Here is a 115,343-nt window from a genome sequence, read left to right as displayed (position 1 = left end):
AGAAGGTACATGGTTGCTAGATAAAGGTGAACGTGTTGTTGATAGTCGAACGAATGCTGATTTGAAAGGCATGATTGCCAATCAGAAGAATGGTAGTGGGGATGTAAATATCACTGTCAATGTCACCGACTCAGGCGTAACAACACAATCTAATCAGTCAGATCAGAAGCAACTCGGTCAAATGATTGGCAATGCGGTTCGTACGGTGATTCGTCAAGAGCAACGTCAGGGCGGGTTATTGGCGAAGTAAAATACCTTAACTTTCCCAAAATCATGCATTACTATAAATTGGCTGAATTTTCAGCTAATAATGCATGAGGAAACAAAAATGAAAGATGGAATTTATTTCGTCCAATTCAAAAGTAATATTCAGGATTTCGGTACAGGCACTGTCGTTGTTCAGAATAAAATCATCAATGGTGGTGACTTTGGGTTTTCTTATAAGGGAAAAATCGAAGGCGATAAAGTAAACCTTGATATTCAACAGCACGATAGTTCTGTTTCATCGGTTATGGGGCAAGCTTCACAGCATGATCTGAAGTTAAATATTCAAGAAACTAGCAATGGTTATAATTTGGTTGGTGGTAGTGATTTTGCTCCAGGGGTAAAAATCACTGTAGAGGCTAAATTTATTGGTGATTTATTGGTTTAATTTTTAAGTAAAAGAAAGGGCGCATTAGCGTCCTTTTTTATTATCTAAAGGATAAGTAAAATGAAACAATTTCTAAGCAATGCATTTATTAAATTTTGCGTAAAATATACAGGAAAGAGCCAACAGCATTTAGCTAAAAAATGGGGCTTTTATTATTTTCTAACTCGCTCAAAAACTAAAGCCTACTGGCATACTGTTTTCTCTTAATGTCGCAACCTCATGCAAGAAAAAGCGACATGCACATAAGGCGGAGTTGTGCCCGTCAACTAATTCATAAGCCCGTTCTTTTTAGGACGGGTTTTTTATTGAGCAAATTATGAAAACGATAATGGCTATATCGCTAGCCCTAGCTATTTCCCTAATCCTATACGCAGCCTCTTTCTTAATTAACCCAAGTCACTACAAAATTTTCGTAGTGGCTTTTGTTTTTGGGCTGAGCTGCTCATTCTTATTGAGGTACAAAAAATGAAAGCAATTCAATTTAAAAAAACAGGCACATTTACTGGCAATGATGAGGAAATTCAGGCTCTTTTTGGTGGTCATTTTTGTTATATGGGAAAGGGTCGCTTAAAGGATATTGAAATGTACTTCGAGCGAGGAAGTCAAAGTTTACCAATTAAATTCAATGACTGGATTGTTGAGCTTACTGGAGTCATTTTGGTTCTAGATGACATGCAATATCAGGCGCTTTTACTGGAAACAGTAATCGTTAAACCACAGTCAGAACCAGCTAAAGACCTTGGTCAAATGATCAGTGATTCAATTAAGGCTGCGATCAAGAAAGACCAGCAACGAGGTGGATTACTTGCTGGCAACAAGTTTTCAGAAGGTGGCTACATCAAACCTCCATACATCACTGAAATGGAAAATCAGATTAAGGCGCTTTCAACTATGGTTTCAGCATTGGATTGCCGCCTTAATGTCCTGAGTGGTGGGAAATGAGCAACCAAAAATTCACCTGGTGTAATGACCTAGACAGCAACTCCCAAACCTCAAGCTTTAAAGTTCTTCAGTCCAGTTTTGGCGATGGATACACACAGCGAACGAGTGTTGGGATTAACAATCGGTCAGGCACTTGGGCATACAAAAAGACTGGCAAGAAGGCTTTGATCTTAGAGATTAAAGCCTTTTTTGATGCACATAAGGGATCTGACTCATTTCTATGGGATTCGCCTTTAGATGGCGAGGTTCGCGTAGTAGCAGGTGACTATATGCCAGTCAGTTTAGGTGGTGATGTCTGGTCAATCTCCACTACATTCACCCAAGACTTTAAACCTTAACTTCAATCAACTTTATGCCCTCAATCGAGGGCTTTTTTGTGGGCGTAAATTATGGCTAAGCAAACTATTAATCAAGGTACAGCACCAACAGGCGCAGGCGGTGATACTTTCCGAACAGGCTCGGCAAAACTGCAAGCGAATGACAATGAGCTTTACAACTATCTCGGCGATGGTACGAATTTAAATAAATTAGGTACTGCTGCTTTTAAAAACACAGGCACTCAAGCTGGAAATGTGATGGAGGTAGGTGCGTTTGGTTTGGGGTGTAAGAGCACTGATGGCTTGGTTGTTAAAAGTAAAACATTTTTAGATAACATGGATAATTGGCGATCAGGTCTAGATTGTTATGATGATCCATCCTTACCGAGTGGATATGGCAACGTGCTACGATTGGGCTTTGGTACTGAGGAGGCAAATCGCTGGTTACATGATTTGTTTTTCACAACAGGAGGTGAATTATATTTACGACATTCAACCAATAGCGCCATATTTGGTGATGCGGTCGCTTTCTTGAGCCGAAGAAATACAACCGTTGATTCTAATGGTTTTGTCAAAGCAGCATCACCGATTGTGAAGCTTTATTCTGAAAAAATAGATTTAAATAAAGAAGCTATCCTGCAAGATATTATTTTTGAAAAAATTGGTGTTGGTGATTATTTAATTAAGCGTTCAACAGGTTTTGCGCAAGAAGGTTGGTATGTTGAAACGCCAAAAGACGCTAATGGAAATTCATTGGTCGCTGTAGTCTATGAGCAGCTCGAAAACCAAGATATTTCCGTTAAAACCTATAAGAAAAAGTTTGATATAGAGACAGCCTCAATTGTTGCCGATCTAGAGCAAGCCATTGATATTCCTGTTGGCCGTTGGATTGATATTCGACTGCAAGAATTACCTCAGCCTGAATTTGTGCCACCTGTATCCAATACGCCAGCAAGTTTCCAACCTACAGGTATTTCACAAGCGGTTTCGGAGATGATGAATGGCACTGAACAGTGATTTCCAAAAACTCTATGTCGATGGACTGATTACGCTATTTGAACTCGATGCTCGCGCTTTAGGTGCGGGCATTTTACGTTTTCACGGCCATATTTCATATGAAGATTGGGAGCGTATTTATAGCCTGATTGGTTCAGATGGCTTGCTCGGGGACACAACTCAATTAATTGGTGAAGTGTTCGAGAGCGGTGAAAACAAAGTCTGGATGCGAAACATCATCTGGCAAGGTCAAGCCTTTGAGCCGATGGCTTTGGAAGTTTCAGGTTTGGAGATGCGCTCAGATGGTAAAGCATCAGCACCCACTTTAAGCATGGCGAACAATATTGGTGGCATTCATGGCGCAATTTCAGCTTACTGTTTACAGTTTGGTGATTTTGCAGGTGCAAAGCTCAAGGTCATTACCACACTAGCCAAGTATCTTGACGCTGAAAACTTTAGTGCGGGCAATGCATCCGCTTCAAATGAAGCAAAAGAACAACTTTGGTACATTGAACAAAAGACTTCCGAAAATGCCAATGCTGTGACGTTTGAGCTTTCAAATCCAATCGACTTTGAAGGCTTAAAAATTCCAGTTCGGCAGATTTCTAATTACTGCCACTGGTGCGCGATGGGTAATTACAGGGGGGAAGAATGTCAATTTACAGGTGCAGCCATGTTTACAGATAAAGACGAGCCAACGGACAACCCTGCGCTAGATCGCTGCTCTGGCCGACTGTCTTCATGCCGTATTCGCAATAATGAAATCCGCTTTGGTGGCTTTCCAGCGTCGAGTTTAATGTGATGAAACTAACCGCAAAACTTAAAAAAGCAATCCAAGCACATGCTGTTGAAGTTTATCCAAGTGAATGCTGCGGTGTGATTGTGAATAAAGAATACATCCCATGCCGAAACATTTCAGACAATAAAGATCAGTTTGAAATTCATCCTGAAGATTTAGCGAAAGCCGAAGATATGGGTGAGATTCAGGCTTATGTGCATTCACATCCAAACGCTTCAGCACGCGCATCCGATATTGATTTAATTCAAATTGAGTTGCATCAAAAGCCGTGGGTGATTTGCGCTTATCCCGACATTGAATTTCAAGTGTATGAGCCATGCGGATATAAAGCGCCTTTGGTTGGTCGCAACTATATTCACGGCATACAAGACTGCTTTGCCATTGTTCGTGATTTTTATCAGCGCGAGTTGGGTATTTATATCCCAGACTATGAGCGTCAAGACTTGTGGTGGGAGTCTAAGGAGAATCCCTCGCTTTATCTTGATAACTTTGAGAAAGAAGGCTTTGTTGAAGTGGATCAGCCGCAATATGGTGATGTCTTGTTATGTCGAGTCGGACGCACCGAGCATGTTAATCATGCGGTCATTTGGTTGGGTGATAACGGTATGCTGAAATCTGAAAAGACCGAGCCTTGCATTGGGTCAGCACTTATTTTGCATCACCCGTATGGCCGTAAATCCGTGCGTGAAATCTATGGTCCACAGTGGCAAGAGCGAGTTGCAAAGGTGGTTCGATATGCTCAAAACAATTAAGTTATACGGCATTTTAGCCAAAAAGTTCGGCAAAGAGTTTCGGCTCGATGTAGAAAATACCCGTGAAGCCATGCGTGCTTTATCGGTTCAAGTACAAGGCTTTGAACACTTTATGCTACATGCGCATGAACAAGGTTTAGAGTTCGCAGTATTTCAAGATGAGCAAAATATTTCTGAAGCCGAAATTGACATGAACACAAGCGCCAAAGTGATTAAAGTAGTGCCAAAAGTAAAAGGTGCGGGTGGTGATGGGGGTATCATACAAACTGTCTTGGGTGCTGTCTTGGTTGTAGTCGGGGTTCTGGTCACCATTGGTACCTTAGGTGGTGGTGCGCCATTAGGTGCTGCTTTGATTGGTGCAGGTATTGGTATGATGATTGGTGGTATTGCTATGATGCTCATGCCCAAGATTGATAATCAAGACCAAAACCAAGACGGCAACAAGGCCAATAAAGGCTTTGGTAGTGCAGTCACAACAGTTGCACAAGGCAATCCAGTGCCAGTTTTGTATGGTCAGCGTGAAGTCGGCGGCTTTATCGCAAGCGCTGGACAATACCCAGAAGATTTAATGTAAATATTTAAAAAACACAGGCGCAATAAGCGCCTTTTTTATTGTCTAGGGAAATGTATGAACGCAGTAATTAAAGGCGCAAAAGCAGGCAGTGGTGAAGCAAGAAAGGCGGTAATCGCACCCGATTCAGCACAATCTAAAACCTATATTAAAATTTTGTATGGCTTATCGGAAGGTGAAGTCGAAGGCTTGGCGAATGGTTTACAGTCTGTTTATTTAGAAGAAACGCCACTTCACAACCCGAATGGTGGATCAAATTTTCAGGATATTCAGTTTGATTTTCGACATGGTACGAACGATCAAACACACATTGAGGGTTTTCCTGATATTTCGTCTGAAACAGCGATTAATGTCGAATTGGTTTCTGGCACGCCTTGGGTTCGCGCTATCTCAAATACCGATTTAGATGCGGTGCGTGTTCGCTTTAAGTGGGGACCATTACGCCAACAAAATGCCGATAATGGCGATGTAAGCGGCATCACGATTCGTTATGCAATTGATTTGCAGACAGGTGGTGGCACATGGGCAGAAGTTTTAAACACTAAGATTTCAGATAAAACCTCAGCAAACTATGAACGCTCACACCGTATTGATTTGCCAAAGTCCGATACTGGTTGGACTATCCGTGTCCGTCGCATAACACCGAGCTCAACTTCAGAATATATCAGTGACAAAATGTATGTGGATGCACTAACAGAAGTCATCGACCTAAAGTTAAGCTATCCGAATACCGCCATGCTTGGCTTGCAATATGATGCTGAAACATTTTCTAATGTTGCAAAAGTTGCAGTCGATTTAAAAGGGGTTAAGCTTCAGGTTCCATCAAATTACGATCCAGTGACGCGTACCTATGCAGGCATGTGGGACGGCACATTCAAGCGTGCTTATACCAATAACCCTGCATGGATTTATTACGACATTTGCACATCAAAACGCTATGCTTTGGGTGATCGATTAATGGCTGCAATGCTGGACAAGTGGTCTTTATATCGCCTTGCCCAATACTGCGACCAAATGGTGAATGATGGCAAAGGTGGTCAAGAGCCACGCTTTACTTGTAACGTATATCTGCAATCTACCGAAGATGCTTATGTAATTCTCAGTAAACTGGCAGGCGTATTCCGTGCAATTTCTTATTGGGACGGCAATTCAATTGTCTGTGATGCTGATATTCCACAAGACACTTACTTCACCTACACTCGCGCTAATGTCATTGATGGCATGTTTGAATATTCGGGCACTCGTGCACGCGATCGACACACTGTTGCAAAAGTGGCTTGGGATAACCCTGCGAATCACTATAAAACTGAGTATGTCTATGTTCGTGATGAAGCGGCTATTGCAAAGCTCGGTGTGCGTATTGCTGAAATTGACGCATGGGGTTGTACTTCTGAGGGTCAAGCGCAACGTGCAGGGCTTTGGGCATTAAAGTCTGAGCAACTGGAAACTCGCACTGTATCTTTTAAAGTTGGTTTGGATGGTTATATTCCACAACCAGGTAAAGTAATTGAAATTGCAGATGAGCTTTTTGCAGGCCGCGCCAACGGTGGGCGTATTTCTGCTGTGAGTGCTGACCGCAAAATTATCACCTTAGATCGTGATGGCGTGGTGTGTCGTGCAGGTGATCGACTGGTTGTAAACGGTGAAAATGGTAAAGCGCAAACTCGAATCGTGTCATCAAAAATTGGCCGCAAAGTCACAGTCACAGTGGCGTTTGATAGCGTTGCTGCTGAAAATGTTTGGGTCGTTGATGCGCAAGACTTAAAAACAATGAAGTTTCGCGTCATGAGTATTACTCAAGACGACAAACATCAGTTTTCAATCACTGCACTACAGTATGAATCAGCAAAATATGATGCTATTGATTTCGGTGCTTTCATTGATGAACGCCCAATTTCAATCATTAATCCGACGACTCAAGCACCTGTCACCAATGTTTTAATTTCATCTGAAAACATGGTACAGCAAGGCTTGTCTGTTGAAACCATGCTGATTACTTGGGATCAAGCGCAAGGTGCTACAAAGTATCAAGTGGAATGGCGCAAGGATGATGGCAACTGGATTAAATTGCCAATTACAGGCAGTAATTCGGTTGAAGTACAGGGCATTTATGCGGGCAACTACGAAGCGCGTGTTACTGCGATTTCAGCATTTGATATTGCTTCTTTACCGACTTATTCTGTTTTAACAACTCTATCTGGCAAACAAGGATTACCGCCAGCGTTAGCAAATATTGCTGCGACTGGCATCTTATTTGGCTACCGTTTAAATTGGAATTTCCCTGCGACTGGTGCGCTCGATACCGCTTATACGGAAATTGAGATTGCAAGCACTGCAAATGGTGCCAATGCTGCGCAACTTGGGCTTTTCGCATACCCAACAAACAGCCACGTCATTCAAGGAATGCAGCCAAATCTAACACGTTATTTCCGTGGACGATTGATTGACCGCATCGGGAATATTGGCCCGTGGTCGCAATATACGAATGCAACCACATCGGCCGATGCGTCTGCTGTACTTGATATTTTGTCAGGCAAAATCACCGAGTCACAATTACACCAAAACTTGCAAACCAAGATTGATAAGATCGACACAATTGCAGGTTTGGATGGCGACATTGGTAATTTGATTGAAAATATTAGTGCTGTTCAAATTCAGACAGATCAAATCAGTGATGAACTTGCTTTGGAACATCAACAGCGAGTTACAGCAATTCAAGACTTAGACGATGGTTTAACGCAAGAAGTTTTAGATCGTAAGAATGGTGAAACTGCAATTTACGGCTACGTGAACACTTACAAGCTCAGCAATGACAATGCGCTCGCTAGTTTTCAGGATAGTCTTGATATTGCATTATCTGATTCATCTTTAGCGATTGAACAAACTCAAGCGTTAGATGGTCGGGTGAAAGTTGCAGAAGATGATGCTGGTAATGCCTTGTTCAACTCAGCAGGTGCTTTGCAGAAAGCCAATATTGCTATTGATGACACAAGAGCACTATCAAGTCTTGTGACCGAAGTTAAAGCAGTTGCAGAGCAATCAGCAGATACAGCAGACATAGCGGCAGCAGGAGCAGCCATCGCATTAGAAAAAGCAACCGCATCAGCAGGCAAGTCAGACGCGAATGCACTCAAGATTGAGGAAATTACTGTCGAACTTGGAACTAAAGCCAGTACAGGCGCATTGACTCAAACCAACGCTAGTATTGCTGAAGTTGACGACAAGGTTAAGGCAAACACCACTCGTCTTGACGGTGTGTATGCACAGGTGTACCCCGACCTAATCGGATCAACCGAAGGGTTTATTGGCTCAACAGGTCTTGCGGGGACATGGACTTTACAATCAGCAGTGATTGAAAATGACATGGCTTTGAGTCAGCGCATCGACACCACTGTTGCTGAGATTAGCGATACAAAAGCACTGGTTCAAAACGAAGCTTATGCAAGAGCGCAGGAGAATGAGGCACTATCATCTCGCATTAACACGCTAAAAGTTGATGTTAAGGGGAATAGGGCGGCAATCAAAACACTGGAAACAGCGCGATCGAATGACAATGAAGCCTTTGCTGGTCGGTTCGATACACTTCAGGCAAGCACAAAGACTGCGCAAGATACGGCAGATGATGCTCTTGATAAAGCCGACACTGCAACACAAAACATTGCAACTATTGAGCTTGAGCAGGGTGTCTTTACTGACAGGCTTGATGCAATCGGTGGTGAGATTAAGACAATTCAAGGTTATGTGGACGGTCAGCAGACAGGTATTGAAGTTGTTAGCGCTGTTGGCGACCTAAACAAGCTCAAGAATGAGATTGCAAAAGCTCGACTTGATGAGGACATCGCCAAGCTGCAAGGGCAAGCCGCAGCACTCACTTCAGCAGTAAATAGCTATGATGCAAGAATTGCTGAGATAACAAGTAAGCGCACAGCAGAGCAAGCAAAGGCGGATAAAAATCAGGAGTTAATTGATCTTTATACAAGCCAAATCGCAGAGCTAAACGCTGCTAAAGTTGATGCAAATGCACAGAAAGACGCTATTTCTTCGCAAGTTGCACAAATCACAGCAGATAAAGCAAGGCTAAACTCACTTGTTCTGACTGAAAGTAAGATTAAAGCACAACACACAATCAAGCTTGATAGCGGTGGAGTGATTTCGTCTTACGGCTTGGCGGTTGAGGAAAGCGGAGGTACGAATTACAGCAACTTTGTTATTCGTGCTAACTCGTTTGCTTTAGCGGGTCCAGCTAGCGAGGGAAGTACACCTTACTACCCATTCATTTTCCGCACTACACCCTACACTGATCCTTTAACAGGCACGGTGTTTCCAGTTGGTGCTTACTTGAAAACTGCTTTTATGGATTATGCATCAATTAAATTGGCGCATATTGATACAGCGAGTATTGGGAGTTTGAGTGCTGTTAGTGCCAACTTAGGTACGTTTGTCTCAGCGAGTGAAAATGGTAGCACTACTATTTCAGGTGAGGAAATTACTGTTAAAGATGCTGCAGGAAATATCAGGGTGCGTATTGGAGTGTTCATATGATTAACACAGGTATCGAGATTGGCGTCAAAAGTGGGACGCTTAGTGTATTTCAGGGTGTGCTACCAATGTCCTACATTGATGAGGAGCGCACACTGCCTAATATTAACTCTAACGGAACTTCAGCGTCATATGATTTCAGCATACCGAGTCATATTACAGTGCCGATGTTCTACGTTGTAATGGATGTTACAGGGGGTTATCTATACGATTTTCAGCACTTGGGTGGTACATCTTGGCGAATAAACTTCTATGGAATAAAAACATTCAATTTGGCTACGGGCGAAGTCGCACAGTGGGCTGAACCACTTGTTAAGGCGGGAACAAAGTTCATTATTGGAGGGCAGCGTGGTTAAGTACTTTGAGATACGCAACGATAACGTGAATGTTGTTATTGATGATCAGTTCGTTACACCCAAGTTTCTGATAAAAAAGCAAGTATTTACAGGTAGTACGTTGAAACCAGCGTCTAACTATCGGACACCTACAAACGAGTGGGCGTACAGCTACCAGCAGCATATACTTGCTTTCGGGTCGTCACTTCGCGCACTTGGTTTTGACTACCCAGACACCGAGGCTGGATTGACTGAAGTGCGCAGGCGTTTAATGGTGTTTGCACGCAATGATAACAATGAGGCTTTCCGTGCGCTAACATTTATACGGTACGATAATACTCTAGCTCGATACGAACTAGGTGTTTCTGTCGTAGCAGATACCCCAAACTCACCAATACAGTTATGCTTATATACCACCGCGAAAATGACACCAAGTAAGCTGGGAATGTTGGTATATAACGCACAGCAAGAATTGGTTTTCGACGCGCTTAAAGGGTATTTACAGCACGTCGGCACATTACATGGAGGGGTGCGTGTAGGCGCTGGCGTTGGAGTAGCTGCAACGTACACCCTAGCCCTGCCTGCGACTGTGAATCAGCAGCACTTATATATTTCCCAGCGTTCATCCCTTCCATTTTACGCAGCGTACCGCATTAGCAGCAGCGGGGTGTCCTATGCAAGCACGCACTACCGCCCTGTACTTTCTTTTCCTAACGCAACAACTTTACAAGTTCAACTGGTTGCTCAGCGAAATGTAAGTGGCAACAACCAATCACAATCTTACTCAGGTTTTTTTGAAAACATAATTTATTGTCCTTATGAGCATGATGTTTACACAGGCTTTGGAAACTAACAAAGACAAGCTTAATCGCACCCTCGGGTGCTTTTTTATTGACAAAAAATAGGGGGCACAATGCCAAATGACTACTCATCCGACCCACCAGTAGCGACAGCAGGTCAGTTGCTCGCTATTTCAGACAAGATCACCGACATATCCAAAAACATGGACAAGTTAGCTGAGATGCCTCAGAAGCTCGACCGTATGAACATGCAGTTAGAGCAGCTCAACAAAGAGCATCAACAGACACGAAATGACTTAACTCAAACGCGTGACAATCTGCAAGAAGATTTAGACCGAGCAAAGTCAAACTTCAAAAGTGAGATTAAGCAACTCAGAAACGAAGTTGATCCGAAGTTTAAGGAAGTGGATTCACAGATTAGAGTGCTGCATGAAAGTAAAACCAAGATCGACAGTATCACCAACCTTGTGCGCTTTGGTGGCATTTTCTTAGCAGGACTATTCGTCGTCGCTTGGAATACTCAAACGAGCAAAACAGACACGGTAAACACTCAAGCCACGACCAACGCCCAAAGCATCCAAGTTCTTGAAAAACAGTCTGATCAACTTTTAAGAACAGTTGAAGAAATCCGAAACAAACTTTATGAACGAAATGTGAGAGAGGAAAAATGAAATTCATCCCCGAAAACGTCTGGAAATATTTATCTGTAAAGCTCCCAATTATCGGAGCTTTTTTATTGGGTGTTCTTCCTGTTTTAATTCAAGAGGGCATCAACACACAACTCATTCCGACTGAATACCATGCTATTTTGCTTTCAGTTGTATTGCCTGCATTGGCGTACATTGGCCGTAAGATTGCACAGCCTAAAGTTAAGGGTAGCCCATAATGAAACACATATTTGATTTCCTGCGAAAGATCAGTGGTGGCAAACTCACCCAAAAGCAGGTTGATGCTGCAGATAAGTTAATTGCAACCGCCTATGATGACCTGAATGATATGCTGGGTATCGCCACAGATGAAATGCACATCAGCCCAAGTGGAATAGACCTGATCTGTAATTTTGAAGGTAAGAGACTTACTGCCTATGACGATGGAGTGGGAGTGTGGACGATTGGTTTCGGTACCACAGTTTATCCGAACGGCATTAAAGTTATGAAAGGTGATACCTGCACGGAAGCACAAGCTAAGACATACATGGCACATGATTTAAAGAAGTTTGAAGCTACTGTAAATAAGGCAGTCACAGTGCAACTTAATCAAAATCAGTTTGATGCACTGGTATCACTTGCCTACAACATTGGGACTAATGCATTTAGCAAATCGACGTTGGTTAAAAAGTTGAATGCCAATGATATTCGTGGTGCTGCAGATCAGTTTGATGTATGGGTGAATGCGGGCGGTAAACGTATGCAAGGGCTTGTGAATCGACGTGCTAAAGAAAAGGCTTTGTTTCTATCATGATCAAAGCATTATTGCTGTGCATCCTGCTTTCAGGCTGCACAGCACATTCGATTTCGACAAAGGTGCATGTCACTGTATGTGTGCAGTGTGTGAATTAATGAAAATGAGGTAAGACTGATTTATTGAATGACTACTTTTTTACAAAGACATCTGAACCATTTACAGAATGCCTAGTTGAAATGAATAAGGTCTTGACAGGTTTTTTGACAGACTGACGTGTAAAACAGTCATATTCTATTAGAAATTAAAAGTGCAAACCCTTGTATTCAAAAGGTCTGAGTTTGATTGAGTTTTATTGTGTTTGATGTTTGCGGGTTCAACTCCCGCCACCTCTTCAAACTATTTAAAAACTATGTATTAATAAATAAGTGAAATTTTTGCTATGAAAATGGGGGGACAAGTTTTCACATCTTTGTGCAAAAAATCCATTTACTGCCAAGAAAAAAGCGTTCAAGAAAGAGAAAAATGACATCTGACATACAAGAGCGTCGAAATGAGTAAGATCAAACAAAAATAGAAAAACAACCCGAAATTTTACATTTGTAATAGTCTCCTTATCTGTCCGTTAATATCAGCATGTTCTGTAATATTTACAGTTTCTAAAATGCACAAAATAAAATCACTGAATGTTATTAAAGCACAGTATTTTACCCATTTACTCTGCATGAAAAGTAAAAATATGTGCAAATTGCCCACATTTAACAATTTAACCTAAATAAATTTAAACGTTAAAAAATTGGCATAGCTCTTGCAATACAGCGCTCAAGAATTTTAATTGAATAGTAGGAGTGTTGAATATGAGCGCGCATGCAGAGTCGCCTTTAACAGAAACACCACTTTCACAACGTAAAGGCTTTTTCCCAATAGCCTTAGTGTTATTTAGTTTTACTTTTTTCACAGGAACTATGTTCGCTGGTGGAAAAATTGGGGTGGCTTTTGAGTTCACTGATATTTTGTGGATTGTAGCCATAGGCAACTTGCTATTAGGAGCTTATGCCGCGACCTTGGGATTTATTTCTGCACGTAGTGGCTTAAATACAGTTCTAATGGGACGTTTCTGCTTTGGCAACTGGGGCAGTAAATTATCAGACTTTATTTTAGGTTTTGCTGAATTAGGCTGGTTTGCTTGGGGAACAGCAACTCTGGCGATTTCACTTGGAAAAATATTAGGATTTTCTGACAGTTTACTCATTCCTTTGATGGTGCTATTTGGACTCGGTTTTTCCATTACAGCAATTGTTGGCTTTAAAGGACTTGAATATCTATCCCGTGTATCGATTCCTTTAATGTTTATTTTGCTCGTTACTTCTATTGTCTTGGCGACCAAAGAAATTGGTGGATGGACTGGTTTAACTAGTGTTCAACCGACAGAAACACTCACATTGGCAACAGCCATTACCATGGTATTTGGTACCTTTGCTAGTGGTGCAACACAAATTACCAATTGGACGCGCATGTCTAAGAGCGGAAAAATCGCGATTTGGGCATGTCTAGTGAGCTTTGTAATTGGTAATGGTCTAATGGTCCTAGCAGGCGCTTGGATGGCAATCGTTTATCAACAACCCGATATTGTAGAGGTCTTAGTCTTACAAGGGTTATCTATTGCTGCAGTAGTGATGCTTTGCCTGAACTTATGGACGATCCAAGGCCCAGCAATCTATAGTGTTTCAACTGCTGCTTGCCATATGGTAAGAAGTGAACGCCGTAAAACCATGGTGCTTGTAGCTGCTGTTGCGGGGATCATTTTAGCTGCTGCTGGTATGTATGAGCTATTGATTCCGTTCTTATTACTCCTTGGCGCAATTATTCCTCCACTTGGTGGTGTGATCATGGCGGATTACTGGATTCGTCATAAAGGAAAATATCCATTATTAGCTGAAGCAAATATTCCTAATTTTAACTGGATTGGTTTGATTGCTTATTTCACAGGCGCAATTGTTGCCTATGTATCACCATGGATTGCACCTATTGTGGGTATTGTGGTGGCATGTACCACTTATAGTGTGTTGAATTATTTATTCCCATTACGTCAGGAATCATCTGTCTTAAATATAGTAGATGCAGTGGAGTAATGCGATGAATATGACCGTTCAAGATATCCTGAATCTACCTTCACTTTACCCACTAAAATTATGTGGTGGAACAGAAAATATTCATCGGCCTGTCCGCTGGTTCTATGTAGCAGAAAATGAAGGAATCGCTGAATGGATTGAGGGTGGAGAGATTGTATTTGTTACGGGAATCAACTATACCCGTGATGAAAATAATCTCTTAGGGTTACTTGAACAGGCATATGAACGAAATGTAGCTGCGCTTGTCATTATGACAGGTCAGGAATATATCCATGAAATTCCACCTAAACTTATTTCACGCGCAAATGAGCTTGGTTTACCGTTAATTGAGCAACCTTACAGTTTGAAGATGGTTGAAGTTACGCATGCGATTGGTACACAGCTAGTTCAGTTTTCTCAAGTCAAAAAATCGAGTGAAGATGTAATCTCTCAATTACTGACAGGGGATTTTCCATCGGTAGAGACAATTCAACTTCGTGCCAAACAGTTAAAAATTAACTTACTTGGACGTCATGTGATTACAGTACTGCGCTTACACAATATTCATGCCTTGTTTCATACCGATACTGATGCTGTGCATGAAAATCATTTTTTCAGAATTAAACAACAGTGTTATGAAGCCTTGGAAAAATGGTCCAAACAGTGGAAGCAAAAAATTCCAGTCATCCGTCAGGGGGATCAGTTTAGTTTGGTACTCAACCTTGATGATCATGATATCGATGCGTGGAAAAAATCACTCATAGAAGTGATCGATCAAATGAGTCAACTTGATAATAACCTTAAGGTCTTTGCAGGGTTATCAAATGAAGTGAATTCTGCAGTGGCATTTCAACGAGGATTTTGGGAAGCATCCCAAGCTCAGGAAATTGCTTTTGAAATGCAGATGAAAAATAGTATTTGCCAATATCGTGATTTGGGGGTGCTAAAACTTTTAAAAGCGATTCCGAACAAAAGCGTATTGCAGCAATTCATGCATGAAACCGTGGGTATTCTCATTAGCGATAAAAAGCATCCATTTGTACTACTCGAAACGTTAGATGCCTGGCTTAAAGAAAATGGCAACTTAAATGATACAGCCAAACGACTTGGTATCCATAGAAACACCTTAAACCAACGGATTCAAAAAATTGAATCATTGACAAATCAGGTCTTAACTGAGGCAAATTTCCGTCTAAATGCTTCAATGGCATTACTGATCTGGCACATGAGTCATTAATTATTTTAAAAGGAACCAACATGAAAATTATCAATGCAGTTTTACGTCAACAAGAAGGGCTATTTAGTATTACTTACAACAATGGCATCTTTGAAGCCATTGAAAAACAGGCTAGTCTCATTCAAACAGTTGATGTAGATACTATCGATGCACAACAACAATTAGTCATGGCTCCTTTAGTTGATCCACACATTCATTTAGATGCTGTACTCACTGCGGGTGAGCCTGAGTGGAATATGTCAGGTACACTCTTTGAAGGGATTGAACGTTGGGGGCAACGTAAAGCCACGATCACTTTTGAAGATACTAAACTACGTGCTTTAAAAACGCTAGATATGCTCATTGAGCATGGTATTCAACATGTGCGTACACATGTCGATGTCACTGATCCAAGCTTAACTGCAATGCGAGCTATGCTTGAAGTTAAAGAAGAAATCAAAGATAAAGTGAATTTGCAGATTGTAGCATTTCCACAAGAAGGTATTGAGTCATTTAAAAATGGTCGTGCTTTAATGGAGGAAGCCGTAAAGCTTGGTGCTGATGTAGTTGGTGGCATTCCACATTTTGAATATACCCGTGAAAAAGGTGTAAGTTCAGTTCATTTCTTGATGGATTTAGCTGAAAAATATAACTGTCTGGTGGATGTACACTGTGATGAGATTGATGATCCAGCATCTCGCTTTTTGGAAGTTTTGGCAGATGAAGCACATGTACGAGGTATGGGGGAACGTGTAACAGCTAGCCACACTACAGCCATGGGATCTTATGACAATGCCTATTGTTACAAGTTATTCCGCTTACTAAAACGTTCTAAAATTAACTTTATTTCGTGCCCTACAGAAAGTATTCATTTGCAAGGAAGATTTGATAGCTATCCAAAGCGCCGAGGTTTGACCCGTGTACCAGAAATTGACCGTGCAGGCATGAATATTTGTTTTGCTCAGGATTCAATTCGTGATCCTTGGTATCCAGTAGGAAACGGTAATATTATTCGTATTCTGGATGCTGGCTTACATATCTGTCATATGCTGGGTTACGAAGACTTACAACGTTGCTTGGATTTTGTTTCATATAATTCGGCCAAGACTTTATGTCTAGGTGATCAATACGGGATTGAGGTCGGACGTCCAGCAAGCTTCATTATTATGCCGGCTAAAAATGATTATGAGGTTGTTGCGAATCAAACAAAAGCTATTTTAAGTGTGCGTAATGGTAAAATTATTATGCAAAGATATCAGGAGCAAGTGAACTTAACCAAAGTTGAGAATCTAACTACACCAGCATAATTAAATAAAAAACCGATGTTTATACATCGGTTTTTTCAATGTTATAGAGCTAATTTACTAAAGTTTTAAAAGCTAAGGGCTTTGTTGCACAAAGCTTTGAAAGACAGAGTTCGCCTAAATTCCTAAAACAACCTGATACGGTTTAAATCCTTCGACCACTGCTTTGGAAATCAACTGAATAAAAGCTTCAGTTTTTCCATAAGCCATCCATTGATCCAATGCTTCATAGTAAGCTAAACGATTCTCTACAGTAATCACACAAGGTGGATAACCAGCTTTAAGCAATTCGAGGTTCATCAATAGGCGTGATGTACGGCCATTGCCATCAACTATTTATAGTGAATACTGTGTATATGCGATATAAGTAATTGATAAATACCATCTTCTAAAAATGCATAGTATGTATTATTTATATGTATCTTAATTAAAGTGTTCAAAAGTGATTATTAATCAAACTAAAAAATATTTTCTAAAAAAGAAATAATTGGAACATTTAAGCACTTGAGCCAATCATAAAGCTCTAAAACATCAAGCCTCCTATCGAAATTTTCCACTTTTGCTATGTAGGATTGTGGCTTATTTAGAGATATGAACCGTACCAGGTTTGTCGGAGACTTTTTTATTTAAGTTAGGCCACCTGACCTAACGGGTTAATCTTATCATAGTACATTGCTTCAAACTCAAAAGGCGATACATAACCCAGTGCACTGTGTACACGCTTTTTATTGAACCAATCTACCCAGTTTAGTGTCGCAAGTTGTACATCTGCTAAACCTTGCCAATCTGCTTTTAAATATTCAATCACCTCTGTTTTGTATAAGCCATTCACCGTTTCAGCCAGAGCATTATCGTATGAATCACCAGTTGTACCGACTGATGCTCGTAAATTTGCAGCTTCTAAACGATTGGTATAGCGAATAGAAAGATATTGAACACCTCTATCGGAATGATGAATCACATTCTTAGGCATACCTCGATCGTGCAATGCTTGCTCCAATGCATCGAGCACCATATCTGTATTCATCCGTGTAGATACTTTCCATCCAACAATTGCTCGTGAGAACACATCAATAACAAATGCGGTATATACCCAGCCTGAATGAGTTTGAATATACGTAAAGTCACCCACCCATAGTTGGTTTGGATGATCAGCATTAAAATTACGTTTCACTAAATCATCTGCCCGTTTTTGGTCATCTCGGCTACGGGTGGTTTGTTTATTCTTACCTCGCCAAACACCTTGTATACCTAGCTTTTTCATTAATCGAGCAACTGTACAACGTGCAATAACATAACCCTCACGTTTTAATTTTTGCCAGACTTTACGTACACCATATCGACCTGAACTTTCCTTCCAAATTCGTTTAATTTGTTCAGCATGATGCTCATCATGTAGATCTCGTTTCGCTCGATGTTCTGGATTGTCAACGAGATCTAAAGCCCGATAATAGGTCGAAGCTGCAATCGGTAAAATTCTACAAATCGCTTCAACACCATATCGATCTTTATTGTTATGGATAAAATCCACCATTATTTGTGTGGGCGGTCGAGCTCCGCCTGGGCGAAAAAAGCGGCTGCTTTACGTAGAATCTCATTGGCGCGTTGCAGTTCTTTATTTTCGCGTTCGAGTTGTTTGATACGTTCTTGGTCTGAAAGCTGCTGTACTTTAACTGGATTTTGTTTATCTAAATATTTTTGATACCAAACACGTAGTGTTTCAGGAGTACAACCGATTTTAGGAGCAATAGCTGTGATTGCTGCCCAAGTAGAAGGATAATCTTTTTCAGATTCAATTAGTAATTGAACCGCTCTTTCTCTGATTTCAGGGGTATATTTTAATTTTGTCATCGGGATAGTCTCTCAGAATATTGACTCTCCGACAAACCCGGTACGGTTCATAGCTTTTCTTTTGTTTTTTTAGGTCTTTGTATTGGAATTTCTGTGGCGTCTACGATCACCACATTCCAGTCTATACCTTCGCCTTCAGGTAAATCCTTCGGCAAGTTAAAGAGATTAGACTTGATGAGGCAGTCCTCTACATGGCGGACAATTCTTGAAGCAGTGGGCTCTGACACACCATAGTTCGTTGCAATATGGAACAATGTTCGGTATTCACGCCAATAACTTAAGCACAGAAGGATTTGATCTTCTATGCTCAATTTGGATGGTCTACCTTTAGCAGGGACAGACAATTTCAGTTGTTCAATCATTAAATCAAAGGTTGACCATGAGATGCCTGTATATCGCTTAAACTGGGGTTCAGAAAGATTTTTTGAATCGACGTATTTCATCTGCAAATTATGCATGAATATTTAAGATTCTTCGGTACAAATAATCAGCAAAAGGTAGATCATTTTTTGATTTATGAAAGAGATCTAGTATTAATATCATCGGAAGTAGGTGGTTTTGATTCTATAAAAAAATTCATGTTTATTGTGTGAAAAAGAAATTAAAGCACGAGATTATATTAAATCATGAATTCGAGTTTGTTCATAATTTATAAGCCCATAAAATTATGGATCGGCATAAGTAGAATTTTGATACTATTGTATAAACTAAGTATAAACCAAGTCTTCATTTTAAAGACCTAAAACAACTTGATACGGTTTAAATCCTTCGAGTACCGCATCGGAAACCAAGTGGATAAATGCTTCAGTTTTTCCATAAGCCATCCATTGATCTAGGGCCTCATAGTAGGCCAATCGGTTTTCAACTGTTATTACACAAGGAGGATAACCAGCTTTAATCAATTCGAGGTTCATCAATAGACGTGATGTACGGCCATTGCCATCAATGAATGGATGGATACCTACAAAATCAGCATGTACTTTGGCTGCACGTTCAATTGGATGCAGCTTATGTGCTTCACTATTATACCAGTCTACGAATTGAACCATCTTGTCATTTAATAACGTGTAATCAAGCGGGGTAGACGTCGCACCTGATATCAGGACATTTTGCTGACGATAACGTCCAGCATTATCATCATCAATATTTTTTAAGATAAGCTGATGGATATTACGAATTTGCCATTCAGAAAAAGGCTCCTCTTTCCGAATGATATCTTCAACATAGTAAATTGCATTTCTATGGTTGATCGCTTCGAAGTGTTCTCTTAATGCCTTTCCACCAACAGTAATACCTTCGAGTACTACTTTTGTTTCTAGCAGGGTGAGTGTATTGCCTTCAATTGCATTCGAATGATAGGTCCAGCGGACAATAAGATCTTCTTGTAAATTTTTAACAATTGATGGAGAAAGAGGGCGATGTTGATCTAATTTTTTCTTTAAATCATCAATAGTTTCAAACATAACCTTATCCCTGAATTTATCTTAGTCGATCATACATGAAAAAAGAAATATCAGAAATGTAGTGATATATCATTACATTTTGTATTGATTATAAAAGTAGTAATTGGATGGCTTTCAATATTCTAGACACGAGACAGCCTCATTTTGAAAACCCATTATTGTTCATTTCCCCATACGCCCATTGCATGCTGTAGATGACCAGTTTTGACATAAAGCGTTGCGCCTGATAGACCTGCCTGAAATTTAGCCGCACTATTGATGGGAAGACGGACCCATGAACCTGCGGGATATATTTCAGTGCCGCAAAATAATTGACCTTTGATAATTAGCACTTCAATCCCTTGTTTTGATTTCTCTTCGAAAATCTGAGCAGGTTTTAGCTTTTCTAAATAGGTCTGTTCATGTTCCGATTGAAATAACGGGCATCTCATCCGATGTTTAGTAAGCTTCCAATTCGCTGGATCATTGGTATTAATTCGGGTGGGCTCTATCTCATGTTCGGTCATTTGCATCAGTTTCACAAAGATTAAACAACCAGCTTTACTGGAAACCTGATGAGTTGAATGATGGGGATTACGTAAATACCAGCCTGCCGGATAATCATCTTCAGCATTCTCTGTAAAAATGCCTGACAAGATAAGGACTTCTTCACCCAAAGGATGCTGATGTTCAGGAAAGGCAGATTCTGGCGCGTATTTCACAAGACTAGTTGCACGTGCTTTCTCATTGCCAATACGATCAAGCATCATTCTATCGACTTCACCTCCTGGAGATTTCACCCAATGGTAATCCTCTGGCTTGATGATGACGGGCTGTGAGAAGTCGGCATGAATAAACATAATGCTGTCCTGTAATGAAAAAACCTACGTATTTTAACGAGAATGCATAGGTTTATTTTAAAAGAAATAGCGATGAGTTATCTCACTGTTTCAGAAAAGATAAGCAGGTTAATAGCAGATATTACTCATTAAGCTATGCAATATTAATATTTTAGAGTTTAATCAACTGTGCTTTGTTTTTACATCAATGAGGAATGGCATGAGATATCAACCGCCTTATACGATCACCTCTAGAATTATTCACTTGATTGCACAAATTAGTGAATCAATAGGGCGTTTGACTGCATTAACCCAAATTCAAGATAGCCTTAAATTGCGAAAAGCAAATCGTATCCGAACGATTCAAGGGTCTTTAGCGATCGAAGGGAATACCTTGAGTACAGAGCAAATCACAGCGATCCTGAATGGCAAGACCATTATCGCGCCACCTAAAGAAGTTCAAGAAGTCCGTAATGCCCTAAAAGCATATGAAGAAATTCAAAATTGGAACCCTGATCAAGAAACACATTTGCTGAAAGCACATCAAATATTGATGACAGGACTGATTGATGAGGTTGGACAGTATCGCCATGGCGGTGTTGGTGTGATGTCAGGGGATCGAGTCGTGCATATGGCTCCGCCTGCAAATCAAGTGCATCGCTTAATGGGAGAATTATTGCAGTGGTTGGCTGAAGGCAATGAGCACCCATTGATTCAGAGTTCAGTATTTCATTATGAGTTTGAGTTTATACATCCATTTGCTGATGGCAATGGGCGTATGGGACGTTTATGGCAAACTTTAATCTTAAGCCAGTGGAATCCAATTTTTCTCAATATCCCTGTAGAAAGCTTGATTTATCAAAACCAAAAAGCTTATTACGATGCATTGCAAGCGAGCACAGATCGCTCAGATTCAGCACCTTTTATTGAGTTTATTTTGCAGATGATTTTAGATGCAATACTCAGTTCTGATGCCAGCGATCAAGATACCGCTCAAGCTAGGGTACAAGTTAGCGATCAAGTTAAACGTCTCGTCCAGAAGATGGAGCAGAAGGAATATAGCTTAGCTGAGCTTATGGCTCTATTAGACTTGTCCCATCGAGCAACATTCCAAAAAAATTATTTAACTCCAGCATTAGAAGCCGGTGTGATTGAACGCACCTTTCCTGATAAGCCTAAGAGTCCTAAGCAAAAGTACAAATTAAAAAATTGAACTATACTGAGGTGGATGTGATTATTAATATCATAATGAGCTAATTGTAATGTTATAATATTTCATTTATTTTTAGGTGTAATTTTCTGCTATAATGTCAGTACGCCACTTCAAATCCTGAATTCGGATTTGAACAAGATTTTAAAGTGATTCAATGCACTAAATCTAATTTAGGTCAAAATTGGGTCAATGAATTTTTTTATTCAATTAAAAAGCTTTAAAATAAATGAGTTAGGTTTTGAGTTCAATTGACGCTATCCGATCAGCAAAGATGAGAATTTGTATTATTTAATGAAATAAAATGAACTTTAAACAACATTTAAAATTTTTAATAAATAAGAGTAAAAGATTGATAACGATGACACAATCTGTCCATGTACCCACATAAATTTGCTTATTGATTGATGAAACAAAATAGTTCTACTCATGAGCGATTAGCTGATCGTTTAGCTAATATTTTGACCATGTTAAATATGGGGTCTCATTTGAGCTCGGCTTTGTTACACAAACCTATATCTAAGGCTTATTCCACAATATAATTTTCAAATGAATAAGCCTACACCTAAAATTTATCATACAACCACTTGGTCTTCATATAACCGAGCTCTCATTAATCATGTAAATATTGCCATTTGGTTTGATCCAGCTATGTAATGGTATGCTCAATCAAAAGGCAAACAAGGACGAAATCAAACCTACTCCGACGCTGCCATCCAATGCTGCTTAATGATTAAATCCTTATTCCGTCTGTATTTACGTATGGTCACTGGCTTTGTGCAAAGTCTGATTAAACTTTGCGGATGAGCAGCCCCGAATATCAGTGATATTCGTACACCACGCTTTGTAGAAGACAAAAGCATATTGATATTGCAATTAGCTACCAAAAAAGTAGCGATGGGCTGCATCTACTCATGGACTCTTCAAGCATGAAGTTTCTAGATGAGGGTGAATGGAAACGCAAGAAACATGGACCTCAATATCGCCGCCAATGGCGTAAGCTTCATATTGGTATCGATGCTAAAACCCTTCAAATACGTGCTGTACAACTCACCGCAAATAATGTCTGTGATTCACAGGTACTGGAAGATTTACTTGCTCAAATCCCTTTAGATGAACAAATCGATTCTGTCTATACAGATGGTGCTTATGACACAAAACGATGCCGTCAGGACATTGCAGATCGGCAAGCGCATGCGCTGATTCCACCTAGAAAAAATGCGAAACCATAGAAAGATACAAAGAACAAGCAGCTCGCTAGAGCGAAATGAATTACTTCGAACAGTTAATCTTGCGAAGCAGTGCTTCTCAGGCAGGGCACTATGGAAAAATGGTCAGGCTATCATCGGCGAAGTTTGGTTGAAACTAAGATGCACTGCATTAAATTATTAGGAGATAAACTCAGTGCAAGGAGTTTTGGTAGCCAAGTCAATGAGATCCATGCACGTGTAGCAGTCCTTAACAGATTTACGGAATTAGGTCGACCACTTACCCAAGTTACGCCTTAAATTTGGCTCAATTAGGGGCACTTTGCCTTTCAAATCTTTGTGCAACAACACCCTAAAAATGAAAAAAACCAGAAAAAATAGGAGCTTAGAGCTCCCATTTTTATATTAACTTTCTAAGTTCCTATGTTACTTTGAAGAATACTTCATCATAATGTCCGAATACAGCTATATTTTTTTGATTTCTACAATATCACTGGATTCAATGAGCGATTGGATATTACCAAATAAACTTTGAATATAATCAGACGCTATATGGATATCTAAATCCTCCCTGCTACGCCATTCTTCTAAGAAGAAATATCTACTCGAGTCATTTTCGCTAATATAAAGCTCATATTTCAAGCATCCTTCTTCGTGAAGCGTAGGCTCTATTACACTTTTTAAAAGCGCTTCTAACGTCTCTTTTTGATCTGACTTTGCCTTAAAGTTCGCAATTACTGAAATAGTCATTATTTCACCTTTAATTTGTTTTAGAAGTTTTCTAGTACAATTTTGCCTTTTGACTTACCTGATTCAAGTAACTTATGCGCCTTCTCCAAGTTTGCAGCGTTAATTTTGCCTAGATTTTGGTTGAGGGTACTTCTAATTTTTTGCTGGTCAACTAATTGAGCAACCTGTTGCAATAGATCACCTTGCTTTTCAATATCATCGGTTTCATACATTGAACGAGTGAACATCAACTCCCAATGGATAGAAATAGATTTAGTCTTAAACGGCATAATATCAAATGTTTGTGGATCATCGATCAATCCAAGCTTGCCTTGTGGTGCAATCAGAGAAACTATTTGCTTGATATATGTTTCTGTATGATTTGTAGAGAATACGTATTTTGGTTTTTCAATGCCTAATGTCTCGATTTGTGCATTTAAATCTTTGCTATGATCAATGACATGGTCGGCACCCAATGATTTCACCCAAGATTTCGTTTCTTCTCGTGACGCTGTGGTTATCACGGTCAGATTGGTTTTTGCTTTTAGGAGTTGGATAGCGATTGAGCCTACACCGCCTGCACCACCAATAATCAAAATACTGCCAACATCGGTTTCTGAAATTTGAAACCGATCAAACAACATTTCCCATGCCGTTATTGCAGTCAATGGCAATGCTGCGGCTTCTGCATTAGATACTGTAATGGGTTTAAGACTGACAATTCGTTCATCGACTGCTTGAAACTCAGCATTACTACCATCTCGGGTTAAATCGCCAGCATACCAAACAGAATCTCCTACTTTAAACGCGGTAACTTTTGAGCCAATTTCAACAATTTCACCAACAGCATCCCAACCTAAAATACGATTATTTGCTTCAGACGAATTTTTTCTCACTTTGGTATCAACTGGATTCACAGAGATTGCCTGAACTTTTACCAGTACATCATGCTCCTTAAGCGTAGGCTTCGCTTTTTCAATATCTACCAATGAATTTTTAAAATCATCATGGTTATTGATAACATACGATACGGCTTTCATAGATTTGTCCTCAACTTTAAAAAAATATAGTAAAAATGGAAGCGAAGTGCTCCCATTTTTTATTATTCAATCATTAAAACTCTTGGCTCGTTGGGCGCAAAACAATTTCATTAATGTCTACATCCGCAGGCTGTTCAATTGCATAAGCAATTGCTCGAGCGACTGAGTCAGCTGGTATGGCTTGTTTGTAGAAATCAGTAACAAACTCTGAACTTTCTTTATGAGAAGAACCGAATTTTAGTTCTGACTCAACTGCACCAGGCTCAATAGTCGTCGTTCTAATTGTTCCCCCAACTTCATGACGAAGTCCTTCAGAGATGGCTCTTACAGCAAACTTAGTATCGCTATAAACAGTACCGCCTGGACTAAATACTTTTAACCCTGCAACAGATGCGAGATTAATAAAGTGTCCAAAGTTTTGTTTTTGGAAAACAGGTAGGGTAGCTGCTATACCATAAAGAACACCTTTAATATTAATGTCGATCATACGATCCCATTCATCAACTTTTAGCTCACTTAATGGTGCAATAGACATTAATCCAGCATTGTTTACCAATACATCGATTTGACCAAATGCGCTTAATGCCTTTTCAATAAGTGCTTGTACTTCATGTGGTTTGGTTATATCCATACCAATAAATTCAGCTTGACCACCTTCAGCACGAATGTCGTGAACAATAGCCTCTAATTTTTCAGTACGTCTAGCACCAAGTACAACCTTTGCACCTTTTTTAGCAAGTAAGCGAGCAGTAGCTTCACCTAAACCACTACTTGCACCTGTGATAACAATAACTTTATTTTCTATATTATTCATACAAGTAACCTTCAACCTATCTGTCAATCATATTTGATGGATTAAGTATTACAGCCTTATTAGGTATAATAAATGAATAATATTATCTTTCAGAATTCCTATTTACGGAATAATTACCATAACACAGGATTGGACATGCAGAACAAATTGGAAATGATGCGTATCTTTTGTGTCGCAGCAGAGTCTCGAAATTTTAAAGAGGCAGCAACTCAGCTCGGTATTTCCCCGCAGGTAGTGACACGGGCAATAAAAGAGCTAGAAGAGCAGCGCGGAGAGATTCTGTTTTACAGGAGTACTCGACAAATTAAAATTACTGCTGATGGTGAGCGTTTGGCAAAGCAAGCACGTTTTGCGGTGGGATCGATTGATGCTCTGCTTGTAAAAGACACCAAGGAAAAACGAGATGAAATGCGTGGGACTGTCCGTCTTACTGTTTCGTCAGTGTTAGGGCGTAAATTGGTAGTACCTGCACTAGCAGAATTTGCCACACGTTACCCAGATATTGTCGTGGATTGTGTGCTAACAGATTCACACTCGGATGTGATCGATGAGCGGATAGATATCGGGATCAGATTTGGATTTTTGCCGGACAATCGATATGTGGCAAGGGAATTGGCTAAAGTGAACTTTTATTCTGTGGGTACGCCAGAGTTAATTGATAAGGTCGGAATGCCCAAAAAAATTATTGACCTTGATAAATACCCTCTAACAGCACTATTCGATCATAAAACAGGGCGTTACTGGCCATGGACATTCACCGAAAGTCGAAGCTTCACGCCATCAAAGCCTCGTTTTATTACAGATGATCTAGAAGCTGAATTTCAAGCTATTCTCGCTGGAGTTGGATTCGGACACATGCCTGGATTTCTAGTTTTGCCGTGGCTTAGGAGTGGTAAGCTCATTCAGATACTTCATGAGGAAACCTCTCCCGTTTGGCGCCTGTATTTATATCGTCCACAGCGGGGCCCGACACCTTTGCGAATCCGAGCATTGTTTGATTACTTAGCGGAAGTGTTGGGCCATATAGAAACCTGAATCAGATGGAACTAACCTTTTTTCTAGAAAGTAGAAATCAGATAAGACCATCATGTATTTAGAGTAACTACAATTTTTCCTATTTGCTGATTTGATTCAAGATAGCGCTGAGCGTCATGCATGTCCTCAAAGTTAAAGCAACAGTCGATCACTGGACGAAGATATCCTGCACCTATACTGCTAAGAATAAATCGTCTGGCTTGCTCCCTTAGAACAGGGTCATGGAGAACCTCAAGGAACAAAAAACCTCGCATGGTTAAGCTCTTGCGTAATGCAACTTTAAGGGGAAATGGTGTGATCTCCGGGCTAAGTGCACCATGCATAACCATAGTTCCTCCCAAAGACATCGCTTTTGCAATCTGTTCAATATGTGGCCCTCCTACAGCATCGAAGGCGACATCAAGATATTCTCCCCCCAAACGTGAAACAAGCGCCTCATACAAATCTGGTTCATCTTCACTGGCTATAACATTTTTAACACCGAGATCCAGTAAACGTTGCTTTTTCTCTATCGTTTGTGTACTTGCAATGACCTTAGCACCCGCTGCTTCAGCTATTTGTATCGCAGCTAGTCCTACGCTACTTGAAGCTGCTGTGATCAAGATCGTTTTTCCTTTCGAAACTCCACCAGCATGGATTACACCACCCCAAGCCGTCAAATACTGCATCCAGATTGAAGAAGCTTCTTCCCAGCTTAAACTATCGGGTTTGTGAACTAAAAAAGTTTCTGGAATCAGAAGTTTGTCCGCATATGTCCCATATTTGGCTAGATTGTCAGTCGGAAGAATCGATACTGCATCTCCTGGAGAAAATTGGCGTACACCTTCACCTATCGCCAGAACTATGCCTGCTCCCTCATATCCCAGACGAGAAGGGAATACTGCCTTTTGAATATAAGTACCACGCCGAAACATTACATCAGCCCGGTTAAGTCCGATCGTTTTCATCTGGATTAGAACTTCTCCTGCTGCTGGTAAAGCAACAGGAAGTGTTTCTAATGTCAGAACATCTGTATCTCCAATACTATTGAAGCGCCAAGTCTTGGCCTGAAGTGCGTTAAATGACATCAATCGCGACCTTAATATTGGCAGAGCGATCTTGAACAGCATCATGAGCCTCAATCGCTTGTTTTAGAGTAAAATGACGAGGATCAACAATAGGACGCAGTTTACCTTCCTCAACAAGACGAGTCGCGATCTTAAGGATATCACCATGATGAGCACGGCGATTGCCTGTTAACATCGGCATTAGGACGAATACGCCAGACACTGTGGCACACCGTAGAGATGAACTCGCTAAATTATGATTACCAAATGCAGCACAGCTGGTAATGTGGCCATAGTGAGTTGTCATGGAAAGTGAAGCTTCGAGTACTGGACCACCCACAGTGTCGTAAACAATGTTAAAACCTTGACCCTCAGGGCTTGCAGCAATAATGTCATCGGAAGATGCTGTTGTGTAATCGAGAGGTGTTGCACCGAGTTCTGAAATCAGTGATTGATCAGCTGTACGACCAGTCGCCCAAACATTTGCATCAAGTGCTTTTGCAAGCTGAACCACCATATAACCAACGCCACCAGCACCACCCTGAACCAGTACAGTTTGCCCTGGTTGGACCTTCGCATTATCCACTAAACCTTCCCAAGCGGTGAGGAACGTCAATGGTAGTACTGCTGCCTCGCGCATAGAGATATTCCGTGGCTTTAATGCGATCAGATCAGCATCTGCTACAACATATTCTGCTAAAGATCCTTGAAGACCACGAACGCCACCTATCAGACCGTAAACTTCATCTCCGACGTTGAAGTGGGTGACACCTTCACCAACAGCAGTTACAACCCCAGCCATATCCGTTCCCAACACGGCAGGAAGCTCTGGCATAGCATATGGTGCTTCACCAAGACGAATTTTATAATCAATAGGGTTTACACCACTAGCATGAATACGTACTAGAACTTGCCCAGCCTCTGGTTGAGGTATAGGGAGTTCTACACGTTTAAATTCATGATCACCAAAATTTTCTAGGATAAGAGCATTCATCATCTTATTCATAGTTGTTCCTTATTCTTAACTGGGGGATGATATGCACAGTACCAAAGTAAATTAATCCAATAAATGATATTTATAGGATTTAATAATTCCTAAATAATGAATAATAAATATCATCCGCTCACTAAAAATATTCTAGTACAGTCTGTAAAGGCAGTTTGATCTAAACTGTCGGTAGTATTTTCAAGGCTTGATATGTTCAAAATATCTACAAAGTGGCTAAAATTTGAAACATAATTCTAAAAGGTCACAGCATCACAAAGAACATGAGCCAAAATAAAAAAATGGGAGCTGAAAGTCCCATTCTTTGTGACTTTAGCATCAGCTCTACGATGTTAATTTAAAAAAAAACTAAAAACAGGGATAGAAAATTTTCGCTAAAGGTCTTTTTGATTTTCGATTTATAAAAAATATTGCTTTTTTTATACTATGGGGTACTATAGTATTAATGCTAGCAAGTAAGGAGGTCTGATGCCTAATCAGGTTGAAGACAAAAAAAAGATTCTTCTACGCGTCAGAAAGATCAAAGGTCAGACGCAAGCGATTGAAAAAGCGTTAGAAGACAATGTGGAATGTGGTGCAATTCTGCAACAAATATGCTCTGTGCGTGGTGCTATTAATGGTTTAATGAATGAAATGTTGGAGGTTCATTTAAAGGACACTTTAGTATCAGGTGAAACTACAGAACAACAACGAAAAGAAGAATTGGCTGAAATCGCCAAGATTCTAAAATCATATTTAAAATAGATCTGTATAAGGAATTATTCCATGAAGTCACGTGCTGCTGTTGCGTTTGGTCCTGGTCAACCTCTTCAAATTGTTGAAGTTGATGTTGCACCACCGAAGAAAGGTGAAGTATTAATCAAGATCTCCCATACCGGTGTGTGTCATACAGACGCATTTACTTTATCTGGCGATGATCCTGAAGGTGTTTTTCCGGCTATTCTCGGGCATGAAGGTGCTGGTGTCGTAGTTGAGGTTGGTGAAGGCGTGACTAGCGTCAAACCAGGTGATCATGTAATTCCACTTTACACCGCTGAATGTGGCGAGTGCGTATTCTGTAAATCTGGAAAATCGAACTTGTGTATTTCCGTTCGCGAAACTCAAGGTAGAGGCGTAATGCCAGATGGTACCACTCGTTTTTCCTACAATGGTCAACCGATTTACCACTATATGGGCTGCTCAACGTTCAGTGAATACACGGTAGTGGCAGAAGTATCATTGGCTAAAATCAATCCTGAAGCCAATCACGAACATGTCTGCTTACTGGGTTGTGGTGTCACAACGGGTATCGGTGCAGTACACAACACGGCTAAAGTACAAGAGGGTGATACTGTTGCGGTCTTTGGTTTAGGTGGTATTGGTCTAGCAGTCGTACAAGCCGCACGTCAAGCTAAAGCAGGACGTATTATTGTGGTTGACATGAATCCAGATAAATTTGCGCTGGCAAAAGAGTTTGGTGCAACGGACTTCTTGAACCCTAAAGACTACGACAAACCAATCCAGCAAGTCATTGTCGAAATGACTGGCTGGGGTGTAGATCATTCATTTGAGTGTATTGGTAACGTGAATGTGATGCGTGCAGCCCTTGAAAGTGCACACCGTGGCTGGGGACAATCCGTAATTATTGGTGTAGCTGGCGCAGGTCAAGAAATCTCTACCCGTCCATTCCAACTGGTTACTGGTCGTAAATGGTTAGGTTCTGCCTTTGGTGGCGTAAAAGGTCGTACGCAACTTCCAGGAATGGTTGAAGATGCCATGAACGGTAAAATTCAATTAGAACCATTTGTGACACATACGATGGGCTTGGATCAGATCAATGAAGCCTTTGATCTAATGCATGAAGGTAAGTCAATTCGTACTGTAATTCATTACGAATAATTCCGTCAGACCTTATAGTTTTCCATGCATGTGCATCATGAATGACATGCATGGAATCCTCTAAAACGGCACATTATCTGTAAAACCGATCTATCTGTGTAGGCATCGTGTATAGGTTCAACATACCTGCCTACATTTTAAATCTTTATCACTATTCTCTGTGGAGAATGTCGGACTCTTTGTTTACTGGATTTCTCATGAAGTCTTGCTCAACATAGGTAATTGATTATGGAAATAATTGAGAAACATGCTTCTTTTGGTGGATCGCAAGAAGTGTATCGCCATCAGTCAATAGCACTAAACTGTTCAATGAAATTCTCAATATATCTGCCACCTCATGACAAAGATGAGCGGTTGCCAGTTTTATATTGGTTATCAGGACTGACTTGCAACGAACAGAACTTTATTACTAAAGCCGGAGCACAAAAGTATGCGGCTGAACATAAAGTCATTATTGTTGCACCAGATACCAGCCCACGTGGAGAAGATGTACCAGATCATGCAGATTATGATTTAGGCCAAGGCGCAGGATTCTATGTAAATGCAACACGAGCACCCTGGTCACAGCATTTCAAAATGTATGATTATATTGTGGAAGAACTCAGAAACCTGATTGATCTGAATTTTCCGACCAACCAAGTCCAAAGCATTATGGGTCATAGCATGGGTGGTCATGGTGCATTAGTAATTGGGTTAAAAAATCCTGAGCTGTATAAAAGTATTTCTGCTTTTGCACCGATTGTTGCACCTAGCCAAGTACCTTGGGGGAAAAAGGCTTTCACACACTACCTAGGTGAAACCGAAACTTTATGGAAAAGCTATGATGCGATTGAATTAATCAAAAATACTGAAGTTCATTTACCTATTTTAGTCGATCAGGGAACAGCTGATGATTTTCTTGAAGAACAGTTAAGGCCTAAGCTTCTTAGTGATATTTGTTTGGAACAAGAATATCCTCTTGCACTTAACCTAAGAGAAGGGTATGACCATAGCTATTACTTCATTGCGAGCTTTATAGAGAAACATATAGAGTTTCACAGCAAATTCCTAGCTAAATAACTTTCATAGATATGAGGATGTACAATGTTGTTCTTGAATGCTTCTTGAGCAATATAATTTCCAGATGAAGAGGTCAGCTTATAAATCTAAGGACGAATCAATTGATCCTTATATAACTAAGATTGAATTTAATCATCTCATATCTTGATTTTTTGATTCAAATGTTAATGATCTTAACTTGAATAAATTCATAGCATTATGTCGAAATAAACATCCAAATTTTGGCTCTGCTATGGAAAATTGTTTTTAATCTTTGTACAACAAAACTTTCTGACATACATAAATTATCAATGTCAGTATGAGTTTTAATTTTAATCAATTGTGGAGTTTTAGTCATGCTTAAAACAGCTTTATATGTCCGTCTTGAAGCTAAACCGGGTAAAGAAGACGAAGTGGAAGCTTTCCTTAAAGCCGGTTTACCTATTGTAATGGAAGAACCTGCGACAGTTGCGTGGTTTGGCCTACGTCTTGGACCTACAACATTTGGTATTTTTGATGCATTTCCTGATGAGGCGGGTCGCCAAGCACATTTATCTGGCAAGGTTGCAGCTGCGTTGATGGCTCAGGCCGAAGAGCTATTTTCAGAGCCACCGTCTATTGAAAAAGTAGATGTTTTGGCGAGTAAACTACCAGCTTAAACCGACGCTTAAATGTATGAGGGTGCTGCCTGAAATTTCGAATGAAAGGCAGCACTTCAACCCTGTGAGGTTTGTCAGAGGCTTTTTATTCAAGTTGGGCTACTTTATTTAATGGCTTAATCTCATCATTTACATGGGTCAATATCAAAACAGGGTAAATAAACGAATGAATCCATGTACATGCCTTATATTGAACCAATCTATCTAATTTAGCGTTGCATTTGTACATCTGCTAAACCGTGCCAATCTACTTTTAAAATATTTAATCATTGCTATTTTGTATGAGCCATTCACTGTTTCAGCCAATGCGTTCACGACCATGTCAATAGTCATACATGTTGATACCTTTCATCCAACAATCGCTCGTGAAAATACATCAATAATAAAAGCGGTATAGAACAAATCTGAATTAGTTTAACCATCACTAAAGTCGCAAGCTGAAATAATTTTTATAAAAATAGACGACTGGTCTATTTTTATGTATAGTTAGCACATGGTGTAGGCAAAAGCCGTAGTGTTGTCCGATTTTTTAAAAGTTTATTTGATGAATAACGGTGGTTTTTCAAATCAATTAACTGATCATTCTAGGATAAAAATATGCTGAATTTTAACTTTTATAATCCGACCCGCATTATTTTTGGTGGCGATACAATAGCTAAAATCAATGACTATGTGCCTACAGAAGCAAAAGTATTAATGTTGTTTGGTGGTGAAAGTGCACGTAAGAATGGTACTTTAGCTGAAGTGCGTGAAGCATTAGGTGCAAGAGAAATTCATGAATTTGGCGGAATTGAGCCGAATCCGAGTTATGAAACCCTCATGAAAGCTGTAGAGCTGATTCGAGAACAAAAGATAGATTTCTTGATGGCTGTCGGTGGTGGATCGGTAATTGATGGTACTAAATTTATTGCAGCAGCAGTCAATTATACAGGGGATACATGGGAGATTTTAGAAACCCATGGTAATAAAATTACCCAAGCTTTGCCTTTTGCGAGTGTACTCACCCTTCCGGCAACTGGTTCAGAAATGAATAGCGGTGGGGTAGTCACCAGAAAATCGACCCAAGCCAAATTGTCATTTAGCAGTCCCTATGTTTTTCCGCAATTTTCCGTACTTGATCCGAATAAAACTTTTAGCTTGCCGACGCGCCAGTTGGCTAATGGCGTGGTCGATGCATTTATTCATGTCATGGAACAGTACTTAACTTACCCTGTGAATGCACAAGTACAAGATCGTTTTGCCGAAGGTCTATTGCAAACTTTGATTGAGATTGGACCGAAAATCTTGGAAGATTCAGCAGATTATGACACGCGTGCGAATTTGATGTGGGCTGCTAGCATGGCACTGAATGGGCTAATTGGAGCTGGTGTACCACAAGATTGGTCAACCCATTTGATTGGGCATGAGCTCACGGCTTTACATGGTATTGATCATGCTCGTACCTTGGCCATTGTGTTGCCGGCCAATCTACAAGTACGTCGTCAAGAGAAGCGAGAAAAATTACTACAATATGCGGCTCGTGTCTGGCAGATTGTCGAAGGTGATGAAGAACAACGTATTGATGCAGCTATTACCCGTACTCGAACCTTCTTTGAGCAACTCGGATTGCCGACTCGTCTTAGCAATTATCAATTGGGGGCGACAGATATTGAGATCATCATTACGCAACTCGAATCACATAATCTGACCCAGCTAGGCGAACATAAAAATGTTTCATTAGAGATCAGTCGCCAAATTCTCGAGACGAGCCTCTAAATAAGCGTATCTGTCGTGGTCACGCCACACGGCAAGTGATCATGCAACAATGCTCCTCAATTCTGAAAATTATCGAAGAAATAACATGAAAATTTTACTCGTTTTAACCTCACATGATCAACTTGGCAATACTGGTAAGAAAACAGGTTTCTGGCTAGAAGAACTTGCTGCACCGTATTACACCTTTATTGACTCTGGTGCTGAAGTTACGCTGGCGTCGCCTCAAGGTGGGCAGCCACCACTAGATCCGAAAAGTAATTTAGCAGATGCACAAACTGAAACCACTCATCGTTTTGAAGCTGATCCAACTGCAATGCAAGCATTGGCACAGACGCATAAACTTAGCGAAATTTCTGTAGCTGATTATGATGCAGTGTTTTATCCAGGCGGGCATGGCCCATTGTGGGATTTAGCAAAAGATCCAATTTCAATTTCTCTGATTGAACAGGCGATTCAGTCTGGCAAACCTGTTGCAGCAGTGTGTCATGCCCCGGGTGTTCTACGTCATGTGAAAGCGAGTAATGGAGCGCCTTTAGTTAGCGGTAAATTAGTGACTGGTTTCACCAATACTGAGGAGGCTGCTGTAGGTTTGACTGAAATTGTACCATTTTTAGTCGAAGACATGCTTAAAGAAAACGGTGGTCATTATTCTAAAGTGGATGATTGGCAAGTATATGTTCAAGTAGATGGCTTGCTGGTTACTGGACAAAATCCAGCCTCTTCTGCTGCAACAGCTACAGCATTACTTCAATTGTTGAAATAAAGAGTAGCGAGTGCCTGTTGTGGTGCTTAGCAGTGAATAAAACTTCTGACTCTGAGCAACTGGCGCAATAAGCAAAATAACCCTCATTTAATGGTGAAGGGCCTGAGTGAATAGCTTTACTTCCTTTATTTTTCTATATACAGGAAGGAAGGGTATTTTTTTAATTTAGATCAATTTAGTCATGATGACTTGGATACAATGAAATGAAAGCCAGCAAATTTTTTCAAAACTTAAGCTTAGGCCCGTATGTTTTGCAAAACCGTATTGTATTGCCACCATTAACGCGGTCGCGCAGTACTCAGCCAGGGAATATTCCAAATGAACTGATGGCAACCTATTATCAACAGCGTACCGGGGCAGGATTTATGGTCACCGAAGGTACGCAAATCGAGCCACGTGGTCAAGGCTATGCTTGGACTCCTGGTATTTACAGCCCTGAACAGATTGCTGGATGGCGTAAAGTGACGGAAGCAGTGCATGCTAAAGGAGGCATTATTTTTGCACAACTTTGGCATGTTGGGCGTGTTTCACATACATCTTTGCAACCCAATCATGCATCACCGGTCGCGCCCTCGGCTATTAGGGCTGACAGTAATGTTAAAGTCTTTATTGAAACCGGGCCCAATGCAGGGGCCTTGGCTGATCCTTCAATGCCACGTGCTTTAAGCAATGCAGAAGTTAAAGAATTAGTGCAACTCTATGCTCAAGCCGCGCGTAATGCATTGGCTGCTGGTTTTGATGGGGTTGAAATTCATTGTGCAAATGGTTATTTGGTAAATCAATTTATCTCTGCACATAGTAACCACCGTGAAGATGAATATGGTGGATCACTAAACAATCGTTTGCGTTTTTTACGTGAAGTAGTACAGGCAGTTGCTGAGGTGGTTGGTGCAGATCGTTTAGGAGTGCGTTTTGCCCCGCTATTTGAAAGTACAGAGGAAGATCGTGTTTACATGGGGTTAGTTGAAGATGATCCACATGTGACTTATATTGAGGCTATAAAGATACTTGAAGAAGTTGGGATTGCCTATTTATCGATTGCAGAAGCTGATTGGGATAATGCACCAGAACTTCCTCATGATTTTCGTAGAGATGTCAGAGACACTTTCAGTGGTCGGATTATTTACGCAGGTCGATATACGGCAGAAAGAGGGACTCGAATTTTAGAGGCAGGGCTGGCCGATTTAATTGCATTTGGACGCCCATTTATTGCGAATCCAGATTTACCCGATCGCATCGCTAATGGCTGGCCATTGAATGCAGTAGATGCAAGCACTATGTATGGTGGGACGGAAAAAGGCTATATTGATTATCCAGCTTACGCAGATTAATATCGACTAAGTGAGTTATTTTGCCAACCTTTATGGTTGGCAAAGTAAGAACTTAGGATTGCTGTTGCCAGCATAACTTCTTCTTAAAACAAATTCTTAAAATTTTTTATCTGGGTAATGAGCCAACCTGCCAGTGGGAAAGAAATCAGTTGCGTTACTGGCACTAATACTATGACTTCAATCAACACCATCATCGGGAAACTTTGATGCTGAGTAATTGGCTTTAATAAAGTGAGAACCAGTAATAGTGTGGGATATAAGCCTAAATAACCAACTAAAATACGAGTCATGAGGGCTTTAGAAGGAGAATTCATTGTGCGCTATACTCATTGATTGTAAATTGATCTAATAGCAACACATTAATAAGTAATCATTGGGCTGCTATCATTAATTATGTAATTGATATTTAATTTAATTTTTATGAATCTTCACTTTTTAATAGAAATTTAGTTGCTCTCAGCGCTTGATGTAATGGTGTTTTATCTTTTTGCAACTTACTCAGTAATGCTGCACCTAACCACATTTGGTAAAGTACTTGTGCCAACGTCGAGGCCTCAGTATCTGCTTGGATAGACTGATCCTGTTTACCCAAATCAATTAAAGCAGCAATACGTTCGATTACATCATCGACGCCAGCGGACATAATGGAGCGCATATCTTCAGATAGATCGGCAACTTCTGCGGCAAGTTTCACAATTAAACAGCTATCCGCCCAACCACACTGTGTTTCAGGATCTTCTATCCATAAATTAAAATACTCAATCAGCTTTTGATAAGGGGATTTATCGCTACGCCATACATTATTTAAACGGACTTGGTAATTATCTACATAATGCTGTACCAATTCACATCCGAAAGCTTCCTTGGATTGGAAATAATGATAAAACGAGCCTTTAGGGATCTCACAGCTCTGTAAAATTTCCTGTAATCCTACACCGGTAAAACCTTTATGCAAAATCAGGTCTGAACTGGTGTTAAGAATGTGTAAGCGCTTCGCTTCAGACTTTTTAATAGGAGTAGGCTTCATATTAATTATTTACTCTATTGTAAAAAATAGACCAGTCGTATTGTTTTTTATTATAACTCATCTACAATGGATGTAAAGAAATTTTAATCATAATTTTTGATTGTGAAGGGAAATATTTCTAAATAAAACATGGAGTTATATGTGTGAAAACAGTTATTAATCAACGCATCGTTTTAGCTAAACGGCCAGTGGGTGAGCCAAAACACAGCGATTTTCGTATTGAGCAAATTGAGCTCAATGAACTTAAACAAGGTGAGATATTGTTGAAAACCATTTACTTGTCACTCGATCCTTATATGCGTGGTCGCATGAGTGATGCTCCTTCATATGTAGCACCGGTTGAAATTGGCGAGGTGATGGTCGGTGGAACAGTCAGTCAAGTGGTGGCCTCTAAAAACCCAAAATTCAAAGAAGGCGAGTGGGTTCTTTCCGGAAATGGCTGGCAGGGCTACGCAATTTCTAATGGGACTGCATGTCAAAGCTTAGGTATGCAACCTGAACATCCATTTTGGGCATTGGGTATTTTGGGAATGCCAGGATTTACTGCTTATACGGGGCTGTTGGACATTGGTCAGCCTAAAGCCGGTGAAACTTTGGTCGTTGCAGCTGCAACAGGACCTGTTGGTGCTACGGTTGGACAGATTGGCAAAATTAAAGGTTGTCGCGTGGTTGGCGTCGCAGGTGGGGCTGAAAAATGCCGTTATGCAGTAGAAGAACTCGGCTTCGATGCTTGTATCAATCATCATGATGAAAATTTTGCAGAACAATTACAACAAGCAGCTCCCAACGGTATTGATATTTATTATGAGAATGTGGGGGGGTAAAGTGTTTGATGCGGTATGGCCATTGCTTAACTCTGCGGCACGTGTACCGGTGTGTGGTAACGCTACCGAGCAAGCACAAGGGCCAGACCGTTTACCGGGCTTTATTTCCACCCTTTTAAAAAAGCGTATTCGCATGCAAGGCTTTATTATTTTTGATGATTATGGCAGTCAGTATCCGGAATTCTATCAGCAAATGTCTGAATGGTTGAAAGACGGAAAAATCAAATATAAAGAGCATATGGTGCAAGGTTTTGAATCGTACCGGGTTTGTCGGAGAGTCAATATTCTGAGAGACTATCCCGATGACAAAATTAAAATATACCCCTGAAATCAGAGAAAGAGCGGTTCAATTATTGATTGAATCTGAAAAAGATTATCCTTCTACTTGGGCTGCAATCACAGCAATTGCGCCTAAGATCGGTTGTACTCCTGAAACACTTCGTGCCTGGCATCAAAAGCATTTAGATCAGCAAAATCCTATTAAAGTACAACAGATATCTGATCAAGAAAAAATGAAGCAAATGGAACGTGAAATTAAAGAATTAAAGCGTGCCAATGAAATTCTACGTAAAGCAGCCGCTTTTTTCGCCCAGGCGGAGCTCGACCGCCCATACAAATAATGGTGGATTTTATCCATAACAATAAAGATCGATATGGTGTTGATGCGATTTGTAGGATTTTACCGATCGCAGCTTCAACCTATTACCGAACTTTAGATCTCGCTGACAATCCAGAACATCGAGCGAAACGTGCTCTGCATGATTTACATCATGCAGAGCAAATCAAACGTATTTGGAAAGAAAGTTTAGGTCGATATGGTGTACGTAAAGTTTGGCAAAAACTGAAACGTGAAGGTTATGTCATCGCACGTTGTACAGTTGCTCGATTGATGCAGAAGCTAGGTATACAAGGTGTTTGGCGAGGTAAGAACAAACAAACTACCCGCAACCGAGATGATCAAAAACGAGCAGATGATTTAGTGAAACGTAATTTTAGTGCTGATCGACCTGACCAATTATGGGTCAGTGACTTTACGTATATTCAAACTCATTCAGGCTGGGTCTATACCGCCTTTATTATTGATGTGTTCTCGCGAGCAATTGTTGGATGGAAAGTATCTACACGGATGAATACAGATATGGTGCTCGATGCATTGGAGCAAGCATTGCACGATCGAGGCATGCCAAAGAATGTGATTCATCATTCCGACAGGGGTGTGCAATATCTTTCCATTCGCTATACCAATCGTTTAGAAGCAGCAAATTTACGAGCATCAGTCGGTACAACTGGTGATTCATACGATAATGCTCTGGCTGAAACGGTGAATGGCTTATACAAAACAGAGGTGATTGAATATTTAAAAGCAGATTGGCAAGGTTTAGCAGATGTACAACTTGCGACACTAAACTGGGTAGATTGGTTCAATAAAAAGCGTGTACACAGTGCACTGGGTTATGTATCGCCTTTTGAGTTTGAAGCAATGTACTATGATAAGATTAACCCGTTAGGTCAGGTGGCCTAACTTAAATAAAAAAGTCTCCGACGTACCTGGTACGGTTCAGTTTAGATAACACGATCAATGCTTTCAATGGTATGTTGAAAGGAGAAAACTTTGGCAAAGTGGTTGTAAAAATTTAAAAAATAGGAATTATCATGATCACACTACATCATTTAGATCAATCACGTTCTTTTCGCATTTTGTGGTTACTTGAAGAAATCAAGCAGCCTTATGAGTTGAAACGCTATTATCGTGACTCAAACACGCATTTGGCCCCTGACTCTTTAAAAACCATTCATTCTTTAGGGAAATCTCCAGTATTGGAATGGGATGGCAAAGTTATTGCAGAGTCGGGTGCGATCGTTGAGTTATTAATTCAGAAACTTGCGCCGCATTTAGCACCAGATATGGATGAATCTACCTATGTCGATTATCTACAGTGGATTCATTTCTCAGAAAGCTCGGCCATGCTGCCATTTTTGTTAAAAACGTTTAATGCGATAGAAACCAAGCAGGGTACGAAGTTGGTATTTCTAGAAAATTATACTCAAGTTGAGTTCGATAAAGTATTTGGCCATTTAAATGAATATTTAAAAGATAAAGAATTTCTAGTGGCAGACCGTTTAACCGGTGCTGACTTTATGATGGGCTTTGGACTACATGCTTTAGTTTATCATATGGGACAAGGTGGAAATTATCCCCATATCCAACGTTATGTAGCAGGTTTAAGCCAACTACCTAGCTGGCAAGCCGCAGTACAAATTGAACAAAATGGTGTGAAAAGGGCTTTGTTGCACAAAGATTTAAAAGATAACACTCTGCTCATTTGAACAGAATTCAAGTGACAACTTGGGTATGAGGACGACCTAATTCTGTAAATTTGTTCAATACGGCTATGCGTGCATGAATCTCATTCACCTGACTAGAAAAACTCCTTGCTGTTAATTTATCACCTAATAGTTTGATGCAATGCATCTTGGTTTCAACTAAACTTCGACGATGATAACCAGACCATTTTTTCCAAAGCGTTCTTCCTAAACGTTTAACTGTTTTCAGTAACTCATTCCGCTCTAAAGATCTCAATTTCTGATCTTTCCATGGTTTTGCATTTTTTCTTGGCGGAATGAGCGCATGTGCATCTCGATCTAGAATGACTTGTCTGCAGTGCTTCGTGTCATAAGCACCATCGGTATAGACCGAATCAATTCGTTCATCTAAGGGAATTTGAGCAAGTAAATCACCGAGTACTTGCGAATCGCTCACATTATTTGTAGTAAGCTGTACTGCACGTATTTGCAAGGTTTCAGCATCGATGCCAATATGAAGCTTACGCCATTGGCGACGATATTCAGGTCCATGTTTCTTACGTTTCCACTCACCTTCACCTAGAAACTTTAAGCCAGTTGAGTCGACGAGTAGATGTAGCCCATCACTACTTTTTTGATAGCTAATCGCAATATCAATATGTTTTTGTCTTCGACAAAGCGTACTGTAATCTGGTGCGGTCCAATTTAATCCACAAAGTTTAATCAGACTTTGAACAAAACCTGTGACCATGCGTAAAGAGAGTCTAAATAAAGATTTGATCATTAAACAGCATTGAATAGCCGTATCGGAGTAAGTTTGATTTCGACCTTGCTTGTTTTGTGGTTGTGCATACCACTGAGTGTTTGGATCAAACCAAATGGAAATGTTGCCCCGATTAATGAGAGCGCGATTATAGGAAGACCAGTTGGTTGTACGATAAGTTTTAGGAGTAGGTTTATTCATTTTGAAATTATAGGACTGAATAAACCTTATAGGCTAGGTTTGTGCAACAAAGCCTTTTGCACCTATAAAACTTGAGAAGGAGGCACGCTGTTATAGTTTTTTCAAGCCTTACTGTAGCTACTCATTCACACCAAAATAGCTGAAAATTTGACTCAAGAAGGGATCACAATCTTGATGGTGGCGTAATGTTTATAACACAGCAACTGAATACAATTTCTGAATTGGTTGAGGGGCAGGGTCTTTCAGATCAACTGCAACATCTACTTGCGCAGCAGTATTTAAACTTAGAAGCAACTTTGCTGCGTGCTAAAGTCTTACGTGATTTTTCAAGCGCTAAAGTTCAGTATATCGTGCAGTCTGCCATTCAAGCAGAACATGCCGAGGTCGCATTTTTATTTGCGCCTTTTATCTTGGCAAATTTAAACCATCCAGTGATTTATAGCAGTCCAGCCACGCCAACCGTACTCAATATCCTCAATCGTTACTATCAAGCAGAGCAAAAACAAAACCTAAAAATAGATGACGTGCTTGAGGCACTCAATGTTTATTTAGATTTGAGTGATAGCGTATTCAATGATGTCGATTTTTTCTATTTTTCATTGATCAAAGCGCTATGTCGAACTGATGTCTCGCAGATTTTTTTGGTGACATCATTGGTGCTCAATACACAAAAACTCGCAGAGCTGGAACAGTTTTTTAAAGTCAAAATCAACTATATTTCTACCCATCCACAAGATGTCATCATCGACAGTAGTGAATGGAATATGCGGAAATTGTTCTTTAAAAACAAAGATCAGCAATATATCGATTTATGTGAAAAATTCGCCACATTGAATGCGCAGTTATTGTTGAGTTATGGCAGTTATAACCAGCAGCAAGCGACCCAGTTGGTTGAAGATATGTTCTATGCCGAGCATATTTATGAAAAGTTATCGGTCTATGCCGAGTATATGCAGACCTGTCTACAACATGGCGTGTCCCGAAAGCCGGCGACTTTTTTCGCCTAACTTGCATTTTTGATCTCCCATTCAAAACAGCTTTTCTTTCAATTGATGCATATACCTAGGTCATCCCCATGTTTTTATACACAGACTTTGATCAAAATTTATTGAATGAACGTGTCGCACAGTTTCGCGACCAAACCCAGCGTTATTTAGAGGGAAAACTGACCGAAGAAGAATACCGCCCCTTACGCTTACAAAATGGTTTATATGTTCAACGTTATGCACCCATGCTACGTTTGGCAGTGCCTTATGGCTTAATGAACACAGAGCAATTGCGTAAGGTGGCTGAGGTTGCACAGAAGTATGACCGTGGTTATGCGCATATTTCTAAGCGTCAAAATATTCAACTGAATTGGCCGCAGCTTGCAGATGTCCCCGATATTTTGCAGGAACTCGCTACAGTACACATGCATTCTATTCAGACCAGTGGCAACTGTATTCGAAACACCACCACAGACCAATATGCAGGTGTAGTTGAGGGCGAGCTCACAGACCCGCGCCCCACCTGTGAACTAATTTGCCAGTGGAGTACTTTCCATCCAGAGTTTTCATTCCTTCCGCGTAAATTCAAAATTGCAGTTTGTGCACACCCTGAACAAGACCGTGCTGCCACAACTTTTCATGATGTTGGGGTCTATCTGGTAGAAAATGGAACGGGGGAGTTAGGTTATCAAATTAAAGTCGGTGGTGGGCTTGGACGCACCCCTTTAGCGGGACATGTGATTAAGCCATTTTTAGCCCGTGAAGATTTAATTGCTTATTTAGATGCCATCATGCGTGTATATAACTTGCATGGTCGCCGTGATAATAAATACAAAGCGCGTATTAAAATTTTAGTGAAAGCCCTCACTCCAGCGGGCTTTGCGGAAAAAGTGGAAGCTGAGTTTGCACATACTCAAACACTGCTCAAAGTTCAGCCTAGTGTTTTAGCGCAAATGGATGCCGTATTTCGACCGTTTGCCTATGAACCTTTAGATGCAGAAAATTTTGAGGCGTTGTTCCAACAGTATCCGAAGTTTAAACACTGGTTCAATATCAATACCCATGCACATAAAGTCGCGGGCTACCGCATCGTTACGATCAGCTTAAAACGGGCGGGTGTAGCACCGGGGGATATGACTTCCGATGAAATGCGTTTAATTGCAGATTTGGCTGACCAATATACCTTTGGTGAGCTGCGAACCACGCATGAGCAAAATATTGCCTTAACCGATGTACGCCAAAAGGATCTGTTTGAACTGTGGCAAGTCTTAGATCGTGGCAATTTGGCTCGTGCGCATATTGGCTTTCTGACTGACATGATTTGCTGTCCAGGTGGCGATTTTTGCTCCTTGGCAAATGCCAAATCCATTCCGGTGTATGAGGCGATTGCTCGCCGTTTTGATGATCTGGATGCTTTATATCATTTAGGCAGGGTCGATTTGAACATTTCAGGTTGTATGAATGCGTGTGGACACCACCATGTCGGTAATATTGGCATTCTAGGTGTCGATAAAAAAGGCGCTGAATATTACCAAATTAGTTTAGGCGGTAACTCAGATCATGATGCATCCATCGGTGATATTTTAGGGCCATCATTTCCTGTGGAAGATATTCCCGATGTGCTCGAAGAAATTCTAAATACTTATCTGGATTTGCGTTTGGAGCATGAATCTTTTTTAGAAACTTACAAACGTGTTTCGATCCAGCCGTTTAAAGCGCGGGCATATGCGGACATAAATTGAGATGTTGGACGACCGAACTCGGCTGAAGAAGTTAAACACTGCGAGCTACCAAATCATCATTATTTTGGCCGTTTGGAGCTGTGCTTATGTCTTACAAAAGTTGTTGAATTTGCCTGTGGCATCTGGAGTACTTGGTTTTTTTCTGCTGCTGTTCTTGCTTGAAATGAAGTGGCTGAAATTAGCCCACGTTGAACGCGGTGCCGATCTGTTGCTGGCTGAATTGCTGCTGTTTTTCATTCCGCCTGTGGTCGGTGTGATTCAATATCAGGATTTATTGATCACCAGTGGTTGGAAAATTCTGCTAGTGATTTTAATCAGCACCGCTTTAGTGATGATGGTTTCTGTATATAGCGTGCGGTTGCTGTTAAAGCAGCCAGAGCTAAATCAGGAACCAAAACAGGAAGATCAGTATGACTGAATGCTGGGGGCTTTTTTACTTGGTTTGGACCGTGCTGTGCTATTTCATGGCAAAGCAACTTTTTGTTCGAACACAAAAAATCTATTTATCCCCCATTATTGTTGTTCCTAGCTTGAGCATCGTACTGATCTTTCTTTTACAGCATCAGTTCCAAGACTATTACTTTTATACCCAATATTTGGTGGCCATGCTCGGTCCAATCACAGTGGCTTTTGCTATTCCTGTTTTTCGTTATCGCCGCATGATTCAGCAACATTTTAAAGTGTTGCTCTTCAGTTCTAGCCTCGCCATGTTGGTGGGTATTTTCAGCAGTTGGTTTTTGGCGAGCCTATTGGATTTTGATGACATCGTTAAAAATAGCCTGTTGGCGCGTTCCATTTCGATTCCTTTCGCTTTGGTGCTTACCGAAAAAGTGGGGGGCTCTATCAGCCTGATTCCGCTATTTACCGTGATTACAGGTTTGGTCGGTATGTTGTTGGGAGACCTCCTTTTGTTTTGGATCAAATACAAAAATCACCTTGCTTCTGGCGCAGCACTGGGTAATGCCGCACATGCTATGGGCATAGTTCGGGCAAGACAGCGGCATGAATTGGAAGGCGTCATTGCCAGTCTCTCGATGATTATTTCAGGAATCATTATGGTGCTATTTGCGCCATCGCTGATTGCAGTGACGAAGGATTTACTTGGCTTTATATCTTTTTAAATCAATAAGGAATCGAATATGAATCCTATGTCACATGCAAAGACAATCTTAAGCCCCAAAAGCTATCTTGCGGCCTTTGTCTTTATAGTACTCATGGTGGCGGCTGCCTATGGACTGAATGATCGTGAAATTATTCTGCCTGAAATGGCGGCGATGGCGGTTGGGCTGTGGGTCTATCGAGATAAACAGTGGCTCAATCAGCCAGATAAAATTTTTATTTTACCCAGTTTGACGGCTGTAATCGGCTTCTGCGTTAATTTGATGCCGATTTCATATCTGTTCAAACTGGTTTTGGTTCTCTGTGCCATGTTACTTGTGATGCGGATGTTTAACTATATATTACCGCCCGCACTGGCCACGGGTTTCTTGCCGATTGTGACCCAAGCCTATGAAATATCGTTTTTGATTTCGATTTTTGCCACCAGTTTTATCCTGATGTTGGGTGTTGTGCTCTTTAAACTGAACCAAGGCGTGGAGAGGAAAGGCAATTTTGATCGACGAAAAATAGGTGTATATGCCAGTATTACTTTAATCGGTTTTGCACTCGCTGCTATTTTCAAGGTTGAAGCGATGGCACTGATTCCACCGATTACAGTGGTGGTGTACGAATCATTAAATATGATGATGTATTCGTTGAAAATGTATCTTAAGCAGGTTGCTGTGTTGACACTGTCGATTTCAATGGCCGTGCTTATGCAGTTGTGGATTCAAGATTGGATCTTGCTCACCCTCATATATATGCCCTTGATGTTTCTTTTGCTCAAGCTCTTTGATATGCGAATTCCTGCAGTATATGCCTTTCCATTTTTGGTTTTCGTCTTTCCACAAGACAGTGTGATGCATTTACCTGTCGCATCTGGTCTGATGGCTGGTTTTTCACTCGGCTGTGTCTATATCTATCGCACCTATTTTCAGAATATGAGTGCTGAGAAATCCTATACCTAACTTGAGAGGAATGACATGATCTGATCATGTCATTTTATCTCTGGGATGGTGATATTTGCAGTATGGGCAGTGAGTCTCTTCAAATAAAAAGATGGTTTAAATCAGTCTGGATTTAAACCATTCAACTTTTATTCAAATGCTTCTGGATAAATACATTGGATCAAGGCATCTAAGGCATTTTGAATACGTTCATTGATTTCAAATGAACAATTGATCCGAATATGATGTGGAATATTATCCGTTTGATAAAATAATGAGCCGGGCGCAATGCTGATATTTTTCTCTAAGAGCTGCTCATAAATTAAATTGCCATTGATCTGCTCAGGCAAGGTAATCCATAAAAAATAGCCCGATGGATAATAATGAATTTGATAATCTTCAGACAAATATTCAGATAAATAAGTGTAATACTGATTTTTGAGACGTTTTAAGGTGTTACGCAAAGTTTTTAAGTGCTTTTCATAGTGTCGATGCGATAAATAATCAACCAAAGCATTTTGAATAAACGAGTTAACGGAAAGCGTGCTCATCAGCTGTAGATGCTGAATATGCTCCGAAAATTTACCCGCATAGACCCAACCAATCCGAAAACCCGCACCTAAAGTTTTTGAAAAAGAAGAGCAGTGTAAAACCAAATTTTTCTGATCAAAGTATTTCATCGACAGCGGTTTTTTATGATCAAAATAAAGTTCTTCATAAACATCGTCTTCAATTAAATAAATATCGCGCTCGTGCAGTAGCTTTGCCAGTTGGTATTTGATGTCGTCACTGACCGTAAAACCAATTGGGTTGTGACTGTTGAGCATCAGCAGACAGACTTTAATTGGATAACGTTCAATTGCATCTTTAAAAGCTTCAAGGTCAATACCGTGTTCTTCATGTTCAGGAATACTAATGACTTTCAGGCCCAAATGTTCAGCCGCTTGCCATGCGCCATAAAATATTGTTTTTTGAAGTAAAATGTAGTCACCCGGTTGGGTCATAGCTTGTAAGGAGAGGTTTAAAGCATCTAATCCGCCCGAGGTAATTACGATATCGGACGGGTCTGTTGGAATCCCTTGCATACAGTAGCGCTGCGCAATCAGTTTCCGCAGCTCAAAGTTTCCGGGAGGTAAACTTGGCATCTGTTCATAACTGAGACGGTGTTTGGCACGTTGTCCCAACGTTTGCATCAGCTTGGCAGAGTAGAGTAGTTGGCTGTTGGGAAAGGCAATGCCAAAGGGAACCATTTGTTCAGATTGGATCGATTTTAAATATCTGAAAATTTTAGAGTTGATTTCAATTTTTTCGTTGAGGATGACACTATTGGAGTTGCTTTCTGAGCGCGCATCGCCTGTCACAAAGTAACCGAGTTTTTCTTGTGAATAAATCAGACCTTGCGCTTCGAGTTCCTGATAGGCATTCATCACCGTCATCAGGCTAAAACCCGATGTTTCAGCTTGTTGACGTAGTGAAGGTAGTTTATCGTTGGCTTTCCAAAAACCACTTTCAATCAAATGTTTCAGGCTGAGCGCAAGTTTTTCTGATTTATACATATGGGTTCGCTGCAATTAAAAGGCACAGGACATGTATTGAAAGTCCCGTGCCTAATTCATAAAAAATGCTTGGCTGGTTTTAGTAAGCAAAACTCAGCAACAGCTTAAAGAAACCCGCAATCAGTGCGAGAGAAATAAAGCCAAAGCACCACAATAAAATAAACCATAATCGTGGGCTGAGTCGATCAACAAATTTTTTCATGTCTATCTCCTCAATTAATGATAACCCTGATCTCCTATACGTACTTTGTCACGGAACACCCAATAGGACAAGAAGGTATAGGCAATGATGATTGGGATTAAAATTGCAGCTCCCACCAAGGTGAACTTTAAACTTGACTCAGGTGCAGCGGCCTGCCAAATAGTGACCGATGGCGGAATAATATTGGGCCATAAGCTGATGACGAAGCCAGTAAAAGCCAAAAAGACTAAAGCCAAAGTATAGATAAACGGTTTTAGTTCATGCTGCTTTTTGCATGCCGATAGAATCAAGCCTACAAACAGTAAAACTAAAATTGGCACGGGGCTAAAATAGTATAGATTCGGCAGAGAGAACCAACGCTGCGCAATTTCAGGATGGGTCAGTGGCGTATATAAACTCACTGCACCGAAGATGATGAGCAAAGCAATAATCAGTCTAGGCATCAGATGATACATCCGTTGTTGTATCTCTTTTTCGGTTTTCCAAATGAGCCAGCCACAGCCTAAAGTGGCGTACATGACCACGACCCCTAGACCGGTAAAACATGTAAATGGCGTGAACCAGTCCCATCCACCACCGCTGTAAATACCATTGGTGGTCTGAATACCTTGGATATAAGCCCCTAAAATCACGCCTTGGAAAAAGCTCGATAAGATAGAGCCCCAGATAAACGCAAGATCCCAGAGGTATTTGGTGCGCGTGGCTTTGAAGCGGAACTCGAATGCTACGCCGCGGAAAATCAAAGCCACTACCATAAAAATAATGGGTAAATACAGTGCCGATAAAACAGTTGAATAGACCAAAGGAAATGCAGCGAATAAGCCAGCACCACCGAGGACCATCCATGTTTCATTACCGTCCCAAACGGGCGCGACGGTATTCATCATCACATCACGTTCTTGCGTTCCGTTCATAAAGGGAAACAGAATGCCAATGCCTAAGTCGAAACCATCCATAACCACATAGATGAGTACCCCGAGCCCGATGATACCGACCCAAACCAAAGCGAGATCAATCATGTGGTTTCTCCTTACTATTTTGAGCAGAGGGATCAGTGGTATCGATAGACTCTTCAACAGCACTGAGTGGACGTAGAGGGGTTTTAAAATGCCCCGGGCCAGTATCTTGTACGGCATCTAAAGGCGTAGAAAAAGCAGGGCCTAGTTTGATCAAGCGCAGCATGTAGTAAATACCCGCGCCAAAGACGACGGTATAGACCAGAACAAAAATAATCAGGCTCAAGCCGACTTGATCTGCGGTGACTGTATGCGATAAACCGTCTTTAGTTCGAATCACGCCATACACCACCCAAGGCTGGCGACCAACTTCTGTAGTGACCCAACCTGCTAGGAGCGCGATATAACCTGTAGGCCCCATGATGATGGCAAATTTATGAAACCAACTGCTTTCATATAAAGAGCCTTTTTTACGCAGCCACAGCGCTGTTAATGAGAGTAAAACCATTAACATACCCAAGCCAACCATGACACGGAAACTCCAGAATACAATCAGTGCATTCGGACGGTCTTCAGCTGCGAAGTCTTTTAAACCAGTGACCTGACCCTCTAGGGAATGCGTCAGAATCAAACTACCCAGATTGGGAATACCAATCTCAAGATCATTCGATTCTGTTTCCATATTCGGTAAAGCGAACAGTAATAAAGGCATGCCATGATCACGATTGGTTTCCCAATGACCTTCAATGGCTGCCAATTTTGCAGGTTGGTGTTTTAAGGTATTTAAACCGTGGTTGTCCCCAATCACAACTTGTAAGCAAGACGTGACCAGGACCATCCATAAGCCCATGGAAAAAGATTTTTTCACTAACTCATCACGACGACCTTTCAGCAAATGCCATGCTGCGGTGCCGACCACTAAAAGTGATGAGACTAGGAAGGCCGCTGCTGCCATATGGGCAAATCGGTAGGGGAAGAATGGGTTAAACACAATTGCCCACCAATCTGTGGGGACAATAATGCCATTTTCAATGGCAAAGCCTTGAGGTGTCTGCATCCAACTGTTGGAGGATAAAATCCAGAACATGGAAATACAAATACCGATAGCGACCATTAACGTGGCAAAAAAGTGGGCTTTGGGGCTGACCCGTCCCCAACCAATAGCATAATGCCCAAGAAACCGGCTTCTAAAAAGAAGGCGCTCATGACTTCATACGTGAGCAATGGCCCTGTGACGCTGCCTGCGATGCGTGAAAACTCACTCCAGTTGGTGCCGAACTGGTAGGCCATGACAATGCCTGAAACAACTCCCATAGCAAATGCCACGGCAAAAATCTTAATCCAGTACTTGAATAAGTCTTTATAAATTGGATTTTGGGTGCGCAGCCACTTCCATTCCAGCATGGCAAGAAAGCAGGCTAAACTAATAGAGGTTGCAGGAAAAATAATATGAAAAGAAACAGTAAAGGCAAATTGAATTCTTGCCAACTCAAGTGCGGTTAATCCGAGGCTCATTGCATCCTCCATGGCTGGCAGGAATATCGACGGTTCGATACCCAGTTGCTGTCTAAATCGGAATGATAAAAAAGCATAGATCGTTTCATTAAAAACTACCTACTTAAAATACTGATGATGATCTTGCATCAGGATGTCTAGAAGATGTAGGTACAAGAATTGGAGAGAAAAAATATAACAAAATAGAAAATTGCACTTAGTCTGTTATATTTTTTGAACTGTTTTTATGATCTATTCATTCTTATTACTTCATTAAAATATACAGAAAGTTTTGATGCTGAATTAGTTAAAAAATGTTATTCAAAACTTGCATAACACCTTGTTTGAAATAGCGTAGTTTGAATAAAACTTTTAACGAGGGAACTTTATTATAAAGGATAGTTTCAGTAGTAAAAGCTGAAGTCTAGCTGACAGCCATCGAACCGAGTATGTGCGAATATTTACACCTACAGGATAATGATATTGCGCTATCTATTGTGATTCGAAGTCGTTTGATACTTAAAATAGCTCTAAAAAGGGAGTTTGTAGACTCCCTTCAATATAGATAGTTTAACGCGCAAGGAAAGTTGCGGCTTCATCAATTAAATCAGCAACGACTTTGGGTTGAGACGCGAGTGAAGCATGACTGGCATCTAAAGAAATGACTTTTTGAGCATTTAAGCGTGAAGACATCATGGCTTGGTTTTCAGGGTGAATCATGCGGTCTTCAGTTGAAATTTGGTACCAAGATGGTTTGTTTTTCCATGCTGGGTTTGAAATGGTATCGCCAAAAGTACTCGCAACAGGGGCTTTCTGGGTGATGCCCATGACCAGTCCTTCATCATTCGTTAAGTCCTGACAGAAGCTTTCATGGTATTTATCGGCTTTGACCCAAAGGTATCCGTCACTGTCGGGTTCTAAGTTGGGGGCACCAACGGGTAAATGTTGCTGCGTAATGCCACCTGGACTTTCACCAGCATCGGGTGCAAAAGCTGCAATATAGACTAGACCCACAACATTGGGTTGATTACCCACTTCGGTAATGACCGCCCCCCATAGGAGTGGCCAACTAAAAGTACATCTCCTTGTACTTGTGCAATCATTTTACGGGTTCTTTCGACATCATCCGCCAAAGAGGTGAGCGGCAGTTCAACGGCACGTAAGGCTTCGTAACCTCGGTGAGATAGGTCAGTAATGACTTTCGACCAATGGGCAGCGCCGCCCCAAAATCCATGTACTAAAATAATTGTTGGCTTCTTATTTATCTTCTTATCCCTAGAGTAAAAATATCATCTTATCGTGAAAAATTTAGTGAGACTAGCTTGGTTTTATGCTTCTCTGTATTGTTACAATCAACTGATTGTAAGTTAAAGAGATGAGTGGGCTAAATTTTCGCAGTCATTTTTGAAAACATATTTATTATTTAAGTACTTAATTTTTATATTGAATCTAAAATTTAGTAAAAATAGGGCATAACCTTTTATCGGTTTATTTTAAGGGATTCTAGTATCTTTTATTAGATTTGAAGGTTGTAGGTTGAGTTGAGCAGCTTATGCCGAGGGGCTGACATTTATCAGATAGAGTATCCATTTCAGCTTTTGGTGCTGTCTAGAAATAAAGGGAAAGTTGTTTCAGGCGAGGACATCACTTTTGCAAAGATGAATGAGAGGTGTCTCTGCCTGAATATTTGCTTTTCTAGAATTGAGTGTCTAGAAATCAAATGAGGTTTGTAGATAATACGTTTGTGGCGCACCTACATACATTCCACCGACTTGATCCGCTGAACGAGTGTAGTATTCACGGTCAAATAGGTTCTTCACACCGAAGCCCACTTTGAGACCATTGAGTTGTGTGTTGGAAAAATCATAGGATGCCCGAACACCCACTAAACCATAACCAGGAATGTTGCCATAGCGTCCAGTAGCATCATGGGTGCCCGATGCGGTTTGACCAGATTGACCGTAGAAATTAGTGTTTAGTGTCCATTGATCAACTTTATAGTCTATTCCAGCATTGCCGACCAATTGTGAATAAAAGTCGAGATCTTGTCCTTTGTTTTCCCCAGCAGATGCGGTTGCTTTGGTGTAAGTGGTATTGGCATATAGCGAAATACCGCTGAGTTCGTCACTGATTGCACCGAGATTATATTTAAATCCGAACTCGGCTCCTTTGTGTTCAGTGGCACCTAAATTTGAGTAAGTTTGAGTTGCATCATCTCGTTTTAATTCATCAGAAAAATCAATATAAAACAGGGTGAATTCTAGGGATAGATATGGGTCTAAATAGTGTGTACCAATTTCATAATTATTGGCTTTTTCAGGTTGCAAGCCTTGCATGGTCAGATAGGCACCTGACGCATTGGTATTAGCCATTTGGCTATATTGTAGTGGTGCAAAAGATTTACCGTAGTTTGCAAAAATATTCCACAAATCATTGGCTTTATACATGACTGAAAAGCTTGGTAATACTGCATCATAGGATTTTTCAGCATGTACTCCGTTGAGTACCGATGCATCTTTATTTAATTTGTACATATTTTCGGTGGTTTTGATTTTCTCAAAACGAACACCAGGAATCAGAGACCATGCACCCACATCTGTGCGGTTGTCGATGAACAATGCATGTGCATCTGTTTTCCCGTCTGCTTTGGTCCAAGCATATTCATTTGTAGGGCCTGTGACCGTGTTATAGCTTGCACGATTAACCGCCTCTTCACTAGTTTCATGTAGATAGCGATAGCCCACAGAAACTTCATTTTCAGTAGTCCCAAGTTGGTACGCATGCGAATACCGTGGCTCGATTGCCGTCACTTTATAATTACGTGGCGCCGTTTGGTACAGTTTTGATCCACTACGTTCCATTCCTGCATCACGGAAGGTGTCAGTGTGATAGGCCAAAAGCTCAAAGGCATTGTCATCTTTTTTATAGCTGTATTTAACTGAACCGTCAGTACGATGCCCTTTCATATAATCATGATTGCGCAAGGACTGATATGGATTTTCAGCAAATTGAGCAGGGGTTAAACCTCCAGGCATATCTACATCTGCATCGTAGCGGTGTAGATTGGCTTCAATTTTTGCATATTCATCTATTGCATAAGCTGCTTTTAAGCGAATATCGTTGATGTCAGAGTCATCATTTTTATCGCGAAAACCCTCTCCATTAACGCCAGAATATAACAGCGCTAAGCCTAAACCGTTGTCTAAGGTTCCACCCACAAATAAGTTGGGGTTAAATTTTACATGACCGTTTTCTGCAATTTCTGTAGTGAGGTCTACCGTTCCAGCAAAGGTTTCAGGAATTGTACGCGAGTTAAAATTAATAATCCCTCCTACATTTTGTGGCCCAAAGCGAACAGAGCCCGCGCCACGCACCACGTCGATACTTTCAGTATTGCCTAAACTAGTGGGTGCTAAGGAGAGTTGTGATTGACCATAAGGGGCAAACGAAAGTGGAACACCGTCCACGAGTACCTGTGAGCGTGGTGAAAACCGTGACGTTAAACCACGGACACCGATGCTTAACGATGCATCACTCCCTGCTGTTCCTGCATTTTCAGGAGCTTGAATACCAGGCACAGTGCGTAAAGCCTCTTTGACAGAAGTTACGCCTCGGTTAATCAACTCATCACGCTGAATGACTGTACGCGCTCCAGCATGATTTAGTACTTTCTGTGCATTGGCTTCATCTAACCAGTTGCCTTCGGCTTGCACAATTATCGGGTTAAGCGTCACAGTAGGGTATGTATCGGCTGCATAAAGTATGGAGGGAAATAAGCAGAGGGTGAGGACTGATTTTTTGAAATGAGGGAGTAACACAAGAGATCCTTAAAATGATGTATAGGTTAAATGTGAAGAAAATACGGAGAATTTGTAAGTTTGTGAAATGATAAGCTGACTAGCGAGATCTGTAAATGATAATCGTTTGCTTTTTATTCAAGTGTTATATAAAAATTATTAGAATAAAGGGAATAGTGAAAGCACTTAAAAGTGAGGCGGCAATCTATACAAAATTTTTTTCTGAAAGGGCTCTGCAATATCAAACAGGCTGACAGTTTTCTAGAATATGAATACAGAAAGATAGATAAAAACGGTGGCTAACATTTGAGTAAAAATTGAACTTATTGCTGAGTTTAGCCTAAAAAACCAATGGCTTTCACTGGGAGGCCATTGGTTTTAGTGTATGTTGAATTTTGCTCAATCTGACATTAGTTTAACATTACAGATTGTTGGTCAAGTCCGCCTGAGTATTCATAGGCTTATCTTGAGCATGCTTTCCCCAGTTAAATTTCTGTGCACAGATGCCCAATCCAACAATAAACAGAGCAAGTAAACTAGTGTAAGTCACTTCTTTGAAGTAGGTGCCTTCCACAAGCATGGTAATGAGTGCGCCAATGATAAATGCGATGGCAAGATAAGTGAGCCAAGGGAATAACCACATTTTAAAGTCAATCACTTGTCCTTCGGCTTCTAATTTTTTACGCATACGTAATTGTGAGAAGGCAATGGTCAAGTAGACATACAACGCTGCTGTACCTGTTGCTAACATGAAGATGTCATAGACATTCATACTTTCAGTTGCAGTAAGGTACGTTGCGACCAGAGCAAATAATGACGAGACCAGAACGCCCATCCACGGACTACCATTACGGTTGATTGAACCAAAGCTTTTCGGTGCGTCGCCACGGTTGGACAGTGAAAATAACATCCGTGAGCAGGTATAGAGTGCCGAGTTAAAGCAGCTACATACCGAGGTCAGGACTACAAAGTTAACAATGTGTTTTGCTTCTGGAATGCCAAGTGCTGACAAAGTCACACTATAGGTTCCCCAAGTTGGATCTTTTAACAGTGGATTGTTATGTGGAATGAGGCATACGGTAATAAACATTGAACCGACATAGAACAACATAATTCGCCAAACCACCGAGTTAGACGCTTTACGGATTTCACGGGCAGGGTTTTCTGATTCTGCCGCCGCAACCGTAACAATTTCAGCACCGATGTAGGCAAACATAACCCCGAGTAAGGCGGTGATGACTGCCGAGAAACCATTCGGCATGAAGCCGTCCGCAGTTAAATGCGTGATTCCTGATGCAGTTGCTTGACCCCATGGCCATAAATGCATGATAGCCAAGCTACCAATCACTAAGAAAATCACAATCGCAATTACTTTGATGAGTGCAAACCAAAACTCAAATTCACCATAGTTTTTGACATTTTGTAAGTTAACCAAAACTAAGGACACAATTACGACCAGCATGTAACCCCAGATTGGGATAAAGGGAAACCAACTGTTGAGAATTTTACCTGCGACATAGGCTTCCCAGCCCATCAGCAAAGCCCAAGAACACCAATACAGCCAGCCAATGGTAAAACCAGCCCAACGCCCAATGGCACGATCTGCATAGGTTGAAAATGACCCACTGTCTGGATTGAGAACGGCCATTTCACCTAGCATACGCATGATTAACAGAATGAGTAATCCACCAAACGCATAGGCCAAAACTGCAGCAGGGCCTGCTGAATAGATAACATTTCCCGAGCCGATGAACAGTGAACCACCAATGACACCTGCAATCGAGATCATGGTGAGATGACGCGACTTAAGTCCATTTTTTAAGCCCTGAGATGCATCCGGCACAGCGCTTTGTTTAGGTGCTTCCATATAATTTTCCTTAATCTTAAGGAGGTAGTTTCAAAAGGGGGCAAAGCCTTTTTCGGACTACTCATCCTTTAAAACTGTAACCGAATGATCAGAGGCTTTATTATTATTAAGGCAAAAATGAATAAATCTGATATTTCTGTCAAAGCGTGAAAAATCACACTTTGGCTACAAAACGGTTACATGTTGTTTATGTATGCACCTAATCTCTCTTTTTTGTTCTCAGTAAACGAGAGCCATTTTTTAGCATTTGGAAGGAGCCAATTGCAGCTAAAATGTGAAAAGCTGGGGAGCCAATGTTTACTCTCATCTCAATAATTTATAGAATGAAGCAGCAAAACTTAGCTTTGTAACTGCTGCTTTAGTCGCAAGTCGAATGGTTTTAAAAAACTTAAGTATCTAATTTATAAAAATAATCAACTCAGCGTACGAACTCCTGCATTTCGCAGACATTTGAGTAACACACCAAAAGCCACCAATATTTCTTGTTCACGGACACAGGCAAAGCCCAATAGTAGTCCTTTCTGCCGTGTTGAATAATGCTTGGTATAGTATTGTGACAGTGCTCGAACTTTTACGCCTTGATCAAGTGCATTGCTAGCAATCAACACATCATCCATGTTGCTCGGCAGCTTTAAAATCAAATGTAAACCAGCAGCGGTATTGTATTCATGCAGGAAATCTGCCCCAAGATGACGTGTAATCAGGTCGATTAAAAAGGCGTGGCGCTTGCTATAGAGTAAACGCATACGACGAATATGTGCTTCATAATGGCCCTCACGGATAAACTCTGCCAAGACTTTTTGATCCAGTAAATGCCCGCCCCGATATAGTTCCGATGCCACAATACGCAGTGGTGAAAACAACTTTTTAGGGACCACCAAATAGCCAATGCGCAACGCAGGGTAGATGGTTTTACTGAAGGTTCCCATATAAATGACAGGTGCATCAGGTTCCAAACCTTGCAAAGAAGGGAAGGGCTGACCCGAGAAGCGGAACTCACTGTCATAGTCATCTTCCACAATCCAGCTTTTATGCTGGCGCGCGATGGCAATCAATTGTTTACGACGTTCTAAGCTTAAGTGAGAGCCTAAAGGGTACTGATGTGAAGGCGTTACAAAAATCAGTTTAGGCGGGGTTTTTGGGTCTAGGTCAGGAATAATGCCTTCTTGATCGACAGGTAAGGAGCGTAGATTCACGCCATTAATGCGTAAAATATTCCGTGCCCCCCAATAAGCAGGATCTTCAATCCAAATTTCATCGCCTGGGTCACTTAAGGTCCGTGAAACCAAATCGATCGCCTGGTGTGTCCCTTCAGTAATAATGATTTGATCTGCATCGCATTGCACCGAACGCGCAATTTTGAGGTATTCTGCCAGTTCTTGGCGCAGCTCTAAACAACCGCCCGCATTGCTATAAATAAGACTGTTAATTTCGGGTTCACGGCTGAGGCGGGTCTGAATACGGCTAAAAATATGGTGCGGAAATTCTGTGACATCAGGTGCACCGGGCACAAACGCGCCCCATTGGTAAGGCGATGCAGCTGAATAGCCGATGAGATAGGAACCGCGCTGCGACAAATTGTAATTCTGCTGGGTCTTTTTTTCTTGGGTTTGATTATTGGTATTTTCAGCTTTGACCAAAAAGGATTCAGGGAGTTTTTCAGCGACCCACGTGCCTTGGCCTGTACGTGCTTCAACATAGCCTTGCGCTTGTAATTGTTCGTACGCACTAAGTACGGTATTGCGTGAGACTTTAATTTCTTTGGCTAAGTCACGCGATGCAGGTAGGCGAGTTTTGGGTGCGAGCACACTGTCAATAATGGCGTTGCGTAAGCAGCGAAACAACCGCAATTGTAGGGTTCCGTCAATATCTTGCTGTAATCGTTGCAGTAAATAATCTCCAAGCAAGCTACGCAATTGGCTCTCTCCTACAATATTAAAATGGCTTTCGTGAGCGATCACCGTAAATGCAAAATTATCTCGTCAGGCAGCCGTTGTAAAGCATTTCGCTTGTAGACGTTGGGAGTAAATGCCCGCGACTAAGGGGCTGGAAATATACACAAGTCGCATCCAAAGCAAAAGCTTTTTTAGATGATTTACATAATCGAATACAACGGCTTGAAAATACAATTAGAAAAGCCTAAAGAAGGACATAAATGGTTTCTAGGTTAGCCTAGTCATTTGCTGAATTTTGGGCTTCTTTAGCATTTTGGGTGATTCGGTTGAATACCGTAATGGCCCTCTTGTATAAGTATGCCTTTTTTAAATTTATATTTTTTAAACTATTAATTTTTAATAAATAAATATTTTATCTGGAAAATAGTTATAAAGGGGTAGGGTGAATTGGCTCCATCTGTCTGATGAAAAGTGGCTCTCGTCTAGTGCCAATAAAAGCGCAAAATGCAATAAACCCCACGTCCTTTGTATATCAGCAAAAAGCATGATCGGGACGCTGAAATTTTATAAATGTATGAATCAAGAATGAGGATACAAAATGGACAGTAAACACTCTGCACTGAACGCACGTAAACTAAAAGCGACTCCTCGTGGCGTTGGTGTCATGTGTCAATGGTATGCGGAGAAAGCAGAAAATTCCACCATTTGGGATGCTGAAGGGAATCAATATACTGACTTCGCGGGTGGTATTGCGGTACTGAACACAGGTCACCGTCATCCTAAAATTATTGCTGCTGTTACTGAACAATTGACTAAATTCACCCATACAGCGTACCAAGTTGTACCGTATGAAAGCTATGTTTCTTTGGCTGAACGTATTAATGCACGTGCGCCAATTGCTGGTGAAGCAAAAACAACATTCTTCTCTACTGGTGCCGAAGCTGTAGAAAATGCAGTGAAAATTGCACGTTCTTACACAGGTCGTCACGGTATTGTGACTTTTGGTAACGGTTTCCACGGTCGTTCATTTATGACGATGGCAATGACGGGTAAAACTGCACCGTACAAACGTGACTTTGGTGTGATGCCTGCAGGCGTTTTCCATGCGCGCTATCCAGTAGAGTCAAAAGGCATTACTGTCGATGCTGCGATTGAAAGCATTGAAGATATTTTTGCTGAAGATATTGCGGCGCATGATGTCGCTGCTATTGTGCTTGAACCTGTTCAAGGTGAAGGCGGTTTCAACGTTGTTCCTGCTGAATTCTTAAAGCGTTTACGTGCGCTATGTGATCAACACGGTATTTTGATTATTGCAGATGAAGTACAGACAGGCTTTGCCCGTACTGGTAAGTTATTTGCCATGGATCACTACGAGACCAAAGCCGATTTAATCACTATGGCGAAAAGTCTTGGTGGTGGTTTCCCAATCTCTGGTGTGGTTGGCCGTGCTGAAGTGATGGATGCACCGAACCCAGGTGGTCTAGGTGGTACTTATGCAGGTAATCCAGTGGCTGTAGCTTCTGCGCATGCCGTACTGGACGTGATTGAAGAAGAAGGTCTTTGCGAACGTGCAAATGTATTGGGCGCAGAGTTGGTTGAAGTTCTGAATGAACTCAAACAGTCTTCGTCTACAGTCCAAGAAATTCGTGCGTTGGGTTCAATGGTCGCGATTGAGTTGGAAACGGCGGATCAAGCGAAAGCAATTCAAAACTATGCAATGCAAAATGGCTTGCTTATTTTGACCTGTGGTCGTTATAGTAATGTGATCCGTTTCTTATATCCTTTAACGATTCCTGCAGAACAATTCCGTGCTGGCTTAAACATTTTAAAACAAGGTTTTGCACTTTCTGCTGCAGCATAATTGAAGAGTAATGATGATGCTTCAAGCGCAATATAAAGATTTATTACAGCATCCAGATATTCGTTTTGATATGCCTGAAAATGGCGGTTACATCGAAGTCAAAGATGCCGCAACACATGACACTTTGGCATGGGTGAAATCCCATGACCGCGCGTCAGTTGAGCAAGTGATTGCTCGTTCTCAAAAGGCACAAACTGCGTGGAAAGCACAAACAGCTCTACAACGCGCTGATGTGCTTTGGGCTTGGTTTGATTTGATGCAGGAAAATAAAGAGTCATTGGCTCAGATTTTGACTGCTGAACAAGGTAAGCCTTTAGCTGAAGCACGTGGTGAAATTGGCTATGCTGCTTCATTTATTCGTTGGTTTGCTGAACAAGCACGCCGTATCGATGGTGAAGTTTTAACACCAACACTGCCGAACCAGCGTTTGTTGGTGATCAAACAGGCGATTGGTGTTACGGCAGCAATTACGCCGTGGAACTTCCCCGCAGCAATGATCACACGTAAAGCAGCACCTGCCATTGCAGCAGGGTGTTCAATGATTGTGAAACCTGCTGAGCAAACGCCTTTAACAGCTTATGCTTTAGAAGTGTTAGCACTGCGTGCTGGTTTGCCACAAGACGTGTTATTACACATCAGTGGTGATTCAAGCGAAGTGGGTAAAACATTGTGTGAAAGCGACACGGTGAAAAAGTTGAGCTTCACCGGTTCAACTCAAGTCGGTCGTATCTTGATGCAACAATGTGCGCCAACCATCAAAAAACTGTCTTTAGAATTAGGCGGTAATGCACCAGTATTGGTTTTTGATGATGCCAATCTTGAGCAAGCGGTACAAGGTATTATGGCCAGCAAGTTCCGCAATAGCGGACAGACCTGTGTATGTGCCAACCGTATTTATGTACAAGACGGTATTTACGATGCTTTGGTTGAAAAATTAGCGGTTGCTGTGACCAACTTAAAAGTCGGTGATGGTCGAGTTGAGACTTCAACCCAAGGGCCTTTGATCGACGAAGCTGCGATTGCAAAAGTACAGTCGCATATTGCCGATGCCATTAGCAAAGGTGCACAGGTTAAAACCGGTGGTCAACGTTCAAGCTTAGGTGGTACTTTCTTTGAACCGACACTTTTAACCGAAGTGACGCAAGAGATGAAAGTCGCGAAAGAAGAAACATTTGGCCCATTGGCTGCATTGTTCCGCTTCAACACCGAAGAAGAAGCAGTGCAAATGGCCAATGACACAGAGTTTGGTCTAGCAACTTACTTGTTTACCCAAAACACAGCACGTCAGTGGCGTGTTGGTGAAGCGCTTGAGTACGGTATGGTTGGCATCAACACTGGCGCGATTTCAAATGAAGTGGCTCCGTTTGGAGGTGTGAAGCAGTCTGGCTTAGGTCGTGAAGGTTCTAAATTTGGTATCGACGAATATCTCGAAATGAAATATTTGTGCGTAGACTTATCTGTTTAAGTTAGTCCAGTAACCATCAGTTAAAGAATCAGCCTTGCCCATTCAAGGCTGATTTTTTATGGGTGTATATTGGGAAAGAGTCGATCTATTTTAAAATATTGCAAGGTCTAATATTGGTTTGACCCTGAAACTTATAGTTTTGCGGGGTAGTGTTTGATCAACCAAATAAGATCACTAAAGTCATTATTTTTCATGATAGCTTGTGTCGCACGCTGTAAAGAAGTATCAATTAAATCACCTGATTGCCTATTTAAAATATTTATATGCTTTCATAGGCTTTGTTGCACAAACCTATCTCTAAAGGCTTATTCCACAATATAATTCTCAAATGAATAAGCCCACACCTAAAATCTATCGTACAACCAATTGGTCTTCTTATAACAGTGCATTAATAAATCGAGGAAATCTCTCAATTTGGTTTGATCCCAAGACGCAATGGTACGCTCAACCCAAAGGTAAACATGGTCGAAATCAAACTTATTCAGATACAGCCATCCAATGCTGTTTAATGATCAAATCCTTATTTCGTCTTTCTTTACGCATGGTCACTGGCTTTGTGCAAAGTCTCATTCATCTTTGTAGATTAGATTGGACAGCACCGGATTATTCAACCATTTGTAGAAGACAAAAGCATATTGATATTGCAATTAACTATCAAAAAAGCAGTAATGGTCTCCAGCTACTCGTCGATTCTACTGGCTTAAAGTTTCTAGGCGAAGGTGAATGGAAGCGTAAGAAACACCAACCTGAATATCGTCGCCAATGGCGTAAACTTCATATTGGTATAGATGCTGAAACCCTTCAAATACGCGCTATTCAACTCACTACAAATAATGTGAGTGATTCACAAGTGCTTGGTGATTTACTCGATCAGATTCCACAAGATGAGCAGATTGACTCTGTCTATACTGATGGGGCTTATGACACCAAGCAATGCCGTCAAGTAATTGCAGACCGACAAGCACATGCGGTGATTCCGCCAAGAAAAAATGCGAAACCTTGGAAAGATACAAAGACCAGCTCGCTAGAGCGAAATGAATTACTTCGAACAGTTAAACGTTTAGGAAGAACAATATGGAAAAATTGGTCAGGCTATCATCGCAGAAGTCTGATAGAAACCAAGATGCATTGCATCAAATTATTAGGCGATAAACTCCGTGCGAGAAACTTTCAAAGCCAAGTCAATGAGATTCATGCACGTGTGGCCGTATTAAATAAATTTACAGATTTAGGCCGACCTCACACCCAAGTTGCCACTTAAATTTAGATAACTTGGAAGAAGTTTAGCTTTTGAATGTTTGTGCAACAAAGCCACCTGTAGACCATAAGTACAATTCTTCTGTTTTGGCTTTGGATGCAACCACAGGTAAAGAGAAGTGGGTTTATCAAACCGTTCACAATGATCTTTGGGACTTCGATTTACCCATACAGCCAAGCTTGGTCGATTTTCCAATGCAAAATGGGCAAACCAAACCTGCTGTCGTCATTGGCACTAAATCTGGTCAGTTCTTTGTACTCGATCGTGTGACAGGCAAGCCTTTAACCAAAGTCATTGAACAACCTGTCAAAGCTGCAGATATTCCTGATGAGCAATACAGTGCAACTCAGCCACGTTCAGTTGAAATGCCACAAATTGGCAATCAAACTTTGACTGAATCGGACATGTGGGGCGCAACGCCATTTGACCAGTTGATGTGTCGTATTAACTTTAAATCGATGCGTTATGACGGTCTCTTTACTGCACCGGGTTCTGATATATCTTTAAGTTTTCCGGGTTCGTTGGGTGGGATGAATTGGGGCAGTATCGCATTTGACCCAACGCATCGTTATATGTTTGTCAACGACATGCGCCTAGGTCTGTGGATTCAGCTGATTAAACAAACGCCTGAAGACTTAAAACTTGAAGCCAGTGGCGGAGAGAAGGTCAACACTGGTATGGGCGCAGTGCCAATGAAGGGTACACCGTATAAAGTGAATAAAAACCGCTTTATGTCGGTATTGGGCATTCCATGCCAAAAACCACCTTTCGGAACCATGACGGCGATTGATATGAAAACCCGTCAAGTGGCTTGGCAAGTGCCTTTAGGTACGGTTGAAGATACGGGTCCAATGGGCATCAAAATGGGCTTAAAAGCGCCGATTGGTATGCCAACTATTGGTGGTCCAATGGCAACTCAAGGTGGTTTAGTGTTCTTTGCTGCAACACAAGACTTCTACTTGCGCGCCTTCAATTCATCTAATGGTGAAGAGTTATGGAAAGCGCGTTTACCCGTAGGTAGCCAAGGTACACCAATGAGCTATATTTCTCCAAAAACAGGCAAGCAATATGTGGTCATTTCCGCAGGTGGGGCACGTCAGTCGCCTGATCATGGTGATTATGTGGTTGCGTATAGCTTAGCCGATTAAAACGTTTTATTGTATGGGAAGCCTGCCGAGATGATAGGCTTCCCATTTTTATGGTAATAACAAGCAAGGAAATATTGTGCGATTAACTTATTTGATGCCTGCGCCTTTTAAACAAGCCTTATTGACAGCGGTTATTTTACAATCTATGCATGCTTATGCAGAAGCGACAGAATATCAACTTCCTGTCATCACCGTCCAAGCGGTACATACCGATAGCGAGTTGTTATCGACTTCTGCATCCATTCAAAAAGTCCAAGCGGCTACAGTACAAAACAATGCCAATGTGAACCTATCCGAAGTTTTACAAGGGGTTGCAGGCTTACAAATTAATAACCGTGAAAACTATGCGCAAGACTTACAGATTTCGATGCGTGGCTTTGGCGCTCGTTCGACTTTTGGCGTGCGTGGCATTCGGATGTATGTCGATGGTATTCCTGCGACCATGCCTGATGGTCAAGGGCAAAGTTCCAATATTGACCTCAATAGTTTAGATCACATCGAAGTAGTGACAGGGCCATTTTCATCTTTATATGGTAACTCATCAGGTGGAACCATCTTGACTGAGACTAAAGAAGGGCAAGGCAAAGACTCAATTCAAGTGGGTCTAAATGCAGGCAGCCACCATAAGCAACAAGCCAATATCCAATTACAAGGGGGTTCTGAACAGGCCAATCAACCCGCTTATGTGATTAGTTCCTCTTATTTTGATACCGATGGTTTTCGAGACCATAGTGCAGCACAAAAAGTACTGAATAATGCCAAACTGACGTGGAACTTAGAGGATGGCAGTAAAATCAACTGGGTGATGAATCGTGTCGATATTGATGCTGACGACCCACAAGGTCTAAAGCGTGAGCAGTGGAAAGCCAATCCCAAACAAGTCAATGATAGCAAAAATACCTATAATGTCCGTAAAGAAATTGAACAAACCCAAACAGGACTGACGTGGACTAAGCCGCTGAATGACCAGCAAGAGTTGTATAGCATGTTCTATTTGGGCAACCGACAAGTTGTACAATATCAGTCGATTCCAAAAGAGTTTCAAGAGAATGATCGCCATGCAGGTGGCGTGATTGATTTTGATCGGGATTATTATGGTGCAGACTTCCGTTGGACGGGTAAAGCGCTTTTACCGAATACAACTTTAGTTGCCGGTGTGGCTTTAGACCGGATGGTTGAAGACCGGAAAGGCTATAAAAATTATGATAATGAAAGTAACTTTGGTGTAAAAGGTGCATTACGCCGTAATGAAAATAATACCTTATGGAATTTAGATCCGTATGTACAAGCTTCATGGCAGTTCTTACCTACGTGGCATCTTGATACAGGCTTACGCTATAGCAATGTGCATTATGAGTCCGATGATCATTACATTGTAGATGGCAATGGTGATGACAGTGGCTCAACCGATTATCAAAAATTATTGCCATCTGTGGCATTAGGTTGGGAAATTTCACCTGAACTTTATGCCTATGCCAGTTATGGCAAAGGCTTTGAAACCCCTGCCTTTACCGAAATGGCTTATAACGCTGATCCTAAGAAATCGGGTATGAATTTTGCGTTAAAACCTGCGAGTAGTGATAATTACGAGCTAGGTTTAAAGTCGCAGAATCCATTCGGGCTCTTCACTTTAGCTGTTTTCCAGACAGATACAAAAAACGATATAGTGACAGCGGGAACACGTGATGGTCGTGCGACTTTTCGTAATGCAGATCAAACCACGCGACAAGGGTTAGAGCTTTCATGGCAACAAACGATCTGGAAACAGCTCAACATACAATCGAGCTTTAGTTATATCGATGCTGAATTTGATAGTTATACAGCAGAAATAGCGAATCCAGATGATTCAAAAAAAACTTATGCGAAAGCCATTAATAAAGGAAATAAGATTCCCGGAGTTGCCAAAAACCAAGCATTTACTCGTATTGCATGGCAACCTGAACAGGGTTTCCAAGCAGGCTTAGAAGCACGCTATATGGATAAAATTTATGTCGATGATATCAACTCAGATACTGCACCAAGTTATACCGTTTTGGCTGCCAATGTCGGCTATTTATGGGTAAACCGTGACTGGAAAGTAAACAGCTATGCCCGAGTCGATAACCTGTTTGACCGTAACTATGTTGGCTCAGTGATTGTAAATGACAGCAATAGTCGCTTCTTTGAACCGGCCGATGGTCGAAACTTTAGCGTTGGCATGAGTGTGACCAAAGCCTTTTAATAAAAATGGTTTGGTTAGGCAAAAATGCTGCATAGCCAAACCAGATGAATTGCGCCATACGACTGCAAAAAACGCTTTTGTATGGGCGCTTAATCTATTTATGGATTGCTTTGATATTCCTGAATCACTTCCAGCGCAGCGCGGAACGCCTCTTGAGTTGCAGGTGCGCCGCAATAAGGCAAACTGTGTAAAAGAACTTCTTGAATTTCTTCAACCGTTGCACCGTTATTTAGCGCACCACGAACGTGACCTTTCAGCTCAGTTGGACTTTTTTGTGCTGTCAAAAATGCAATGGTAATTAACGAGCGATATTTACGCGGTAATACACCTTCACGTTGCCATGTTGAGCCCCAAGCATGTTCATTAATCCAGTCCTGCAAAGGTTGGGTGAAAGGTACAGTATTGTCTTGAGCACGTTTAACAAAAGATTCGCCCATGACTTCTCTGCGAACTTTTAAACCATTTTCATAATCTTGTTGTGACATGGGAACCTCTGGATGTGGAATGCGAATATAGTAGCCGAGCGGTGTGGTTTTTCATCCGATATTTGGGTTAAAAAGATGTGCGCGGGAGTCATCATTCCCTAAATTTGGGAGTATAGAGATGCTCTTGAACAAGCTGATGATGGTTTTTATGTTTGATTTAAAGGCCATAAAAATACCTATTGGAAACTGAAAATATTTTTGACTGAGCCTAATAAGAAAGCAGCCGAAGCTGCTTTGAATGATGCTGTTTTGTACTTAAGCAGCTTTAAAGTCATTGATGATAAGTTCTAATCCAGTCGCTTTCTGGATTTGTTCTAGGCTCACATCGCTTGCCAGTTCAACCAGTTTCATACCTTCAGCAGTGATATCCATCACACCTAAGTCAGTAATGATACGGCTGACGACAGCTTTACCTGTGAGCGGTAGGGTACACTGAGGCACGATTTTAGGCGTGCCATCTTTGGCGCAGTGCTCCATCAGAACCACAACTTTTTGTACACCAGAAACCAAGTCCATTGCACCGCCCATGCCTTTGACTTTTTTACCCGGAATCATCCAGTTTGCCAAGTCGCCTGTTTCAGAGACTTCCATTGCACCTAAAATAGCAATATTGACATGTCCACCCCGAATCATGGCAAAAGATTCTGAGCTTGAGAAAAATGCAGCCCCTTTACGTGCGGTGACAGTTTGTTTTCCTGCATTAATCAAGTCTGCATCGACTGCATCAGGGGTTGGAAACTCATCAATACCGAGCAAGCCATTTTCTGACTGTAACCAAACATTGATCCCTTCTGGCAGATAATTGGCCACTAAAGTCGGTAAGCCAATACCTAAGTTGACATAAAAACCATCTTCGAGTTCAAGGGCAGCACGCTGCGCCATTTCATTACGTGTCCAAGCCATGATTAAGCTTCCTCTGCTTTAATGGTCAGTTGTTCGATCTGCTTTGTAGGGGTGGTGTTCAGTACCACACGGTTGATGTAGATCCCCGGTAAATGGATGTCATCTGGATCGATTTCACCAATTTCAACCACTTGTTCAACTTCGGCAATGGTGAATTTGCCTGCCATGGCACAGTCAGGGTTAAAGTTACGCGCTGTTTTACGGAATACCAAGTTACCGGCTTTATCGGCTTTGTAGGCTTTCACTAAAGCAACGTCCGCAGTAAGGGACATTTCTAAAATATGCGGACGACCATCAAAGTCACGGACTTCTTTACCTTCGGCAATGAGGGTGCCTACACCTGTTTGGGTGAAAAATGCAGGAATACCTGCGCCACCTGAACGTAGTTTTTCTGCGAGCGTACCTTGCGGAGTGAGCTCAACTTCAAGTTCACCATTGAGATACTGACGCTCAAACTCTTTATTTTCACCGACATAAGAGGCAATCATTTTTTTAATTTGTTTGGTTTCTAATAATTTACCTAAACCAAAGCCATCCACACCCGCATTATTCGAAATACAGGTTAAACCTGTGACACCTGTATCTTTTAAGGCATCAATTAATGCTTCTGGAATACCACAGAGGCCAAAACCACCCACGGCAACCGTTTGATTATTGGCAACCACATCAGCCAATGCTTCGGCTGCATTTGTGACGACTTTATTCATCTTTTATTTCCTTATCTTCCTTGCTTGTTATTTTTTTAGCATTGCGCTGCACTTTTTAGAAATTGAATCTTTCTAATGTATAATAAGAAAAACTCATTAATGCAGAATATTTACGAAGAAAAATAGATAAAAGAAGAGTCAAAGCATGTGTGAAAGCTATGCAAATAATCATAGGCTTATTCTGAGCTATTAAGGTTTAGCTTCAGTTTCGCCCAGAGAAGGGGGGAGAGCTTAGCTTAGAAATGATGCCAAAGTGTGGTTTCAATAAATTGAGACGACATGTTAGACAGTTCATAATCTTTTTTATAAATAATGCCCACCGCGAGTTGCGCTTGGTTGTCCTCAATTTCAACCAACACATTTTTTTCAAGATCGATGAATTTTTGGAAGTGTCGTGGAATAGCACTCACGCCCATACCGTAGGCAACAAAATGTGAAAGCGAACTGATTTGGTGGCATTCGACTTTCAAGTCCAACACCACTTGAAGCGCAGCACAATGTTCCTCAATCACATGGCGAATAATCGAGGGGTTTTGTAAGGTCACAAATGGACAAGAGCAGAGTTCAAGCCATGTCACGCTTTTTTGTTTGGCTAAGACGTGGTGTTTGGGCAAGAGAGCTAAAAAGTCTTCATTGAATATAGGCTGAAAAATCAGTTGGTCATTGGCCTTGGGTTCAAAACAAATGCCAATCTCAAAAATACCTTCTTGAACTTTTTCAATGATTTTTTCATTGGTGATGTCATGGATTGAAAAACTGATGTTGGGGTGCTGCTGTGCAAAATCATGCATCACTTCGGGGAGTACCGCATGAGTGGCAAAGGGCATTGAGGCAATATTTAAAGTGCCACGGTTGAGTTTAAAGCGCTGTTTGACATCTTTTTCCATATCCTCCCAGTTGGCCAGAAGCTTTTTGGCATAGGGAATGAGGGACTGACCTTCAGTGGTGATTTCTACTCGGCGCGTGTTGCGTTTAAACAGTTTTCCACCCAGTTCTTCTTCTAATGTTTTAATACTTAAGCTGAGAGCGGATTGGCTCAGACACAGTTCATTGGCTGCATTGGCATAATTAAGCGTACGTGCAAGGACCAAAAAGGCTTTTAATTGTTTGAGTGTCATGAGCTTCCCTGAGCAATGATGCAACACGATGTTGAATGAAAATGAACGTGTTTTTCTCAAATGGTTTACATGAAAAATACAACAGACGGTCAAAACAGATCAAGTGATGGAAGTGGGTGTTATTTTTATCAAGTCGTCAAAGCAGTATAAGTCGAACAGCATGATAGTCTGTAAAAATATGTTTTAACTGAATGAAAAATATAAAAAATAGTCATTTCGTGCGATTGTGAAATTTTACCTTTAACTTGATGCAATTAGTTTTATCAGTCTTACTAGGGCTTGGATATTAATCAATTTTTCTTCTTACTCAATGATTATTTTCAAACAATGCGTGGGTTTATATGCATTATAGTCTGACCCATAAGCTGAAATATTAATGCTCTGATGGATAAATATAGTACATAGATCAGAATGCAAATAGACATCTCGTCATGAGGGAAATAGACGGTCGATGAATGCGTATTCCACACAGGCTGATTGCACTGTGACTCAACTAGATTTGACATCATTCGCCATTAATATCACAGCACATCAAGACATATTTTCTTTAAGGATGGAGTAAAAAATATGTGGGATTTGGGTGTAATTTTATTGTCTCTTGGGCTACTGATGTATACAGCCTACAGAGGTTTTTCTGTCATTCTTATGGCACCAATTTGTGCCCTGTTAGCGGTTTTACTGATTAACCCCGCTAACGTTTTGCCTTTTTATTCAGGCGTATTTATGCCCAAAATGGTTGGGTTTATTAAAGATTATTTCTTGGTGTTTTTACTCGGTGCCATTTTCGGTAAAGTGGTTGAAATGTCAGGGATTGCAGAATCCATTGCCAAAACCATTGTGAACCTGATTGGTTCTAAAAATGCGATGTTAACTGTTGTACTTTTAGGGGCGATTTTAACCTATAGCGGCGTCAGTCTCTTTGTGGTGGTCTTTGCAGTTTATCCATTTGCAAATCAACTCTTTAGACAAGCCAACATTCCAAAGCGTTTGATTCCGGGAACCATTGCCCTTGGTGCATTTACCTTTACCATGGATGCCTTGCCGGGAACCCCGCAAATTCAAAACGTTATTCCGACGACCTTTTTTGGTACAGATATTTATGCAGCGCCGTTCCTTGGTTTGATTGGTGCGGTATTTGTTCTTGCTACAGGTTTGAGCTATTTGGAATGGCGTCGCCGTGTAGCTGCTCGAAATGGCGACGGCTATGCCACAGGTATTGAGCTGACAGAAGCCGAGCAACAACAACTTAAACAAAACTTAGATACAACCTCGAATGGTTCTACCGCGCGTCAATGGTTGGCTTTTGTACCTCTTATTTTAGTTGCTGTGACCAATAAGTATTTATCCACTGCGATTAAAGAGTGGTATCCAAACGGTTTTGATTTCAATGCCATTGGACTTGCAGCTTACACCGTCGATGTTGCCAAAACCTCTGCCATTTGGGCAGTGGGTTTAGCCTTAATTGTGGGTATTATCGCGGCAATTTCATTTGACTTCCGCCGTGTCTATACGGGCTTCAAAGATGGCGTCAATGCCAGTATTGGCGGGTCTTTACTTGCAGTGATGAATACCGCATCTGAATACGGTTTTGGTGCGATCATTGCGGCCTTACCGGGCTTTGCGATCATTAGTCATGCATTGGGCAATACCTTTACCAATCCACTGGTCAATGGTGCAGTCACCACGACAGTCTTGGCGGGTGTGACAGGTTCAGCCTCTGGTGGTATGAGTATCGCCCTCAGTGCGATGGCCGATCAATACAATGCTGCGATTCTAGCCATGGGAATTCCACCTGAAGTCATGCACCGTATTGTTGCGATGGCATCTGGCGGTATGGATACCTTACCGCATAATGGAGCCGTGATTACCTTGCTTGCTGTGACAGGTTTAACCCATAAACAATCGTATAAAGACATTTTTGCCATCACGATTATTAAAACCATCGCGGTATTTGTTGCCATTGCTGCCTTTACTTGGTTTGGTATTGTTTAAGACTTTGGAATGAAAAAAGAAGACAACGGAGTACATCATGAGTCAACTGTTAAAAGATAAAGTTGCATTTATTACTGGTTCAGCCAGTGGTATTGGACATGAAATTGCAAAGAAATTTGCCAATGAAGGTGCAAAAGTTGTCATTTCTGATATGAATGCCCAGAAGTGTGCTGAAACGGTGGCGGCACTTCAAAAGCAAGGTTTTGAAGCATTGTCTGCGCCTTGCGATGTGACCGATGAAGAGGCATATAAAACAGCGATTGAACTGACTCAGAAAACCTATGGGCGGTTGGACATCCTCATTAATAATGCGGGTTTTCAGCATGTTGCTGTCATTGAAGACTTTCCAACCGCGGTCTATCAAAAGCTGATTAATGTCATGTTGGTGGGGTCGTTCATTGGCATTAAGTACGCATTTCCAATCATGAAAGCACAGCAGTTTGGTCGCGTGATTAATATGGCCTCGATTAACGGTCTGATTGGATTTGCTGGCAAGGCCGGCTATAACAGTGCTAAGCATGGCGTGATTGGTTTGACCAAAGTTGCGGCTTTAGAGTGCGCACGCGATGGCATCACCGTGAATGCTCTGTGTCCGGGCTATGTCGACACGCCGTTGGTACGTGGTCAAATTCATGACTTGGCTAAAACCCGAAATGTCAGTGAACAAAGTGCATTAGAAGATGTGATTTTGGCGATGGTGCCGCAAAAACGCTTATTGAGTGTAGAAGAAATTGCGGATTATGCGATCTTTCTTGCCAGTGATAAGGCGGGCGGTGTAACGGGTCAAGCCGTGGTGATGGATGGTGGTTATACCGCGCAATAACTTAGCTCAGCACACGTTTAAAAATTGAGAAGCCTCGGATGTTCGTATCTGGGGCTTTTTTTATAGCGATAGATTTTGCAGAAAGACCTAGATTTAAATAGTAGTGAGCTTAGTGAATGCGTCAGTACATATAGAGTTATAGACTAAAGATTTTCAAATCCTTTCTCTTTTTCTGATTTATAGTTCAATGTTTAAACGTCTAGGATGGAAGATTTAATGTAGATCAATTAAATCAATAGATTAACGGTAAAATAGATGCATAACGATGATACAAATGAGCCTCAGAAATCACAAAATCAATAGGTACAGAAAACTCTCAGCACGGCTTCATTTGCTGATTTGGTATCAAAAAACTAAATTTTAATAAAAATAATTAGTTTTAAATCAATAAAAAAAGATGGTTTTATTTTTATCTTATTGAATGGATTATTCTTTTATTAAAGAGCATTGCAAATTACAGCTTCTGCCATACTTGATTTTCATCATCAAAAGACACCGTAAAATTAAAACGAGAGTCCGCTGTTACCAAGTAACCTGTAGGTGTTTTCATGAGAACTTTGAGCACAGTGCCTTCTTCAAAGTTAATGGGTGGAAAGTCTTCTTTTGTCAGTGTGAGTGGTTTGATCAGTTCAAGTACTAGGGTTTCCATGTCATAGATCCAATAGTTTTTAATGAAAAGATAGTAGCATGAAGTCATTTTAAAATGTGCAAACTTCATTCTTTTATACATAAAATCAACAAGTAATCGTATGGTTGTCAGAGAAATACCATCATTGCACTCGCTTTAAATCCTAAGCAATTTTTCAGTTTGAAACCCAAAAGTTATAAGCAATAAAATATTATTTTAAATCTGGGGTAAAGCCCGTTCGTATTTTCATAAGTTATTGAAATAATTTATTTTGATTGTGATGTGACTGATCAAGTCGGAAAATAATGTCCTGAGCTCTTGTGAAGGGGCATACAAATCAAATAACGTATAACCCAATAAGGATAAGTAAAGTGTACAAACTTGCTGTAATGCGATTGTACTAAATTAAGAAATAAGGATTAGTATGCACGGATTGCATACCTGAAACATAAAAGGGATATATATCGTTCATGTTTAAGTCATTTTTCCCAAACCCTAGATGGTTCTTCATTTCAGTATTACTTTGGTCGGTGATCAATGTCGTACTGTGGTACACAGGGGGAAATACATGGGGAAGCGCCATAGGTTGGCCGCAAGGATATGCAACGGCTGAACTGCCTATAGGAGTGAGCCGTTTTTGGTCTCCGTCTTTTCTGTGGTTCTATCTCTGGTTTTTTATAGCAACAACCTTTTTTGCCTTATTTTGGCGTTTTGTCTCAGACAATAAATGGCAACGATGGTCGATTTGGGGCTCCGCATTTATTCTGTTTAACATCTGGTTTGGTGTACAGGTCAGTGTTGCCATCAACGCATGGTATGGACCATTTTGGGATCTCATTCAAAGCATGCTTGGAAAAGGGGGGAACATTAAAGACCTATATATGGGTACTTTAACCTTCTTGTATATTGCGATGGTTGCGGTCACTTTCGCAGTGATCAATGCCTTTTTCACCAGCCACTATGTGTTTCGGTGGCGTACAGCGATGAATGAATACTACACCCAACACTGGGAAAAATTGCGTCATATAGAAGGGGCATCACAACGTGTGCAAGAAGACACTATGCGCTTTGCTACCATTTTAGAAGATTTGGGCGTTGAGTTGATCAAGGCTGTGATGGTGTTGGTAGCTTTCTTACCAATTCTATTTGAGCTTTCAAAGCATGTTCCTGAATTGCCTATTGTGGGTGAAGTAAAGCATTCCCTAGTTTGGGCTTCTATTATTTGGGCTATTTTTGGTACGGTCTTGTTAATGGTAGTAGGAAGTAAACTGCCAGGTTTAGAGTTTAACAATCAAAAAGTAGAAGCAGCTTACCGTAAGGAATTGGTTTATGGGGAAGACCATGCAGACCGTGCCCAACCTGCAACATTGGTCGAACTGTTTAGCAGAGTAAGAAAGAATTATTTTAGACTTTATTTTCACTATGCTTATTTTAACTTAGTCGCGACATGGTATCGACAACTAGATATTTTATACAGTTTGGTGGTGTTATTTCCCGCAATTGCAGCAGGGAAAATGACTTTGGGTTTAATCAACCAAATTGGTAATGTGTTTGATAAAGTACGAGAGTCATTTCAATATCTAATTCTGTCATGGAAAACCATTATTGAATTGCTCTCAATTTATAAGCGTCTGAAAGCTTTTGAATCGACTTTGGATGACTAAATATTTTTGATGTATCTCACCTGTCTTTCATGGCAGGTTTTTTATGTGCTCAAGCATCGTTTTGTCTGTAACTTCTGTTGTGTGGTTCAAACTAAATTTATGAAATGTTGTTGAGATTATCATAAAACAAAGCAGAATGATGTGTACGTCAAACTAAAATAAATAATAAAAACAGTTATTTAAGTTTGTTATTTTAGGCGCTTTCCGCTAATGTTTTTATGCGGGTGTTTAAGAGTAAAGTCGTAGTGAATTATAAAATTTTATGTGTATTTGGGGTTTTGGGGAGTGTGTTGCAGGGCTGTACCAGTCTGGGAAATATAGCACAAGCACCTTTTACAAATATTGCATCACCACAAGAACTAATCGTAGAACGAAAAATTAATGATATCGATAAAAACAGCAAAGAATACGTGTATCACACGGTAGGTGTAAAAAATGAAAAAGATATCGAGGCACTATATCCACGGAGCATTTTTAGTCAATATTGCCAAGCACATGGTGGGCGTTTTACTCAGACACAAAAAAGTAGTTTTAGCTTAGTGAAAGATCCGTGGGCGAAAAAATTACTTCGTACCTATAACAGTTTAAAACAGGGCACGGGTACTTTTCGTTGCCAACTCAATAATAGCGAACAGTGGCTGGTGAGTATTGAGGCAGTGTCTGAACGTAAACTGCCTAATTCAAATGATACGCGTGTGGTTAATCTACAAAGCAAAGTATTGACTGAGTCAGCACCACGAAGTATGACCCCTATTACGCCAAGCAAAAAAACGGTGACGAAGGCACCTGCCACCAAGGCAGAAGTGAAGAAAGAGGAAGAAAGCAAAAAAGAAGTTGAGCCTAAAAAAGAAAGCAAAGTTGAAGTACCACCTAAAGTCGTCAAAGCTGTAGAAACACCGCAGCAGCAACAGGCTAAACTGTATGTGGCTGCACGCCGTGATATTAACAGTGGACGCAACCAAGTCGCTGCCTGTAACAGTGCACAACGCGCATATAACTATGGTCGTTTGCCGGGGTCGGATGCCTCAAATGTCTATACCGAATCGGGCATATTAGTTGCACGTTGTTTAACGGGTATTCCAAGTTATAGCAGTCGTTTTTCCAACCCGAAAGGGCAGGCAAAATATGTTTTGCAGAACTTAGCCAAAAACCATAACCACACAGGTGCTAAAAATATGCTCAAGCAAATGAAGTAAGATTTTCGGCTGTTTGCGACCCAACTTCATGTGAGCACCTCAACCAAAGGAATAACATCATGAGTAATGTCCAAACACCAGCCACCTATTTTACTGCGCCTTTGCTGGATCAGACCGTGCAAGAAATAGACGTTGATATTTCAGCTCAGCCTTATTTTTACAACAATGGCGGAACACCCAAGTATTTAGCCGATGTATCAGATGCTATTGAGCTGATCCAAGCATCCTCAACCAACGCCCATATGAGTATGGGCCATGTTTATGATGTACCCAAAGAAATTGCAACGATCCAAACCCATTGGGGAGAGCAGACTCAGTTAGCATTCGCGGGAAACACTTTTGAGTTTATGCCACTCAAAGCCACGCCAGAAACTGCTGCTGCATTTGGTATGACTTTAGTGAAAGCTGGACAGGCGATAGAGGTGCAGGCTACGCAGAAAAAGTTGTCTCAAATTGAATATCAATATGGCATGTTGGCGGGCCATTTTTTTCCTTATGACCCAACTCAAATCAATCTAATCGCAAAAACCTTATACCCCTTTGTCATCACAGACTTAGAACATCATGACTTTCCGCATGTGTTTGCTTCGACCGATCAAAATCAATTGCCGTTGGTGATCTCAGCAGGACGATATTTTCCAAAAGACCGAAAAATTTACTTGGCTGACTTGTGGGTAGCACATGGTGATGCACTTTATATTCCTGAAATGCCGAAGCAAGTCGCTCCGGAATTTATTGATTTACATAATAACCGTAATGCTGCTTTAGCGTGTTGGAAGGGCGAAAGTGATCAATCTACGATTCAGATGCATACTTTGCTTGACCCCAAAGGTTATTTCTATTGGTTTTGGAATGCATGCCCGACCATACACCCACAGCTCACAGCCTTTGAAACTGCTGAGTTAAATAGGGAAATCGCTTGAATTGAGCGATTTAATTTTCTCCAACTACACGGTAATTTTACAGTTCCATAACAGGCTGATTGGCGGGCTTTGTGATACAAAGAATGCAATTGTTGATTGGAGTTGAGTTTATGTCACAGCCTGTTTTAAGCGTTTTACGTGGTCGGTCTTCTGCTATTTTTCGTCATGCTGTTTTGGCAGTAGCATTGTGTGGTTCAGTTCAAGTTGCAACGGCCAGTACTACAATCGACCAACTGAGTAATTGTTTGGTGAAGTCAACGACAGCAACAGATAAAACCACTGTGTTGCAGTGGACGTTTGCGGCACTGGCTGCACATCCAGATCTGAAAGTGTATAGCAATGTCACCGATGCACAGCGTACACAGCTAGATAAAAACTTAGCACAAGTCTTACAACGCATTTTGGTGGAGCAATGTTCAGCGCAGACCAAAGCCGTGATTCAAGCCGAAGGCTTACAAGCGGTTGGAGATAGTTTTCAGGAACTTGGACAGATTACAGGTGAGGAAATTTTAAAGAACCCTGAAGTGAAAGGGCAGTTGCAAGGTGTACTGCGCTATGTGGATTTGAATAAATTGGTGACGACTTTTTTAACCCCAGAGATTTGGAATAAGTTGGGTGTAACGAGGTAGTTCACTCTTTGAAAAATATGAATAGTGAGAGCGATTTATAAACTGAATCGAAAGCATTAATGTTATAAAAAAGTCATTAAAAAAGCTCCTTGACTCGAAGGAGCTTTTTTATTTTTGAATCTAAAAAGATGATAAACCATGCCATAAAAGATTCACTTGAGGAACAACACAATTAAATCGTCACAGTCGCTCCTAAAGCTTGAATAAACTGTGCCATCCAAGTAGGGTGTGCAGGCCAAGCAGGCGCTGTGATCAAGTGCCCATCAGTTACAGCTTCCGTCACTTCAATGTTCGCATAAGTGCCGCCTGCAAGTTTCACTTCGGCTGCGCACGCAGGGTAAGCTGAACAAGTACGGCCTTTGAGTATATCGGCGGCTGCAAGAATTTGTGCACCATGACAAACTGCTGCAATTGGTTTTTTCGCAGCATCAAACTCACGTACGATCTCAAGGATACGTTCATTCATGCGTAAATATTCGGGCGCGCGACCACCGGGAATGACTAAACCAACATAGTCCGCAGTGTGTACTGCTTCAAAGTTGTAGTTGATGGCAAAGTTATGACCGCGTTTTTCACTATAGGTTTGCTCGCCTTCAAAGTCATGAATGGCTGTAGCTATGCTTTCGCCCTCACTTTTATTGGGACAGACTGCATGTACTGTATAACCGAGACCCGTTAAAAACTGAAAAGGCACCATGGTTTCATAGTCTTCGGCATAGTCACCTACGAGCATTAAAATTTGTTTTGACATCTTTAAACCCTCTTTATTGTTTGTACATATTTATGTTCAATTTTGATCTAAATTAGCACAGTTCAGATGTCATTTTTAAGTCATTCACTGCTCTTTAGTCGTATAACTGAATTCATTTTTTATAAAAAAGCCCCAAGTAATTGAGGCACTTAAGTTGTATATAAAAGCATGATAAATCAATCAGTTTGCATACTCATGGATATGAAATTTACTATGCTAAGGTGTTATTAGTCTAATGTGCAGGCTTTGCCGTTATATTCATAATGGTTGACATCATATTTTTGACCATTCCAGCGGTAAACAGCAAAACAAAATCCGGGGCCACCATTTTCAATATCTGGCCAGCCGTCTTTCCCTTTGGTTTTTAGAAAAGTAGGGATGCCCATGTTTTCAAAAATGAGTTTCCAATTTCCATTTTTTTGCTGAGCAACGATGCGGTAGCCCGTACCCGTATTGCCATAGCACATGGTGCTGTAGTCTGAAATGACTGCGTCTTTTAGGCCGTCACCATTGAGGTCTTTATATGTGGTGATTTCACCTATGTTACAGCTACCTTCCCAGCCATGTTTGGTTTTTGAGAAGCCTGCGGCTTTAAAGATTTGGCTAGCTTCTTTAGCTGGAACATTGAGCTTGGTTTCTGCAAAGATGGTGGTGCTAAGGAGGGCAAGGGTAGAAACTGTTAGAATGGCTGTTTTCATTTTTGTCCTTTGATTTTTTGAAAGTAGTTAATTTTTTAGTAATGACATGGGTTCAGTGTAGCTGTTTTTTGAATGTTAGCTAGCTTGTTTTAGCTCTTACCTAGCGCGGTAGGTTTATATTAGTTTTGTAATTTTTTTGTATATAATAGGGAGTAATGAATGGTTAATGTGTTTTTATGATTGAAAATAAAGTGAAAAAATTATATTGGCTAACTGGAGCCCTTGTATTGGGTTTTATTAGTTATTTGGGTTGGATTTATTATTCTTTTTATATGGATGTTAAAGAAGTAAAAGATTCGGCTTTGCGCCATACTTTTGAAAATGGACCTTTTAGCCATCCAATAGCTAGTAATGATTATGTTTCAACTTGGGGCGCATTTGGGGACTTTATAGGGGGGACTCTTAATCCTATAGTTGGTTTATTGAGCGTTATTCTTTTGTTTTTAACTTGGACTGTAACAAAAGATACACTTTTAACAACAAAGAAAGAGCTTGCTGAAAGTGCTAAAGCTTTTAATGCTACTGCTGATGCTCAAAAAGAGATTCAAAGGACCCAGTCACTTCAACAGTTTGATACTATTTTTTTCTCAATGATCAATAATTTAAATAACGTCTATGCTGTTTTGAGCGAAAATAGTACAGGAAATAAAGAGTCTGAATTGGATAAGTGCTATAGAAAGTGTTTTGGAGATGACGACACTACTTTGTTAGAGAGACAATATTATATTGATGATAGTCATCAACTTAGAAAATTTTTTCTAATGCTTTATCAAATTATAAAAAATATCTTTGTACACGACAAAAAAAGATAACTCATTGAAATAATGGCATAATACTTGTTTTCTGACGACGAATATGATGACACATTTCAATGAGTTACATCTCATCTTAAACAAATATCTAAAGTGGAACAAGTCACATGCAAAATGTTTTACACTGATTATGCTTGCATTAATTGTAAAACAGACATGTAATCTTTCTTCTGCATCTAAAGCCTTACCCATCAAGTGCTTACCACAATCATTTTATCGACGTATACAACGCTTCTTTGCAGGTCAGTATTTCGATTATCGTCAAATTTCTCAGTTAATTTTCAATATATTTTCATTTGATAAAGTCCAATTAACTTTGGATAGAACTAATTGGAAATGGGGAAAACGAGATATCAATATCTTGATGTTAGCCATCGTCTATCGTGGAATAGCGATACCTATTGTTTGGACATTGCTCAATAAACGTGGAAATTCAGATACAAAAGAGCGTATTGCTTTGATTCAACGCTTTATCTCCATTTTTGGTAAAGATCGTATTGTGAATGTGTTTGCAGACAGAGAATTTATCGGTGAGAAATGGTTTACATGGTTAATTGAAAATGACATTAACTTCTGTATACGTGTTAAAAAAACTTTATTGTGACCAATCACTTAGCCAAGAATCATAAAATTAGTGATTTATTTCGTCATCTTCAAGTTGGTCAAACTGAATGTCGTAAACGACGTATTTGGGTTGGTCGAGTGAAACTGTATATTAGTGCGCTACGATTAGAAGATGGAGAACTTTTACTTGTTGTTTCTCCTATGTTTAATGCTTCTGCTATTCGTGATTATGCATTACGCTGGGAAATCGAAACGTTATTTAGTTGTCTCAAAGGACGTGGATTCAATCTTGAAAATACTCGTTTAACAGACCCTAGACGAGTCAAAAAATTGATAGCAGTGCTAGCTATCGGTTTCTGTTGGTGCTATTTAACAGGTGAATGGCAACATGATCGAAAAAAAGCGATAAAAATAAAGAAGCATGGACGACTTTCAGTAAGTTTATTTCGCTACGGTTTGGACTATGTTCAAATGGCTATTCTACGTTTGATTGGTTTTGGAAAAAAAGAAGAATTTAAGAAAGTGCTAGCAATTTTAAGAAAGAAAAAGCCTGATAGGACAAGGGTCCTATGAAATTTGTCGTGTACAGAGAAAAAATATAAAAAATAATATTTCTAATAATGAAAATTTTAGTGAGAAGGAAAAAACTGAGTTGATAAGATTATATGCGAATATACTGCGTTCTAGTTTAGATAATAAAATATTACAGTTGCTCCTTTTGAATATTTATGAAAGATTCGAAAAATACTCTGGCTATTTGAGAGACTTTAGATTTTTTGAACATATGGATTTTAGAAATCATAATGAAAAATATTATTGGAATTATGCTTTATTGGAGGTGGTTGTGAAGTTTGGGGAGCATTATTTCTATACATCTGATTGGTATAATGATCTTAAAAAAAATGATTTAATGAAGGGTGTTTTTCATTGGGGGGATGATTTTTATAATCAGAATCTTTTTTCAAAAAAATATTTAAAAAAATATTTAGATAAAAAAATTCGCATTTATTATCAAAACTCTTATGTTGAAATAATATTTGGAACTGATTCTATTAATGTAAATAACTTAAGATTGAGTTTTAATCAAGATGGTAATAGACATTTAAGTGCAAAAATAGATATCTTTAGAGATAAATTTCTATTGAAGAAAGATAGTTTGTATTACCAGTTAAAAGTTAGTCAAAACGATATCATGATATTAACAAGTGATTCTAAATTAAAAAACTTCTTACCTATAGAGAAAAACAAAATTGGTATAGTTGAAAAAGGAAACCCGCTTTAAAGCGGGTTTTCTTTTGAAACTAAATCAGATCAACCAATCAACTTCTTCATCAATTCATTCACTTGCGCAGGGTTAGCTTTACCCTTAGACGCTTTCATCACTTGACCAACAAGGCCATTGAAAGCTTTCTCTTTACCAGATTTAAACTCTTCAACCATCTTTTCGTTGGCAGCAAGGACATCTTTAATAATCGCTTCAATCGCACCTGTATTAGTTTCCTGCTTCAAGCCTTTTTCCGCAATAATTTCGTCCGCGGTTTTGCCTTCATCCCACATAAAGCCAAACACTTGCTTCGCAATCTTGCCGCTAATGGTGTTATCCACGATACGCGCAACCATGCCGCCCAGTTTTTCAGCAGAAACAGGAGAGTCTGCCAGTTCTAAGCCTGCTTTATTTAAAGCACCTGAGAATTCGCCCATCACCCAGTTTGCAGACACTTTACCTTGTGCAGCACCGCCAGCAGCAGCCACAACCACTTCATAAAAGTCTGACATTTCACGGGTCAGCGTCAACACATGTGCATCGTATTCAGTGACACCAAAGTCCGCTACGAAACGCTCACGACGCGCCGCAGGAAGTTCAGGCAATGCAGCACGAGCAGTTTCAATTTGCTCATCTGAAATAATCACAGGCAACAAGTCTGGGTCTGGGAAGTAGCGGTAATCGTTCGCTTCTTCTTTCGAACGCATCGAACGTGTTTCCATCTTCACAGGGTCGAATAGGCGCGTTTCTTGGTCAATCGTGCCGTCCCATTCCAAAATTTCCATTTGGCGTTCAATTTCGACATTGATCGCTTGTTCAATGAAACGGAATGAGTTGAGGTTTTTTAACTCGCAACGTGTACCGAACGGTTGACCCGGACGACGTAACGACACGTTACAGTCAGCACGGAATGAACCTTCTGCCATGTTGCCGTCAGAAATACCTAACCAGCGCACTAAAGTGTGAATCGACTTGATATAAGCCACCGCTTCTTCAACCGAACGCATATCGGGTTCAGACACGATTTCAAGTAAAGGCGTACCTGCACGGTTTAAGTCGATGCCTGACATACCTTCAAACTGGTCATGGATCGATTTACCTGCATCTTCTTCAAGGTGAGCACGCGTTACGCCAATGCGCTTTACCGTACCATCTTCAAGTTGAATGTCGATATGACCCAAGCCCACAATCGGGTTGTCCATCTGGCTAATTTGGTAGCCTTTTGGAGAGTCAGGGTAGAAGTAGTTTTTACGTGCAAACACAGACGCTTGGTCGATGTAGGCATCAATACCCAAACCAAAGCGAATAGCTAAATCGACCACTTCTTTATTTAATACAGGTAGTACCCCTGGCATTGCCAAGTCAACGAGGCTGGCTTGGGTATTTGGGTCTTGACCAAATTCGGTCGAAGAACCTGAGAAGATTTTAGATTGGGTCGCAAGCTGAGTGTGAATCTCAATCCCGATCACGACTTCCCAACCATCAATCAATAATGATTTTGGTTTAGCAGCATTTTTAGTCATTATGCATTCTCCTCAGCAATTGCCGCACGTTTCGTATGCCAATCCGTCGCTTGTTGGTACTGATGTACCACAGACAACAGTTGAGATTCTGACCAATAGTTACCAATCAGCTGTAAGCCCACAGGTAAATTGTCTTTGTCAAAACCAACAGGTGCATTAATCGCAGGAAGCCCCGCAAGGTTAACCGCGATGGTGTAAATGTCGCCCAAGTACATTTCAACTGGAGACAAGTTCGCGCCAATTTTATAAGCCGTGGTTGGCGCAGAAGGTGCAGCAATCACATCAACCGATTCAAACGCTTTTAAGAAGTCTTGTTGAATTAGACGACGGACTTTTTGTGCTTTGACATAGTAAGCATCGTAGTAACCCGCAGACAACGCATATGTACCAATCAAAATACGACGTTGCACTTCTGCACCAAAACCTTCAGAACGTGAACGTTTGTATAAGTCCATCAGATCAACAGGGTTCTCTGCACGGTAGCCATAACGTACGCCATCATAGCGCTGTAAGTTAGAAGATGCTTCAGCAGGGGCAATCAAGTAATACGTCGGCACATAAGCTTCAGTCATGTTGAGATCAATCTCAACCAAGGTCGCGCCCATGTCTTCTAACTTTTTCAATGATTCTTCAACACGTGCTTTCACGTCTGCATCTAAACCAGCGACATTGAAGTATTGCTTTGGAATACCAATACGTAGACCTTGAACCGAGGTGCCGTTTAGGTTGGCTACATAGTCATCAACATCTTTTTCAACCGATGTTGAGTCTTTCGCGTCATGACCTGCCATCACATTCATCAGGTAGGCACAGTCTTCAGCCGAACGTGCCATTGGCCCGCCCTGATCCAGTGATGATGCATAGGCAATCATACCGAAACGAGAGACACGGCCATAACTTGGCTTAAGGCCCGTTAAGCCACAGAACGATGCCGGTTGGCGAATTGAACCACCCGTGTCCGTACCTGTGGCAAATGGAGCTAGGTCCGCTGCAACCGCTGCCGCAGAACCACCTGAAGAACCCCCAGGTACATGGCCTAAGTTCCAAGGGTTTGCTGTAGCGCCGTAGAATGAATTCTCAGAGGTTGAACCCATTGCAAACTCGTCCATGTTCACTTTACCCAAAGTGACTAGACCAGCGGCTTTGCCTTTCGCTACAACGGTGGCGTCGTAAGGAGAGATAAAGTTATCCAACATTTTTGAGCCCGCAGTGGTTTTAATGCCTTGGGTACAAAAAATGTCTTTGTGTGCAATTGGCACACCTGTCAATGCGGTTGCTGTGCCTGCTTTAATTGCAGCATCGGCAGCATCGGCTTGTGCAAGCGCTTGTTCTGCAGTCACGGTTACATAAGATTTAACTTGTGTATCCAGTTTTGCAATGCGCTTTAAATAATGTTCGGTCAGTTCGCGAGATGAAAATTTAGCCCCAGCTAAACCCTCAGAGAGTTCACGAATCGATAAGCGATGTAAATCTGTCATGAGAAATGTCTTTACGTTAATTTTTACAAAATAATGGTTTAACTGAATAGAAATTATTCAATCACGCGAGGAACAAGGTACAAACCGTCTTGCACTTGCGGTGCAATAGCTTGATATTCATCACGATGATTGGTTTCTGAAACCACATCTTCACGTAAGGGTTGTGGGTGATCAAATGGGCTTTTAAGCGGCTCAACACCATCGGTGTCGATGCCTTTTAAGGTTTCCATCATGCCTAAAATTTTATTTAGACTTTGAGCATATTCAGCAGATTGCGTATCATCTAGCGACAATCGAGCAAGATTGGCGATTGCTGAAACTGTTTGTGCATTTAAATCTGCAGAATGCTGTGCATCCGATGTAGACATAACATCACCTGAGTCAGTATTAAAAAATTTCAAAATATCGTGCGTTATAATAAGCGATTGACTTGTTCAAATCATCACATTTAGTTAAAGTTGCCACCTTGCGTCCACATAAAGTTTAATCGAGAACGTCTCCGTGATTCTAAAAAGACTAATTGGCTTGTTTTCGCCCGATCTAGCCATTGATTTAGGTACAGCAAATACACTTATTTATGCACCAGGACGAGGCATTATATTAAATGAACCGACAGTTGTGGCAATTCGTCACAGTGGTTCACAAAAAATCGTTGCCGCGGTAGGTCTTGATGCAAAGCAAATGCTGGGCCGTACACCTGCAAATATCTCTGCCATTCGTCCAATGAAGGATGGCGTGATTGCCGATTTTGAAGTGACCGAAACCATGCTGAACCAATTTATTGGTAAAGTACATGAAAAACGTCTGTTCCCACCTGCACCTCGTGTTGTGGTGTGTGTGCCTTGCAAATCAACTTTGGTTGAGCGTCGTGCTATTCGTGAAGCTGTATTTAATGCAGGCGCGCGTGATGTTCGTTTGATTGAAGAACCAATGGCTGCTGCAATTGGTGCAGGTATGCCAGTTGAACAAGCATGCGGTTCAATGGTGGTCGATGTTGGTGGTGGTACAACTGAAATTGCGATTATTTCGCTTCAAGGTTGTGTCTATGCTGACTCATTACGTATTGGTGGTGATGTATTTGATGAACAAATCATTAACTACGTACGTAAAGCACATGGTTGCGTGATTGGTGAAACTACCGCTGAAATTATCAAGAAAGAAGTGGGTATGGCTTTACCAGAAGCCGATGCCAAAGCACTTGAAATTGAAGTTCGCGGCCGTAACCTTGCTGAAGGTGTGCCACGTGCGATCACTGTGACTTCGGACGAAATTACTCAAGCGATTTCTGATCCATTACAAAGTATTGTTTCAGCTGTGAAATCTGCACTTGAGCAAACGCCTCCAGAGTTGTCTTCAGACATCGCTGAGCGCGGTATCGTGTTGACAGGTGGTGGCGCATTACTCCGTAACCTCGATAAACTTCTTGCACAAGAAACAGGCTTACCTGTGGTGGTTGCAGAAGATCCTCTAACTTGCGTCACTCGTGGTGGTGGTAAAGTTTTAGAATTCTTCGATAATCCAAATCACGACATGTTATTTGTAGGCTAATAAAGGAATCGGCGGGTGCAAACAAATCTGTTTTCCAGACAACCGCCATCTTTTCGCTCATTTATCATTGCAGTGATCACATGCTTGGTCGTGCTGTTTTTTAACTGGCGCATGCCACATGTGATTCAGCCTGCAAGAGATGTCTTGTACGCCGCTTATAATCCAATTTATGCCGTAGCAAGTTATCCCGTGTTATCGCGAGAGTGGCTGAATCAACAAACCAAGTCTGAAGCTCAATTGCGCCGTGAAAATACCGCGATGCAGGCTGAGTTATTGCAGGCGCAGGTGCGTTTACAAAAATTATCTGAATTATCTGCGGAAAATACGCGTTTACGCGGTCTGTTAGATACACCTTTGATCATTGATGGTCGTATGGAGATTGCAGAAGTCATTGGAACCGATGCTGATCCGCTGCGTCATATTATTGTGGTAAACCGTGGTGCCAACAGTCAGCTAAAAGTCGGGCAAACCGTGCTCGATGACAAAGGGATTATGGGACAGATTATCAATGTCTATCCGCATAGTAGTCGCGTCATGTTGCTTTCAGATAAAGAACATTCTCTTTCGGTTCGCTTAGAGCGATCTGGAATGCGTGCCATTGTTTCAGGGACTGGAGATTTGGGTCATTTGAAAATGGAATACGTGCCGACCAGTGCCGAAATCAAAGTGGGTGAAAAAGTGTATAGCTCTGGTTTAGGTGAGCATTTTCCAGCAGGTTATCTGGTGGGCACCATTTCAAAAATCAGTCGTCATAATTCAGGCGAGTTTGCTCAAATTGATGTTGTTCCTGCTGCACAGTTAGCGGGTGGGCATCATGTCGTTGTGTTATTTTCCGATTCTTTAGCGATGGAGCAACCGCATGCCGATCGCTAAACTTCGTGCTGCCAAACAGCGCGATCCCTTATTTCCGATCATTTTTTCAGTGATCATTGCTTCAGTGTTGATGGTCTATCCCTTATCTTATGCGATCTCTGGTTGGCGTCCACTGTTTATGATGATGGTAATGCTGTTTTGGGTGTTGTGCCAACCGACATGGAGCGGAATCTGGTTTGCCTTTGCAGTCGGGATTTTCACCGATTTACTGCTCGATACACCTTTGGGCTTAAACGCGCTCAGCTTTGTCCTGATTACATTTGTGTCCCGTTTTTTAACGCGTGAACGTCGAATTATGACCTTTGCTAATATTTGGGTCATCGCCACCTTGGCTGTGGTCGCGCATCTGTTTATTACGTGGATCGCACAAATTATGATTGGGGCACAGTTTTCCCTTGCACGTCATTGGCAACCGCTGTTGAGTAGTGTGCTGACTTTCCCGATGGTCTATTTCATGTTGAAGAAATGGCGCGTTTAATTTTAGCGTCCAGTTCGCCCCGTCGCCGTGAGCTGCTTGAACAGCTCGGTCTAGTCTTTGATATCTATAGTCCAGATATTGATGAGTCTGTACAAGCAGGCGAGTCGGTAGCCGATTATGTAGAGCGGTTGGCATGCGCCAAAGCTGAGGCAGTACAGCTTCAATATCCTGATGCAATTGTGATTGCTGCCGATACCAGTTTAGGGGTCGATCAAGAGATTTTAGGCAAACCTGAATCTAAGCAGCATGCATTTGAAATGTGGGAAAAAATTTCTGGCCGTAAGCATGATGTATATACTGCGGTTTGTGTCCGTACAAATACGCAAATTTCAAGTATAGTAGTTCGTACTGAAGTCGAATTTCAGCATTTGAGCCTGAATGATATGGAAGCATATTGGGCTACATCTGAACCTCTTGGCAAGGCGGGAGCCTACGCCATACAAGGCATTGCAGCACGTTATATTCCACGTATAGAGGGAAGCTATAGCAATGTCGTGGGGCTACCGTTGCATGAAACGGTACAGTTATTACAGGCAGTTAAGGCACTAAATTAACTGTCTCAAAAGATTTTTTATAATGTTTTGAGTTTGTTATGTCTGACGAGTTATTAATTAACGTCACGCCTATGGAATGTCGCGTCGCGTTAATTGAAAACGGCACGGTCAATGAATTATTTATTGAGCGTACGGTGAAACGTGGTTTAGTAGGCAATATTTATAAAGGTAAAGTGGTGCGTGTTCTTCCGGGAATGCAGGCTGCTTTTGTTGATATTGGACTGTCACGAACTGCTTTTTTACATATTAATGATATGGTTTGGTCACGTAATCAACCCACCCCGAATGTTTTTGAGCTCTTACAGCCAGGACAAATTCTTACTGTTCAAGTCATGAAGGACATGCTGGGCACCAAAGGGGCTCGGCTTTCGACCGATCTTTCCATTCCTTCGCGCTATTTAGTGATGATGCCTTATGGCAATCATACGGGTGTGTCTCAACGCATTGAGTCTGAAGCCGAGCGTGATCGTTTACGTTCGATGATTGAGCGTATTCAAGCGGAACATAAACTTCCGGGTTCAGTGATTGTTCGTACAGCCGCTGATGGGATTGCGGAAGCTGCCATTGCGCAAGACATGGCTTATTTGGCAAAACTTTGGGAATTTATTCAGCGCAAGCAAATCAGTATTGCAGTGCCGTCGTTAATTTTTGAAGAACTGCCTTTACCCCAGCGCATTATTCGCGATCTTGCGAGTGAAAAGACCGCTAAAATTTCAGTCGACTCGCGTGAAATACATGGCAAGCTCCAAGAGTTTGTAGAAGAATTTGTCCCGAATATCAAAGAACGTCTCATTCACTATCCAGGTGAGCGCCCAATTTTTGACTTGTATAATGTCGAAGAAGACATTCAAAGAGCACTGCAGACGCGCGTTGCGCTGAAATCTGGTGGTTATTTGATGATTGACCAGACTGAGGCTATGACCACCATTGATGTCAATACAGGCTCATATGTGGGTGGTCGCTCTTTAGAAGACACAGTGTTTAAAACCAATATGGAAGCGACACAGGTCATTGCGCGCCAACTGAGACTACGCAATTTAGGCGGTATTATTATTATCGACTTTATTGACATGCAAGAGCAGGAGCATCGAACTGAGGTCATGACTCAGTTTGAACGGATGCTTGAGCAGGACCATGCAAAAACCAAAATTACACAGGTTTCTGAGTTAGGTTTAGTCGAAATGACGCGTAAACGTACACGTGAATCATTAGAACACTTATTATGTGAATCTTGTCCGACCTGTCAGGGACGGGGTTATGTGAAAACAGCTGAGTCTGTATGTTACGAAATCTTTCGAGAAATCATGAGATATACACGTGCGTATCAATCTCAGACTGGCTTTACTGTCGTTGCGCATCCATCCGTGATTGACCGTTTGTTAACTGCAGAAGCCCCAGCAGTCGCTGATTTAGAGCATTTCATTGGTCGTGTGATTAAATTTCAGGTGGAAAATTTATATACGCAAGAGCAATACGATATCATTCTGAGCTGAAATTGTAACAATATATGGTTAAATAGTTGTTACAACTGAAATTTTACTTTCGATCTTAGATTTTTAATACTAGAAACACGGAAATAGCCAAAGCTTATTCTCCCAAATAGGTTTAGCAAATGAGGTGTGATATGGGTGTTAGAGAAGCAATTATTCAACCTGGTTTGAAACATTTATTAGATACGAAAGTAACGCATAATGCGTATATTTTGGATGATCAGGGTAAAGAAGTACAAATTACAACTGCCATGATTCGTACTGCATGTCATCAATTATTAAAACAATGTCGTAGCATTAAAAACTAAGGGGCTTATCGAAGCCCCTTAGTTTTATTGATTATTCTTGTATTTCTGATTCGTTTTTTTGCGGCATCAACTGACCGTTTGCAACTTTGGGTCTTCGATCCCCACAATCGCCTCAAAGCGTTGAATCTCTTCTTCTAAGTGTGTGAGTAGATTCTGCATCTTCGGTAGCGCATTTCGACAAGCCGTCAAACCAACTTCAAGTTTATCTAAATAACTGGTCATGGTGATGTTGAGTGCCTGACCATCTAAAATGATTGAGGCAGGGTATAGCGCATCGAGTCGTGCCCCGTTCCAATACAATGGTTCACGTGGGCCAGGAACATTTGAAATTACCAGATTAAATGCTTGGCGCTTAGGCAGTAAGCCTGAGGCAATGTTGAGACCAGCCGCGCTATAAACAAACGCACTATAGTTTAGAATTTGGTTTGAGTTCATGCGTTTGAACTTTTCTTTGGCATTTTGCACACTACGACGAACAATTGCGAGGCGCTCTAGAGGATCTTCTTTATGTGTCCCTAAATTTGCCAAAATCATGGTGATACGGTTCGACATAGCTGAATCATCATCACGAACCGAGGCAGGCACCATGGCAATCAGTGGCTTTTTAGGCAGTGCATCTTGGGATAACAGATACTCACGTAGGGCACCTGAACAAATCGCCAGTACGATGTCATTAATCGTGACCCCTAGACTTTTAGAAATATGACGTAAGCGATCAAACTCAAAAGACTGTGCTGCAAAACGACGCGAAGAGCTAACCCGTTGGTTCAGAATAGAGCTGGGTGCTTGAAAGCTTGAAACATAATCAGGATTACGTCCCATATCTTTCATGACTGTTTGTGACAACTCATACATGACACGTGGTGTTGACCCAAGCTGGCCCATTACGCCATTCATTATTTTCTTAAAGCGGCTAACATTCGGTTCTTTTAAACGCTTCGCACGAGGGCCTTCAACACACCAAGGTGGCACAATACTCTTTGCATTTGGATCTTGTGATAATGATTTTTCCACCAAACGCATACCCGCAATACCATCCACCATCGCATGGTGAATTTTGAAGTACATCGCAAAACGATTCCCTTCAATCCCTTCAATAATATGACAGGTCCATAATGGTTTAGCGCGATCAATTAAACTACTGTGTTCTTGTGAAATGTAGGTGAGTAGTTCAAGAATACGCCCCGGTTGTGGGAGTGCGATATGACGAAAATGATGATCAAGATCAAACTCTTCATCTTCATCCCAAAACAAACCATTGAGTTTGTTGTTAAATGGAGGAATAGGAATGGATTTGGAGTTACGAATATCTGCAACTAAATTTTGAATGAAGCCGGCAGGTGCATTTTCAGGGATTTGGAATAAGAATAATCCACCCACATGCATGGGTTGTTGCCGTTTTTCAAGCGATAAAAAAATAAAGTCAATCGGATGTAATGGACGCATAGTCTGGATTGCCTCCCTGCAATATCTGACCGCTCCTATATGAGCAATCTTGTTAGAATTATAGAACTAAATCTAGTATATCGATTTATTTTACCAATGGGAGCGCTTTGTGTGTATCCATTGGTTGCGAAAAACCACTGCTTTGCAGTGGTTTTGGTCTTTACTTTTTCAAATTACCTGCATGCAGGCCACATTCTTTGTGTGTCGCTTCCTCCCACCACCAACGTCCTTCACGTTCATGTTGATTTGGTAACACTGGACGTGTACATGGTTCACAGCCGATAGAGATAAAACCGCGTTCATGTAATGGGTTATAAGGCACTTCCATCATGCGAATGTAGCTCCACACATCGGCACTGGACCAGTTGGCAAGGGGATTGTATTTAATTAACTGTTTACCTTCGCCTGAGAACCCCGCATCTGCTTGAACAACTGGAATTTCAGTTCGTGTGCCTGGGCTTTGGTCTTTACGTTGACCCGTAATCCAACCATCTAAAGTGGCTAATTTTTTACGTAAAGGCTGAACTTTACGGATACCACAACACTCTTTATGATCATCTTGATAAAAGCTGAATAAACCTTTTTCATTGACCAATTGTTGAACGGCATCTGCTTCTGGGAAACAAATTTCGATATTAATGTTGTAGTGTTTACGTACAGTCTCGATAAATTGATAGGTTTCTGCATGTAAACGTCCAGTGTCTAAGCTAAAGACACGAAAGGGTTTACCTAAGTTAGCAGCCATATCAATAAGTACGACATCTTCTGCACCTGAGAACGAGATGGCAATTTCACCCGTTTGATTCAGTGCAAGTGCTAAAATTTCACTTGGAGATTTATCAGCATATTCAGCTGCGAGAGCATCAACAAGATCAATAGTTGGAATGGTTGTCATGAGTATCCTGGCAATAGGCTTGGAATCTAACAAGACCTATATTACGTTATTTGCTGCATATTTTAATAGAGTTGAAATAAGCCACTTATCACTAAAAAATAAATGCTTATGAAAAAAATAGATTTAAAAAACAGCAATGCATTAGACAAATATTAAGCTATGATAGTTCAAAATTTTTCCACGTAAATAAAAGGGAGTATTCATGGAAGTTGTTTGCCTTGATCTAGAAGGGGTGTTAGTTCCAGAGATTTGGATTAACTTTGCTAAAAAAACAGGCATTAAAGCGCTTGAAGCAACCACACGTGATATTCCTGATTATGATGTGCTCATGACACAGCGTTTGAATATCTTAAAAGAACATGGTTTAGGTTTAAATGATATTCAAGAGGTCATTGCTGAGATGGGCCCATTTCCAGGCGCAAAAGAATTTGTTGAATGGTTACGTACACATTTTCAGCTGATTATTTTATCAGACACTTTCTATGAGTTTGCACATCCATTAATGAAACAACTGGGCTGGCCAACAATTTTTTGCCATAAGTTAGAAACTGATGAAAAGGGTATGATTACAGCCTATAAGCTGCGCCAACCTGACCAAAAACGTGAAGCAGTTAAAGGATTGCATGGACTAAATTACCGTGTGATCGCCGCAGGTGATTCTTATAATGACACCACTATGCTGGGTGAAGCGGATAAAGGTTTTTTGTTTGATGCACCAGAAAACGTGATTAAAGAATTCCCACAATTCCCTGCAATTCATGGTTATGCAGCTTTAAAAGAGGCAATTCGTAATGCTTCAGTTCGTGATATTCCTGCTTAATATATTGATTTTAAAATAATAAAAAATGGCGCAATTAGCGCCATTTTTCATTGAATTCAATGTTAGTTAACATAGATTAATTAAAAGCGATAGCCAATTTTCATACCATATGCAAGGGCGCTGTTATCTTCAAAGCTACCAACAACATTCCCACCTGTTTGTGCATCTGCATCACCTAACCATAGGTAACGTACGCCAGCAGCAATGAAATAGCTTTGTGCAGGGCTATATTGAGCGCCTAATCCAATACTCCAGTTTCCTTCTACAGGGCCAAGTGTCGTAACAGGGTTACCTGCTCCAGAGTCATAACCAACAGAAGCTGAACCAGCCCATTTATCATTAAACTTATGAGAAAGACCTGTTGTAATAGACCACTGATCATCTGAATAGTCGATTAGATTTTGTGCTTTACCTCTTGCAGCTTGTGTTGCAGCAGCTAAATATGTTGGCTTAACTGCAAATTGATCCCAATGTACCCAGCGAATATTTGCAAAAGCTAAGGTATCTTTAGCGACACCTGATTGCAAATCAATGTTTACAGACTGAGGTGTAACAACTTCTGTGTTTGAGTTGGGACGAACAACAGCACCTAGGGCAAATGTTTCTGAAGTATCAAGTTCATGTTTAATTTCAGAGCGATAAGTGATAGCAGCTCTAAGTGCAATTTCAGGAATAGAGTATGCGGCACCTGCAATCCAACCGAAAGCATCATCTTCTTTGAGATCTATGTCGTAGCCACCTAATAGACGAGTACCACCGTATGCGGCGCCACGTAATGAAACTTTTCCTTCAACTGTTTGATATACGGGGCCTGCATAAAAATTCCAGTTTTGGTTGGGTTGGTAACCAATCAGCGCAGTTAGATTATGAGTATCAACTTCAACAGAAGTTCCTTCCGTACCATTACCAAATGTACCTGCTGTTGATGAGTAGGTTGCATCAGCACCGAAAGGCTGATCATATAATAATCCTAGTGAAATATTATCGGTTGGCTGTATTTTAATCGCTGCAGAAGGGAAGTAGTAATCACCTCCCATATCACTGATTTTTTCATCTTTAACAATTGTAGAGGTACCTTCTACAGTTGGATCAATTACTGTAAAACCAGCTTCAGCATAGTTGCCTGATTGAAAAAAAGCAGACATTGATTGCCCAGATCGATCTAGACCGCCAGCTATGACAGAAGTTGTTGGGATTAAGCTGAGCAAAATAGCCGAGCGAAGAGCTGTAAGCTTCATAGGGAACATTCCTTGTTGTAGCTTTATGTAAGTGATTGGCACGAAAAGTAACATAAATACAAAAAGAGTAAATGCTCAACTACGGTTGTAAAATGAACTGAAAAGTTAAAAAATGTACTTGTGTAGAGTAAAAACACTAAAAAAAAATATTAATTTTATGATTTATATAGATTTATTTTTTCGCACTGAATGATTCGTTGAATATTATGCAAAATGTTTAAGTGTTGCTTTGTTGGCCAACTGAATCACAAGTGTATAAAAAAGAGCGTAGGTGTCATTGTTGAAAATGAAAAAACCATCTTTGCAGATGGTTTTTTCAGTATTAGTAATTAGAACTTGTAACCGATTTTTAAGCCATAAGCTAAAGCATCATTGTCATTAAATTCTGCAACATAAGTATCTGATCCGAAGTTAGATGCGACTTGCGCTTTTGCATCGCCTAACCAGAAGTATTTAACACCACCAGCGATAAAGGTTGCAGGTGTTGGACTATATTGAAGTCCTAAGCCAACATTCCAGTAACCTTCAGTTGGGCCAAGAGATGATATAGGATTACCTGCACCAGAATCCCAACCTACTGAGACATTACCTGCCCATAGATCATTAAATTTACGGCCTACACCTACGTTTGCTGACCATTGGTCATCAGTATAACCAACAATATCAAAGCCATTTGGGTTGTCTGGAGTCTGGCCTAGCGCACCTAGAGTATCTGCAACAGTTCCGAATTGTTTTAGGTCAATAGAAAAGTCTTTCCAATTCACCCAACGTACATTTGCAAAGGCAACTGTATTTGCCATGATCCCTGTTTGGAAATCAAGGTTAACAGATTGGGGAGTTGTAATATTTGCATCTGTTGCTACATCGTAAACAGGGCTACTGCCAACAAATGCTAATACGTTACTTTGACCATATTCGCGAGCAGATGCTTTGTGGTCAATTTCAGAGCGATAAGTGATAGATGTTTTTAAAGCAATTTCAGGAATTTGATAAGCAAAGCCAGCTAACCAGCCAACTGCACCATCTTCATCTAAATCAGCATTATATAAGCCAAGGCCGTTAGCTGAACCATATGCCGCACCACGTAATTGAACATTACCTTTAATTGTTTGATAAACAGGACCAGCATAAATGTTGAAATTTTCATTTGGCTGGAAACCAAAAATCATAGACAAACTTTGAGTGTCAACTTCTACTTCAGTTGCTTCACCGTTTAAGTGGAACAAACCTGTATTGAGACCAACAAGTGGGTCACTTGTTGAGTATGCAGCATCAGCACCAAATGGTTGGTCATAGATCAAACCAAATGAGAAGTGGTCTGTTACTTGTAATTTAAGAGCAGCTGAGGGGAAGTAGTAATCATCTCCCATGTCAGAAAGATTGCCGCCACCAGCAGTTGAAATAGCCTTCCCAGATACATCTGGATCTAATACAGAAATACCTGCTTCAAAGTAGTTACCAGGTTGCAAAAATGCAGAGATTGACTGACCTGAACGATCTAGAGCAGCAGCAAATGCCCCCGTCATTGGTACAGTTGCTAAAATCATTGCTGTCGTTAATGTCTTTAATTTCATTCTACGTCTTTCCTTGAGGTGCAAATGCAAATGTTTGTTGCTCATTTTGTGTTTATGTTTTTTGGCTTTTGGAGAAGTCGGTTAACCGAAATCATTTGTTACTCCGTGTCACAAAAATAGCACAATTAAAATAAGAGTAAATACTCTAGATATAACTAATCAGTTCAAAAAGTAATCACAATAGAGTTTTTATACTAAAAATATACATTTATACAACCTAAGTTAATGAAAAATATAAATATATAATTTGAAATATAAAATTTATTTTTTGGTTAAAAAATACTCAATTGAGTGTGAAAATAAATCCTTTTTGTGATGTTTATCACTGTTTTTCTTTGCTGTTTTATAATACAAAACCATATTTTGTAGATCATTTGTCGATTATTTTTATTTAGAAGATCGAGTTATTGTTTTTTACATGATTAATATGGTCTACAACAGCAATGATAATTGTTGCGGTTATATTGCGTTGTGTTATAAAAAATATCTCTGTACACGACAAATTTCACAGAACCCTTATCCTATCAGGATTCTGCCTTCTTAAAATTGCCAAAATTTCCTTAAACTCTTCTTTTTTCCCAAAACCAATTAAACGCTGAATCGCCATTTGAACATAGTCTAAACCATAGCGAAATAAACTCATTGAGAGTCGTCCATGCTTCTTTATTTTTATCACTTTTTTTTGATCATGTTGCCATTCACCCGTTAAGTAACACCAACAGAAGCTTATAGCTAACACCGCAATCAATTTTTTCACTCGTCTAGGGTCTGTCAAGCGCGTATTTTCAAGATTAAACCCGCGTCCTTTGAGACAACTGAATAAGGTTTCAATTTCCCAGCGTAATGCATAATCCTGAATAGCATTGGCATTAAACTGAGGAGAAACGACGAGTAAAAGCTCTCCATTTTCTAACTGTAGTGCACTTATATATAGTTTCACCCGACCAACCAAAATCCGTCGTTTACGACATTCAATTTGACCAACTTTAAGATGGCGAAATAAATCACTAATTTTATGATTCTTTCCTAAATGATTGGTGACAATGAAGTTTTTTTAACACGAATGCAGAAGTTGATGTCTTGTTCAATTAACCATGTAAACCACTGCTCACCGATAAACTCTCTGTCTGCGAACACATTCACAATACGGTCTTTACCAAAAATGGCTATAAAGCGTTGAATCAAAGCAATACGCTCTTTCGTATCTGAATTTCCACGTTTATTAAGCAATGTCCAAAGGATAGGTATCGCTATTCCACGATAAACGATTGCGAGCATCAGGATATTAATATTTCGTTTTCCCCATTTCCAATTGGTTCTATCTAAAGTCAGTTGCACTTGGTCGAATGAAAACATATTGAAAATCAACTGAGAAATTTGACGATAATCAAAATACTGACCTGCAAAGAAGCGCTGCATACGTCGATAAAATGATTGTGGTAAGCACTTGATGGGCAAGGCTTTAGATGCAGAAGAAAGATTACATGTTTGCTTTAAAATAATCACAAGCATGATGAGCGCAAAGCACTTTAAATGTGACTTGTTCCATTTTAGAGATTTGTTTAAGATAAGATATAACTCATTGAGATGTGTCATAGTATTCGTCGTTAGAAAACAATTATTATGACATTATTTCAATGAGTTATCTATTTTTGTCGTGTACAGAGAAAAAATATATAAAAGCTGAATCAAGTGTTTAGAACAAGAATCCTTAGTTTTAAATACGGATGAACGAGGTGCGATAGGCATTAAGCTGTGCAATCAGCACTCAATCTTGACTTAAATTAAGCTGTAGTTTTGTTATACCGTTAAAAGCATAATTTATTAAAAAATTTAGAGTTTTAGTTCGCTATCGCTCTACTGTGAACCATAAATGATTAGAAGGATGGGCTTTGTTGTACAAACCTATTCTTAAAGCCATCTTTAGCAATATAATTTCCGAATGAAGAAGCCAGCACCTAAAATTGACCGTACAAGCAATTGCTCCTCATATAACCGAGTTCTCATTAATCGTGGAAATATTGCCATTTGGTTTGATCTTGAAACTCAGAGGTATGCTCATTATTGAACAAAGTAGCAAAACCAGAAGTCATACAATATGGCTTCGACTTTTGTCTCTTAACTCGGTTGGAGGAACGCCAAACCAACTTTTAAAGTTGCGACTAAAAATAGATAACTCTGCATAGCCCAACTGTAGAGCAATATCCGTCAAATTCACATTGCCTGCATCAAGCATACGCAGTGCTTCTTTTTTTCGGACATTTTCGAGTATATCTCGATAGCTTGTTCCTTGCATTTTTAAAGCGCGCTGAAGCTTTTTCGGATGCATGCCCATACACAGCGCGATCTTTTCAATGCTGCAGTCTCCTGTCGCCATTAGCATGCGGACTGAACTCTCTATCAGTGCGGTATTGTCTTCAGTTTTGGTGCTGCTTTGTGTTTCAAGCTGCTGTACGATTAGTTGATTAATGGCATCTTCATTAAAATTATAGGGTTTATAGCTTAAAAAGCTTGCAGGAAAATAAAGTGCATCTTCATCGGTTTCAAACTCTACCTGACATGAAAAATGTGCTTGGAAAGTTTGAGCACCTTTTTGTGGTGCTTTTTGCTTGAAGCAAATTTTTTCTGCATGCCACTGCGGGCCAATCAAATCTTTTAAAATATTCGCGACAAGGCAAATGGCCAGTTGTGATTTTTGTGGTACATCGGTGTTGTATTCACTTAAACGCACAAAGTTCAGCTTACAGAGCAGAGCATTATGTTGCGAGACGTGGAAGACAATGCCTTCAGCATGTAAATAGACATATTTTTGCGCCACGCTTAAGGCTTCAAGTATGCTCGTTTGTCGGGACATATAGACGCCAATCAAACCGATTGTGCTAATATTTTGGAGTGCACCGAGTTTTAAACCGAAGCAATCATCCTGACAAGCTAAGGCCGCTTTTTCCAATAAATTTAAATAATGATCATAATGAATAAATGAATCTGGATCACGGAGTAAAGCAGGTAAAATCCCGATCTCTTTCAAGATTTCTATAGGGTTTATGCCATAACTACGGACTAAATCTTCAAAACCGCCGAGGCTGGCTGCACGAATATAACTTCCCATTACAACATTCCATGTTGTCCTAAAAGATCAATTTAGTGTCCTAAAAAGTCAAGCATAATTCAAGTCATTTGTTAAAGTAGGATAAGAGATTATCTCAAACAACATAGAAAAGAAGTATTGAATCACCATTTTTAGCCGTGAAAGGAAAAGCATATGCAACTTACGGTTCAGTCTCATATCGAGCAAACAGTGATAGAACAGACATTAAACGATTGTTTTCAATTACAGCGCAAAAGCTTTCATCAGCAAGGCATTGAAACGATTGCGCAACGTAAGCAACATTTACTGAATTTAAAAGCATTGATTAACAATCACCGTGAAGCAATTATTGACGCCCTGAATCGTGATTATGGCAATCGTTCACGTCATGAAACCTTATTGGCAGAAATTATTACTGTCACGGATGATATTAACGGTAGCATCAAACACTTGAAGCAGTGGACCAAAGTACAAAAACGACATGTCGATCATAGCTTGTATTTTGGTGCAAAAAACCGTGTGATTCCGCAGCCGCTGGGGGTGATTGGAATTATTGTGCCGTGGAATTTCCCCATTAATTTGATGTTTTCACAGTTGTCAGCCGTGTTTGCTGCGGGAAATACCGCTATGGTTAAAATGTCTGAAAATTCAAGACATTTGGCTGAATTACTGATTGAGTTAAGTCCCAAATACTTTAAAGCGGAAAAATTACAGATTTTCGATGAGACTGGTGAAGTGGGCATCGCGTTTTCAAAACTACCGTTTGATCACTTGATGTTTACTGGCTCTGGTGCGACAGGGCGTAAAGTCATGGCTGCTGCAGCACAGAACTTGACGCCAGTGACTTTGGAGTTGGGTGGTAAATCTCCTGCGGTGATTGATCCTGAATACCCTATTGAGAAAGCTGTAGAACGCATTATGTTTGTGAAACAGTTTAATGCGGGGCAAATTTGTACCAATGTCGATTATTTATTTGTACATGAGTCGAAGTTACAAGCTTTTATTCAAGCCGCGGCAGCGTGGGTGCAGGAACATGTGCCTGATATTCATAGCAAAGATTATACTTCTGTGATTGATGAGCGTGCCTTTCAGCGCTTAGTACATAGCTTGGCAGATGCTGAAGCCAAAGGGGCAAGTTTGATTAATTTAAATCAGCAAGAGCCTGATGCGGGGACACGAAAATTCCCACTGACTTTGGTGTTGAACAGCAATGATGCGATGGAAATCGATACGCGTGAAACCTTTGGCCCAATTTTGATGGTCAAAATCTACCAGAAGCCTGAAGAGGTGGTGGACTATATTGTGCAGCGTGATCGTCCATTGGCCTTTTATCCATTTAGTAATAACAAAAGCCTAGTCGAATTTTATATCAGCCGAGTTATGTCGGGCGGGGTTTCGGTCAATGATGCCTTATTTCATGTCGGGCAGCATGACTTGCCATTTGGTGGAGTCGGTGCCAGCGGGATGGGGCACTATCATGGTTATGAAGGCTTTTTGACTTTTTCCAAAATGCGTCCTGTGTTTTATCAGGCGGGTTTTTCGAGTTTGAAGTTTCTCGCGCCACCGTATGGAAAATTTGCTAATTGGCTGTTGAATTTATTGATTCGCATGAAGTCATAAGCGCTTAAATTTTAAAACCTCAACATCACTTTTCACTTCAAGATGGATATTTTGAAGTGAAGGAATTAGTGTATTTAAAAACAGAAAAATAAAACTATTAAAGGAGTTAATAGTATGAATAATAAAGATTTTGATTATGATCAAATCGTGATTGGCTCAGGTTTTGGTGGATCGGTCAGTGCTTTACGCCTCAGTGAAAAAGGCTATAAAGTCCTGATTTTGGAGAAAGGCTTACGCCGAGAAGACAAGGATTTTCCAACCACCAATTTAGACACTAAAAACTATTTGTGGCGTCCTGAACTGGGATTCAGAGGTACGATGCAATTTACTTTCACCAGTAAAACCACCATTTTGCATGGGGTAGGCGTTGGTGGGGGCTCACAAATTTATGCCAATGTACATTTAATTCCACCTGATGCAGTTTTTGAGTCCGAGGCATGGACCAAGATTCGTAAAGACTGGAAAGAAACCTTAAAGCCGTTTTATGGTCTCGCTCAACGTATGTTGGGTACAGCGAATAATACTTATACCAATATTGCAGACGACACGTTAAAAGAAGTTGCGAGTGAAATTGGATATGCAAATTCATTTAAAACGGTGAATACGGGGGTCTTCTTTTCTCAAGTAGCTGGTCAAGAAGGACAAGTAGCGAAAGATCCGTATTTCAATGGAGATGGACCAGATCGTAACTCCTGTATTTATTGTGGCAGTTGTATGTTGGGCTGTCGTAATAATGCCAAAAATACCCTGATGAAAAATTACCTATATTTTGCTGAGCGTAATGGCGTTGAAATTCGTCCAAGTTCAGAAGTGGTGAAAATTACACCATTGAATGAAGATGGTAGCGCAGGTTACGAAGTAATAGTCAAAGAAAGCCTTGGGAAACAAGTTCGTCGGTATAGTTTGCGCAGTCGTGGGGTAGTGTTATCTGCTGGGGTGATGGGTACGGTACCGATGTTGTTAAAAATGCGTGATCAGCATAAGACTTTACCCAATATTTCTTCATTGCTGGGACAGGAAGTTCGGACGAATTCAGAAACCCTGACCACAGTGAACAACACAGGAAAAAAACTGGATGATGGGGTGGCAATCAGTTCCTTTATTTCAGTCGATGCGGATACCAATATTGAGGTCACACGTTTTCCTGAAGGTGCAGATGCTTCATGGATTTATATTCCATATGTGCCGATGGTGACTGGTCAGGGCTTTATGCGCTTTATAAAGTTTGTGTTCACTACACTGTTGCATCCCTTAAAAACTTTTAAAGTACTACGCTATAAGGGTAAAGCCAAAGACTCTATTATTTTATTGGTGATGCAAAAGTCTGAAGCGTTTATTCATTTTGAATGGCGTAGAAAGTGGTATCGACTGTTCCAGAATAGTATTACTGCCGTGCAAAAAGAAGGGGACACGCCACTCACCGTTTCATTCCCTGCAGCCGAAGAAGCCACTAAAATGATTGCACAAAAGTTAGGTGGAGAACCGGGTTCTGCTCTTACTGAAATTCTACTGGGAACGCCAACGACAGCACATATTATGAGTGGTGTCGCGATGGGCAATGACAAGTCGAATGGCGTTGTGGACTTCACTGGTCAAGTCTTTGGTTATCAAAATTTACGCGTATTAGATGGTTCGATTGTACCTGGAAATTTAGGTGTGAATCCCTCACTGACCATTACCGCACTGTCTGAATTTGCGATGAGTCAAATTCCAGTGTTCTCCGCAGAGCGGGCAGCAAAGATTCAGCGTATTGAATTGAGTCAGCCTTTGGAGGGACAGGTGTCTGATTTGAAGGGTAGTGGGGATTTAGCCAGTGCATTAAGTAATGCTTAAAAAAGTGGATATGGTTTGGGCTGGTGATGGTGCCTAATAAGGCAAATTTGACATCCGAAGCAATACAATCTTGAGATCATTATCCCTCTAACGCTGTATGACAGCGTTAGAGGGCGTTGCTGATTTTATGGGCTATAATTCAGAAATTCCTAAGCTAAGAAGAGAGCGAAAAGCTATCTTACCTTTTTACCGATTAATTGGGGGGCATTACTGAGTCTATCCGTAAACCCAAAAGCCATAGTTTATTTTTTCTTGTTATAAAATATGACTAGTAAAATCAAAATAATCACTATGATCAAAGTAATCATGACTGTTTCCATAGCTTGACCTCTAAATCTTGTATTTTATCTAATTTTAACATGCTCATTCGATCACTATATATTCCAAAAAGATCATTTTTCATTCTTTAAATATGGATTTGCATATATATGATTATTCGTATATAAATATATATAAAGATTCAATTGAGTTTGAGCAAATGACTGCTACTCCAAAAGTGAAGATCTATCACAACCCTGAATGTGGTACATCACGCAATACATTGGCGTTAATTCGTAATGCCAATATTGAACCTGAAATCATTGAATATCTTGTCAATCCTCCATCTAAAAGTGAGCTCATTCAGCTGATTGCGGATGCAGGTTTAACGGTGAGAGAAGCGATTCGTAAGAATGTTGATGCTTATCATGATCTAGAGCTAGAACGTGATGATTGGATGGATGAACAGCTTTTAGATTTTATGCTTCAGCATCCAATTTTGATTAACCGTCCATTCGTGGTGACTGAATTAGGAACTCGTTTAAGTCGTCCGTCAGAACTAGTTTTAGAAATTTTACCACTCCCACAAAAGGGTGCTTTCACTAAAGAAGACGGTGAACAAGTACTTGATGCAAATGGGCAGCGATTGAAATAAAAATTTCATGGATATATGTGAATATTGATATATCCATATGTCAGAGTGAGTGAAAGTATGGATCAAATCAATTTCTTTAAATGTTTGGCTGATGAAACGCGATTCAACATCGTCATGTTGGTTCTTGGGAATAATGAACAGTGTGTTTGTGATTTGACTGAAAAATTACAGCTGAGCCAACCCAAGATTTCACGGCATTTAGCCTTATTACGCTCTTCTGGTCTTTTACAAGATCGACGTCAAGGGCAATGGGTCTATTACAGTCTCAATCCCAATTTACCCACTTGGTGCGTAGACGTACTTAACACCCTTAAAAATGCTGATTTACAGCCAAAAGTTGCTCCATCATTTCAACAAATCAATAGTTATTGCGAGTAGAACAAGATGAAATTCCTTTTTTTGTGTACTGGAAATAGTTGCCGTAGCATCCTGTCAGAAGTGCTGTTTAATAGTCGTGCGCCTGAAGGGTGGAAAGCTTACAGTGCAGGTAGCAAACCATCTGGACAGGTGCATCCATTGACCATTGAAACTCTGGAAAACTTAGGTCTTTCAACTGAAGGTTTGTGGAGTAAAACGATTGATGACTGCGAACAATACCAACCTGACGTTGTGATTACCGTCTGTGATTCGGCAGCACAAGAAGCATGTCCACTGTATTTAGGTGGAGCGATCAAGGCACATTGGGGTTTGGCTGATCCATCACACTTAGACTTACCTAAAGAAGAAAAACTAAAAGCATTCCAAGTGACTGTAGACCATATCAATCGTCGTTTAGATGCATTGTTGGCACTGGATACAGCGCACATGTCTCGTCCTGAATTGATTGCTGCAATCAATCAAATTTCGCATATTGAATGAGAACATCATGGCTCAACAAAGACTATCCTTTTTAGATCGTAACCTCACGCTATGGATTTTTATTGCTATGGCGTTGGGGATTGCGATAGGTGTGTTCTTTCCGCAAGCTTCTGTCGCTTTGGATAAAATGAGTGTGGATTCAGTCAATATCCCGATTGCGATAGGTTTGATTTTGATGATGTATCCGCCACTGGCAAAAGTGGACTATGCGACGTTGCCGCAAGTATTTAAGGATAAGAAAACACTAACTTTATCCTTAGTACAAAACTGGCTGATCGCTCCCGTGCTCATGTTTGCATTGGCAATCATATTTTTGCAGAGTTATCCCGAATACATGACAGGCGTAATCCTGATTGGTTTAGCACGATGTATTGCGATGGTTTTAGTCTGGAATGGTTTGGCCTGTGGTGATAATCAATATGTCGCAGCATTGGTCGCTTTTAACAGTATCTTTCAGATTTTGTTTTTTAGTACTTATGCTTGGTTATTCTTGACGTTCTTACCGCCTTATTTTGGCGTTGCAGGGCAAGTGATCAATGTTGATTTTTGGACCATTACCCATGCTGTTTTGGTTTATCTCGGTATTCCGTTTTTATTAGGTTTCTTAACGCGCTTAATTTTGGTGAAACAAAAAGGCGTGGAGTGGTATCAAACCAAGTTTATTCCGAAAATCAGTCCTCTAAGTTTGATTGCTTTGCTGTTCACGATTTTGGCTATGTTTAGCCTAAAAGGTGGTGATGTTGTAAGCCTGCCAATGGATGTTTTACGAATTGCGATTCCTTTAACAATTTACTTTGTATTGATGTTCTTTATTAGCTTCTTTATGAGCAAATGGATGGGCAATGATTATCCGAAGACAGCAGCAATCTCTTTTACTGCGGCTGGAAACAACTTTGAATTAGCACTTGCCGTTGCAATCGCCACATTCGGTTTAGCTTCGCCAGTCGCTTTTACAACGGTGATCGGACCATTGGTTGAAGTGCCTGTGCTGATTGCTTTGGTGAGCGTGTCATTGTGGTTAAGAAAGAAATACTTTAAAGAGGCCTAACGCTATGAATCTCCCAAATGTAGATATGAATCTTCTCGATCAACCTACTTTAGAAAAAGTACAGGCCAAAGTGCTAGATCATCCACCCTGTATTTTGCTGCTCTATGGCTCTAACCGTGAGCGTTCATACAGCCGATTGGCGGTGATGGAAGCTGGTCGTATCTTGGAGCAGTTTGGCGCTGAAGTGAAAATTTTTCATCCTAAGGGCTTGCCCTTACCTGAAGATGCGGATATGGAGCATCCAAAAGCCAAAGAACTACATGAACTTTTGGCATGGTCAGAGGGCATGGTGTGGTGCTCGCCGGAACGTCATGGCTCAATGAGTTCAATTTTCAAATCGCAAATTGACTGGATTCCACTGGCAGGTGGTGCAATTCGTGCAACCCAAGGCAAGACTTTAGCCTTGATGCAGGTGAGTGGGGGGTCGCAGTCTTTTAATAGCTTAAACCAGATGCGTATTTTAGGTCGTTGGATGCGTATGATCACGATTCCAAACCAATCGTCTATTCCCAAAGCTTTTTTGGAATTTGAAGAAGATGGACGAATGAAACCTTCAGCCTTTTATGATCGAATTGTCGATGTTATGGAGGAGCTGTATAAATTCACTCTGCTGACGTGTGGGCAGAGTCAGTACCTCACAAACCGTTATTCAGAACGAAAAGAGTCGGCAGAAGAATTATCTAAGCGTGTCAATCAACGTAGCTTATAAATTTTTAGATGATCAAAGATGTTGAAAAGTATCTTGATCAATTGAGCATTTGAAAAGCTCATTTAAACGCTTGAAAATTGTATGAAATAAGCCCAGTCTGTTGAGCAGGCTGGGTTTTTAAGTTTGATTATGATAATAAAGAATGGGAGCGATACTTTGGCTCAATTACAAGCAGAAATCGATGTGATTATTATTGGTGGTGGTCAGTCGGCACTTGCTACAGCTTATTTTCTCAAACGTAAAAAAGTTTCATTTGTGATTTTAGATGATCAATCGCAAGCTGGCGGTGCATGGCTGCATGCATGGCAGTCGCTACGTCTTTTTTCACCGCATACATGGAGTTCGTTGTCGGGTTGGATGATGCCAACGACTGAACACACCTACCCAACGCGAAATGAAGTGATCGAGTATTTGTTGGCATACGAGCAACGCTATCAATTTCCGACCATTCGGCCAGTCCATATCGATCATATTGAACAAAAAGATGACTATTTAGATGTGTATGCTGGCGAACAATATTGGCGAGCTAAAGCGGTGGTCAGTGCTACAGGAACATGGAGTCAACCTTATATTCCACATTATGAAGGACATGAGCGATTTGAAGGGATACAAATACATTCAGCTCATTACGTAAATCCAGAGCCTTTCATCAATAAAAAAGTGATCGTGGTTGGAGGTGGCAACTCTGGTGCACAAATTCTTGCTGAAGTCTCAAAAGTTGCAGATACCACTTGGGTCACAGTAACACCACCTCAATTTTTATCGGATGATGTTGATGGGCGGGTCTTGTTTCTTCGGGCAACGGAGCGTTTAAAAGCCCAACAGGAAGGTAAAGTGATCAATCAGCCTGTAGGTGGTCTGGGTGATATTGTCATGATAGACACTGTCAAAGAGGCCCGTGAACGTGGCGTATTACATAGCCGAGAACCGTTTAATGCATTTGAAGAACATTCAGTTGTTTGGGCGGATGGTACAACACAAGCCGTAGATGCTGTGATTTGGTGTACAGGGTTCAAAGCTTCACTGAATCATTTAAGAAGTCTTGATGTGGTAGAACCTGATCAAACGGTTGCTGTCCATAATGGGCGTTCAATGAAAGTAAATAATTTATGGTTGGTTGGCTATGGTGAGTGGACAGGCATGGCATCGGCGACTTTAATTGGAGTGTCCAGAACAGCAAGAGCTGCGGCTGATGAAATTGCTGCCTACTTGACTAGCTAAAACGTATAAGTTTAAAGGGATGCATAGACAGGTTTCATGCATGAACAATTCGATTTGATTCGATACGGAGGAGGACGGAAATAGAATTCGCCGTGAAGCAAATGGAAAGCAATTATTGATGATTGATAGGAGATTTAAGCTACTCTAAGTAGCTAATTAAAATAAGAAAACCTATCTATTGAAATCAGAAAAGCAGCCGAAGCTGCTTTGCGTTTTTTTATCATCGTTGAACTTGCCTCTAAGGCATTCACCATCAGCACAAATCAAATTGCCAGATTTAAGCATCTAGTTTGGCGGTACGAGAGTTATGGCTTAATTCATCTGCATGTAGGAAATGCGTATGCTGCGGCGCGCGTTTGGTTTTGCTCCATTCTTCCAGCATGTCATATTTCATTTGTTCAGTAATCATGGCAATTTTTTGTGGTGCTTTTTCATCGTCATAAGCCAATTCCAAACGATGGCCATTTGGATCAAAGAAATAAATTGAGTGGAAAATACCATGATTGGTAATGCCCAAGACCTCTATGCCATTGGCTTCTAGGTGTTCTTTAGCATCAATCAGTGCCTGACGGTCTTTGACTTTGAGTGCAATGTGCTGCACCCATTTTGGGGTGTTTTCATCACGGCCCATTTCAGGCTGGGTTGGCAGTTCAAAGAAAGCCAGAACATTACCATTTCCTGCGTCTAGGAATAGGTGCATATAGGGATCAAAGGCTTTGGTTGATGGTACATGGTCTTCAGCAAAGGCGAGAATGAAATCCATGTTTAGATTCTTTTTGTACCATTCCACCGTTTCTTTGGCATCTTTACAACGGTAGGCCACATGGTGGATTTTTTCAATTTGAATGGTCATTTTTATATCCTTATAAAAAACTTAAGCAGCTTCAGGTTGCATTTCGGGTGCAGCGTGTTGAAAGGCCTCTAAACTGTTGCAATGGGTGTAGATCGAACAAATTTTTGGATAACCCGATAAATCAAGATTAAAACGTAGCGCGTTATAGACTTGTGGGATCAGGCAGCAATCTGCTAGGGTGGGCTGATTGCCGAAACAGAATTTGCCATTTGACTGTTCCAACTGTGTTTCAAGGGCCTTAAAGCCCGTTAAAACCCAGTGTTTATACCAAGCTGTTTTCTGCGCATCACTTATTTCCAATGTACCCGTCAGGTACTGAAGTACCCGTAGGTTGTTGAGTGGATGGATATCGCAGGCAATACTCAAACTAAATGCACGGATCAAAGCACGTTGCTGCGAGTCTTGAGGGAGCAAGGCCATGTCTGGGAATTTTTCTTCTAAATATTCAAGAATACTTAGCGATTGAGTCAGAACAAAATCCTGCTCTGCCCATGTGGGCACCAGCTCACTAGGATTGATCTGACGGTAGCTTTCACTATGCTGTTCACCGCCATTATTGACTAAGTGCACAGGGACATGTTCAGCATTCAGACCTTTTAAATTCAGGCCAATACGAACTCGGTAAGCCGCAGAACTACGAAAATAGGTATACAGTTTCATGGGCAACATCCTAGTCTGCAATTATTGGGTAAAACCAAAATCCATTGCTGGCAGAATTTTGCCGCTGACTTCACCAAAACCAAGCCGCAAATCATCTTTTTCACAATAGCCTTTCATAATGACGGTATCACCGTCTTGAATGAAGTTACGCTGTTCGCCATTTGATAGCGTTAAAGGTTTGGTGGCATTCCATGTGATTTCGAGTAATGAACCATAAGAATCTGGGGTTGGTCCTGAAATGGTCCCTGAACCCATCAAATCACCGACCTGCAAGTTACAGCCCGCAATCGTATGATGTGTCAGCTGCTGAGCCATGGACCAGTACATATATTTAAAGTTGGTTTTGCAGATCACATCACTTTTTTCGTCATTCTCAGGCTGAATTTCAACCGAAAGATGAATGTCATAGCTGTTGCTGCTGTTGTCTTCACACAGATAAGCCAAAGGTTTTGGCTCTTGTTCAGGCGAACTGGTTTTAAATGGCTCAAGTGCTTCCAGCGTCACAATCCAAGGTGAAATAGACGACGCAAAAGTTTTGGCATTAAACGGACCAAGTGGCACATATTCCCATTGCTGCAAGTCACGAGCAGACCAGTCATTAAACAGCACCATACCGAAAATATGATCCCAAGCGTTTTCAATTGGAACAGGTTGACCCAGCTGACTTGCCTTGCCTACGATAAAACCAGTTTCAAGTTCAAAGTCGAGTTTACGGCAAGCAGAAAATACGGGACGTTCTGAATCTGGCAGCTTGATTTGTCCTGATGGACGGACAATGTCTGTACCACTCACAATGACCGAGCTGGCACGACCGTTATAACCAACAGGGAGTTCTGACCAGTTGGGCAGCAGCGCATTTTTCGGGTCACGGAACATGCAACCGACATTGGTGGCATGTTCTTTAGACGAATAGAAATCGGTATAGCCTGAGATGTTTACAGGCATATGCATTTTAACGTCTGATTGTTTGAAGAAAACCTGATCACGCAGGGTCTGATTATCACGAAGTTCAGGATTATCTGCGGACAACAAAACTTGTAATTCAGCGCGGACCTTAGACCAATTGGCTTGACCTGATTCAATAAACAAATTCAGTGTCGGCTGATTAAAGAGCAGTTTGCCATCTGCCACTTTGCAATAACCATGCGCTTCCAGTACCGCCAGATCAATTACCCATTCTCCCAGTGCTACGCCAGCACGAGGCTGCGAATTGTGTTTTTCACTAAAAATGCCATAAGGCAGGTTTTCTAGCGGGAAATCTGAATGTGCAGCAATTTCAACAAATGACTTCAAGCGTTTGCTCATGGATATTGATCCTTTCCGTGGAAAATTTAAGTTCTAGATAGAATCATACTTATATTTTAAAATTACGCAATAAATAATTTATTTATGAATAGTGTAAATTATTGAGCTATACTACTCTGAATGAGAGAGTCAGGTTTAGATGGCTCACATTTTTGATTTAAGTAGTACAATTCACCAATGGAGTTATGACAACTAATGCAGCTATGCAGGGTAAAGCGATGAGTGTTGAGGAAGAAAAAATACAGGGAGGGGTTCAGTCTCTGGAAGTTGGATTAACCGTATTAGATGCATTAACTGCACATAATGCACCGATGATGTTAAAAGAGCTGTCCGAAGTTTTATCCATGCATCCGGCCAAAGTACACCGTTATGTGGTGAGCTTGATTCGTAAAGGCTATGCTCAGCAATTAACGGATGGGCGTTATAGCTTAGGTGAGCGCGCACATGCTTTTGGGGTGAATGCACTCAAACGAACAGATATGCTGGAATTAAGCCAGCGTTATATTCAGGACATTCAGCAACGTCTGAATTGCAGTATTCATGTGAGTAAATGGTTTGCCGATGGCGCAGTCGTGGTTCAGTCTTTAGAATCTAACCATGTCTTTAATATTATTACCCGAGTCGGTTCACGCATGCCTCTGCTGAAATCTGCGACAGGGCGTTTGCATGCCTGCTATCAGCCTGAGCACATCATCAAGCCATTATTGGAAAAAGAGTGGAAAAGTAGCGCTAAACCAGAGCAGTATCCTGCAAATTGGGAAGATTTTTTAGAGCTGAAAGCGAAAATCCTGAGTCAAGGTTATGCTTCAGTCACAGGAGATATGATGGCAGGGATCAATGCGATTAGTATTCCAGTCTTTAATCTCACGCAGCAACTGGATCATGTCATTACTTGTATTGGCACAGAAGATCAGTTACCCGAACGACAAATGCAACAGGCAATTGATTATGTTCTTGGCGTACAGCGACAGATCGATGCTTTATTTCATCCAGCTGCTGCCATATAAAAGCATCGCTTACATTGAAAAGATGAATTAAGTTTTAAATCCACCCTCTGGTGGATTTTTTATGGGGTTGCGGAGGCAGACAGTCGAAATATTTGATTTTTTTTGCAGCACTGTCTAAAAGAAAGAGTGCATGAAATAGCTAGCTAAGCTGAAACCCTAGACTTAGTTGCCTTGATTCAAATTCTGAAAAATAACTATAAAAAGGCTTCTAACCCTAGAGTGAGAAGCCTAAGTGAACATGATATATTTTAAGCAAGCACAGACTCAGCGGAGCTTGCCGCTTTAAGCACAGTCGCCATCGACTCAGCCACATAATCAATATTGTTTAAATTCAGGCCAGCAGTACACATACGACCGCTACGGACTAAATAAATACCATAATCGTGTTTCAGCAAATCGACTTGTTCTGCACATAAGCCCGTATAACTAAACATGCCTTGTTGCTGAGTGAGATAGCTAAAGTCCATATCTGGTAGCGCTTGACTAAGTTTGTCTTCAAGTAAGCGACGCATCAGTAGAATGCGCTGACGCATTTCTTCTAATTCAGACTGCCATAGCTGAGACAACGCTGTGTCATTTAATACCTGACTCACCAATAACGCACCGTTGGCTGCTGGGCTAGAATAAATGCGGCGGACTGTCGCTTTAAGCTGGCCCAATACATTTTGGGCAATGTTTGCGTCATCACAGACAAAGCTCAAGCTACCAACGCGCTCACCATATAAGGAAAAGATCTTGGAAAAAGAATGGCTGACAATAAAGTTCATACCAGACCGATCTAGCGCGTGGATTGCATAAGCATCTTGTTCCAAGCCTTGACCAAAACCTTGATAGGCCATGTCCAAGAAAGGAATCAAGTCATTTGCTTTTAGAACCTCAATCACTTGATCCCATTCATGAGGTGCTAAATCTGCACCTGTTGGGTTATGACAGCAAGGATGCAGTAGTACGATACTTTGAGCAGGTAGCTGCCTTAAGGTATCTAGCATCGCAGTTAGATTTACGGCATGGGTGTCCGCATCATAATAAGGGTAGAAATGGGTTTGAACACCAGCGCCATTAAAGATCGCAATATGGTTTTCCCAAGTCGGCTGACTGACCCAGATATCGGACTGCGGAAAGTATTTGTTCAAGAAGTCTGCACCCACTTTGAGTGCACCAGAACCACCCAAAGTCTGAATGGTGACGACACGTCCTTGCTGACGGGCAGGGCTAGCCTGACCGAAAATGAGTTCTTGTGCAGCCTGATTAAAGCTCTTGAGCCCATCCATCGGCAAATAGACTCGGACTTTGTCATAGTCAGGAATTAAATGAGTATAGGCTTTTTGAACCGACTGTAGCTGCGGCACGATATTATCTTCATTATAATAAAGTCCGATACTGAGATTGACCTTATTCTGGCGCGTATCTTTGCTGAATTCCTCCATCAGAGAAAGAATCGGGTCACCTGCATAGGCATCAATATGTTGAAACATGAATACATCCTAATATGATAAATACGATATTACGCTTCTGGTAAGGAAGTGATTTTACTTTTTTCAAGCAACGCAACATGATCTTCTTGCTTTCGTTTAAAGAGATAAGCCGTCAGTAAAATCGCAATCCAGACTGGAATCATGAGAACTGCAATTTGCATATCTGGGCTACGACTCATAATGAGCAGAATACTCGCCATGAAGGCAATACATAAATAATTGGTAAATGGATAGGCCACACTTGGGAAGTGAGTTTTTACCTGCATGCGATTCATGGCTTTTTTAAACTTTAAATGTGTATAAGAAATCACGACCCAGTTAATCACAATAGCCGCTACGACTAGCATCATGAGTAAGTTAAATGCTTTTTCAGGAAATAAATAGTTAATCAGAACACATATTAAAGTAAAGAAAGCTGAAACCATAATGGCATTTACAGGAATACCACGCGGATTAATTTTGCTTAAAAATTTTGGGGCATTGCCCTGTTGTGCCAGACCAAGCAGCATTCGGCTGGTACAGTAATTGGTGCTGTTATAGACAGAAACAGCCGCGGTCAAAACCACAAAATTTAAAACAGCGGCCACGGTCTGGCTGCCTAAAGAGTCGAAAATCAATACAAAAGGACTACCGCCTTCGGCCATCATATTCCATGGATAAAGTGACAAAATCACGACTAGGCTTAAGATATAAAACAACAGGACGCGGTAAACAATTTGATTGACGGCTTTTGGAAGGGTTTTCTGAGGGTTATCTGTCTCTGCTGCTGCAATACCTACCAGTTCAATTCCACCGAAAGCAAACATAATCATGGCCATAGCTATCACTAAGCCTGTAATACCATTTGGGAAGAAGCCACCGAGCTGCCATAAATTTTGTAAGCTAGACTGGCTATGACCACTACCGCTGGCCAACAAGTAACTACCAAAAGCAATCATGGCAATAATTGCCACGACCTTAATGATGGCTAACCAAAATTCCATTTCACCAAATAATTTCACGTGCAGTAAATTAATGACATTAATGAAAATAAAGAAACCCAAAGCAGAAACCCACGTTGGAATATCAGGCCACCAGTAATGGATATAGAGGCCGACAGCACTGAGTTCAGCCATACACACTAAAATATTGAGTACCCAATAATTCCAGCCAGACATAAAGCCCGCAAATTTGCCCCAGTATTTATAAGCAAAATGACTAAAAGAACCACTCACGGGTTCATGCACAATCATTTCACCGAGTTGGCGCATCATAAGAAAGGCAATAAGGCCTGCGATGGCATAGCCTAAAATAACAGAAGGTCCTGCGAGTTTGATGGTTTGTGAAATACCGAGGAATAGCCCCGTGCCGATAGAACCACCGAGGGCGATGAGCTGAATATGACGATTACTTAAACCTTTTTTCAGGTTTCCTTGTTCAATATGCTGCATTTTTATTCTTCATCCATGTGAGATAAAGCCTTGAACCATGATGATGTTTAGTTATTTTTATATTGTCATCGGAGCAGACTTTAATTTTACGAGTATAGTTCTTGCACAAAAGTTAAATTTCCCTGTACATAAAACTATATGTACAGGGAAATTCTAGAAATCGTTTAAGCTTTAGATACATCTAAAACGCCACGTTTAATTTGGTCGCGTTCAATCGACTCAAATAGCGCTTTAAAGTTGCCTTCACCAAAACCGTCGTCATCTTTACGTTGAATAAATTCAAAGAAGACAGGGCCTAGCATATTTTGGGAGAAAATTTGCAAGAGGAGACGTTTATTACCGTCTTTAGTATTGCCATCCAGCAAAATGCCACGTTTTTGTAGCTCATCGGCAAGTTCACCGTGGTTAGGCAAACGCTCATCTAGCATTTCATAGTAGGTATTGGGTGGAGGTGTCATGAACTTGGCACCTAACGCTTTGAGTTTGTCCCAAGTGCTGATCAGGTCATCACAAATGAAGGCAATATGCTGAATACCTTCACCGTTAAATTCATTGAGGAATTCGGCAATCTGACCATTTCCTTTATCCGAATCTTCATTCAGCGGAATACGGATTTTACCATCTGGTGCCGTCAGTGCCTTGGACGTCAGGCCAGTATATTCACCTTTAATATCGAAGTAGCGAATTTCTTGGAAGTTAAAAATCTTTTCATAGAAATCAGACCAATACTGCATACGGCCTTTATACACATTATGGGTCAAATGGTCGATTTCATATAAACCTGTGCCGACAGGATGGGAGGGTACATCATCAAAGAAAATGAAGTCATTTTGGTAAATGTCACAATCGACGAGGAAAATAGGAGAGCCGCCAATCCCTTTAATTGCTGGGATATTCAGCTCCATCGGGCCAACTTGGTTGTAAATTGGTTCAGCACCAATTTCTATCGCCTTTTTAAATGCCTTTGCCGCATTCTTGGTACGGAAACCCATTGCACAGGCAGAAGGGCCATGTTCTTTATAGAAATAAGCTGCATACGATTCAGGCTGATAATTTAGAATGATATTAATTTTGCCCTGACGCCATAAATACGCATTTTTAGACTTATGCTTTGCCACTTTGCTGAATCCAATAGTTTCAAACACCGCATCTAGCTGACCATCTTCAGAAACAAATTCAATAAATTCGAATCCACACAGTTCTAATGGGTTGGCTAATTCATTCATACAACGTCCTCATTTCTTTTTTAAGCAATCCTATTGCTTATCTTTTTAACGATTCCTTTCAGAGCTAACGGACTGGTCGCTACAATTCTAGAGCGAGAGAGACAAATCCGTTTGTCTGAAATGGGGCACTTGTTCAGCAGCATTCTCAATGTTGAGTGAGCAAGTGTAGAAGTTTTAATTCATCATACTTGATCTAAATTATTATTCAATACGTAATTTGATTACGTAATAAATAAAATTGGCAAATGATTGACCTATAAATTAAATTAATATTATTCATAAAAATATTTTTTAAAATAGGGGGCGCTTTGTTATACCAAGATTTCAGAATGAAATCTGTGCTATAGCACTAAAATAGAAGGGAAAAATTGTGTATGAAATTTGGCTCATTCCGTGCATCTGTTGAGAACAGCTATTTGAAAATGAAACAGCTAAGCAACTGATTCGAGTGCGAAAATTAATTGTAAAAGATCAAGAACAGTGTGACTTACTAAAACCTGATTTGAAAACCCAGATGTAGGTGTCGCCGCGAGCGAGTTTGATCACGCTGAATTTTTTGCATTAGCTTGAGCGGCTGTTGAATCAGCGTCCAAGATTGAAGGGGATTATTAGTATCACATGTGATAAATCGAATTTTTAGTGTTTATGATTAAGCTTAGAGAGGTTGAAAACAACCATAAAATGGTGCGCTCTGCGGGACTCGAACCCACGTCGGTCGCTTAGG

Annotated in this window: 102 protein-coding genes, 1 tRNA gene, 8 pseudogenes and 2 other annotated features (2 of these 113 running past the window's edge); of the genes and pseudogenes, 66 read left to right on the top strand and 45 right to left on the bottom strand. The window is 40.9% G+C overall.

Going from position 1 to position 115,343, the window contains the following annotated elements; translation table 11 throughout:
- The 17 genes from AC4CUZ_RS17635 to codA all read left to right on the top strand — a co-directional run.
- A protein-coding gene (locus AC4CUZ_RS17635; protein ID WP_490747972.1) for a hypothetical protein crosses the window boundary here: on the top strand, window positions 1–250 show its 3' end. The gene continues 2,372 nt to the left of window position 1, outside the view; 250 of the gene's 2,622 nt are visible here — the last part of the coding sequence; its start codon lies off the left edge, out of view; it ends in the stop codon at window positions 248–250.
- Between the two features lie 78 nt (window positions 251–328).
- On the top strand, window positions 329–652 hold the full coding sequence (locus tag AC4CUZ_RS17630; RefSeq protein WP_058952014.1) for a GrlR family regulatory protein: 324 nt from the start codon (window positions 329–331) through the stop codon (window positions 650–652).
- A 465-nt stretch (window positions 653–1,117) separates the two neighbouring features.
- On the top strand, window positions 1,118–1,594 hold the full coding sequence (locus tag AC4CUZ_RS17625; protein ID WP_490747971.1) for a hypothetical protein: 477 nt from the start codon (window positions 1,118–1,120) through the stop codon (window positions 1,592–1,594).
- Window positions 1,591–1,932, top strand: coding sequence for a phage tail protein (locus tag AC4CUZ_RS17620; RefSeq protein ID WP_490747970.1), 342 nt, complete (start codon window positions 1,591–1,593; stop codon window positions 1,930–1,932). The genes AC4CUZ_RS17625 and AC4CUZ_RS17620 overlap by 4 nt, the downstream gene beginning before the upstream one ends.
- A gap of 51 nt (window positions 1,933–1,983) precedes the next feature.
- On the top strand, window positions 1,984–2,928 hold the full coding sequence (locus AC4CUZ_RS17615) for a phage tail fiber protein (protein WP_490747969.1): 945 nt from the start codon (window positions 1,984–1,986) through the stop codon (window positions 2,926–2,928).
- A complete protein-coding gene (locus tag AC4CUZ_RS17610) occupies window positions 2,912–3,709 on the top strand; it encodes a phage minor tail protein L (RefSeq protein WP_490747968.1) in 798 nt (265 codons plus the stop codon). Before AC4CUZ_RS17615 ends, AC4CUZ_RS17610 begins: the two co-directional genes overlap by 17 nt.
- Window positions 3,709–4,458 (top strand): C40 family peptidase, encoded by a 750-nt coding sequence (locus tag AC4CUZ_RS17605; protein ID WP_490748082.1) that lies wholly within the window; start codon window positions 3,709–3,711, stop codon window positions 4,456–4,458. Before AC4CUZ_RS17610 ends, AC4CUZ_RS17605 begins: the two co-directional genes overlap by 1 nt.
- Window positions 4,442–5,032, top strand: coding sequence for a tail assembly protein (locus tag AC4CUZ_RS17600; protein WP_490747967.1), 591 nt, complete (start codon window positions 4,442–4,444; stop codon window positions 5,030–5,032). The genes AC4CUZ_RS17605 and AC4CUZ_RS17600 overlap by 17 nt, the downstream gene beginning before the upstream one ends.
- A 54-nt stretch (window positions 5,033–5,086) precedes the next feature.
- On the top strand, window positions 5,087–9,571 hold the full coding sequence (locus AC4CUZ_RS17595; RefSeq protein ID WP_490747966.1) for a TipJ family phage tail tip protein: 4,485 nt from the start codon (window positions 5,087–5,089) through the stop codon (window positions 9,569–9,571).
- Window positions 9,568–9,924, top strand: a complete 357-nt coding sequence (locus AC4CUZ_RS17590; RefSeq protein ID WP_490747965.1) for a hypothetical protein — start codon at window positions 9,568–9,570, stop codon at window positions 9,922–9,924. Before AC4CUZ_RS17595 ends, AC4CUZ_RS17590 begins: the two co-directional genes overlap by 4 nt.
- Window positions 9,925–10,024: 100 nt before the next feature.
- Complete coding sequence (locus AC4CUZ_RS17585; protein WP_490747964.1) at window positions 10,025–10,756, top strand: hypothetical protein; 732 nt, start codon at window positions 10,025–10,027, stop codon at window positions 10,754–10,756.
- A gap of 60 nt (window positions 10,757–10,816) precedes the next feature.
- Window positions 10,817–11,374: a coiled-coil domain-containing protein gene (locus AC4CUZ_RS17580; RefSeq protein WP_490747963.1), complete on the top strand. Its 558-nt coding sequence runs from the start codon at window positions 10,817–10,819 to the stop codon at window positions 11,372–11,374.
- Window positions 11,371–11,589, top strand: coding sequence for a hypothetical protein (locus AC4CUZ_RS17575; protein ID WP_063454338.1), 219 nt, complete (start codon window positions 11,371–11,373; stop codon window positions 11,587–11,589). The genes AC4CUZ_RS17580 and AC4CUZ_RS17575 overlap by 4 nt, the downstream gene beginning before the upstream one ends.
- Window positions 11,589–12,164, top strand: a complete 576-nt coding sequence (locus tag AC4CUZ_RS17570) for a lysozyme (protein WP_005400088.1) — start codon at window positions 11,589–11,591, stop codon at window positions 12,162–12,164. Before AC4CUZ_RS17575 ends, AC4CUZ_RS17570 begins: the two co-directional genes overlap by 1 nt.
- A 797-nt stretch (window positions 12,165–12,961) precedes the next feature.
- Complete coding sequence (codB, locus tag AC4CUZ_RS17565; RefSeq protein WP_004730473.1) at window positions 12,962–14,236, top strand: cytosine permease; 1,275 nt, start codon at window positions 12,962–12,964, stop codon at window positions 14,234–14,236.
- A 4-nt stretch (window positions 14,237–14,240) separates the two neighbouring features.
- On the top strand, window positions 14,241–15,452 hold the full coding sequence (locus tag AC4CUZ_RS17560) for a PucR family transcriptional regulator (protein WP_026070411.1): 1,212 nt from the start codon (window positions 14,241–14,243) through the stop codon (window positions 15,450–15,452).
- Window positions 15,453–15,472: 20 nt separating this feature from the next.
- Window positions 15,473–16,738, top strand: coding sequence for a cytosine deaminase (gene codA, locus AC4CUZ_RS17555; RefSeq protein ID WP_279691010.1), 1,266 nt, complete (start codon window positions 15,473–15,475; stop codon window positions 16,736–16,738).
- A gap of 114 nt (window positions 16,739–16,852) precedes the next feature.
- Here the strand turns inward: codA and AC4CUZ_RS17550 are convergent.
- The 5 genes and pseudogenes from AC4CUZ_RS17550 to AC4CUZ_RS17530 all read right to left on the bottom strand — a co-directional run.
- Window positions 16,853–17,068, bottom strand: a pseudogene (locus AC4CUZ_RS17550) (Fic family protein); the annotation flags it as partial.
- Between the two features lie 298 nt (window positions 17,069–17,366).
- Window positions 17,367–18,586 (bottom strand): IS3 family transposase gene (locus AC4CUZ_RS17545; protein ID WP_419298864.1). Its coding sequence is split into 2 segments (ribosomal slippage): window positions 17,367–18,310 and window positions 18,310–18,586, totalling 1,221 coding nucleotides; the frame shifts between segments, so codons are not numbered across the junction.
- Window positions 18,195–18,311, bottom strand: a sequence feature (AL1L pseudoknot). Its footprint overlaps the gene before it by 117 nt.
- A 47-nt stretch (window positions 18,587–18,633) precedes the next feature.
- Window positions 18,634–19,044, bottom strand: a complete 411-nt coding sequence (locus AC4CUZ_RS17540; RefSeq protein WP_202971251.1) for a transposase family protein — start codon at window positions 19,042–19,044, stop codon at window positions 18,634–18,636.
- A 273-nt stretch (window positions 19,045–19,317) separates the two neighbouring features.
- Window positions 19,318–20,049, bottom strand: coding sequence for a Fic family protein (locus AC4CUZ_RS17535; RefSeq protein ID WP_279692545.1), 732 nt, complete (start codon window positions 20,047–20,049; stop codon window positions 19,318–19,320).
- Between the two features lie 155 nt (window positions 20,050–20,204).
- The gene (locus AC4CUZ_RS17530) at window positions 20,205–20,888 is read right to left on the bottom strand and encodes a cupin domain-containing protein (protein WP_279692544.1); all 684 of its coding nucleotides are present in this window, start codon (window positions 20,886–20,888) and stop codon (window positions 20,205–20,207) included.
- Between the two features lie 199 nt (window positions 20,889–21,087).
- On the opposite strand from AC4CUZ_RS17530, the gene AC4CUZ_RS17525 reads away from it, so the two are divergent.
- Together AC4CUZ_RS17525 and AC4CUZ_RS17520 are read left to right on the top strand one after the other, a co-directional pair.
- Complete coding sequence (locus AC4CUZ_RS17525; protein ID WP_279692542.1) at window positions 21,088–22,080, top strand: Fic family protein; 993 nt, start codon at window positions 21,088–21,090, stop codon at window positions 22,078–22,080.
- A gap of 546 nt (window positions 22,081–22,626) precedes the next feature.
- Window positions 22,627–23,585 (top strand): annotated as a pseudogene (locus AC4CUZ_RS17520) (IS5 family transposase).
- 165 nt (window positions 23,586–23,750) lie between these two features.
- On the opposite strand, the gene AC4CUZ_RS17515 reads toward AC4CUZ_RS17520, so the two are convergent.
- The 3 genes from AC4CUZ_RS17515 to AC4CUZ_RS17505 all read right to left on the bottom strand — a co-directional run bounded on the left by AC4CUZ_RS17515 (window position 23,751) and on the right by AC4CUZ_RS17505 (window position 25,868).
- On the bottom strand, window positions 23,751–24,035 hold the full coding sequence (locus AC4CUZ_RS17515; protein WP_004281848.1) for a putative quinol monooxygenase: 285 nt from the start codon (window positions 24,033–24,035) through the stop codon (window positions 23,751–23,753).
- Window positions 24,036–24,055: 20 nt separating this feature from the next.
- On the bottom strand, window positions 24,056–25,054 hold the full coding sequence (locus AC4CUZ_RS17510; protein ID WP_279692539.1) for a zinc-binding alcohol dehydrogenase family protein: 999 nt from the start codon (window positions 25,052–25,054) through the stop codon (window positions 24,056–24,058).
- A gap of 73 nt (window positions 25,055–25,127) precedes the next feature.
- The gene (locus AC4CUZ_RS17505) at window positions 25,128–25,868 is read right to left on the bottom strand and encodes an SDR family oxidoreductase (RefSeq protein WP_279692537.1); all 741 of its coding nucleotides are present in this window, start codon (window positions 25,866–25,868) and stop codon (window positions 25,128–25,130) included.
- Between the two features lie 135 nt (window positions 25,869–26,003).
- On the opposite strand from AC4CUZ_RS17505, the gene AC4CUZ_RS17500 reads away from it, so the two are divergent.
- On the top strand, window positions 26,004–26,903 hold the full coding sequence (locus AC4CUZ_RS17500) for a LysR family transcriptional regulator (protein ID WP_279692547.1): 900 nt from the start codon (window positions 26,004–26,006) through the stop codon (window positions 26,901–26,903).
- Between the two features lie 50 nt (window positions 26,904–26,953).
- Here AC4CUZ_RS17500 and AC4CUZ_RS17495 read toward each other — a convergent pair whose 3' ends face one another.
- Window positions 26,954–27,970, bottom strand: coding sequence for a zinc-dependent alcohol dehydrogenase family protein (locus tag AC4CUZ_RS17495; protein ID WP_279692535.1), 1,017 nt, complete (start codon window positions 27,968–27,970; stop codon window positions 26,954–26,956).
- The gene (locus tag AC4CUZ_RS17490; RefSeq protein WP_279692533.1) at window positions 27,960–28,955 is read right to left on the bottom strand and encodes a zinc-dependent alcohol dehydrogenase family protein; all 996 of its coding nucleotides are present in this window, start codon (window positions 28,953–28,955) and stop codon (window positions 27,960–27,962) included. Before AC4CUZ_RS17490 ends, AC4CUZ_RS17495 begins: the two co-directional genes overlap by 11 nt.
- Window positions 28,956–29,423: 468 nt before the next feature.
- Between AC4CUZ_RS17490 and AC4CUZ_RS17485 the strand changes: the two genes are divergently transcribed.
- The 4 genes from AC4CUZ_RS17485 (at window position 29,424) to AC4CUZ_RS17470 (ending at window position 32,530) form a co-directional block, all read left to right on the top strand.
- Window positions 29,424–29,699, top strand: a complete 276-nt coding sequence (locus AC4CUZ_RS17485; RefSeq protein ID WP_001133624.1) for a metal/formaldehyde-sensitive transcriptional repressor — start codon at window positions 29,424–29,426, stop codon at window positions 29,697–29,699.
- A 21-nt stretch (window positions 29,700–29,720) separates the two neighbouring features.
- On the top strand, window positions 29,721–30,833 hold the full coding sequence (locus AC4CUZ_RS17480) for an S-(hydroxymethyl)glutathione dehydrogenase/class III alcohol dehydrogenase (protein WP_279692524.1): 1,113 nt from the start codon (window positions 29,721–29,723) through the stop codon (window positions 30,831–30,833).
- Between the two features lie 228 nt (window positions 30,834–31,061).
- Window positions 31,062–31,892: an S-formylglutathione hydrolase gene (fghA, locus tag AC4CUZ_RS17475; protein WP_490747962.1), complete on the top strand. Its 831-nt coding sequence runs from the start codon at window positions 31,062–31,064 to the stop codon at window positions 31,890–31,892.
- A gap of 335 nt (window positions 31,893–32,227) precedes the next feature.
- Window positions 32,228–32,530: a putative quinol monooxygenase gene (locus AC4CUZ_RS17470; protein ID WP_000920558.1), complete on the top strand. Its 303-nt coding sequence runs from the start codon at window positions 32,228–32,230 to the stop codon at window positions 32,528–32,530.
- 85 nt (window positions 32,531–32,615) lie between these two features.
- On the opposite strand, the pseudogene AC4CUZ_RS17465 reads toward AC4CUZ_RS17470, so the two are convergent.
- Window positions 32,616–32,944: pseudogene (locus AC4CUZ_RS17465) on the bottom strand (IS3 family transposase); the annotation flags it as partial.
- 183 nt (window positions 32,945–33,127) lie between these two features.
- Between AC4CUZ_RS17465 and AC4CUZ_RS17460 the strand changes: the two are divergent.
- The 3 genes from AC4CUZ_RS17460 (at window position 33,128) to AC4CUZ_RS17450 (ending at window position 36,379) form a co-directional block, all read left to right on the top strand.
- On the top strand, window positions 33,128–34,285 hold the full coding sequence (locus tag AC4CUZ_RS17460) for an iron-containing alcohol dehydrogenase (protein WP_419381041.1): 1,158 nt from the start codon (window positions 33,128–33,130) through the stop codon (window positions 34,283–34,285).
- An 85-nt stretch (window positions 34,286–34,370) separates the two neighbouring features.
- Window positions 34,371–35,048, top strand: coding sequence for a type 1 glutamine amidotransferase domain-containing protein (locus tag AC4CUZ_RS17455; RefSeq protein WP_419381042.1), 678 nt, complete (start codon window positions 34,371–34,373; stop codon window positions 35,046–35,048).
- A gap of 203 nt (window positions 35,049–35,251) precedes the next feature.
- Complete coding sequence (locus AC4CUZ_RS17450; RefSeq protein ID WP_419381043.1) at window positions 35,252–36,379, top strand: alkene reductase; 1,128 nt, start codon at window positions 35,252–35,254, stop codon at window positions 36,377–36,379.
- Window positions 36,380–36,462: 83 nt separating this feature from the next.
- Here the strand turns inward: AC4CUZ_RS17450 and AC4CUZ_RS17445 are convergent, their stop codons facing one another.
- Both AC4CUZ_RS17445 and AC4CUZ_RS17440 read right to left on the bottom strand, forming a co-directional pair.
- On the bottom strand, window positions 36,463–36,693 hold the full coding sequence (locus AC4CUZ_RS17445) for a hypothetical protein (protein ID WP_005093650.1): 231 nt from the start codon (window positions 36,691–36,693) through the stop codon (window positions 36,463–36,465).
- 104 nt (window positions 36,694–36,797) lie between these two features.
- On the bottom strand, window positions 36,798–37,406 hold the full coding sequence (locus AC4CUZ_RS17440) for a TetR/AcrR family transcriptional regulator (RefSeq protein ID WP_419381044.1): 609 nt from the start codon (window positions 37,404–37,406) through the stop codon (window positions 36,798–36,800).
- Window positions 37,407–37,549: 143 nt separating this feature from the next.
- Here AC4CUZ_RS17440 and AC4CUZ_RS17435 point away from each other — a divergent pair.
- The 3 genes and pseudogenes from AC4CUZ_RS17435 to AC4CUZ_RS17425 form a co-directional block, all read left to right on the top strand.
- Window positions 37,550–38,489 (top strand): annotated as a pseudogene (locus tag AC4CUZ_RS17435) (NADP-dependent oxidoreductase); the annotation flags it as partial.
- 43 nt (window positions 38,490–38,532) lie between these two features.
- Window positions 38,533–39,752 (top strand): IS3 family transposase gene (locus AC4CUZ_RS17430; protein WP_490747961.1). Its coding sequence is split into 2 segments (ribosomal slippage): window positions 38,533–38,809 and window positions 38,809–39,752, totalling 1,221 coding nucleotides; the frame shifts between segments, so codons are not numbered across the junction.
- Window positions 38,808–38,924: a sequence feature (AL1L pseudoknot), on the top strand. Its footprint overlaps the gene before it by 117 nt.
- A 131-nt stretch (window positions 39,753–39,883) precedes the next feature.
- A complete protein-coding gene (locus AC4CUZ_RS17425; protein ID WP_114837649.1) occupies window positions 39,884–40,558 on the top strand; it encodes a glutathione S-transferase family protein in 675 nt (224 codons plus the stop codon).
- A 7-nt stretch (window positions 40,559–40,565) separates the two neighbouring features.
- Here AC4CUZ_RS17425 and AC4CUZ_RS17420 read toward each other — a convergent pair whose 3' ends face one another.
- Window positions 40,566–41,498, bottom strand: a complete 933-nt coding sequence (locus AC4CUZ_RS17420; protein WP_001040037.1) for an IS5-like element ISAha2 family transposase — start codon at window positions 41,496–41,498, stop codon at window positions 40,566–40,568.
- Window positions 41,499–41,683: 185 nt separating this feature from the next.
- Here AC4CUZ_RS17420 and AC4CUZ_RS17415 point away from each other — a divergent pair, with 185 nt between their 5' ends.
- The 5 genes from AC4CUZ_RS17415 (at window position 41,684) to AC4CUZ_RS17395 (ending at window position 46,292) form a co-directional block, all read left to right on the top strand.
- Window positions 41,684–42,505 carry a hypothetical protein gene (locus AC4CUZ_RS17415; protein ID WP_114837651.1) on the top strand — a complete coding sequence of 274 codons (822 nt, stop codon included), beginning with the start codon at window positions 41,684–41,686 and terminating at the stop codon, window positions 42,503–42,505.
- A gap of 68 nt (window positions 42,506–42,573) precedes the next feature.
- Window positions 42,574–44,226, top strand: a complete 1,653-nt coding sequence (locus AC4CUZ_RS17410) for a nitrite/sulfite reductase (RefSeq protein ID WP_278344949.1) — start codon at window positions 42,574–42,576, stop codon at window positions 44,224–44,226.
- A 1-nt stretch (window position 44,227) separates the two neighbouring features.
- Complete coding sequence (locus tag AC4CUZ_RS17405; RefSeq protein ID WP_278344950.1) at window positions 44,228–44,644, top strand: CidA/LrgA family protein; 417 nt, start codon at window positions 44,228–44,230, stop codon at window positions 44,642–44,644.
- On the top strand, window positions 44,637–45,347 hold the full coding sequence (locus AC4CUZ_RS17400; RefSeq protein WP_419381253.1) for an LrgB family protein: 711 nt from the start codon (window positions 44,637–44,639) through the stop codon (window positions 45,345–45,347). Before AC4CUZ_RS17405 ends, AC4CUZ_RS17400 begins: the two co-directional genes overlap by 8 nt.
- A gap of 18 nt (window positions 45,348–45,365) precedes the next feature.
- Entirely contained in the window at window positions 45,366–46,292 is a 927-nt protein-coding gene (locus tag AC4CUZ_RS17395) for an HPP family protein (protein ID WP_234303959.1), read from the top strand.
- A 128-nt stretch (window positions 46,293–46,420) separates the two neighbouring features.
- On the opposite strand, the gene AC4CUZ_RS17390 is transcribed toward AC4CUZ_RS17395, so the two are convergent.
- The 8 genes and pseudogenes from AC4CUZ_RS17390 to pdxR all read right to left on the bottom strand — a co-directional run bounded on the left by AC4CUZ_RS17390 (window position 46,421) and on the right by pdxR (window position 58,059).
- Window positions 46,421–47,827 (bottom strand): aminotransferase-like domain-containing protein, encoded by a 1,407-nt coding sequence (locus AC4CUZ_RS17390; protein WP_490747960.1) that lies wholly within the window; start codon window positions 47,825–47,827, stop codon window positions 46,421–46,423.
- A 79-nt stretch (window positions 47,828–47,906) separates the two neighbouring features.
- Window positions 47,907–48,029, bottom strand: a complete 123-nt coding sequence (locus AC4CUZ_RS17385; protein ID WP_004694789.1) for a hypothetical protein — start codon at window positions 48,027–48,029, stop codon at window positions 47,907–47,909.
- Between the two features lie 14 nt (window positions 48,030–48,043).
- Entirely contained in the window at window positions 48,044–49,048 is a 1,005-nt protein-coding gene (gene cydB, locus AC4CUZ_RS17380) for a cytochrome d ubiquinol oxidase subunit II (RefSeq protein ID WP_004694788.1), read from the bottom strand.
- A pseudogene (locus AC4CUZ_RS17375) lies at window positions 49,041–50,500 on the bottom strand (cytochrome ubiquinol oxidase subunit I). Before AC4CUZ_RS17375 ends, cydB begins: the two are co-directional and overlap by 8 nt.
- Before the next feature lie 549 nt (window positions 50,501–51,049).
- A pseudogene (locus AC4CUZ_RS17370) lies at window positions 51,050–51,744 on the bottom strand (alpha/beta hydrolase).
- Between the two features lie 444 nt (window positions 51,745–52,188).
- On the bottom strand, window positions 52,189–54,297 hold the full coding sequence (locus tag AC4CUZ_RS17365) for a TonB-dependent receptor family protein (RefSeq protein ID WP_078426042.1): 2,109 nt from the start codon (window positions 54,295–54,297) through the stop codon (window positions 52,189–52,191).
- Window positions 54,298–54,697: 400 nt separating this feature from the next.
- On the bottom strand, window positions 54,698–56,143 hold the full coding sequence (locus tag AC4CUZ_RS17360) for an amino acid permease (RefSeq protein WP_010326144.1): 1,446 nt from the start codon (window positions 56,141–56,143) through the stop codon (window positions 54,698–54,700).
- Window positions 56,144–56,556: 413 nt separating this feature from the next.
- Window positions 56,557–58,059, bottom strand: coding sequence for a MocR-like pyridoxine biosynthesis transcription factor PdxR (gene pdxR / locus AC4CUZ_RS17355; protein WP_278345384.1), 1,503 nt, complete (start codon window positions 58,057–58,059; stop codon window positions 56,557–56,559).
- A gap of 577 nt (window positions 58,060–58,636) precedes the next feature.
- Here pdxR and gabT point away from each other — a divergent pair.
- The 5 genes and pseudogenes from gabT (at window position 58,637) to AC4CUZ_RS17330 (ending at window position 65,991) form a co-directional block, all read left to right on the top strand.
- Complete coding sequence (gene gabT / locus AC4CUZ_RS17350) at window positions 58,637–59,899, top strand: 4-aminobutyrate--2-oxoglutarate transaminase (RefSeq protein ID WP_490747959.1); 1,263 nt, start codon at window positions 58,637–58,639, stop codon at window positions 59,897–59,899.
- Between the two features lie 16 nt (window positions 59,900–59,915).
- Entirely contained in the window at window positions 59,916–61,364 is a 1,449-nt protein-coding gene (locus AC4CUZ_RS17345; protein WP_078426050.1) for an NAD-dependent succinate-semialdehyde dehydrogenase, read from the top strand.
- A gap of 328 nt (window positions 61,365–61,692) precedes the next feature.
- Window positions 61,693–62,625 (top strand): IS5-like element ISAha1 family transposase, encoded by a 933-nt coding sequence (locus tag AC4CUZ_RS17340; RefSeq protein ID WP_004637176.1) that lies wholly within the window; start codon window positions 61,693–61,695, stop codon window positions 62,623–62,625.
- Window positions 62,626–62,678: 53 nt separating this feature from the next.
- Window positions 62,679–63,770: pseudogene (locus AC4CUZ_RS17335) on the top strand (outer membrane protein assembly factor BamB family protein); the annotation flags it as partial.
- Between the two features lie 94 nt (window positions 63,771–63,864).
- The gene (locus tag AC4CUZ_RS17330) at window positions 63,865–65,991 is read left to right on the top strand and encodes a TonB-dependent receptor domain-containing protein (RefSeq protein ID WP_419381380.1); all 2,127 of its coding nucleotides are present in this window, start codon (window positions 63,865–63,867) and stop codon (window positions 65,989–65,991) included.
- 98 nt (window positions 65,992–66,089) lie between these two features.
- Here the strand turns inward: AC4CUZ_RS17330 and AC4CUZ_RS17325 are convergent, their stop codons facing one another.
- From AC4CUZ_RS17325 to AC4CUZ_RS17310, 4 genes are all read right to left on the bottom strand, one after another.
- Window positions 66,090–66,476 (bottom strand): carboxymuconolactone decarboxylase family protein, encoded by a 387-nt coding sequence (locus AC4CUZ_RS17325; protein ID WP_333655479.1) that lies wholly within the window; start codon window positions 66,474–66,476, stop codon window positions 66,090–66,092.
- Between the two features lie 255 nt (window positions 66,477–66,731).
- The gene (locus tag AC4CUZ_RS17320) at window positions 66,732–67,379 is read right to left on the bottom strand and encodes a CoA transferase subunit B (protein ID WP_419381376.1); all 648 of its coding nucleotides are present in this window, start codon (window positions 67,377–67,379) and stop codon (window positions 66,732–66,734) included.
- Window positions 67,380–67,381: 2 nt separating this feature from the next.
- The gene (locus AC4CUZ_RS17315) at window positions 67,382–68,086 is read right to left on the bottom strand and encodes a CoA transferase subunit A (RefSeq protein WP_419381377.1); all 705 of its coding nucleotides are present in this window, start codon (window positions 68,084–68,086) and stop codon (window positions 67,382–67,384) included.
- A 236-nt stretch (window positions 68,087–68,322) separates the two neighbouring features.
- On the bottom strand, window positions 68,323–69,204 hold the full coding sequence (locus AC4CUZ_RS17310; RefSeq protein WP_004694708.1) for a LysR family transcriptional regulator: 882 nt from the start codon (window positions 69,202–69,204) through the stop codon (window positions 68,323–68,325).
- 567 nt (window positions 69,205–69,771) lie between these two features.
- On the opposite strand from AC4CUZ_RS17310, the gene AC4CUZ_RS17305 reads away from it, so the two are divergent.
- Window positions 69,772–71,196, top strand: coding sequence for a GntP family permease (locus tag AC4CUZ_RS17305; protein WP_058869080.1), 1,425 nt, complete (start codon window positions 69,772–69,774; stop codon window positions 71,194–71,196).
- Between the two features lie 37 nt (window positions 71,197–71,233).
- A complete protein-coding gene (locus AC4CUZ_RS17300) occupies window positions 71,234–72,019 on the top strand; it encodes a 3-hydroxybutyrate dehydrogenase (RefSeq protein ID WP_279702118.1) in 786 nt (261 codons plus the stop codon).
- 454 nt (window positions 72,020–72,473) lie between these two features.
- Here the strand turns inward: AC4CUZ_RS17300 and AC4CUZ_RS17295 are convergent, their stop codons facing one another.
- Complete coding sequence (locus AC4CUZ_RS17295; RefSeq protein ID WP_004694700.1) at window positions 72,474–72,668, bottom strand: hypothetical protein; 195 nt, start codon at window positions 72,666–72,668, stop codon at window positions 72,474–72,476.
- Between the two features lie 449 nt (window positions 72,669–73,117).
- On the opposite strand from AC4CUZ_RS17295, the gene sbmA reads away from it, so the two are divergent.
- From sbmA to AC4CUZ_RS17275, 4 genes are all read left to right on the top strand, one after another.
- On the top strand, window positions 73,118–74,311 hold the full coding sequence (gene sbmA / locus AC4CUZ_RS17290; RefSeq protein WP_490747958.1) for a peptide antibiotic transporter SbmA: 1,194 nt from the start codon (window positions 73,118–73,120) through the stop codon (window positions 74,309–74,311).
- 245 nt (window positions 74,312–74,556) lie between these two features.
- Window positions 74,557–75,507 (top strand): hypothetical protein, encoded by a 951-nt coding sequence (locus AC4CUZ_RS17285; RefSeq protein ID WP_490747957.1) that lies wholly within the window; start codon window positions 74,557–74,559, stop codon window positions 75,505–75,507.
- Window positions 75,508–75,566: 59 nt separating this feature from the next.
- Window positions 75,567–76,430, top strand: coding sequence for a hypothetical protein (locus tag AC4CUZ_RS17280; RefSeq protein ID WP_490747956.1), 864 nt, complete (start codon window positions 75,567–75,569; stop codon window positions 76,428–76,430).
- Between the two features lie 110 nt (window positions 76,431–76,540).
- Complete coding sequence (locus tag AC4CUZ_RS17275) at window positions 76,541–77,059, top strand: hypothetical protein (RefSeq protein ID WP_490747955.1); 519 nt, start codon at window positions 76,541–76,543, stop codon at window positions 77,057–77,059.
- A gap of 172 nt (window positions 77,060–77,231) precedes the next feature.
- On the opposite strand, the gene AC4CUZ_RS17270 is transcribed toward AC4CUZ_RS17275, so the two are convergent.
- Together AC4CUZ_RS17270 and AC4CUZ_RS17265 are read right to left on the bottom strand one after the other, a co-directional pair.
- Window positions 77,232–77,810 carry a DJ-1/PfpI family protein gene (locus AC4CUZ_RS17270; protein ID WP_490747954.1) on the bottom strand — a complete coding sequence of 193 codons (579 nt, stop codon included), beginning with the start codon at window positions 77,808–77,810 and terminating at the stop codon, window positions 77,232–77,234.
- A gap of 227 nt (window positions 77,811–78,037) precedes the next feature.
- Window positions 78,038–78,508 (bottom strand): hypothetical protein, encoded by a 471-nt coding sequence (locus tag AC4CUZ_RS17265; protein ID WP_490747953.1) that lies wholly within the window; start codon window positions 78,506–78,508, stop codon window positions 78,038–78,040.
- Between the two features lie 176 nt (window positions 78,509–78,684).
- Between AC4CUZ_RS17265 and AC4CUZ_RS17260 the strand changes: the two genes are divergently transcribed.
- The 3 genes from AC4CUZ_RS17260 to AC4CUZ_RS17250 all read left to right on the top strand — a co-directional run bounded on the left by AC4CUZ_RS17260 (window position 78,685) and on the right by AC4CUZ_RS17250 (window position 81,166).
- Window positions 78,685–79,320: a hypothetical protein gene (locus AC4CUZ_RS17260; RefSeq protein ID WP_490747952.1), complete on the top strand. Its 636-nt coding sequence runs from the start codon at window positions 78,685–78,687 to the stop codon at window positions 79,318–79,320.
- Window positions 79,321–79,366: 46 nt separating this feature from the next.
- A protein-coding gene (locus tag AC4CUZ_RS17255; protein ID WP_160124087.1) for an IS4-like element ISAba33 family transposase occupies window positions 79,367–80,457 on the top strand; the annotation gives its coding sequence in 2 pieces (ribosomal slippage) (window positions 79,367–79,907 and window positions 79,907–80,457; 1,092 coding nt in all).
- On the top strand, window positions 80,435–81,166 hold the full coding sequence (locus AC4CUZ_RS17250) for a putative phage abortive infection protein (protein WP_490748081.1): 732 nt from the start codon (window positions 80,435–80,437) through the stop codon (window positions 81,164–81,166). Before AC4CUZ_RS17255 ends, AC4CUZ_RS17250 begins: the two co-directional genes overlap by 23 nt.
- A gap of 29 nt (window positions 81,167–81,195) precedes the next feature.
- Here AC4CUZ_RS17250 and gatB read toward each other — a convergent pair whose 3' ends face one another.
- The 3 genes from gatB to gatC are packed head-to-tail and all read right to left on the bottom strand — an operon-like array spanning window position 81,196 to window position 84,517.
- Window positions 81,196–82,671 (bottom strand): Asp-tRNA(Asn)/Glu-tRNA(Gln) amidotransferase subunit GatB, encoded by a 1,476-nt coding sequence (gatB, locus tag AC4CUZ_RS17245; protein ID WP_490747951.1) that lies wholly within the window; start codon window positions 82,669–82,671, stop codon window positions 81,196–81,198.
- Window positions 82,671–84,149, bottom strand: a complete 1,479-nt coding sequence (gene gatA, locus AC4CUZ_RS17240; protein ID WP_490747950.1) for an Asp-tRNA(Asn)/Glu-tRNA(Gln) amidotransferase subunit GatA — start codon at window positions 84,147–84,149, stop codon at window positions 82,671–82,673. Before gatA ends, gatB begins: the two co-directional genes overlap by 1 nt.
- A 53-nt stretch (window positions 84,150–84,202) precedes the next feature.
- Window positions 84,203–84,517 (bottom strand): Asp-tRNA(Asn)/Glu-tRNA(Gln) amidotransferase subunit GatC, encoded by a 315-nt coding sequence (gene gatC, locus AC4CUZ_RS17235; RefSeq protein ID WP_004694671.1) that lies wholly within the window; start codon window positions 84,515–84,517, stop codon window positions 84,203–84,205.
- Between the two features lie 133 nt (window positions 84,518–84,650).
- Between gatC and AC4CUZ_RS17230 the strand changes: the two genes are divergently transcribed.
- From AC4CUZ_RS17230 to AC4CUZ_RS17205, 6 genes are all read left to right on the top strand, one after another.
- Window positions 84,651–85,697 carry a rod shape-determining protein gene (locus AC4CUZ_RS17230; protein WP_004694670.1) on the top strand — a complete coding sequence of 349 codons (1,047 nt, stop codon included), beginning with the start codon at window positions 84,651–84,653 and terminating at the stop codon, window positions 85,695–85,697.
- Window positions 85,698–85,712: 15 nt separating this feature from the next.
- Complete coding sequence (gene mreC / locus AC4CUZ_RS17225; RefSeq protein ID WP_004694667.1) at window positions 85,713–86,570, top strand: rod shape-determining protein MreC; 858 nt, start codon at window positions 85,713–85,715, stop codon at window positions 86,568–86,570.
- The gene (mreD, locus tag AC4CUZ_RS17220) at window positions 86,557–87,048 is read left to right on the top strand and encodes a rod shape-determining protein MreD (RefSeq protein ID WP_004981340.1); all 492 of its coding nucleotides are present in this window, start codon (window positions 86,557–86,559) and stop codon (window positions 87,046–87,048) included. The genes mreC and mreD overlap by 14 nt, the downstream gene beginning before the upstream one ends.
- Window positions 87,036–87,602 carry a Maf family nucleotide pyrophosphatase gene (locus AC4CUZ_RS17215; RefSeq protein ID WP_279044120.1) on the top strand — a complete coding sequence of 189 codons (567 nt, stop codon included), beginning with the start codon at window positions 87,036–87,038 and terminating at the stop codon, window positions 87,600–87,602. The genes mreD and AC4CUZ_RS17215 overlap by 13 nt, the downstream gene beginning before the upstream one ends.
- Window positions 87,603–87,640: 38 nt before the next feature.
- The gene (gene rng / locus AC4CUZ_RS17210) at window positions 87,641–89,095 is read left to right on the top strand and encodes a ribonuclease G (RefSeq protein WP_004981336.1); all 1,455 of its coding nucleotides are present in this window, start codon (window positions 87,641–87,643) and stop codon (window positions 89,093–89,095) included.
- A gap of 131 nt (window positions 89,096–89,226) precedes the next feature.
- Window positions 89,227–89,400 carry a PA1571 family protein gene (locus AC4CUZ_RS17205; protein WP_183173224.1) on the top strand — a complete coding sequence of 58 codons (174 nt, stop codon included), beginning with the start codon at window positions 89,227–89,229 and terminating at the stop codon, window positions 89,398–89,400.
- Between the two features lie 66 nt (window positions 89,401–89,466).
- On the opposite strand, the gene AC4CUZ_RS17200 is transcribed toward AC4CUZ_RS17205, so the two are convergent.
- Window positions 89,467–90,846 carry a WS/DGAT/MGAT family O-acyltransferase gene (locus AC4CUZ_RS17200; RefSeq protein ID WP_183173223.1) on the bottom strand — a complete coding sequence of 460 codons (1,380 nt, stop codon included), beginning with the start codon at window positions 90,844–90,846 and terminating at the stop codon, window positions 89,467–89,469.
- Window positions 90,847–91,006: 160 nt separating this feature from the next.
- Complete coding sequence (locus AC4CUZ_RS17195) at window positions 91,007–91,741, bottom strand: phosphoadenylyl-sulfate reductase (RefSeq protein WP_125274524.1); 735 nt, start codon at window positions 91,739–91,741, stop codon at window positions 91,007–91,009.
- Window positions 91,742–91,943: 202 nt separating this feature from the next.
- Between AC4CUZ_RS17195 and thrH the strand changes: the two genes are divergently transcribed.
- The gene (gene thrH, locus AC4CUZ_RS17190; RefSeq protein WP_279666684.1) at window positions 91,944–92,561 is read left to right on the top strand and encodes a bifunctional phosphoserine phosphatase/homoserine phosphotransferase ThrH; all 618 of its coding nucleotides are present in this window, start codon (window positions 91,944–91,946) and stop codon (window positions 92,559–92,561) included.
- An 80-nt stretch (window positions 92,562–92,641) separates the two neighbouring features.
- Here thrH and AC4CUZ_RS17185 read toward each other — a convergent pair whose 3' ends face one another.
- From AC4CUZ_RS17185 to AC4CUZ_RS17175, 3 genes are all read right to left on the bottom strand, one after another.
- Window positions 92,642–93,799: an OmpP1/FadL family transporter gene (locus tag AC4CUZ_RS17185; RefSeq protein WP_490747949.1), complete on the bottom strand. Its 1,158-nt coding sequence runs from the start codon at window positions 93,797–93,799 to the stop codon at window positions 92,642–92,644.
- 329 nt (window positions 93,800–94,128) lie between these two features.
- Window positions 94,129–95,373, bottom strand: a complete 1,245-nt coding sequence (locus AC4CUZ_RS17180; protein WP_419381335.1) for an OmpP1/FadL family transporter — start codon at window positions 95,371–95,373, stop codon at window positions 94,129–94,131.
- Between the two features lie 505 nt (window positions 95,374–95,878).
- Window positions 95,879–96,969, bottom strand: a protein-coding gene (locus AC4CUZ_RS17175; protein WP_155118754.1) for an IS4-like element ISAba1 family transposase whose coding sequence is annotated in 2 segments (ribosomal slippage) — window positions 95,879–96,429 and window positions 96,429–96,969 — 1,092 coding nt in all. Because the reading frame shifts where the segments join, the coding sequence is not laid out codon by codon here.
- A gap of 346 nt (window positions 96,970–97,315) precedes the next feature.
- Here AC4CUZ_RS17175 and AC4CUZ_RS17170 point away from each other — a divergent pair.
- Window positions 97,316–97,432 (top strand): annotated as a pseudogene (locus tag AC4CUZ_RS17170) (IS5/IS1182 family transposase); the annotation flags it as partial.
- A 30-nt stretch (window positions 97,433–97,462) separates the two neighbouring features.
- On the opposite strand, the gene AC4CUZ_RS17165 reads toward AC4CUZ_RS17170, so the two are convergent.
- Complete coding sequence (locus AC4CUZ_RS17165) at window positions 97,463–98,482, bottom strand: AraC family transcriptional regulator (RefSeq protein WP_004694646.1); 1,020 nt, start codon at window positions 98,480–98,482, stop codon at window positions 97,463–97,465.
- 153 nt (window positions 98,483–98,635) lie between these two features.
- Here AC4CUZ_RS17165 and AC4CUZ_RS17160 point away from each other — a divergent pair, with 153 nt between their 5' ends.
- From AC4CUZ_RS17160 to AC4CUZ_RS17125, 8 genes are all read left to right on the top strand, one after another.
- The gene (locus AC4CUZ_RS17160; RefSeq protein ID WP_490747948.1) at window positions 98,636–100,081 is read left to right on the top strand and encodes a coniferyl aldehyde dehydrogenase; all 1,446 of its coding nucleotides are present in this window, start codon (window positions 98,636–98,638) and stop codon (window positions 100,079–100,081) included.
- Between the two features lie 114 nt (window positions 100,082–100,195).
- Window positions 100,196–101,914 (top strand): GMC oxidoreductase, encoded by a 1,719-nt coding sequence (locus AC4CUZ_RS17155; protein WP_490747947.1) that lies wholly within the window; start codon window positions 100,196–100,198, stop codon window positions 101,912–101,914.
- Window positions 101,915–102,392: 478 nt separating this feature from the next.
- Window positions 102,393–102,827: an arsenate reductase (glutaredoxin) gene (gene arsC / locus AC4CUZ_RS17150; RefSeq protein ID WP_490747946.1), complete on the top strand. Its 435-nt coding sequence runs from the start codon at window positions 102,393–102,395 to the stop codon at window positions 102,825–102,827.
- Between the two features lie 57 nt (window positions 102,828–102,884).
- Window positions 102,885–103,205 carry a metalloregulator ArsR/SmtB family transcription factor gene (locus tag AC4CUZ_RS17145; RefSeq protein WP_004694638.1) on the top strand — a complete coding sequence of 107 codons (321 nt, stop codon included), beginning with the start codon at window positions 102,885–102,887 and terminating at the stop codon, window positions 103,203–103,205.
- Window positions 103,206–103,211: 6 nt separating this feature from the next.
- The gene (locus AC4CUZ_RS17140) at window positions 103,212–103,685 is read left to right on the top strand and encodes an arsenate reductase ArsC (RefSeq protein ID WP_279698750.1); all 474 of its coding nucleotides are present in this window, start codon (window positions 103,212–103,214) and stop codon (window positions 103,683–103,685) included.
- Window positions 103,686–103,692: 7 nt separating this feature from the next.
- Window positions 103,693–104,733 (top strand): ACR3 family arsenite efflux transporter, encoded by a 1,041-nt coding sequence (arsB, locus tag AC4CUZ_RS17135; RefSeq protein ID WP_067669987.1) that lies wholly within the window; start codon window positions 103,693–103,695, stop codon window positions 104,731–104,733.
- 4 nt (window positions 104,734–104,737) lie between these two features.
- Window positions 104,738–105,442: an arsenical resistance protein ArsH gene (gene arsH, locus AC4CUZ_RS17130; RefSeq protein ID WP_490747944.1), complete on the top strand. Its 705-nt coding sequence runs from the start codon at window positions 104,738–104,740 to the stop codon at window positions 105,440–105,442.
- Between the two features lie 156 nt (window positions 105,443–105,598).
- A complete protein-coding gene (locus AC4CUZ_RS17125) occupies window positions 105,599–106,663 on the top strand; it encodes an ArsO family NAD(P)H-dependent flavin-containing monooxygenase (RefSeq protein WP_490747943.1) in 1,065 nt (354 codons plus the stop codon).
- Window positions 106,664–106,940: 277 nt separating this feature from the next.
- Here AC4CUZ_RS17125 and AC4CUZ_RS17120 read toward each other — a convergent pair whose 3' ends face one another.
- Genes AC4CUZ_RS17120 through fahA form a run of 3 tightly spaced genes read right to left on the bottom strand, consistent with a single transcriptional unit; the run spans window position 106,941 to window position 109,481 of the window.
- A complete protein-coding gene (locus AC4CUZ_RS17120) occupies window positions 106,941–107,516 on the bottom strand; it encodes a VOC family protein (protein ID WP_490747942.1) in 576 nt (191 codons plus the stop codon).
- Window positions 107,517–107,537: 21 nt separating this feature from the next.
- Window positions 107,538–108,176 (bottom strand): maleylacetoacetate isomerase, encoded by a 639-nt coding sequence (maiA, locus tag AC4CUZ_RS17115; RefSeq protein WP_426977296.1) that lies wholly within the window; start codon window positions 108,174–108,176, stop codon window positions 107,538–107,540.
- Between the two features lie 21 nt (window positions 108,177–108,197).
- Entirely contained in the window at window positions 108,198–109,481 is a 1,284-nt protein-coding gene (gene fahA / locus AC4CUZ_RS17110; RefSeq protein ID WP_490747941.1) for a fumarylacetoacetase, read from the bottom strand.
- A gap of 185 nt (window positions 109,482–109,666) precedes the next feature.
- On the opposite strand from fahA, the gene AC4CUZ_RS17105 reads away from it, so the two are divergent.
- Window positions 109,667–110,488 carry an IclR family transcriptional regulator gene (locus AC4CUZ_RS17105; protein WP_490747940.1) on the top strand — a complete coding sequence of 274 codons (822 nt, stop codon included), beginning with the start codon at window positions 109,667–109,669 and terminating at the stop codon, window positions 110,486–110,488.
- A 248-nt stretch (window positions 110,489–110,736) separates the two neighbouring features.
- Here AC4CUZ_RS17105 and AC4CUZ_RS17100 read toward each other — a convergent pair whose 3' ends face one another.
- From AC4CUZ_RS17100 to AC4CUZ_RS17085, 4 genes are all read right to left on the bottom strand, one after another.
- Entirely contained in the window at window positions 110,737–111,963 is a 1,227-nt protein-coding gene (locus tag AC4CUZ_RS17100; protein WP_490747939.1) for an amino acid aminotransferase, read from the bottom strand.
- 29 nt (window positions 111,964–111,992) lie between these two features.
- Window positions 111,993–113,393 (bottom strand): amino acid permease, encoded by a 1,401-nt coding sequence (locus AC4CUZ_RS17095; protein WP_004694616.1) that lies wholly within the window; start codon window positions 113,391–113,393, stop codon window positions 111,993–111,995.
- Between the two features lie 164 nt (window positions 113,394–113,557).
- Complete coding sequence (gene hppD / locus AC4CUZ_RS17090) at window positions 113,558–114,619, bottom strand: 4-hydroxyphenylpyruvate dioxygenase (protein ID WP_308954814.1); 1,062 nt, start codon at window positions 114,617–114,619, stop codon at window positions 113,558–113,560.
- 682 nt (window positions 114,620–115,301) lie between these two features.
- A tRNA-Arg gene (locus AC4CUZ_RS17085) sits at window positions 115,302–115,343 on the bottom strand; it runs 34 nt beyond the window's last position.

Source organism: Acinetobacter sp. 789_lipA (assembly GCF_058242845.1).
The sequence above is the reverse complement of the archived record's forward strand: the minus strand, read 5'-3'. Positions and strand labels throughout refer to the sequence as shown.

What these genes read in the sequence shown, in the direction of transcription:
- AC4CUZ_RS17155 (WP_490747947.1), top strand. Translation starts at nt 100,196, where the DNA reads ATGAATAATAAAGATTTTGATTATGATCAAATCGTGATTGGCTCAGGT.
- cydB (WP_004694788.1), bottom strand. Translation starts at nt 49,048, where the DNA reads ATGATTGATCTCGCTTTGGTTTGGGTCGGTATCATCGGGCTCGGGGTA.
- AC4CUZ_RS17315 (WP_419381377.1), bottom strand. Translation starts at nt 68,086, where the DNA reads ATGAATAAAGTCGTCACAAATGCAGCCGAAGCATTGGCTGATGTGGTT.
- gatC (WP_004694671.1), bottom strand. Translation starts at nt 84,517, where the DNA reads ATGTCTACATCGGATGCACAGCATTCTGCAGATTTAAATGCACAAACA.
- mreD (WP_004981340.1), top strand. Translation starts at nt 86,557, where the DNA reads ATGCCGATCGCTAAACTTCGTGCTGCCAAACAGCGCGATCCCTTATTT.
- AC4CUZ_RS17215 (WP_279044120.1), top strand. Translation starts at nt 87,036, where the DNA reads ATGGCGCGTTTAATTTTAGCGTCCAGTTCGCCCCGTCGCCGTGAGCTG.
- AC4CUZ_RS17620 (WP_490747970.1), top strand. Translation starts at nt 1,591, where the DNA reads ATGAGCAACCAAAAATTCACCTGGTGTAATGACCTAGACAGCAACTCC.
- fahA (WP_490747941.1), bottom strand. Translation starts at nt 109,481, where the DNA reads ATGAGCAAACGCTTGAAGTCATTTGTTGAAATTGCTGCACATTCAGAT.
- AC4CUZ_RS17575 (WP_063454338.1), top strand. Translation starts at nt 11,371, where the DNA reads ATGAAATTCATCCCCGAAAACGTCTGGAAATATTTATCTGTAAAGCTC.
- AC4CUZ_RS17515 (WP_004281848.1), bottom strand. Translation starts at nt 24,035, where the DNA reads ATGACTATTTCAGTAATTGCGAACTTTAAGGCAAAGTCAGATCAAAAA.
- AC4CUZ_RS17600 (WP_490747967.1), top strand. Translation starts at nt 4,442, where the DNA reads ATGCTCAAAACAATTAAGTTATACGGCATTTTAGCCAAAAAGTTCGGC.
- AC4CUZ_RS17185 (WP_490747949.1), bottom strand. Translation starts at nt 93,799, where the DNA reads ATGAAGCTTACAGCTCTTCGCTCGGCTATTTTGCTCAGCTTAATCCCA.
- AC4CUZ_RS17275 (WP_490747955.1), top strand. Translation starts at nt 76,541, where the DNA reads ATGTCACAGCCTGTTTTAAGCGTTTTACGTGGTCGGTCTTCTGCTATT.
- AC4CUZ_RS17470 (WP_000920558.1), top strand. Translation starts at nt 32,228, where the DNA reads ATGCTTAAAACAGCTTTATATGTCCGTCTTGAAGCTAAACCGGGTAAA.
- AC4CUZ_RS17460 (WP_419381041.1), top strand. Translation starts at nt 33,128, where the DNA reads ATGCTGAATTTTAACTTTTATAATCCGACCCGCATTATTTTTGGTGGC.
- AC4CUZ_RS17420 (WP_001040037.1), bottom strand. Translation starts at nt 41,498, where the DNA reads ATGAATAAACCTACTCCTAAAACTTATCGTACAACCAACTGGTCTTCC.
- gabT (WP_490747959.1), top strand. Translation starts at nt 58,637, where the DNA reads ATGGACAGTAAACACTCTGCACTGAACGCACGTAAACTAAAAGCGACT.
- AC4CUZ_RS17205 (WP_183173224.1), top strand. Translation starts at nt 89,227, where the DNA reads ATGGGTGTTAGAGAAGCAATTATTCAACCTGGTTTGAAACATTTATTA.
- AC4CUZ_RS17485 (WP_001133624.1), top strand. Translation starts at nt 29,424, where the DNA reads ATGCCTAATCAGGTTGAAGACAAAAAAAAGATTCTTCTACGCGTCAGA.
- AC4CUZ_RS17325 (WP_333655479.1), bottom strand. Translation starts at nt 66,476, where the DNA reads ATGTCACAACAAGATTATGAAAATGGTTTAAAAGTTCGCAGAGAAGTC.
- AC4CUZ_RS17265 (WP_490747953.1), bottom strand. Translation starts at nt 78,508, where the DNA reads ATGAAAACAGCCATTCTAACAGTTTCTACCCTTGCCCTCCTTAGCACC.
- AC4CUZ_RS17560 (WP_026070411.1), top strand. Translation starts at nt 14,241, where the DNA reads ATGAATATGACCGTTCAAGATATCCTGAATCTACCTTCACTTTACCCA.
- codA (WP_279691010.1), top strand. Translation starts at nt 15,473, where the DNA reads ATGAAAATTATCAATGCAGTTTTACGTCAACAAGAAGGGCTATTTAGT.
- AC4CUZ_RS17160 (WP_490747948.1), top strand. Translation starts at nt 98,636, where the DNA reads ATGCAACTTACGGTTCAGTCTCATATCGAGCAAACAGTGATAGAACAG.
- AC4CUZ_RS17140 (WP_279698750.1), top strand. Translation starts at nt 103,212, where the DNA reads ATGAAATTCCTTTTTTTGTGTACTGGAAATAGTTGCCGTAGCATCCTG.
- AC4CUZ_RS17480 (WP_279692524.1), top strand. Translation starts at nt 29,721, where the DNA reads ATGAAGTCACGTGCTGCTGTTGCGTTTGGTCCTGGTCAACCTCTTCAA.
- AC4CUZ_RS17385 (WP_004694789.1), bottom strand. Translation starts at nt 48,029, where the DNA reads ATGAAAAAATTTGTTGATCGACTCAGCCCACGATTATGGTTTATTTTA.
- AC4CUZ_RS17570 (WP_005400088.1), top strand. Translation starts at nt 11,589, where the DNA reads ATGAAACACATATTTGATTTCCTGCGAAAGATCAGTGGTGGCAAACTC.
- rng (WP_004981336.1), top strand. Translation starts at nt 87,641, where the DNA reads ATGTCTGACGAGTTATTAATTAACGTCACGCCTATGGAATGTCGCGTC.
- AC4CUZ_RS17105 (WP_490747940.1), top strand. Translation starts at nt 109,667, where the DNA reads ATGACAACTAATGCAGCTATGCAGGGTAAAGCGATGAGTGTTGAGGAA.
- AC4CUZ_RS17530 (WP_279692544.1), bottom strand. Translation starts at nt 20,888, where the DNA reads ATGTTTATTCATGCCGACTTCTCACAGCCCGTCATCATCAAGCCAGAG.
- AC4CUZ_RS17305 (WP_058869080.1), top strand. Translation starts at nt 69,772, where the DNA reads ATGTGGGATTTGGGTGTAATTTTATTGTCTCTTGGGCTACTGATGTAT.
- AC4CUZ_RS17490 (WP_279692533.1), bottom strand. Translation starts at nt 28,955, where the DNA reads ATGAATAAGATGATGAATGCTCTTATCCTAGAAAATTTTGGTGATCAT.
- AC4CUZ_RS17510 (WP_279692539.1), bottom strand. Translation starts at nt 25,054, where the DNA reads ATGAAAGCCGTATCGTATGTTATCAATAACCATGATGATTTTAAAAAT.
- AC4CUZ_RS17145 (WP_004694638.1), top strand. Translation starts at nt 102,885, where the DNA reads ATGGATCAAATCAATTTCTTTAAATGTTTGGCTGATGAAACGCGATTC.
- AC4CUZ_RS17095 (WP_004694616.1), bottom strand. Translation starts at nt 113,393, where the DNA reads ATGCAGCATATTGAACAAGGAAACCTGAAAAAAGGTTTAAGTAATCGT.
- gatA (WP_490747950.1), bottom strand. Translation starts at nt 84,149, where the DNA reads ATGACAGATTTACATCGCTTATCGATTCGTGAACTCTCTGAGGGTTTA.
- AC4CUZ_RS17400 (WP_419381253.1), top strand. Translation starts at nt 44,637, where the DNA reads ATGACTGAATGCTGGGGGCTTTTTTACTTGGTTTGGACCGTGCTGTGC.
- AC4CUZ_RS17440 (WP_419381044.1), bottom strand. Translation starts at nt 37,406, where the DNA reads ATGAAGCCTACTCCTATTAAAAAGTCTGAAGCGAAGCGCTTACACATT.
- AC4CUZ_RS17300 (WP_279702118.1), top strand. Translation starts at nt 71,234, where the DNA reads ATGAGTCAACTGTTAAAAGATAAAGTTGCATTTATTACTGGTTCAGCC.
- hppD (WP_308954814.1), bottom strand. Translation starts at nt 114,619, where the DNA reads ATGAATGAATTAGCCAACCCATTAGAACTGTGTGGATTCGAATTTATT.
- AC4CUZ_RS17405 (WP_278344950.1), top strand. Translation starts at nt 44,228, where the DNA reads ATGTTGGACGACCGAACTCGGCTGAAGAAGTTAAACACTGCGAGCTAC.
- AC4CUZ_RS17395 (WP_234303959.1), top strand. Translation starts at nt 45,366, where the DNA reads ATGAATCCTATGTCACATGCAAAGACAATCTTAAGCCCCAAAAGCTAT.
- AC4CUZ_RS17535 (WP_279692545.1), bottom strand. Translation starts at nt 20,049, where the DNA reads ATGTTTGAAACTATTGATGATTTAAAGAAAAAATTAGATCAACATCGC.
- AC4CUZ_RS17610 (WP_490747968.1), top strand. Translation starts at nt 2,912, where the DNA reads ATGGCACTGAACAGTGATTTCCAAAAACTCTATGTCGATGGACTGATT.
- AC4CUZ_RS17345 (WP_078426050.1), top strand. Translation starts at nt 59,916, where the DNA reads ATGCTTCAAGCGCAATATAAAGATTTATTACAGCATCCAGATATTCGT.
- AC4CUZ_RS17445 (WP_005093650.1), bottom strand. Translation starts at nt 36,693, where the DNA reads ATGAATTCTCCTTCTAAAGCCCTCATGACTCGTATTTTAGTTGGTTAT.
- AC4CUZ_RS17100 (WP_490747939.1), bottom strand. Translation starts at nt 111,963, where the DNA reads ATGTTTCAACATATTGATGCCTATGCAGGTGACCCGATTCTTTCTCTG.
- AC4CUZ_RS17595 (WP_490747966.1), top strand. Translation starts at nt 5,087, where the DNA reads ATGAACGCAGTAATTAAAGGCGCAAAAGCAGGCAGTGGTGAAGCAAGA.
- AC4CUZ_RS17295 (WP_004694700.1), bottom strand. Translation starts at nt 72,668, where the DNA reads ATGGAAACCCTAGTACTTGAACTGATCAAACCACTCACACTGACAAAA.
- sbmA (WP_490747958.1), top strand. Translation starts at nt 73,118, where the DNA reads ATGTTTAAGTCATTTTTCCCAAACCCTAGATGGTTCTTCATTTCAGTA.
- AC4CUZ_RS17415 (WP_114837651.1), top strand. Translation starts at nt 41,684, where the DNA reads ATGTTTATAACACAGCAACTGAATACAATTTCTGAATTGGTTGAGGGG.
- AC4CUZ_RS17525 (WP_279692542.1), top strand. Translation starts at nt 21,088, where the DNA reads ATGAGATATCAACCGCCTTATACGATCACCTCTAGAATTATTCACTTG.
- AC4CUZ_RS17500 (WP_279692547.1), top strand. Translation starts at nt 26,004, where the DNA reads ATGCAGAACAAATTGGAAATGATGCGTATCTTTTGTGTCGCAGCAGAG.
- AC4CUZ_RS17495 (WP_279692535.1), bottom strand. Translation starts at nt 27,970, where the DNA reads ATGTCATTTAACGCACTTCAGGCCAAGACTTGGCGCTTCAATAGTATT.
- gatB (WP_490747951.1), bottom strand. Translation starts at nt 82,671, where the DNA reads ATGACTAAAAATGCTGCTAAACCAAAATCATTATTGATTGATGGTTGG.
- AC4CUZ_RS17505 (WP_279692537.1), bottom strand. Translation starts at nt 25,868, where the DNA reads ATGAATAATATAGAAAATAAAGTTATTGTTATCACAGGTGCAAGTAGT.
- AC4CUZ_RS17410 (WP_278344949.1), top strand. Translation starts at nt 42,574, where the DNA reads ATGTTTTTATACACAGACTTTGATCAAAATTTATTGAATGAACGTGTC.
- arsC (WP_490747946.1), top strand. Translation starts at nt 102,393, where the DNA reads ATGACTGCTACTCCAAAAGTGAAGATCTATCACAACCCTGAATGTGGT.
- AC4CUZ_RS17165 (WP_004694646.1), bottom strand. Translation starts at nt 98,482, where the DNA reads ATGGGAAGTTATATTCGTGCAGCCAGCCTCGGCGGTTTTGAAGATTTA.
- codB (WP_004730473.1), top strand. Translation starts at nt 12,962, where the DNA reads ATGAGCGCGCATGCAGAGTCGCCTTTAACAGAAACACCACTTTCACAA.
- arsB (WP_067669987.1), top strand. Translation starts at nt 103,693, where the DNA reads ATGGCTCAACAAAGACTATCCTTTTTAGATCGTAACCTCACGCTATGG.
- AC4CUZ_RS17310 (WP_004694708.1), bottom strand. Translation starts at nt 69,204, where the DNA reads ATGACACTCAAACAATTAAAAGCCTTTTTGGTCCTTGCACGTACGCTT.
- AC4CUZ_RS17195 (WP_125274524.1), bottom strand. Translation starts at nt 91,741, where the DNA reads ATGACAACCATTCCAACTATTGATCTTGTTGATGCTCTCGCAGCTGAA.
- AC4CUZ_RS17330 (WP_419381380.1), top strand. Translation starts at nt 63,865, where the DNA reads ATGCCTGCGCCTTTTAAACAAGCCTTATTGACAGCGGTTATTTTACAA.
- AC4CUZ_RS17120 (WP_490747942.1), bottom strand. Translation starts at nt 107,516, where the DNA reads ATGACCATTCAAATTGAAAAAATCCACCATGTGGCCTACCGTTGTAAA.
- AC4CUZ_RS17625 (WP_490747971.1), top strand. Translation starts at nt 1,118, where the DNA reads ATGAAAGCAATTCAATTTAAAAAAACAGGCACATTTACTGGCAATGAT.
- thrH (WP_279666684.1), top strand. Translation starts at nt 91,944, where the DNA reads ATGGAAGTTGTTTGCCTTGATCTAGAAGGGGTGTTAGTTCCAGAGATT.
- AC4CUZ_RS17320 (WP_419381376.1), bottom strand. Translation starts at nt 67,379, where the DNA reads ATGGCTTGGACACGTAATGAAATGGCGCAGCGTGCTGCCCTTGAACTC.
- arsH (WP_490747944.1), top strand. Translation starts at nt 104,738, where the DNA reads ATGAATCTCCCAAATGTAGATATGAATCTTCTCGATCAACCTACTTTA.
- AC4CUZ_RS17270 (WP_490747954.1), bottom strand. Translation starts at nt 77,810, where the DNA reads ATGTCAAAACAAATTTTAATGCTCGTAGGTGACTATGCCGAAGACTAT.
- AC4CUZ_RS17590 (WP_490747965.1), top strand. Translation starts at nt 9,568, where the DNA reads ATGATTAACACAGGTATCGAGATTGGCGTCAAAAGTGGGACGCTTAGT.
- AC4CUZ_RS17630 (WP_058952014.1), top strand. Translation starts at nt 329, where the DNA reads ATGAAAGATGGAATTTATTTCGTCCAATTCAAAAGTAATATTCAGGAT.
- maiA (WP_426977296.1), bottom strand. Translation starts at nt 108,176, where the DNA reads ATGAAACTGTATACCTATTTTCGTAGTTCTGCGGCTTACCGAGTTCGT.
- AC4CUZ_RS17425 (WP_114837649.1), top strand. Translation starts at nt 39,884, where the DNA reads ATGATCACACTACATCATTTAGATCAATCACGTTCTTTTCGCATTTTG.
- fghA (WP_490747962.1), top strand. Translation starts at nt 31,062, where the DNA reads ATGGAAATAATTGAGAAACATGCTTCTTTTGGTGGATCGCAAGAAGTG.
- AC4CUZ_RS17450 (WP_419381043.1), top strand. Translation starts at nt 35,252, where the DNA reads ATGAAAGCCAGCAAATTTTTTCAAAACTTAAGCTTAGGCCCGTATGTT.
- AC4CUZ_RS17455 (WP_419381042.1), top strand. Translation starts at nt 34,371, where the DNA reads ATGAAAATTTTACTCGTTTTAACCTCACATGATCAACTTGGCAATACT.
- AC4CUZ_RS17360 (WP_010326144.1), bottom strand. Translation starts at nt 56,143, where the DNA reads ATGGAAGCACCTAAACAAAGCGCTGTGCCGGATGCATCTCAGGGCTTA.
- AC4CUZ_RS17540 (WP_202971251.1), bottom strand. Translation starts at nt 19,044, where the DNA reads ATGCATAATTTGCAGATGAAATACGTCGATTCAAAAAATCTTTCTGAA.
- AC4CUZ_RS17280 (WP_490747956.1), top strand. Translation starts at nt 75,567, where the DNA reads ATGAGTAATGTCCAAACACCAGCCACCTATTTTACTGCGCCTTTGCTG.
- AC4CUZ_RS17340 (WP_004637176.1), top strand. Translation starts at nt 61,693, where the DNA reads ATGAATAAGCCCACACCTAAAATCTATCGTACAACCAATTGGTCTTCT.
- AC4CUZ_RS17605 (WP_490748082.1), top strand. Translation starts at nt 3,709, where the DNA reads ATGAAACTAACCGCAAAACTTAAAAAAGCAATCCAAGCACATGCTGTT.
- AC4CUZ_RS17580 (WP_490747963.1), top strand. Translation starts at nt 10,817, where the DNA reads ATGCCAAATGACTACTCATCCGACCCACCAGTAGCGACAGCAGGTCAG.
- AC4CUZ_RS17260 (WP_490747952.1), top strand. Translation starts at nt 78,685, where the DNA reads ATGATTGAAAATAAAGTGAAAAAATTATATTGGCTAACTGGAGCCCTT.
- AC4CUZ_RS17180 (WP_419381335.1), bottom strand. Translation starts at nt 95,373, where the DNA reads ATGAAATTAAAGACATTAACGACAGCAATGATTTTAGCAACTGTACCA.
- AC4CUZ_RS17200 (WP_183173223.1), bottom strand. Translation starts at nt 90,846, where the DNA reads ATGCGTCCATTACATCCGATTGACTTTATTTTTTTATCGCTTGAAAAA.
- AC4CUZ_RS17390 (WP_490747960.1), bottom strand. Translation starts at nt 47,827, where the DNA reads ATGTATAAATCAGAAAAACTTGCGCTCAGCCTGAAACATTTGATTGAA.
- AC4CUZ_RS17615 (WP_490747969.1), top strand. Translation starts at nt 1,984, where the DNA reads ATGGCTAAGCAAACTATTAATCAAGGTACAGCACCAACAGGCGCAGGC.